The following is a 111869-nucleotide window of genomic DNA, read 5'->3' as shown; positions in this document are numbered from 1 at the left end:
CGTCACAGGTTCGGCCCGGCGTCGCGTGCGGGGGACCCCGCATGCTCCTAGGCTCGTAGGAGAGGGATCCATCGGACGCCCCCGAGAGGAACCTGATGACCGTCGATCCGTCCGAACCCGACACATTCGCCGAGGATGCAGAGGAAGCTGAGGCCGCAGTGCTGGACGAGGAGATCCCCGAGGCCGACGCCGCCGAACAGCACGCCGAACTGCAGCAACGCGCCGACGACCGGCTGACGCACATCGACAAGGACCGCGCCAGTGAGGGCGACGCGGCCGAGCAGGCACGGGTCGTGACGCTGGACGAGGACGACTACCGCTGATTTGCTCCGTTTGACATTGTTTAACGTGTTTAACGTTGAATCAACGACTGTCCTGGGCGTCCGGTCCGTGAAATTCTCAGTCCGCACGGCGCACAGCCGGGTTACCGAAACGTACGATGGCGGGCGCGACGCCACAGCGCGCATGGATCGAACTTGGGAGGCGGCGTGAGCGCCATCGAGCAGACAGAGGCGGCGCGCCCGCGGGGCACGCGCCTGCCGCGCCGAGCCCGACGGAACCAGCTCCTCGGAGCCGCCCAGGAGGTCTTCGTCGCGCAGGGGTACCACTCCGCCGCGATGGACGACATCGCCGAGCGCGCCGGTGTCAGCAAGCCGGTGCTCTACCAGCACTTCCCGGGGAAGCTCGAGCTCTACCTGGCCCTGCTCGACCAGCACTGCGAGGCGCTGCTGCACTCCGTGCGGACGGCGCTCGCCTCCACCAATGACAACAAGCTCCGCGTCGCCGCGACGATGGACGCCTACTTCGCGTACGTGGAGGACGAGGGCGGCGCGTTCCGGCTGGTCTTCGAGTCCGACCTGACCAACGAGCCCGCGGTGCGCGAGCGCGTGGACCGGGTGAGCCTGCAGTGCGCCGAGGCGATCTCCGAGGTGATCGCCGAGGACACCGGCCTGTCGACCGACGAGTCGATGCTGCTCGCGGTGGGCCTCGGCGGCGTGTCCCAGGTGGTCGCCCGCTACTGGCTGAACAGCGGCTCCGGCATCCCGCGCGACAAGGCGGTGCAGCTGCTGACCTCGCTGGCGTGGCGCGGCATCGCCGGCTTCCCGCTGCACGGCGCGGAGCAGCACCTGAGCGCCGAGGGCCACTGACCCGACGGGCCGGCGCCGGGCTGTTCGCTCCTGGCGTTCTCCGAGCGGCCGTGGCACGTCCCCGTACCGGGCTAATCTGTGCAGCGTACGGCGCGGGGATCGCGCATCACTGACCGTTCGGAGGGACATAGCCGTGGAGGTCAAGATCGGCGTGCAGCACGCGCCCCGGGAGATCGTTCTGGAGAGCGGGCAGTCCGCCGAGGAGGTCGAGCGCCTGGTGGCCGACGCGCTGGCCGGCAAGGCGCAGCTGCTCAGCCTGACGGACGAGAAGGGCCGCAGGGTCCTGATCCCGGCGGACCGGATCGCCTACGTGGAGCTCGGCGAGCCCGCGACGCGTCGGGTGGGCTTCGGCGCGCTCTGAGCCGACGAGGTGACATGAGAAGGGCCCGGCGGGCGACCGCCGGGCCCTTTCGTCGTGTGCACACGCGATGGGGAGGATTGCCTTCCGGGCGCCCCGGGTAGGACGAGCGTTGACCGTTTTGCCCGCCCCGCCCCGCACGCGAGGTGATTCGCCGTGATCCTGGAAGCTCTCGGAGCCGCGCTGCTCGGACTGGCCCTGGCCTGGGGCGCCGTGCACCGGATGCCCGACCGCCTCCCCGTCCGCGGAGCCGTGCTGACGACGGGCTCGCTGGGCGCCGTGTTCGGCGCCCTGCTCGCCCACGGCGCGCTCGGCCCCGGCCATGTCACGGCCACACTGGTCGGCGCGCTCGCCGTCGCGGCGGTGCTGCTCTCGCTGCTCCTGCGCCCGGCGAACCGCCGGCTGCGCCGCTCAGCGGCGGTGTGAGAGGACGGTGGGGCAACCCCGGTGAAAGCGGCCGCACTTCGGCGTGGTTACGCCGCCAGACCCAGCGCGGCCATCCGCTTGGTGTGCGCCTCGGTGATCCGGGAGAACATCCGGCCCACCTCGGCCAGGTCGAAACCGTCGGCCACCCCGCCGACCAGCATCGTCGACAGCGCGTCCCGCTCCGCGACGACGCGCTGCGCCTGCGACAGCGCCTCGCCCATCAGCCGCCGCGCCCACAGCGCGAGCCGGCCGCCGACCCGCGGGTCGGCGTCGATCGCGGCACGCACCTTCTCCACGGCGAAGTTGCCGTGCCCGGTGTCGTCGAGCACCGACAGCACAAGGCCGCGGGTGTCGGAGTCGAGCCGCACCGCGACCTCGCGGTAGAAGTCGCTGGCGATCGAGTCGCCCACGTACGCCTTGACCAGGCCCTCCAGCCAGTCCGACGGAGCGGTCTGCCGGTGGAAGTCGTCGAGCGCCTTCGCGAACGGCTCCATGGCCGCGGTCGGGTCCTCGTCGATCGCGGTCAGCCGGTTCCGCAGCTGCTCGAAGTGGTGGAACTCGGCGGAGGCCATCTTCGCCAGCTCCGCCTTGTCCGCCAGCGTCGGGGCGAGCTTGGCGTCCTCGGCGAGCCGCTCGAAGGCCGCGAGCTCGCCGTAGGCCAGCGCGCCCAGCAGGTCGACGACCGCGGCGCGGTACTGCGGCTCGGCGGACGCGGCGGCCCAGTCCTGGGCGGCGATCCCGGTGTGTTCGGCGGGGGTCTCCGCCTCGTCGCGGGTCTCGGCGTTCTCGGCGTTGTCAGGCGTCTCCATGGACCGCACAATAGCCCGCTCCCCGCCCCGTGGAAGGTCCCGAAGCCCCTGGTCAGTCACTGTGACCTCGCACTCCCCACCATTTCTCCCGACACGCCTGCGCGATTAGGGGGTACAGTGGTAAAGCGCCTGCCGAGTATGCAGACAAGTTTTCGCATGTTCGCCCGTACTCGGTGGGCCGGCTCATGAATGAGGATGCCCGGTCGGTGGCCCGGCTGGCTCCGACCCGACAGCCCTCCCAGCGCACATGCGGGAGGGGCCCTCAGCGGCATGACGCTCGAGCGACGGCAGTGGTCCCGCGCCACCCGACTGTGATCACACCCGATCCGGCCGGAAGTGATGCGGCACGGTACGACCCCCTTCGTTCGCCTCGCGCCGCGTCTCACAGAAGAGGCAGCACCCTGACTACCACGTTCCGAGAGCTCGGGATCCTTCCCGAGACCGCCGAAGCGCTCGAAGCCGTCGGCATCGTCAATCCCTTCCCCATCCAGGAGATGACGCTCCCGGTCGCCCTCTCCGGCACCGACGTCATCGGCCAGGCCAAGACCGGCACGGGCAAGACCCTCGGCTTCGGCCTGCCGATCCTGGAGCGCGTCACCGTCCCCGCCGACGTCGAGGCCGGCCGCGCGCGGCCCGAGCAGCTGACCGAGGCGCCGCAGGCGCTGGTCGTGGTCCCGACCCGCGAGCTGTGCCAGCAGGTCACCAACGACCTGCTGACCGCGGGCAAGGTCCGCAACGTGCGCGTGCTCGCCATCTACGGCGGCCGCGCGTACGAGCCCCAGGTCGAGGCCCTGAAGAAGGGCGTCGACATCGTCGTCGGCACCCCCGGCCGACTGCTCGACCTGGCCGGCCAGAAGAAGCTCGACCTGTCCCACGTCAAGGCCCTGGTCCTGGACGAGGCGGACGAGATGCTCGACCTGGGCTTCCTGCCCGACGTCGAGAAGATCATCAACATGCTTCCGGCGAAGCGTCAGACGATGCTGTTCTCGGCGACCATGCCGGGCGCGGTCATCGGCCTGGCCCGCCGCTACATGTCGCAGCCCACGCACATCCGCGCGACCTCGCCGGACGACGAGGGCGCGACGGTCGCCAACATCACGCAGCGCGTCTACCGCGCGCACTCCATGGACAAGCCGGAGCTGATCTCCCGCGTCCTGCAGGCCAACGGCCGCGGGCTCGCGATGATCTTCTGCCGTACGAAGCGCACGGCGGCCGACATCGCCGAGCAGCTGGAGCGCCGCGGCTTCGCGTCCGGCGCGGTCCACGGCGACCTCGGCCAGGGCGCCCGCGAGCAGGCGCTGCGCGCGTTCCGCAACGGCAAGGTGGACGTGCTCGTCTGCACCGACGTCGCCGCGCGCGGCATCGACGTCGAGGGCGTCACGCACGTCATCAACTACCAGTCGCCGGAGGACGAGAAGACGTTCCTCCACCGCGTCGGCCGCACCGGCCGCGCCGGTGCGAAGGGCACGGCGGTGACGCTGGTGGACTGGGACGACATCCCGCGCTGGCAGCTGATCAACAAGGCACTGGGGCTGGACTTCCACGACCCGGTCGAGACCTACTCCAGCTCCCCGCACCTCTTCGAGGAGCTGGACATCCCCGCGGGCACCAAGGGCATCCTGCCCCGCGCCGAGCGGACCCGTGCGGGTCTGGACGCGGAGGAGCTCGAGGACCTGGGCGAGCCGGGCGGCCGCCGTGGCCGTTCCGGCCGGGGCGAGCGCGGCGACCGGGTCGAGCGCGCCGAGGAGCGTCCGGCCCGTACGCGGACGCCGCGTCAGCGCCGCCGCACCCGCGGCGGTTCGGCGCTGGACGAGTCCGTGGCCGCGACGCCGGCCGTCGAGACGACCCCCGTCGACGCCGCGACCGCGGACGCCGACCTGACGACCGCGCCGCGCACGCCGCGCCGCCGTCGCCGTACTCGTCCGGGCGCCGGCCCGGCCACCGTCCCGGCCGCTGCCGCGCCGGTGGCGGAGGTCCCGGCCCCGGCTCCCGCCGAGGCTCCGGCTCCCGCTGCGGTTCCGGCCGCCGCTCCGGCCCCGGTTTCGGCCCCGGCCGAGGAGACCGCGCCGAAGCAGCGCCGTCGCCGTACCCGCTCGTCGGCCCCCGAGGCCGCGGTCGCGGTCGCGGAGGCCCCGGTGGCCCAGGCCCCCGTCGCCCCGCGCCGCCGCGCCCGTGTGGTGCGTCCGTCGACGGAGCCCGAGATCGGCTTCCAGACCGTGGAGAGCGTCCTGGCTGCCCAGGCCGCCGCGGCCCCCGTCGCCGAGCCGGTCGCGGAGGAGCCGAAGACGGCTCCTCGTCGCCGCACGGTGAAGAAGGTCGCGGAGGCCCCGGTCGCCGAGACGGTCGAGGCCGTCGAGGAGACCAAGCCCCGTCGCCGTACGGTCAAGAAGGCCGTCGAGGCCCCGGTCGCGGAGCCGGCCGAGGCCGTGGTCGAGGTCAAGCCGCGCCGTCGTGTCGTCAGGAAGGCCACGACCACCGTGGCCCCCGAGGCCCCGGTCGCGGAGCCGGCCGAGGCCGCCGAGGCCGTGGTCGAGGTCAAGCCGCGCCGTCGCGTGGTCAGGAAGGCCACGACCACCGTGGCCCCCGAGGCCCCGGCCGCCGAGGCCGTCGAGGCCGAGGCCGAGACGAAGCCGCGTCGCCGTACGGCCAAGAAGGCCGTGGCCGCCGAGGCCCCGGTCGCCGAGACGGCCGAGGTCGAGGCCAAGCCGCGCCGCCGCACCGTCAAGAAGGCCGCCGAGGCGCTGGTGGAGGCGGCGGTCGAGACCGTCGCCGAGACCAAGCCGCGTCGCCGCACGACCAAGAAGGCCGTGGCGGCCGAGGCTCCGGACGCGTCCGAGCCGAAGACCCCGCGTCGCCGGACCACGAAGAAGGCCGCGGCCCAGCCGGAGAGCTGAGCCCCACGCCCGTGACACCGCGGCCCGGTCCCTTCCCAGGGACCGGGCCGCGGTCGTCTCTCCCTCCCGACCTGCGGATACAGTCGCTGCTATGAGCAAGCCCCGCTCCCTCGCGCTGCCGCCCCGCACCCGGGCCCGCCGACTGACCACCGCGCGCGGCGACTTCGCCGTGCTCGACACGGAGCCGCCGGGCGAACGGCGCGGCACCGCGCTGCTGCTGCCCGGCTACACGGGCAGCAAAGAGGACTTCCTGGCGCTCCTCGGCCCGCTGAGCGAGGCCGGATACCGGGTCGTGGCCGTCGACGGCCGCGGTCAGCACGAGACACCGGGGCCGCGCGGCCGGGCCGCGTACCGCCGGCGGGCGCTGGCGCTGGACGCGGTGGCGCAGGCGGCGGCGCTGGACGACGGCCCGGTGCATCTGCTGGGCCATTCCTTCGGCGGCCTGGTCGCGCGGGCGGCGGCCGGCGCGGCGCCGGGCGTGTTCCTTTCGCTGACGCTGCTGTCGTCGGGCCCGGGGCGGGTCGCACGGCCGCAGCGCATCCGCGTACGGGCGCTGCGCGGGGCGCTGGCGCTGCTGCCGAAGGAGCGTGTGTGGCGCGCGACGCGCTGGCTGGACAGCCGGGGCGAGGAGCCGGGCGCGGCGGACCCGCCGGAGCTGGTGTCGTTCCTGCGGCGTCGCTGGATGCGCACGCGGATCGCCCAACTGGCGGGCGCGGGACGGTTGTTGCTGAGCGATGCGGAGGGTGCGGCGGAGCTGTCGGCGCTGCCGCTGCCGCTGCACCTCGCGTACGGCGCGGACGAGATGGTCTGGCCGGTGCCGTATCTGGCGGCGGTGGCCGCGCAGACGGGCGCGGAGCACACGGTGGTGGCGGGCGCGGGGCACTCCCCCAACGTCTCGCATCCGAAGGAGCTGGCGGAGCGGCTGGCGGCGTTCTGGTCGATGGCGGAGCGGGTCGTACCGATCAGTAGTTAGCCATCCAAAAAATTTCCTTAGCGTAGGGAATGTTTGCGGGCGCATGCAGGTTGTCACCCGACGACACACAGTTCTCCTCAGGAGGATCAACTCAGACGAAGGGAGAAGCCCGTGCGCTTCGAAATTCTGCGACTCGACGACATCGACGGCACGCCCGTCGACCGCACCGTCGTGGACGCCGCCTCCGTCAACCGGATCGTGCAGCAGGCCGCCTCGATCGGCCAGCGCATCTGGATCCGCCCGGCCGACGCCTCGGCCTCGTAACGCCGTACGCAGGACCCACGCACCGCGCCCCCGCACGGACTCCGGAATCCGGAATCCGTACGGGGGCGCAGTGGTGTGCGGCGGGCGCCGCGGCGGGGCTCAGGCCCCCTGGATCACCTGGGTGACACCGTTGATGATCTGCTGCACGGCGATGGCGGAGAGCATCATGCCGGCGAGGCGGGTGACGAGGACGACGCCGCCGTCCTTGATCAGGCGGATGATCACGAGCGAGTAGCGCATGGTCAGCCAGAGCACGACGTGCATGGCGACGATGGCGGCCCAGACGGAGATCTGCGCGTCCACGCCGTCGGCGTGCTGCACCGCGAGGATCACGGAGACGATCGCGCCGGGTCCGGCGAGCAGCGGCATGCCGAGCGGGACGAGGGCGACGTTGACGTCCTTGGTCTGCTTGGGCTCGTCGGTCTTGCCGGTGAGCAGGTCGAGCGCGATGAGCAGCAGGAGCAGACCGCCGGCGATCATCAGGGCCGGGACGGAGACGTGCAGGTACGCGAGGATCTGCTGGCCGAGGATGCCGAACACGGTGATGACGCCGAAGGCCACGGCGACGGCCTGCCAGGCCATGCGCCGCTGCACCTTGGCGGGGCGGCCCGAGGTGAGGGCGAGGAAGATCGGCGTGATCCCGGGCGGGTCCATGATCACGAAGAGGGTCAGAAACAGCGAGCCGAAGACGGCGACGTCGAACACGGTGAGCCTTGCAGGAGTGGGTGGGGTGTAGGTGGGGACCCGGCACGCGACGTACGGAACCGGAAGCTCCGGTACCGGCCTCATGACGGTCGGGGCCGAGGCGGGGGCGCATCGGGAAGGGCCGGACCGCGGCCCTCGGTCACGGGACGGACGGCGGGGCGTCGGTCGTGGTCGTGGGGCGGGTCCGGCGGGTTCGCCCGCCGGCGCTCGCGACGGCCGGGCCCCGGTCGGGGCCGGCCGCGGGTGCCGGATCGGGCGGTGGCCGCAGCGGCGGCCAGGGCCTAGGCGCGTCCTCCGGTCCCGGGGACCGGGAAGGCGCCGGTGGCACGGCGGGTGATCTCGCCGTAGATCTCGGGGTCCGTGGTGAACTCGCCGAGGACGCAGGTCTTGCGGCTGCCGTGGTAGTCACTGGAGCCGGTCGCGAGCAGACCCAGCTCCCCGGCCAGGCCGCGCAGCCGCACCCGGGTGGCCTCGTCGTGGTCCATGTGGTCGACCTCGATGCCGTCCAGACCGGCGGCGGCGAGGCGGGCGATGGCGTCCTCCGGGACGACCTCGCCGCGCTTGACGGCGAGCGGGTGCGCGAAGACGGTGACGCCGCCGGCGGCCTTGACCAGGCGAATGGCGTCGAAGGGGTCGAGCTCGTGCTTCTCGACGTACGCGCGGCCGCCGTCGGCGAGCCAGTCCGGGGTGAAGGCCCCGGACACGTCCGGTACGACGCCCAGCTCGACGAGCGCCTCGGCGACGTGCGGGCGGCCCACGGAGCCGTCGCCGGCGATCCGGGCGACCTGCTCCCAGGTGACGGGCACGCCGAGGTCCTGGAGCTTGGCGACCATGGCGCGGGCGCGCGGCACCCGGTCGTCCCGCACGAGCTCGCGCTCGCGCGCCAGCTCGGGCTCCTCGGGGTCGAAGAGGTACGCGAGCATGTGCAGCCCGATGCCGTCGATCCGGCAGGAGAGCTCGGCGCCGGTGACGAGGGTGAGCCCCTCGGGCACCGCGGCGACGGCCTCGGCGTACCCGCGGGTCGTGTCGTGGTCGGTCAGCGCGACCACGTCGAGCCCGGCGGCGGCCGCGTTGCGGACCAGCTCGGCGGGGGTGTCCGTACCGTCGGAGGCCGTGGAGTGGGTGTGCAGGTCGATACGCACGACGCGTGACTCCAACCGGGCTCGGAACGGACTGGGGGGACGCCCCAGCATAGCGGCCGAACCCCCCGCCCCTCTCCACGCCGAACTCCGCCTCGGTGCGCAGGCGCCGAGGCGGGTGTCCCGTCATGGGCGGGCGGCTGCGCCCGACCGTGGCTCAGGACAGCAGGCGTGGGGTCAGGGCGCCGCAGGGGAGGAGTTCGACTTCCGCGCCGGCGTCCCGCAGGTCCGTCAGGACCAGTTCGTCGTACATCAGGAGGCCCGACTGCTCGGGCCAGACGATGGCCCAGAGCCAGAGGCCGCGGGCCTCGCCGGCGAAGACGGCGCGGTCCGTCGGGCCGCCGTTGACGTGCCAGAGCGGGGTCGGGCGGCCGGCGGCGAGCACCTTGGCCTGCGGCGGCTTCTCGACGTTCATGCCGGGGCCGGGGTCCGGGCCGTCCATGCCCGCGTACCGCGCGCCGAGACCGACGCCGAGCTCCTCCGCCACCAGCACCAGCTCGCCGATGCCGCCCAGCGGCCCGGGCCCCGAGCAGGCCACCGCCGTGGCGCGGCCTCCGCTTCTGTCGTCCCCGGCGCACGCGACCCCGGTGAACAGCCAGCCGACCGGCAGTGGCCACGGCATCCAGACGGGTACCTGGGCGCGGTGCACCACCACCCCCAGGGCCTCCACACTGGGCGGGACCACCGGTTGCAGCGGGTGCACGGTTCCGTGCACGGCGCACTGCCAGGAGTCGGCGAAGAGACCGGGCGCCCTGACCCGGCCACCACACTTCGGGCAACTGGGTTCGCCCCTCATAGGGCTCAACGGTGCTCCCCGGTCGGCGAGACGTCAAGGACGATCACCCGTCCGGAGTGGGGCAATCCGCCGAGTGACGGCATACCGCTCGGCCGTTCGAGGGATCGCACGGCCCTCCCGGTGTGCCGTCAGTCCAGCGTGACCGGCCGGCGCAGCGGGTCGCGCAGGTCCGTCCCCTTCGCCAGCCACCGCTCCTCCAGCGCCTGCGCCCCGTGCACCCGCTTCCACGCCGCCTCGTTCGGCGTCATCGGCAGCAGCGGCAGGAACCGCACCGGTTCCATCGGCTCCTCCAGGTCCAGGTCCTCCACCAGGCCGCCCGACTGTGCGACAAGCACGGAGGTGAACGGGGCCTCGGGCCACAGCGGTTCACCGACGTCCAGCGAGGCCCCGGGCGCCACGACGACGCCCTCGACCTGCGGCGAGGCCGCGAGCACCGCCAGCGGCCGGAGCACCTTGTCGGTGTCCGCGATCCCCGCCCGTACCGTCAGCACCAGTTCGGCGCGGGGCCCCTTCACCGGGTCGGCCAGCACCGCCGTCGGGTCCGCCATCGGCTGCGCGGACATGCCGAGGGTCGCGTACCGCACCAGCCCGTCACCGCCCGCACTGAAGCGGAGTACCTCGATCCGGTCCGTGCCGAGGAACGTCACCGCGGCCCGCGCGTCCGGTTCGCCGAGCGCCGTGAGCAACCGGGCCTCGACAAGAGCAAGAACTTCTCCCATGCGGCGAGCATAAAGCGCGTATGGAACGGGCAAAGGAAGGGATTGACCCTCTGTCGGCTGATAGTCTTGGCCGCTGGTCGGGTGTCCCGACTGCACGTCATCACGTCATCCCCTACGGGGGACCGGCCGGAGGAGGTGGGGCTGCGGTGAATCGAAGTCGATCGGGCAGTACCAACCGCTCTTCCGCCCTGCCGCACCTCGCCCAGGTGCATCCCTCCCGCTGATTTCCCGCTCCCGCGGGTTCCTCGCGGTCGCCCGCGCTCCGGCGCCGGGCCTGTCGCACGACGGAAGAGCATCTCGCCTTTACCTGTCTGTAGCGAACGCCGTCACCGCGTCCGAAGCGGTGCCGCCCGCTTTGCGGACGTGGGATGCAGCACTGTTCCTCGACGTCCTCATTCCGGGCTGTGCCACGTCTCGCCGACGGCCTCTCCGTGAAGGAGCCCGCCCATGTCGATGATCCGTGACCTGCGCGCAGCGGTCCGCCCGTCCCTGCGCACCTCCCTCCGCAAGCCGGTCGGCGCGTACGGCGCCGCCGCCGCTCCGCCGTACGACCCCACCCGCGACCCGTCGGCCTCCTCCGCCGTCGTGGACTGCGCCGTGTACCGCGACGGCGGCCGCGTGGAGGACCGCGCCTGCCTGACCCCGCGCGAGGCCATGCACCGCGTACGGGAGGGCGGCGGCTTCGCCTGGATCGGTCTGCACGAGCCCACCGAGGCCGAGTTCGCCGGTATCGCCGCCGAGTTCGGGCTGCACCCGCTCGCCGTCGAGGACGCCGTGCACGCCCACCAGCGGCCCAAGCTGGAGCGGTACGACGACACCCTGTTCACGGTCTTCAAGACGATCCACTACGTCGAGCACGCCGAACTCACCGCCACCAGCGAGGTCGTGGAGACCGGCGAGGTGATGTGCTTCACCGGCCGGGACTTCGTCATCACGGTCCGGCACGGCGGGCAGGGCTCGCTGCGCAATCTGCGGCACCGCATGGAGGGCGAGCCGGAGCTGCTGGCCAAGGGGCCCTCCGCCGTGCTGCACGCCATCGCCGACCACGTCGTCGACGGCTACATCGCGGTCGCCGACGCGGTCGAGCTCGACATCGACCAGATCGAGATCGACGTCTTCTCGCCGCCGGCGAAGGGCTCCCGACGCGGTGCCGACACCGGCCGGATCTACCAGCTCAAGCGCGAGGTCCTGGAGTTCAAGCGGGCCGTGACCCCGCTGCTGCGGCCGATGCAGCTGCTGAGCGAGCGGCCGATGCGGCTGGTGGACCCCGACATCCAGAAGTACTTCCGGGACGTCGCCGACCACCTCGCCCGCGTCCAGGAGCAGGTCGTCGGCTTCGACGAGCTGCTGAACTCGATCCTGCAGGCCAACCTCGCGCAGGCGACGGTCACGCAGAACGAGGACATGCGCAAGATCACCTCGTGGGCCGCGATCATCGCCGTCCCGACGGCGGTCTGCGGCGTGTACGGCATGAACTTCGACTACATGCCGGAGCTGAGGTGGGAGTACGGCTACCCGGTGGTGATGACCGGGATCGCGGTCGTCTGTTTCGCCATCCACCGCACGCTCAAGCGCAACGGCTGGCTGTAGGCGGCCGCGCGGGGCGGGTCGCTAGGCTTCGTGCCATGAATGACGCGCTGCTCGGCCCCGCCCTCGTCGAGGAGGCCACGAAGAAGTCCGGCCTCATCTGGGTGAGGGGCGCGGGCCCGGCCCGGGCGCTGTGGCACGTCTGGTTCGACGGCGCCGCGCATGTCGTCGGCGACGGTCCGGGCGAGCAGCCGCTGCCCGGTCTGACGGCCGGCGGCACGGCCGAGGTGACCGTGCGCAGCAAGGACAAGGGCGGCCGGGTCGTCGCCTGGACGGCCGCCGTGACCGAACTCGCCCCGCACTCGGAGCAGTGGGAGGCGGCCGTGGCCGAGCTGAAGGGCAAGCGGCTGAACGCGCCCGACGGCGAGGCGATGCCCGAGCGCTGGGCGCGTGAGTGCCGGGTGCTGCGGCTGACCCCGCGCGACGCGATCACCGAACTGCCGGACGGATCGCTCGCCGCCGCCCCGCTGCCGACGGCGGCGACGACCCGCCGGCCGATCCCGGCGGGTCTGCCGAAACTGCTGCTGAAGCGCCGTAAGCGCCGCTGAGGGGGCCGAACGCGCGGGCCGGCTAGTCGGCCTTCGTCTTCGGCAGTTGCTTGCCGTAGTCGACGGTCTGCGCCTTCGCCGGCTCCGCCAGCGGGAAGTCCTTGTCCCACTCGGACAGCACCACCACGCCCGCTCCGCCGCCGCGCGCGAACTGCACCGGGTACGGGATGCCGTCCAGGGAGACGTCGAGGGTGCCGCCCTCGCCTTCCTGACCGCCCTTCACCTTGACCGTGCGGACGCCGCCGATGCGGTCCCGGTCGCCCTTCTCGACCTTGCCGTGCAGCCCCAGCAGCCCGTCGAGCAGCAGGTCCATGTCGGTGAAGCCGCGCAGCTGCTTGTACGACGGGTCGCCCTGCGGGACCACCACGTACTTGTCCTGCAGCTTGTCCGCGGCCTCCGTGTCGGCCGGCCCCGCCGACCCGCCGGCCTGCTCCTCGTGCGCCCAGAAGCCCGCGTCGGCCTTCAGGAACAGCGCCTCGCCCACCCGGAGCAGCTCGAAGGTGCTGTTCTTCGTCGTGACGGAGCCGGCCGCGCCGCCCTCCTTGAGCCGCATGTTCAGCTTGTACGTGCCGCCCTTGCTGACCAGCGTGCCCGAGAGGCGTACCGCCTTGGCCGCGTCCGCCGCCGACTGCGCCTTCTCCTCGATCGCCGTGGCGGAGAGCCTGCCGACGCCGTTGGTGCCCTCGTCCGGGTCCTCCGCGCAGCCCGCGAGCAGCGCCGTCAGACCGGCACAGAGCGCGACGGGGACGGCGGCCCTGCGGGCCCGCGTTGCCAGGGGGAGAGTGCTCACCGGCGCACTGCCTCTCGTCTGCCTGTGGAAGAGCGTGTGGGGGGGGTGCCTGGGCTTCCTGTACGGAGGCGGGGCAGACCGCAGCGTACCTGTGCCGCCGACCGCTCCCGGCAGGCAGCCGTACGGACTCGTTTCCGGAGCGCCACGGAACGGCACGGGCTAGCCTGAACCCGTCATAAAGCGGCAATTCATGACACGGGCGTGGAGGAGGCGCGGGCATGGCGGCAGGCGCCCCCCGGATCTTCGTCTCGCACCTCGCCGGGTCCCAGGTCTTCGACCCCAACGGCGACCAGGTCGGCCGGGTGCGCGACCTGGTCGCCATGCTCCGCGTCGGACGCCGCCCGCCCCGGCTGCTCGGCATGGTGGTCGAGGTGCTGAGCCGGCGCCGGATCTTCGTGCCGATGACCCGGATCACCGGAGTCGAGTCCGGCCAGGTGATCACCACCGGCGTGGTCAACATGCGGCGCTTCGAGCAGCGCCCGACCGAGCGGCTGGTCCTGGGCGAGCTGCTCGACCGGCGGGTGACGCTGGTGCAGACCGACGAGGAGGTCACCGTCCTGGACGTGGCCATCCAGCAGCTGCCGGCCCGCCGCGACTGGGAGATCGACCGGGTCTACGTCCGTCGCGGCAAGGCCGGGGTGCTGAGCCGCAAGGGCGAGACGATGACGGTCGAGTGGTCCGCGGTCACCGGCTTCTCCCTGGAGGAGGACGCGCAGGGCGCGGAGAGCCTGGTCGCCACCTTCGAGCGGATGCGCCCCGCGGACCTCGCGAACGTGCTGCACCATCTCTCCGCCAAGCGCCGCGCCGAGGTCGCCGCCGCCCTCGACGACGACCGGCTCGCCGACGTCCTGGAGGAGCTGCCGGAGGACGACCAGATCGAGATCCTCGGCAAGCTCAAGGAGGAGCGGGCCGCGGACGTCCTGGAGGCGATGGACCCGGACGACGCGGCCGACCTGCTCTCCGAGCTGCCGGAGGAGGACAAGGAGCGGCTGCTCACGCTGATGCGGCCGGACGACGCGGCCGACGTGCGCCGCCTGATGTCGTACGAGGAGCGGACCGCGGGCGGACTGATGACCACCGAGCCGATCGTGCTGCGCCCGGACTCCACGGTCGCGGACGCGCTGGCGCGGGTGCGCCAGCAGGACCTCTCGCCCGCGCTGGCCGCGCAGGTGTACGTGTGCCGGCCGCCGGACGAGACGCCGACCGGCAAGTTCCTGGGCACCGTGCACTTCCAGCGGCTGCTCCGGGACCCGCCGTTCACGCTGGTCAGCGCGCTGGTGGACAACGACCTGCCGCCGCTGGCCCCGGACACCCCGCTGCCTGCGGTGACGGGCTACCTGGCCGCGTACAACCTGGTCGCCGCGCCGGTGGTGGACGAGAGCGGCTCGCTGCTCGGCGCGGTCACGGTCGACGACGTCCTCGACCACCTGCTGCCGGAGGACTGGCGGGAGACGGACTTCCTGGCGGGCGCGGGCCATGGCTGAGCGCGAGCGGGAAAGGGACCGGGCCGAGCGGGAGCGGGGGCTGCCCCGCATCCGGCTCGACCTGCCGCGCGAGCGGCCGCTGCGGCTGCTCCCGGAGTACGACCCGGAGGCCTTCGGCCGGCTCTCGGAGCGGATCGCCCGCTTCCTCGGCACGGGCAGGTTCCTGGTCTGGATGACCCTGACGGTCATCGTCTGGATCGGGTGGAACGTGTTCGCGCCGGCCTCGCTGCGGTTCGACGAGTACCCGTTCATCTTCCTGACGCTGGCCCTGTCGCTGCAGGCCTCGTACGCCGCCCCGCTGATCCTGCTCGCGCAGAACCGGCAGGACGACCGGGACCGGGTCAACCTGGAGCAGGACCGCAAGCAGAACGAGCGGTCCATCGCCGACACCGAGTACCTGACCCGGGAGGTCGCGGCGCTGCGGATGCGCCTCGGCGAGGTCGCGACGCGGGACTGGATCCGCTCGGAGCTGCAGGACCTGCTGAAGGAGCTGGAGGAGCGGCAGGAGGAGCGGCACGGGGAGCGGCACGGAGAGCGGCGCGGTCTATTCCCGGCGGACGGCGACCGGCGGAGTGACGTACCCGACCGCTGAGATCCTTTCCAGGGCCGGTGGTCCGCGCCGTACCATCGTCGGTATGGCTACGGAAGACGCGGTGCTCGAAGCGCTGTCGACGGTGAACGACCCCGAGATCAACAAACCGATCACCGAGCTCGGCATGGTGAAGTCGGTGGAGATCGCCGACGACGGCAAGGTCGCCGTGACGGTCTACCTCACCGTCTCCGGCTGTCCGATGCGCGAGACGATCACCCAGCGCGTGACGGAGGCCGTCTCCCGCGTGGAGGGCGTCACCGGCGTGGACGTCTCGCTCGACGTGATGAGCGACGAGCAGCGCAAGGAGCTGGCGGCGGCGCTGCGCGGCACGACCGCGGAGCGCGAGGTGCCGTTCGCCAAGCCCGGTTCGCTGACCCGCGTGTACGCGGTCGCCTCCGGCAAGGGCGGCGTCGGCAAGTCCTCCGTGACCGTGAACCTGGCCGCGGCGATGGCCGCGGACGGCCTGAAGGTCGGCGTCGTCGACGCGGACATCTACGGCCACAGCGTGCCGCGGATGCTGGGCGCGGACGGCCGTCCGACGCAGGTCGAGAACATGATCATGCCGCCGTCGGCGAACGGCGTGAAGGTCATCTCCATCGGCATGTTCACCCCTGGCAACGCTCCGGTGGTGTGGCGCGGCCCGATGCTGCACCGCGCGCTGCAGCAGTTCCTCGCGGACGTGTACTGGGGCGACCTGGACGTCCTGCTGCTCGACCTCCCCCCGGGTACGGGCGACATCGCGATCTCGGTGGCGCAGCTGGTCCCGAACGCGGAGATCCTCGTCGTGACCACCCCGCAGCAGGCCGCCGCGGAGGTCGCCGAGCGGGCCGGCTCGATCGCGGTGCAGACGCACCAGAAGATCGTCGGCGTCGTCGAGAACATGTCCGGGCTGCCGTGTCCGCACTGCGACGAGATGGTCGACGTGTTCGGCACCGGCGGCGGCCAGAAGGTCGCGGACGGCCTGACGAGGACCACGGGCGCGACGGTGCCGGTCCTCGGCTCCATCCCGATCGACGTGCGCCTTCGCGAGGGCGGCGACGAGGGCAAGCCGGTCGTCCTGACCGACCCCGACTCCCCCGCCGGCTCCGCCCTGCGCTCCATCGCCGGCAAGCTCGGCGGCCGCCAGCGCGGCCTGGCAGGCATGAGCCTGGGCATCACCCCGCGCAACAAGTTCTGACGGCAGGTACGACGAAGGGCACCCCGATCCGGGGTGCCCTTCGTCGTACCTGCCGTCAGGCGTACGTGTTGAGGTCGGCGACTGCCGAGAAGCCCAGACCGTACGCGCTCATGCCCCTGCCGTACGCCCCCAGGTGCACCCCGGCGGACGTCGTCCCCGCCAGCACCCAGCCGAACTCCGACTCGCGGTAGTGGAACGGCATCGGCACCCCGTCCACCGGCAGCGACAGCGAGGACCACTCCGGGCCCTCCAGGTCGTCCGCCAGCTCGAACGCCGCCTCCGTCTGCTGGTCCAGCCAGTCGTTCCGCAGCGTGTGGTCCAGCTGGCCGGGCCAGGTGTACGCCAGGAGGCCGGAGCCGGCCAGCCACGCGGCCGAGGAGACCGTCGTGGCGTCCAGCACCCCCGTACCGTCCCCCGACCGCCGTACCGGGCTCGCGGCGACCGTCACGACCACGGCGAAGCGCTCCTTCTCCGCGCCTCCCGCGTCCGTCTTTATCGTCGGCTCGTCACCGTGGCCCAGCGAACCGTGCTGCACGGCCCCGTCGGCGGCCGTGCCGACCTGCATCAGCCAGCGCGGCCCGGTGAAGGCCTCGTCGAGCCCGTACCAGGCGAACGGGGCGCGCAGGAAGCCCTCGGCAGTACGCCGGGCAGCGGGCACCCCTTCCACCCGACTCGTCGTCTCCATCTCCGGCCGCCTCCTCGATCCTTCGTGTCCGCATCGGCGGACGACAGTCGAGGATATCCATCCCGCTCCGGCCGCCCGGGATTTGGCGGCCGAACGGGTGTGGGGTGTCAGGTGGCGTCGGGGTCGAACGCGGGGCGCGCGGGCGCGTCGTCGGTCTTCTTCAGCAGATCCGGCTTCGTGCCGTTCACGCTCCCCGCCGGGACGGACGGCGGCTCCGGCTCGGCGTCGCGGCTGTTCACCGCGTCCGCGACCTCGTTCATCTCCTTGCGGAGGTCGAAGGTGTCCCGCAGCTCCTTGAGCTCGCCGAGCTCGCCGCCCTCCTTGGAGAGCTGCTTGCGCAGGTACGTCTTCGGGTTGAGGTCCTCGAACTCGAAGTCCTTGAACTCGGGGCCCAGCTCGCTGCGGATGTCGTGCTTGGCGCTCTCGGAGAAGCTCCGGACCTTGCGGATGAAACCGGCGACGTCCTGGATGACCTTGGGAAGCTTGTCCGGGCCGAAAATGAGCACGGCGAGGACAACGAGCGCGGCGAGCTCGAGTATGCCGATGTCGTTGAACACCTTGCTGCTCCTTCAGGAGGTCCGGGCCCGGTCCAAGGTACCCGCCGAACCCGACGGCGCGGTACCTCCCGGTTTCCGCTGTGGTTGCCGCCGCATGACGATCAGGAGCCCTGCGCGGAACCGAGGGTCAACGTCCTGGTCTGCTCGGAACCGCCGCGCACCACGGTCAGGGCGAGCCGGTCGCCGGGCCGGTGGGCGCGGATCTTCACGATCAACTCCTCGCCGTTGTGGACGCGTTGGCCGTCGACCTTGGTGATGACGTCGCCGGGCCGGATTCCCGCCTGCGCGGCGGGGCCGCCAGGCGTGACGGACGGGGTGCCGTCCTTGCCCTTCTCGCCGACCCGCGCGCCGTCGCCGGTGTACTGCATGTCGAGGCTCACACCGATGACGGGGTGGGTGGCCTTGCCGGTGTTGATCAGCTCTTCGGCGACGCGCTTGCCCTGGTTGATCGGGATGGCGAAGCCGAGGCCGATGGAGCCGGCCTGGCCGCTGGTCGGGTTGTCGCCGTTGCCGGCGGCCCTTATGGCGCTGTTGATGCCGATGACCCGGGCCTTGGAGTCGACGAGCGGGCCGCCGGAGTTGCCGGGGTTGATGGGCGCGTCGGTCTGCAGGGCGTCGACGTAGCTGATGTCGCTGCCGTCGCCCTTCTCACCGCCGGCGGTGATCGGGCGCTCCTTGGCGCTGATGATGCCGGAGGTGACGGTGTTCTGGAGGTCGAACGGCGCTCCGATGGCGACGACGGGGTCGCCGACGCGGACGTTGTCGGAGTTGCCGAGCGGGAGGGGCTTGAGGTTCCTGACGCCCTTGACCTTGACGACGGCGAGGTCGTAGCCGCTGTCCTTGCCGACCAGGGTGGCCTCGGCGGTCTCGCCGCTGCTGAAGGTGACGGAGATGTCGCCGGCGCTGCCGGCGGGGTCGACGACGTGGTTGTTGGTGAGGATGTGGCCGCTGCCGTCGAGGACGAAGCCGGTGCCGGTGCCGGCGGAGCCGCCGCCCTTGACGTGGATGGTGACGACGCTGGGCAGCGCGCTGGCGGCGATGCCGGCGACGCTGTCGGGGGCGCGGCCGATGTCCTCGGAGCCGGCCTGCGGGAGCTCGACGGTGTTGAGCCCGCCGGTCCGCTCGATGTACGCGCCGACGCCTCCGCCGAGGATCCCGGCGGCCAGCACGAGCGCCAGCAGCCCGGCGCAGCCGACGCCACGCCGCTTCCTCTTGCCGTCGCCCGGCGCCTGGACAGCGGGACCGGCCCCCGGCGCACTCCAGGGGTCGTACCGCACCCAGGGGGAGGCGGGGGCTGCGGGGGCGGGCATGACGGGCGCGGGGACCGGCGCGGGACCGTGAGCGGACGCGGGGGCTGGGGCGTGGGCGTGTGCCTGCGCGGGCACGGCCGGGGCCTGCGGCGGTACGGCGGGACCCTGCGGCGGTACGGCGGGCCCTTGGGGCGGTCCGGCCAGGCCCTGGGCCTGCGGCGGTACAGCCGGGCCCTGGGCCTGCGGCGGTACGGCCGGGCCCTGGGGCGGTACGGGCCGCTGTACGGGCGGCGCGGGCGCCCAGGGCCCGGGTCCGCCGTAGGGCGGGGTGCTGTACTCGTCCGGCTCGTGCAGCGGCTGACCGGGCGCCCGGTAGGCCTCGGAGGCCGCGAGGGGAGCGGTCTCGCCGTGCGACGGCGCAGGCTGCGCCGGTACGGGAGCGGCGTCACCGCCCGGCTGCGCGGGCTCCGGCGCCGGTTGCGGAACGGTGGTCTCCACCGCGTCGCCGACCGCGGCCGGCTGGTCGGCGTCGACGACCGGCGCGGGCGCGGCCTCGGGGGCCGCTTCGGGAGCCGCGTCGGCGGGCTCCGCGTCGGCGACCGGCGCGGGCTCTGCTGCGTCGGTCGCTGCGGCCTGCTGGGCCGTCTCGTCGCTCGCGGGCGCGGGCTGCGCCGGGGCGGCGAGGGTGAAGTCGCCGTCCGGGTCGGTCGGCGCCGGGGCGTGCCCGCCCGGCGCCGGCTCCTCCTGGGTGGATATCACCGGGTCCGGTTCAGCGCCCGGTTCGGGCCTGCTCGCCGGGCGGCTCCACCACTTCGGCTTCCGGCCGGTGGTCTTCCCGTCTTCCATGCTCTCCCCGTCACAGCGTGTCCTGTCCCTGCCCCGAGGATTCAATCAGGTTCGGGTCAACGCCGGGACGCGAGCGGGTCGCTCGGGTGGCTCGGAGCCGTGAGACGGGTCGGTTCGGGGGTGTGGGTCGGGGGGACGGTGAACGCCGACTGGATCGCCGAGCCCGTGGGCCGTATCAGCGGAGACATCACAAGCAGCGGCGTGACCGGCGACTGGAACTGCACGCTCGACGCCGCGTTCAGCCGGGCGTCGTTGAGCCGGGCCGCGTTCAGCCGGGCCGCGTTCCACGGATCGGCGTTCAGCCGCGCCGCGTTGACCAGCATCGGGGCCGGCCGCTCCGCCGCGCCCCCGCGGCGGTCCTCGACGCCTTCGCCGACGCTCTGCGCGCCGCCGCCGGACCGCGCCGGCGACACCGACGCGCCCGCGCCCTCACCGCGCGCACCGGCCTCGACCGCCGCCTCCAGCGGCAGCGCGCCGCCGAGGGCGATGGCCGCGAAGGACACCGCACCGGCCGCCGCGAAGGCGAACCGGCGCCCGCGTCCCGCGCGGTCTTGGCCGGGCCGGGCGACCTCGTGGATCCGGAAGCCGGCCCGCGGGTCGACCGCCGCCGCGGTCGCGAAGCCGTTGCCGCCGAAGACACCGCCGCCGCCGAAGCCCTCGACGCCGTCCATCCCGTCGACCGGGCCGAAGGGGCCGCGGAGGCCGCCGCCCCCGCTACCGCCTGGGTCGCCCGGTCCGCCGGGCAGTCCTTGAAGGCGCGCCAGAAGCCCTTCGGACGGCGGCGGCGGCGCGGTCTGCGCGAACACGTTCTTCAGGGTGCGCTGCGCGTCGGCCTCGGCCTTGCAGCGGGCGCAGGTGGCGAGATGCGCGAGCACCCGCTCGCGCGCGTCATGACCGAGCTCGCCGTCGACGAGCGCGGCGAGCCGGTCCCCGAGGTGGTGTTCCACGGGGGTGGGACCTACGGGACTGGAGCTGCTCACGCGGTTCCGCCCTCCCAGCCGACGACGGCGGTCGGCGCCGTCGCCGCGTACGCCCGCTCCGCCCGGGCCTCCGGGGAGCGGTGCTGCAGGGCCTTGCGCAGGTGGGAACGGCCGCGGTGGATCCGGCTGCGGACGGTGCCCAGCTTCACGCCGAGCGTCGCGGCGATCTCCTCGTACGAGAGCCCCTCGATGTCACAGAGGACGACCGCGGCGCGGAACTCGGGCGCGAGGGTGTCCAGCGCCTGCTGCACGTCCGCGTCGAAGTGGGTGTCGTTGAACGCCTGCTGCGGGGACGGCTCGCGGCTCGGCAGCCGCTCCGCCGCGTCGTCGCCGAGCGCGTCGAACCGGATGCGCTGCTTGCGGCGGACCATGTCCAGGAACAGGTTCGTGGTGATGCGGTGCAGCCAGCCCTCGAAGGTGCCCGGCGTGTACGTGGACAGCGAGCGGAAGACGCGGACGAAGACCTCCTGGGTGAGGTCCTCGGCGTCGTGTTGGTTGCCGGTGAGGCGGTAGGCGAGGCGGTAGACCCGACCACTGTGCGTGCTGACGATCTCCTCCCACGTGGGCGGAGTCCACGCCTGGGCGTCCGCGTCCGATGCGAAGGTCGCGGTGGTGGGTGCGGAGTCGTCGGTGCGGAAACGGTCAGCGGTCTCGGTCACGGATTTCGGCTCACCCGCCGACCTGAGAAGACGCCGAAGCAGTCCTCCCCGATCCACAGGCGCAGCCGCACCTCCCCTGTCGGCTCTGGTGGTGTCCAGTGGAGCCCCTACCATAGCCACCTCGCCCGTTAGCTCCGGATAAGAATCTTTACGCGAATTTGGGACCGGCTCGCAGGTCGTCGCCGTCGGTGCCATCCCGTACCCCCCCGTTCGCGCGGTTCTCTCGCGCGTCCCTCTCTGTCCCTTATGAACGCCCGGTCCCATCTGCGGGTTCCCGGGCACAGCGGATACAGTCACCGTTGCGCCAACTACGGGGACAGGAGAGGGCCATTACCGCCAACCGGCAGACGAGCTGGGCGTTCGCCGACGCCTTTGTCGCCGAGGACGAAGCGCTGCGCTGGGCCCGTGACCGGGCCCGGGAGGCAGCGCTGCCCTCGGTGTCGCCGTCTACCGGCGCCGTGCTGCGGCTGCTCGCCGCGACGGCGGACGCGAAGGCCGTGGCGGAGATCGGCACCGGCACCGGCGTGTCGGGGATCTATCTGCTGCAGGGGATGCGGCCGGACGGGGTCCTGACCACGGTGGACCTGGAGCCGGAGCGGCAGCAGTTCGCGAAGACGGCGTTCCGCGCGGCGGGCTTCGCCGGGAACCGGGCGCGTTTCATCCCCGGCCGCGCGCTGGACGTGCTGCCGCGGCTCGCGGACGGCGGGTACGACCTGGTGTTCTGCGACGGCGACCGGCTGGAGTGCCTGGACTACCTCGCTGAATCGTTGCGCCTGCTGCGCCCGGGCGGCCTGGTCTGCTTCGAGGGCATGTTCGCGGAGGGCCGCACGGTGGACTCGGCGGCGCAGCCGGCGGAGGTGCTGCGGGTGCGGGAACTGCTGCGGGCGATACGCGAGAGCCAGGAACTGCTGCCGTCGCTGCTGCCGGTGGGCGACGGGCTGCTCTGCGCGGTACGGCGTCCCTAGGACGATCCGGCCCACCGCCCAGGACGATCCGCCCGACCGCCTCAGACACCGCACCGCCCCGGCGCGGTCCTGGGGACCGTGCCGGGGCGGTGCGAAATCGGGGGCGCGTTTCGCGTCAGCCGACGACCTTCTTCAGGGCGTCGCCGAGTGCATCGGCCTCGTCCGGAGTCAGCTCGACGACAAGCCGACCGCCGCCTTCGAGCGGAACGCGCATGACGATGCCCCGCCCCTCCTTGGTCACCTCGAGCGGGCCGTCGCCCGTCCGCGGCTTCATGGCCGCCATGCTCGTTCCCCTTCCTGAAACCAGCTCATCGTCGCCGACGGCTGCCCCGGAGGAGCACGCGTCACCGGCATCGAACACATTGCTTCCTGGTCATTATCCCGCATCAACGGACCCGATGACCAACATCGGACTGCATCGCTTCCGCAACGCGCTCTCGCAAAACCGTCCATTTCGGCGAACGGCCTGCGATACTTCGCCGCCCTGGCTCCCGGACGGCGCGCCGAATCTTTGACACAGCTCACATGTTCCATGGGGGCAGAACTCCGCCATGCTGGTCGGATCAGCGATCAACGATGACCGTCCGAAGGGGATCTGCCATGGCCGACACCGTCCTGTACGAGGTGAGCGACGGGCTCGCCACCATCACGCTCAACCGGCCCGAGGCCATGAACGCGATGAATGTGGCTGCGAAGGTGGCGCTCCGGGACGCGGCGGAGGCGGCCGCGGCCGATTCGGCCGTTCGGGCGGTGCTGCTGACGGCGACGGGCCGGGCGTTCTGCGTGGGGCAGGACCTGAAGGAGCACGTGGGCCTGCTGCTCGCGGCCCACGAGTCCGGCGCGACCGAGGTGATGAGCACGGTGCGTGAGCACTACAACCCGATCACGCGGGCCCTGGCCGGCATGAAGAAGCCGGTGGTGGCGGGCGTGAACGGTGTCGCGGCGGGGGCGGGCTTCGGCTTCGCGCTGGCGGCGGACTACCGGGTGGTGGCGGACACCGCGTCGTTCAACACGTCCTTCGCGGGTGTCGCGCTGACGGCGGACTCGGGCATGTCGTGGACGCTGCCGCGGCTGATCGGCGCGAGCCGGGCGTCGGACCTGCTGCTGTTCCCCCGGTCGATCACGGCGCAGGAGGCGTACGAGCTGGGCATCGTGAACCGCCTGGTCCCCGCGGCGGACCTCGCCAAGGAGGCGGAGGCGGTCGCGCGCACCCTGGCGGAGGGCCCGACGGTCTCGTACGCGGCGCTGAAGGAGTCCCTGGCCTACGGGGCGGACCACTCCCTCGACGAGGCTCTGGAGAAGGAGGACGAGCTCCAGTCCAAGGCGGGCGCGTCGGAGGACCACACGATCGCGGTGCGGGCCTTCCTGGCGAAGGAGAAGCCGAAGTACCTGGGCCGCTGACGCGAGGCTCCGCTCCCGCCCCGCCCCTGCCGGGGCGGGGTGACGCGGCGCGGCGCCCGTCAGCGCATCGCGCAGTCTTCGAGGTGGTCGTTGACCAGGCCGCAGGCCTGCATCAGGGCGTAGGCCGTGGTGGGGCCGACGAAGCGGACGCCCTGCTTCTTGAGGGCCTTCGACAGGGCCGTCGACTCCGGCGTCACCGCCGGGACGTCGGCCAGGGTGCGCGGCGCGGGGCGGCCGGGCTCGGGGGCGTGGGACCAGATCAGGGCGTCCAGGTCACCGGGTGCCCAGGTCGCCAGGAGCTTCGCGTTCGCCAGGGTGGCGTCGATCTTCGCGCGGTTGCGGATGATGCCCTCGTCCGCCAGCAGCCGCTCCCTGTCCGGCTCCCCGAAGCGCGCCACCTCCGCGATCCGGAAGCCCTCGAAGGCCTTCCGGAAGCCCTCGCGCCGGCGCAGGATCGTGATCCACGACAGGCCCGACTGGAACGCCTCCAGGCACAGCCGCTCGAAGAGCGCGTCGTCGCCGCGGACCGGCTTGCCCCACTCCTCGTCGTGGTACGCGACGTAGTCCTCCGCCGACAGCCCCCACGGGCAGCGGAGCCGGCCGTCGGGGCCCGCGATCGACATGCCGTCCTCCGTCACCGCTCGTCCTCCCCGCCCGGCTTCTTGAACAGGTCCGGGCGCGACACCGCCTGCGCCTGCGCGCCGGCCAGCGCCGCCTCCAGCTCCGCGATCCGGGCGTCCCGCTCCGCCAGCTCCGCGCCCAGCCGGGCCAGTACGTCGTCCACGTCCGCCATCCGGTAGCCGCGCGCCGCCACCGGCAGCCGCAGCGCCTCGACGTCCGCCCGGCCCACCGGCCGCGTCTCCGGCAGCGGATCCACCAGGCCCTCCGGCGCGGCCTCGGGCAGCACCTCACCGTCGCCGCCGCCGACCACCACCAGGGTGACCGCCGCGACGACCACGACCATCGCTACAGCCAAGAACCAGAACACAGCGCGCCTCTCCCGGTGTGGAATTCGTCCCGTGCCGATCGTGCCATGCGCCGCCGACAGCTAGGGTCGCAGGCGAAGAGACCTGAGGGACGAGGGAGGACAAAGGGGATGCTGCGCTTGGGGCGGCGGGAATTCGGGCCGCACGAGCCGGTGATCATGGCGATCGTCAACCGGACCCCGGATTCGTTCTACGACCAGGGCGCGACCTTCCGCGACGAGCCCGCGCTCGCCCGTGTCGAGCAGGCCGTAGCCGAGGGCGCGGCGATCATCGACATCGGCGGCGTCAAGGCCGGTCCCGGCGAGGAGGTCACCGCCGAGGAGGAGGCGCGCCGCACCGTCGGCTTCGTCGCCGAGGTGCGGCGGCGTCACCCCGATGTCGTCATCAGCGTCGACACCTGGCGGCACGACGTCGGCGCGGCCGTCTGCGAGGCCGGGGCGGACGTGCTGAACGACGCGTGGGGCGGCGTCGACCCGCGGCTCGCGGAGGTCGCCGCGCGGTACGGAGCGGGGCTCGTGTGCACGCACGCGGGCGGCGCGGAGCCGCGTACGCGGCCGCATCGCGTGGAGTACGAGGACGTCATGGCCGACATCCTGCGCGTCACGCTGGGCCTGGCCGAGCGCGCCGTCGAACTCGGCGTACGGCGGGACGGGATCATGATCGATCCCGGTCACGACTTCGGGAAGAACACGCGGCACAGCCTGGAGGCGACGCGGCGGCTGGGCGAGATGACGGAGACCGGGTGGCCGGTGCTCGTGTCGCTGTCCAACAAGGACTTCGTCGGGGAGTCGATCGACCGCCCGGTGAAGGAGCGGGTGGTGGGCACGCTCGCGACGACGGCGGTCTCCGCGTGGCTGGGGGCGCAGGTGTACCGGGTGCACGAGGTGGCGGAGACCCGGCAGGTGCTGGACATGGTGGCCGCGATCGCGGGACACCGTGAGCCCGCCGTGGCGGGGGGGGGGGGGGGGGGGGCCCCCCCCCCCCCCCCCCCCCCCCCCCCCCTACCTGCCCGTTTCCTTCGACACCAGGGCGACCGCCTCTTCCACGTCGTCCGTGACGTGGAAGAGGAGGAGGTCCTTCTCGGAGGCCTTGCCGCCGGCGACGACCGAGTCGCGGAGCCAGTCGACCAGGCCCTTCCAGTACTCCGTGCCGAAGAGGACGATCGGGAAGCGGGTGACCTTGCGCGTCTGGACGAGGGTGAGCGCCTCGAAGAGTTCGTCCAGGGTGCCCAGCCCGCCCGGCAGGACGACGAAGCCCTGCGCGTACTTCACGAACATCGTCTTGCGGACGAAGAAGTACCGGAAGTTGACGCCGATGTCGACGTGCGGGTTGAGCCCCTGCTCGAAGGGCAGCTCGATGCCGAGGCCGACCGAGATGCCCTTGGCCTCCCGCGCCCCCTTGTTCGCCGCCTCCATCGCGCCCGGGCCGCCGCCCGTGATCACCGCGAAGCCGGCCTCGACCAGCGCCTGGCCCAGCCGGACGCCGGCCTCGTACTCGGGCGAGTCCGGCCGGGTGCGGGCCGAGCCGAAGACGCTGATCGCGCTCGGCAGTTCCGCGAGGGCGCCGAAGCCCTCCACGAACTCGGACTGGATGCGCATGACCCGCCAGGGATCGGTGTGCACCCACTCGGAGTCGCCCTCGGTGTCCAGCAGCCGCTGATCCGTCGTTCCCGGCACGATCTGCTCGCGGCGCCGCAGCACCGGACCGAGTCGCTGCTCCTCCGGCTTCGACGCGCCTTCGGGCATAGCCATGGCCTGCTCCCTCCACCGATGTTGCCGATGTTGTGCGGTCAGCGTAGGTCGCCGCAGGTGACAAAAAGCGAAATTACGGCAGTCAGGCAGTCAGCCAGTCGTGGAGGCGTGCCTCGCAGTGCCGGATCTTGTCCACGTGCACATGCTCGTCGCGCTTGTGCGCGTACAGAGGGTCACCGGGCCCGTAGTTGACCGCGGGCACCCCCAGGGCGCTGAAGCGGGCCACGTCGGTCCAGCCGAACTTGGGCTTCGCCGCCCCGCCGACGGCCTTCATGAACGCCTGCGCGGCCGGGTGGGAGAGGCCGGGGAGCGCGCCGGGGCTGTGGTCGTCGATCACGAACTCGGCGATGCCGCAGTCCGCGAACACCTCGCGGACGTGCGCCTCCGCCTCCTCCATGGAGCGGTCGGGCGCGTAGCGGAAGTTGACCGTGACGGTGCACGCGTCGGGGATGACGTTGGTGGCGACGCCGCCGTTGACGAGCACGGCGTTGAGGCCCTCGCGGTACTCCAGTCCGTCGATCACGCGCTTCTGCGGCTCGTACGCGGCGAGGCGGGCGAGGATCGGGGCGGCGGCGTGGATGGCGTTGGAACCCATCCAGGAGCGCGCCGAGTGGGAGCGCTCGCCCTCCGTGCGCAGGTGGACCCGGAGCGTGCCCTGGCAGCCGCCCTCGACCTCGCCGACGGAAGGCTCCAGGAGGATCGCGAAGTCGCCCTCCAGCCAGTCGGGGTGGGCCTCGGCCACATGCCCGAGGCCGTTGAGGTGGGCGGCGACCTCCTCGTTGTCGTAGAAGACGAAGGTGAGGTCGCGGTTGGGCTCGGGGACGGTGGCGGCGATGCGGAGCTGTACGGCGACGCCGGACTTCATGTCGCTGGTGCCGCAGCCCCACAGGACGCCGTTCTCGTCGAGCCGGGACGGCACGTTGTCGGCGATCGGGACGGTGTCGATGTGGCCGGCGAGGACGACGCGCTCGGCGCGGCCGAGGTGGGTGCGGGCGACGACGTTGTTGCCGTACCGGTCGACGGTGAGGTGCGGGAGGGCCCGCAGGGCCTCCTCGATCGCGTCCGCCAGCGGCTTCTCCGTCCCGCTGACGGAGGGGAAGTCGACGAGGGCGGCGGTGAGGGCCGGGCCGTCGAGGGTGAGGTCCAGGGCGCCGCCCTGTCCGGTGCGGTCGGTGTCGGTCATCGTCTCTGCCTCGCCATCTGCCATGCGCATGCAGTCGACCCTAACGCGCCCGCCCCCGCGGTTCCCGCGCTGCTCATGCCGTGATACGGACGGGGTGGCGGGGCCGTAACCGGACTCCAGTACGGTGGGCCCGTGCCCGAGACCGCCCCCACTTCCGCGTCCTCCGGTCGCCGGCCCCGTCGCCGCGGCCGTCTCGCCCGATTCACGGCCGCGTTGGCCGTGCTGACCGGGCTGGCCGCGTATGTGGCCGTCCACTACGCGACGGGCGGCAAAGGCGCGCCGCGGTGCAGTGTGGGCAGCGGCGCGAACATGTACGAGTTCTCCCCCGAGCAGGCGTCGAACGCGGCGACGATCTCCGCCGTGGGCACGACCCGAGGACTGCCCGAGCGGGCCGTCACCATCGCGCTGGCGACCGCGCTGCAGGAGTCGGCGCTGCGCAACATCCAGCACGGCGACCGGGATTCGCTGGGCCTGTTCCAGCAGCGCCCGTCGATGGGCTGGGGAACGCCGGAGCAGATCCTCGACCCCGTCTACTCCTCCGGGAAGTTCTACGAGCACCTGGAGGACGTACCGGGGTACTCGCGGCTGCCGCTGACGGTGGCGGCGCAGAAGGTGCAGCGCAGCGGGTTCCCGCAGGCGTACGCGAAGCACGAGCCGGACGCGACGCTGCTGGCGGCGGCGCTGACGGGGCGCTCGGGGGCGTCGCTGTCGTGCACGGCGCGCCCGTCGGACGGCCGCGCCGGAGACCCGGCGCAGGTCCGGGACGAACTCGTGCGCGCCTTCGGCAAGGACCTGAAGCCCACGGTCCCGCCCCGCACGGGCGCGGGCCGCAACGCGGCGGGCGCTCAGCCGCAGGCGGTCGTGACGGTCCCGGTCCGCGAGACGTCCGTCCCGGCGGACCAGCGCGGCTGGGAGCTCGCCAACTGGGCGGTCGCCCGCGCGGAGTCCCTGCGCATCCAGGAGGTCGCGTACGCGGGCCGAGTCTGGCGCGCGACGGACGTCTCCGGCACCTGGACAAAGGCCCAGACCACCGCCACCCCCCTCGACGAGGTCCACATCCGCGTCGCCCCGTAGTCCGGCGCATCTCGCCCCGAAGATCGTCGCACCAGCCCGCACACACCCGTGCGAGGGGTCACCCCTGCGGGTATTCCGGTGGGGACCCCGGAGTCGTGTCGGGCGTGGGGTTCTTGGGGGTGGCGTGGGGGGCTCGGAGGCTTGGCGTCCCGCCGGGTAAACGGTTCCGCCGGGGGTGGCGGGGGCATGTGCTTCGTCCGGGTTTCCGTGCGTCCGATAATGCGACGCGTTACCAAGTCTTTACATTGGGTCGCCGCAACCTCTCCCTCCCCCGGGGCTGTTGATCCCTGCGACAAGCACGTCCCCTCGTCGAAGGAGCAACATGTCCCTCCCCCTGAGCCGTCGGATCGCCCGTGCCGCGCTGCTGGTCGCCGCGGGAGCCGCGCCCGTGATCGGTGCGGCCGGTGTCGCGGGCGCCGCGGAGCTGCCCGGGGCCGGTGGGCTGGCCGGGCTGACGCAGCTCGACCCGAGCAGCGCCGCCTCGACCGTCGGTGGTGCCACCGACGCCGCCGCCCCGCTCGCGCAGGAGGCCACCGGCGACGCCGCCGGGGGTGCCGGGGAGCTCGTCGGCGGCGCGCAGGACAAGCTGCCCACCGACAGCCTGCCGACCGACAAGCTGCCCACCGGCGGCCTGCCCACCGGCAGCCTGCCCGGCGGTGGCCTGCTCGGCTGAGCCACGAGACACCGGAAGGGCCCGGGAGGCGGTCACCGCCTCCCGGGCCCTCGTCGTGTCAGGGGCCTACGCGCCCAGCCGCTTCACCGCCGCCGCCACGCGCTCGTCCGTCGCCGTGAACGCGACCCGTACGAACCGCTCCCCGGCCTCGCCGTAGAAGTCGCCCGGCGCGACGAGGATGCCCAGCTCCGCCAGGTACGCCACCGTGTCCCAGCACGGTTCGTCCCGCGTCGCCCACAGGTACAGGCTCGCCTCGCTGTGCTCGATGCGGAAGCCGTGCGCCTCCAGCGCCGCCCGCAGCGCCGCGCGCCGGGCCGCGTACCGCTCCCGCTGTTCCGCCACGTGCGCGTCGTCGCCGAGCGCGGCCACCGTCGCGGCCTGCACGGGCGCGGGCGTCATCATCCCGCCGTGCTTGCGGATCTGGAGGAGTTCGGCGAGCACCGCCGGGTCGCCCGCGATGAACGCCGCCCGGTAGCCCGCCAGGTTGGAGCGCTTGGAGAGCGAGTGGACGGCCACGATGCCCTCGTACGAGCCGCCGCTCACGTCCGGGTGCAGCACCGACACCGGGTCGGCCTCCCAGCCCAGCTCCAGGTAGCACTCGTCGGAGAAGACCAGCACGCCGTGCTCCCGCGCCCACGCGACGATCCGGGTCAGCTCGTCCTTCGGCAGCACCTTCCCCGTGGGGTTCGACGGGGAGTTGAGCCACAGCAGCTTCAGGCCCCGCGGGTCCAGCTCCGTGGGGTCGTCGTAGACGACCGGCTCCGCGCCGCACAGCCGCGCGCCGACCTCGTACGTCGGGTACGCGAGCCTCGGGTAGGCCACCTTGTCGCCCGCGCCGAGCCCGAGCTGGGTCGGCAGCCAGGCCACCAGTTCCTTCGAGCCGACCACCGGCAGCACGTTCTCGTGCCCGAAGCCGGCCGCGCCGAGCCGCCGCTCGCACCAGCCGCTGATCGCGTCGCGCAGCGCGGCCGTGCCCCACACCGTGGGATAGCCCGGCGAGTCCGCGGCCGCCACCAGGGCCCGCTGGATCAGCGCCGGCACCGGGTCGACCGGCGTGCCGACGGAGAGGTCGACGATGCCGTCGGCGTGCGCCTGGGCGGTCTTCTTGTACGGCTCCAGTTTGTCCCAGGGGAACACGGGAAGCCGGGACGAGACGCGGGACGGAACAGCGGACACGGTGCTCACTTTCTCGTGCGTACGAAAACGCCGCGGTCCCGCACGGAGGACACACCGTGCGGGACCGAGGGCTAGAGATCAGCCGTTCTGCGGCGGCAGAGCGGCGATGAAGGGGTGGTCACGCTCGATGAGGCCGAGCTTCGAGGCGCCACCGGGCGAACCGAGGTCGTCGAAGAACTCGACGTTCGCCTTGTAGTAGTCCTTCCACTCCTCAGGAGTGTCGTCCTCGTAGAAGATCGCCTCGACCGGGCAGACCGGCTCACAGGCCCCGCAGTCGACGCATTCGTCCGGGTGGATGTACAAGGACCGCTGGCCCTCGTAGATGCAGTCGACGGGGCACTCCTCGATGCACGCCTTGTCCTTCACGTCGACACAAGGCTGCGCGATGACGTAAGTCACGCTGTCGTTCCTCCTCGGTAGGGCTGTCTGCGCGGGAGCGCGGCGTCGTCGATGCCCGCCCCTAGTATCGCCGTTCTTGGAGACGATCCGAACAGGAGGGGCGGAGAGAGCCGTGGAATTCACCGGCGGAGGACTGCTCGCTATCCGTATTACCGGTTCTGACGTGGGGAAACGCGTCTCTGTCCGGTATCTGACACACGGCCCGGCGACGGCGGCGACCTTCGCTGACGCCGTGGGTGTTCTCGTATCGTGGGACGCCGGTGTGCTGGTGATCACACGACGGACCGGCGAGAGCGTCCGCATCCCGGAATCCTCGCTGGTCGCGGGCAAGGTCGTGCCCCCCGGCGCTACCCGTCGCAGGGGCCCCGCCACCTCCTTCGCCGAGCTCGCGTGGGTCACCGCGCGGGCCTGGCAGCCGGTGGAGAGCGAGCCGCTCGGCGAGTGGACGCTGCGGGCCGCCGCCGGGTTCACCCGGCGGGCCAACTCGGTGCTCCCTCTCGGGGATCCGGGCATGGAGCTGGACGCGGCGCTGGCACGGGTGCGCGACTGGTACGCGGCGCGGGACCTGCCCGCGTTCGTGCAGGCCGCGACCGGTGCGGAGAGCACGCAGGAGCTGCTCTGCGCGGAGCTGGAGAAGCGCGGCTGGGTCCGGGAGGTCTCGGCGCAGGTGTGGACCGGCGGGCTCGCGCCCGTCGCGGACCTGGACGCGGACGTCTCCGAGGTCCGGCTCGACCGGGACGTCGACGAGGCGTGGCTCCAGCGCTACCAGCGGTTCGGAGTGCCCGGACCCCATGTGCTCCAGGTACTGCGCGGCGGCCCGAGTGTGTGGTTCGCATCCGTACCGGGCACGGGACCCATACCGGCGGCGATCGGGCGTTGTGTGGTCGACGGCCGCTGGGCCGGATTCATGGCGGTGGAGGTCGCACCCGAGTACCGCCGGCAGGGTCTGGCCACGGCGGTGATGACGGCGCTCGCCCGGCGGGCGCTGGACGAGGGCGCGTCGGCGGCCTGGCTCCAGGTGGAGTCGGAGAACGACGGCGGGCAGGCGATGTACGCGGGGATGGGCTTCCAGGTCCATCACCACTACCACCACTACCGAGCGGGCGAGGGCGGTCAGGGGTGACCGGGTGACCGACTGGGGTCGCGAGTTCGCGGAGGAGGCCCGGACCGAGCGTCCGGACCTCACCCGGCTGTGCCTGCTGCTCGGCGCGGCCTGCGATCCGCTCGCCACGCAGCGGGACCTCGACGAGGCGGACGTGGAGCTGGACCGGCTCGCCGGGCTGCTGCCGTACGGGGCGCGCGCCCCGCAGGCCTGGGCGGCGGTCCTCGCCGAGGTGCTCGGCGAGCGGGAGGGCTTCCACGGCCTGTCCACGGACTACCAGCGGCTGGAGTCCTCGCTGCTGCACCACGTACTGCGGCGGCGGCGCGGGCTGCCGATCCTGCTGTCGGTGATCTGGCTGGAGGTGGCGCGGCGGGCCAAGGCCCCGGTGTACGGGATCGCCCTGCCCGGCCACTTCGTCGTCGGCCTCGGCGACCCGCTCGCCCCGCTGCAGGACCAGGTCCTCGCGGACCCCTTCGCCGGCGGCCGCGAGATGACCGGCCGGGACGCCGAGCTGCTTGTGGCCGGGGCGACCGGCGAGACGCTGGACCCGTCCATGCTGCTGCCGGCCGACCCGCTGGACATCGTCCGCCGCATCCTGAACAACATCCGCGCCTGGGCCGCGCCGCGCCCGGAACGCTCCGACGTCGCCCTCATCGCCCTGGACCTCCAGCTGCTCCTCCCCTCGCACCCGGCCCGGCTCCGCTACGAGCGCGCCGAACTCCTCGTCCAGCGCGGCGACTTCCTCGGGGGCGCGGCGGAACTGGAGCTGTACGCGGACGTCGTCGCCGCGATCGAGCCGACCGCCGCGGACCGCATCCGCAGCCGCGCGAAGGCGGCCCGGGCGATGCTGAACTAGCGAGGGCGCCCCGCCGGCCGGCCAGGGGCCCTCGCCACCGGTCTCGCCACCGGTCTCAGCGGCGGCCCAGGAACTCCGTGACCCGGGTGAAGCCCTCCGCGCCGTAACCCAGCGCCATGGTGCGGCGGGCGAGCCCCTCGGCGGCCCGCATCACGCTCGCGTCGATGCCGTGGCCCTCGGAGGCGTGCACGATGTGCGCCATCGTCGCCACTGTGGAGCTCAGCCGGCTGCCCTCGCCGGAGAAGGCGCCGCTCTCCACGTCGTCGGCGAGCTGCCCGAACAGCGGCGGCAGGATCGCGCCGATGCCCTGTGCGAACGGAGCCAGTTCGGTCGGCTTGATTCCCTCCGCGCCCGCCACGGCGAGGGCGTGCGCGTAGCCGGTCATCGACGTCCAGAAGATGTCGAGCAGCGCGATGTCGTACGCGGCGGCCCGGCCGATGTCCTCGCCGAGGTGGGTGTGGGTACCGCCCAGGGCGTCGAGGACCGGGCGCTGCGCGCGGTACAGCTCCTCCGGGCCGCTGTGGATGAACACCGCGTCGGGCGTGCCGATCGTCGGCGTCGGCGTCATGATCGCGCCGTCCAGATACGCGATGCCGTGCTCGGCGGCCCAGCGTCCGGTGTCGCGGGCCCGCTCCGGGGTGTCCGCGGTCAGGTTCACCAGCGTGCGGCCCTTGAGCCCGGCGGTGACCGCGCCCTGGCGCAGCACGGCGTCCGCGGCGTCGTAGTCGACCACGCAGACCACGGTGAGCGGACTGGCGGCGACGGCCTCCGCGGCGCTGTCGGCCCCGACGGCGCCCTGCTCGATCAGCTCGCGGTCCCGGCCGGGGGTGCGGTTCCACACGGTGGTGCGCACCCCGGCGGCCACGAACGCGCCGGCCAGCGCCCGGCCCATGGGGCCGAGTCCGATCACGGTGACGGCGGAAGGGGAAGAAGACATGGCGGAACTCCCTTGTAAGGAAAGACGAATGAGAAAGCGTGCAGGTGCACGGGACGACCGGGGAACGGGGAGAACGCATGGCGCGCAGCAGGGCCCAGGACACCGAGGTGTGTGGAGTGAGCGCGGCCGTCGCGGTGATCGACGGCAAGTGGAAGACGCTGCTGCTCTGGCTGCTCGAATCCGGCCCGCAGCGGCCCGGCGAACTGCGCCGGACAATCTCCGGGATCAGCGAGAAGGTGCTGACCCAGGCGTTGCGGGAGATGGAGTCGGACGGTCTGGTGCACCGCGAGGTGCACGACGTGATGCCGCCGAAGACCGTCTATTCGCTGACCGGCGAGGGCCGCGAACTCTCCGTGGCGCTGGCTCCGTTGTCCGACTGGGGCCACCGCCGTCTGGACCGGCTCGCCGGGGAGCGCGCCGCGTCCTGAGGCGTCCGGGACCGACGCCGCGTCCGTCTCCTTTCCGTGCCGTTCCCTCGGACGCCTTCAGCCTCTCCCGGGGCAGCACGGGGCGACAAGTACCCACAAAAAAGTGGGTACTTGGGTGGTGCGGCTAGCGCACGTCCGCCTCGACGGCGTCCTTGATGCGCTGCCCGAAGGCCGGGGCGTCCTTGCGCGCCGCGCCGAGGGCGAGGCCCACCAGCAGCTTGCCGACGCCGTGGCCCTCCAGGACGTTGTGGATGCGGACCCTGGTCCCGCCGTCGGGCAGCGGTTCGAGGTCGTAGCCGCCCTCGTCGGCCGTCACGAGGTTCTTCGACACCTCGGCCCAGCGCATCGACCGCGGCGGGTCGAAGGCGGTGACGCGGAACGTCCGCGAGGTCTTCATCCCGGCGTCCTTCACCTTGCTGCGGAACACCGTGCCGACCGCCGTCGGCGACTCCGGGACCCGCTCGATCTCGAGCACCCGGGGGCTGAACCGCGGGTCGTTGCGCCCGTCGGCGAGATACGCGAACACCTCGTCGATGTTCCGGCCGACGTCGACCGTCGCCTCGAACTGTCCGGACATGCCACTCCTCGTCGGGGTCGCGCCCGCCCGGCACCCCGGGCGGCTCCTTCCAGAGTGGACGGCCCGCCTGCGGCGCGCACCCCGGAGGGGTCGGACGGCGGACCGGCCGGGCGGACACTCCCGGGGTCCCTCCCCCGGACGGAGCCGGAAGAATTCACGTACGCCGAGGGAACGTTTCGCGCGGCCGGCTCCTCCACAGGGCGACGGAATCCCATCGCCGACGCAGGAGGACCCATGACGTACCGACCCGCCACCGCCGCCGCCACCGCCGCCCCGACCCGCGCCGCCGCGCTCGTCGCTTCGGTGCTCACCGCGGACGCCGTGCTCCATCTGTACTGGACGACGGGAGCGACATGGCCCGCGGCCGACGGCACGAGCCTGTCCCACGCGGTTCTCGGGACGGACGTGCCGTTCACCCCACCGATCCTGCTTCCTCTCGCGGCACTGCTCCTGACCGCCGCCGCCTTCGTCCTCGCCTGCTCCCGCCGGCCCCGCCCTCTGCTGCTCCGCCTCGGCACCCTGGCCGTGGCCGCGGGCCTCTCGCTCCGCGCCGCGGCCGGGGTCTACTGGCTGGTCGCCAAGGAGACCGGCACGACCTTCCACTGGCTCAACCTCGCCGTCTACACCCCGCTGTGCGTGCTCCTGGCCGTCGCGACCGTGCGCGTGGCGCGGTGGAAGGATGCGACCCGTGCCCGATGAACGATCCGACGAGCGGACGGTCCGGCTCGTGCGAGCCGCCCAGCGTGGCGACACTCTCGCCATGGCCGAGCTCCTGGACGTGCTCGCCCCGTACGTGAGCCGCGTCTGCACCCCCATCGCCCTGAGCCAGGGCGCGGACGCCGCGCAGGAGGCCCTCGTGGCGGTCTTCCGGTCGCTGCGCACGCTGAAAGAGCCGGCCGCACTGCACGGCTGGGTCCGTGCCATCGCCGTACGGGAGGCGATTCGCACCGCGCACCGCGCCGCCCGCACCGTTCCGGCCGATCTCAGCACGCTCCCCGCCCGCGGCGACCCCCAACTCTCCGCCGACATCAGGGACGTACTGGACCGGCTCTCCCCCGAGCACCGTGCGGTGCTGGTGCTGCGTGACGTCGAGGGCCTGGACGAGCGCACCGCCGCCGCCCTGCTCGGCGTGCGCGCCGGCACCCTCAAGTCGCGGCTGCACCGGGCCCGCAACACCTTCCGGAAGGCGTGGACGTCATGAACGAGCCCTGGCCACTCACCGACCTCGACCACGTCCGCCGCCTGCACGCCTTGGCCGGCGGTGTTCGCGGCGCCCACGTGACCGAGGCGTACGTCGACGCCTCCTTCGAACGGGTCTGGGCCCTGCTGGGCGACCTGGAGGGCGGCTTCGGGCAGGTCGTGCCCGACATGCGGCGGCTGCGCGTCGTCCGCCGGCAAGGAGAGCACGTGGAGGCACTGGCGCGCAGCGGCTACGGGATGCGGGCGCGGCTGCGGGGGGTGCAGAGGCCCGGCTGGTGCTGGCTGCAGAGCCGGTTCCTGCTGATCGGCGTGGCCGCGGCGCCGGAAGGCCCGGGCACTCGGGTGGCGTTCACCGGCGGCGTGCGCCTGCCGGCCCGGGCCGCCCTGATCCCCCTGGGCGTACGCCGCGAGGGCAGCCGCAGCGTCCGGCGCCTGACGGCCCTGCTGTGACCGGGAGATCCCCGGGCCGGGGTCGGCTGAGCGAGGTTCACCGGGTTGCCGGATCGGCGCTCTGGTAGTCGCTCGAGATCCAGGCGTACGAGAACGCGAGGAACACGGCTGCGACGACGGCGAGCGCGACGACCAGCGCGCAGCCGAGCCCCGTCGTTGTCGCGGCGATGGCCGACCAGCCGGCCCGTGCCGCCTCGTCGGCCCGCCAGGCCGCTTCCTCGTACTCGCTGTCGTCGTCCCAGGCGCGCTCGCCGTCAGCCATGGTCGCCCACGGGCTCGCAGCCGTCGTCCGTGCACGCCTGGAGTTCGACGACCCCCGGGAGCCCGGCGAGCTCCTCCCTGAGCACGCCCTCGCTCCAGCTCGGCTCGAGGCTCACGACGAGCTGGATCGTCCCCTCGTGGTTCTCGCCCGTGACCTCGCGGGCTCCGAACTCCACGAGATGCTCCTGCCGCTCCTGGAACGCCGGGTCGTACCACCGGTCGACGGAGTCCAGCGTCGCCTTGAAGTACTGGGGCGGTTCGTGGTCCTCCTCGGGGTACAGAGCCGTCCACGTCACCGTGTAGAGCACCGCGGCCGCGACCGGCGTGAGCACCGTGAACCAGACGCCCGGGCGGTTGCCGGGGTTCACGAAGGGCGTGATCAGCAGCAACAGGGCCGTCGGCAGGAAGAGGAACATGCCGATGGGGGCCCCGATCATCCCCCAGACCGCCAGGCCCGCCCCGACGGCCAGGCACGCCCGCGCGAACGCCTTCGGCGCCTCGCGCAGGAGCAACGGCACGGCGGCCACTGCCGCGGTGCCGATGAAGTGCCCCGCCAGGAGGGGAGCGATCGCGAACGACAGGAGGACCACCAGCCCTGCCGTCACGGCCGCCGCCCCCGCGAACGCCGTCTGCCGACGGGCTCCCCTGTCCACGTCCATCACGCCTCCCCCACAGAGTTATTGAACGTGTTCAATCTAGCGCGGGGATCGCTGTGCCGACCGCCGAACGACAGCAAAGTCGTTGGCGTGGAGTGGCCGGTTTCTTGTCGCCCAGTCTCAGCCTCGGATCTCAGGCCGACGCGCGCGCGAGCGCGCGCAGCATCGCGGGGAGGTCCCGCGGCTCGCCGTCCGGGCGCTCGCCCAGGGACTCCAGAAGCTTCGGGGTGAGCGTGCCCGCCTCGACGGCGTCCAGGAGGTCGTCGACGGTCGGACCGTCGCCGGCCTCGTCGACGATGTCCATGAGCAGGTACGGCGTCTTCGCGCGGTTGACGAAACGGCTCAGCCCGCAGTCCAAGCCGTCGTCGTCCAGGTCCTCCGGGTACGGCGCACGCGCCCACGCGCCGTTCTCGTACCAGTACACGCAGCCCAGCTCGTTGCCCTTGAGCCGGTCGCGCAGTTCGTCGTACGGGAGCCAGTCCGGGCCGCCCGCGAGCATGTCGATCGGCATGTCGTGCCACTTCACGCCGCTCGACTCGTCCTCGCCGTACAGCACGTACCGCCCCTCGCCGAGGCGCGGGAACGTCCACCACGTGCAGCCGCAGTCGTCGAAGTGCAGCCCCTCGTCGTCGATCCACGCACCGGTGGGGTACCGCTCGCTCTCCTGGGCCTCGCTCGCCTGCAACACGGCGACGAGCGCCCAGCGCGCCCAGAGCAGCTCGGCCGGCGGCAGGTCGCCCGGCAGCCCCGGCCGGTTGATCGTCATCGCGCTTCGAACCCGTCCTGCTTGACGGCGTCCACGAACGGCGCCCACGCGGCGGCGGCGAAGAGGAGCGCGGGGCCGGTGGGGTTCTTGCTGTCCCGGACGGGGACGTGGGCGGCGCAGGCGGCGTCGTTCACTTCGAGGCAGTCACCGCTCTCGCCGCCGCTGTACGACGACTTGCGCCACGCGTCGCTGACTTCGAGGCACGCGCCGCTCTCACCGCCGCTGTACGACGACTTGCGCCAAGCGGTCAGGACCGACGCGTCCGGCAGGCTGCTCTTACGGTGCTGCATGCTCGTAATCCTCCGCGATGGACCTGATCATGGCCAATGACTTGCGGTGTGACAGGGCATCGCCCAAGGCGTGATCGTAGTCCACCTGGCATTGCTTGACCTTCTGCGGAAGTTCCCAGACCCGCCCGGTGTTCAGGCCTTCGACGTACGCGACCGGCGGCAGGTCCTTGAACCACATCAGCGACACCACGCCCTCCAGCAGGGCGTGATAGCCGCCCGAGAACGGCAGGACATGCACGCGGATTCGCCTGCTCTCCCCCAGCCGCACGATGTGACGGAGCTGTTCGCACATCGTCTGCCGGGTGCCGATCCGACGCCGCAGAGCGGCTTCGTCGATCACGGCCCACATGAGCGGGGAGTCGAAGTTGTCGAGGATTCGCGCTCGTTCCAGGCGTGTGACGAGGAGCCTGTCACGTTCCTCGTCGCTCTTCGGCGACGAGCCCGAGCTGAGCACTTCGCGGGCGTACGCCTCCGTCTGCAGCATGCCCGGTATCAACATCGCCCCGTACACACGGATCACCGTCGCCATGCCCTCGAACTCCAGCGCCTCCGCGAAGTGTTCCGCCACCGCCTTGCCGTCCAGGGTCGGCAGGAAGCGCTCGAAGAAGTCGTCGGGCCGAGGGCCTTGTCGAGGCGTCGCGCATCCGCGACGTCCGGGCGGCGGCGGCCCGCCTCCATGTGCGCGATGTGGGTGCGCGAGATGATCGTGATCTCGCTCAGCTGCTCCTGGGTGAGGCCGGCCGCCTCGCGGCGGCGTCTGAGCTCTTCGCCGTATTTCCTGCGGGTCTCCGGGTTGTCCTCGATGGCCACGCAAACCCCCTTTGTGACTTCCGCGTTGTCACACGCAAACCCCTACCGAGCGTAACCCGACCCCTCCCACTCTGTAAGCGGTTCTGCACAGAGAGCGAAGGGAGGTCCGCTCCATGGAGGAAGGCGAGTTCGTCGCGCACACCGGGACGGACGTGTACGGACCCGGCAAGGTCATCGGCGTGGAGGGGGATCGGCGGCGTGTGCGGTTCCTGCACTTCGTCGCGACCATCAGGGCCGCTGACCTGCGGGAAGCGTCGCAGGCGGAGACCGAGGTCATCGCGCACTGGCTGGAGATGAAGAAACAACGATACGGGGGCCAGTGGTGATGAAGCGGCCGTCACGCGAAGTTACCGCGCGAACACGGAAGTTGGTGTACGTTGAGCGCAAATCGGCCCCCGAGTCGGCGGCAACCGGCGTCGAGGGCCTTCATCCCGAGTGTTCCAGGAGGACACCCGAAATGCTTCGGCATGCTATCGCGCCCGTTGGGCGCTTCACCCAGGTACCGCACGAGATTCTCCGCCATCCTCGGCTCGGTTCCGACGCGGTTCGGCTCCTCACCTGGCAACTCTCCCTTCCCGACGGCGTCGACGAGCCGCTGTCGAAGACCGCCGAACGGGCGGGTCTGCGGAACTTCGCGTTCAACCGGGCCAAGAAGCAGTTGAAGGCGGAGGGGTACGTCCACGAGTGGCGCGAACAGGGCGAGCGGGGGCGGTGGCGTACCGAACAGCTCGTCTCCAACGTGCCCTTGACGCCCGAGGAGGCCGCCAGGGCCCGGAACGGCGGCAGCAGCGGGGACGAGACGGGCGAGCCCCCGACGCCCCCTACTCCCCCGCCCCCGGCTCCCCCAGCTCCCCCGACACCCCCTCCTCCGCCGACCCCCGCCCCGCCGACCGCCGAACCACTGGTCGTCGGTGAACCGGAGGGTCCGTCCGTCGGCGGTCATCCAGAGAACACTCCCGTAGGGAACACCTCCAACCCTCCCCCGCCGCCCGAGGCACGCCGGGTCCTGGACGAGCTGACGGCGCTGGACCCGCGGCTGCGGGTGCCGCGGGCGATGCTGCCGCAGCTGACCGATCTGGTGGCCCGCTGGCTGGACGGAGGGCACAGCCCACAGTCCGTACGGGAGGAGGTCCAGCGCTGTCTGCCGGGGCGGGGTACGCCCATCCACCGGCCAGGGGGCCTGTTGCGGTACGTGCTGCGCGAGGTCGCGCCCGTACCGGTCGCGGAGGAGCCGCCGCCCCCGCCGCGGGTGGCCTCGATGCGGGAGTGCGAGGGGACCTCGCACATCCAGCCGCTGCTGTTCACGCCTCACGGCGACGAGGAGCTGTGCGGGGGCTGCCGGAGCGAGCAGGCCGCCTCGGCGGGCCCTGAGCCCGCACCCGTCGGCCTGCGCGGAGCCGCCCTGCTGCGAGCCGCCATGGCGCGGTGAGGGCGGCAGTACGCTGGCTGTATGGCCAAGACGCACATCTCGATCAGCCTTGATCCTGAGGATGCGGAACTGATCCGACACGTGGCCAAGGAGAACGGCCTCGGGGTCTCGGCATTCCTCGCACTCGCCGGCCGCAAGGAGGCCGCCCGGCTCGAACGGGTGGCGGCGGCCTTCGCCGACCTGGACGCCGCGATCGCCGCGGCCGAGGCCGAGGCGGAGGTCATGCCGTGGCCTGCCGATCCGGATCCGGCGAAGCCGGAGACCGCGCAGAGCGCGCCGCCGGGCTGAGCCTCGCAGCAGAGCAGGAAACGGCGACGGCGCCCGTCGTCCTCGACGAGCGCCGTGCCGTGACGCGACGTGAAACCACGTACGTCAGCCGTTGCCGTTCAGGTCGATGGTCTTCGTCCGCTCGGCCTTGGTCTTGCCGGTCAGCGCGTCCTTCATGACGAAGGCCACGTCGTCGGCGGAGACCTGGTGCTTCTTGCCGTCCGCCTTGGTGATCATGATGCCGTCGAAGACGCCGTCCAGGAGCTCGTCGATGGCCTTCTTGTCGTAGACCTCGATCAGGCGGCCGTCGACGGCCTTCATGGACAGGATCTTCGGCAGCGAGCGGGCCGGACCGAAGTCGATCTTCTTCGGGCCCGCCTTGATCGTGATCAGGCCGGACATCGCGGGCTTGGCGAACTCCTTCATCGCCCGGTCCAGCTCGGCCTGGGTGATCGTGGGCTCGACGGTGGTGACCGGCAGCTCGACGACCTTGGACGCGCCCGTCTGCACCTGCGCGCGGTAGGCGTCCTTGACCGAGACGACGGAGCGCGCCACGTCCAGGCCCTTGCCCGCCTTGCCCGGCACGGCCACCGCGCGGTTCGGCTCGAAGGTGATCGTGGCCTCCTTCACCGAGCCCGAGGCCCCGGCGATGTCGGCGAGGGCGACGGCGAGCTTCTCCTCGTCGACCGGGATGACCGGCTCGGCCTCGCGGACGCCGCCGAAGAGCGAGCCGATGACGGACATCGGGTTGTAGTCGGTGCCCGCCGCGCCGCGGACCGTGGCCTGGCTGTCCAGGACCAGTCCGGCCTTGTCCGGGGCGAGCTCCTGCTTGCGGCCGTCGACGGCCACCTGGAGCGGCTTCGCGGCGCGCGCGCCGAAGGCGGCGTCGAGCTTGCCGACGGCGTCCTCCTTCGTGCCGCCGCCGATGTCCACGCCGAGGACCGTGGTGCCCTTCGGCACCTCTGAGTGGTTGAGCAGCAGGCCCGCGCCATAGGCGACGCCCGCCAGGCCGACGATGCCGAAGGCGGCCATCGCCAGCTTGGAGCGGCCCTTCTTCGCGGGGGCCTGGGGCGCCGGCCTGGCGGCGCGGGGCGACGGGCCGGGGGCGGGGGCCGCCGGGGTCGCCGCGCCGGGGAAGTCGGGGGCCGGGAACTGCATCGGCTCCGGGCCGTCGAGCGGCGGGGCCAGCGGGTTCGGGCCGCGGCTCTCCGGGGTGATGACGGGGATCCCGCTGGTCAACGTGTCACCGGAGACGTGGCCGCCGGGGGGCGGCATGGTGTCGTCGGTGATCGGGGCCAGCTGGAAGGTGTCGTCAGCCATGCGCGGCGCGGGCGCGCCGCCGCCGAGGGCGGCGGTGCCGGTGACCGGGCCCGTGGTGGGGCCGGTCGGGCCGGTGACGCCGGGCGGGCGCAGGCCGAGGGACGGGGTGGGGCGGTCGGAGCCGCCGGGCCCCCGGCCCGGGCCGGGCGCGAAGGGGTCGGGCGCTCCGGGGCCGCCGGGGCGCCTCGGGCCGGCGGGAGCGCCGGTCGTCGCGCCGAGGCCGCCCGCGACACCGCCGGGCGCGGCCTGGCCCCCGAGGCCCGCCGCACCGCCGAGGTCCATGCCGCGGCCGTCCGTGCCGCCGGGGCCCTGGGCCGGGCGGCCGCCGGGCTCGGAGCCGTACGCCGGGCCGCCCTGAGCGCCCTGGCCGTCCGCGCCGGGGACCGGCAGGCCGCCCGTGTCCGGGCCGGTGTCCGCGCCCTTCTTGCGGGGCGCGAACCAGTCGCTGGTCGGCTTCTCCTCCTTGCGGGCCGGCGGCTCGGGCGCCGCCGGCTCCACCGGGGGCGCCGGAGCGGCCGCGGGCTGCGGGGCGGGGGCGGAGTTCTTCTTCTCCTTCTCCGCCTCGCTGACCGTCTTGCGCACGACCACGGGCGGGATCGGCCGAGAACCCGGGATGTTGATCCGGATACGCGTGGTCAGCGTGGTCTCGGTCTTCGGTTCCTCCGGCTGCTGCGGCCGGTTCGCGCCGTCGTCGGCGGCGTCGGCCGGAGCGTCCTGCGTGGGATGGAGCGACGGATACTGGCGGGATCCGTACGGCGGCGTCCCCGAGGGGTACGCGGCTCCCCCACGCCCCTGAGCGGCGCCGGAGGACGAACTGTCGGTCTCTCGACCAGTTTCACGACTCAAAGCAGGCTCTCCCGGTTGGCTCCGCCGCCCGCTCTTGCTGGTGCACCTGTGCCCGGGCGGCTCGGCGGCGCGCACCACCATACTGAACGCGGCCGACGCGCACCCGTCGGCCGGGTGGACGGGAACGGGCAATCCGGCCCAAGTCCGGGCAGGTCATGCGTGAAGACGGCGAGTTCAGGACGTCGAGTCGGGAATCCTTGACTTCGTGGCACAGATCACAGCGAGGGCCAGTCCGCCCAGCATGAAGAACGCCTCGCCCAGCTCGCCGGCGAACGCACCGTCACCTTCCGGACGTCCGGAGGCCAGCAGGACGATCGAAACGAGCCAGCCCACGCCCGAGGCGGCGATGGCGAGCTGACTGCCGGTCGCGCGCAGCCCGCCGTAGAACATCGCGCCGGTCGCGAGCAGCGCGAGGAACAACCCCAGCGGGAGCCAGGCGGCTTGGATCAGCACACCGGCGGTGCCGACGACGAAGCCGAGCACGGCGAGGCCGAGGAAGGCGGCGATCCGTCCGGGTGTCAGCTGCTCGTTCATGCCCCGGCTCCTTCCACGCCCGCGAACAGGTCCGTCTCGCGTGCGCCGGCCGGCGCTCCGGACGTGCCCCGGACCAACTCGTAGTACTCGGTGGTGAAGAGGGGCTGGCCGAGGTTGTTGGAGAGCGCGAAGTACGGGCCCTCGACGGCGATCTGCGTGGCGTGCGCGCGCATCGCGGCGGCCTTGCGCTCCGCGTACGGGGCGCCGTCGAGCTCGGCGGTGATCAGCGACTCGTCCACGACGCCGGGGACGTCGTCGACGTCGGCGATGCCGGGGAAGCCGGGGTCCTCGGCGCGGAGCCGGCCGAAGGCGGCCTCGGCGACCGGGCGGGGCACGCGGTTCCAGTAGATCTTGGCGATCTCGTGGGCGGGGCCGAGGTCGGGGCGGTACGCCGGGTCCGCGGCCAGCTCGGCGGCGCGCATGGCGACGCGGTGGGCCTGGATGTGGTCGGGGTGGCCGTAGCCGCCGTCGGGGTCGTAGGTGACGAGGACCTGGGGGCGGACCTCGCGGACGACCTCGACGAGGTGCGGGGCGGCCTCGTCGACCGCCGTGTTCCAGAACGCGCCCGCGCGGTGGTTCTGCTCGACGCCCATCATTCCGGAGTCGCGGTAGCGGCCGCGGCCGCCGAGGAAGCGGTGGTCGGCGACGCCGAGCTCCTTCATCGCGTCGGCGAGTTCGCCGACGCGGTGCTCGCCGAGCCGGTCCTCCCGGTCGGGGGCCAGATGCGCGAGCTCGGGCGGGATGACCTCGCCCTCCTCGCCGAGGGTGCAGGTCACCAGGGTCACCCCGGCGCCCTCCGCCGCGTACCTGGCCATGGTGGCGCCGTTGTTGATCGTCTCGTCGTCGGGGTGCGCGTGCACCAGGAGCAGACGACGGCCCGGGAGATCCGTCATGCCCCCACCCTACGAGAGCCCCCTCTAGAACTTGATGCCGCCGATCATGCTGGCCACATTCGTGGTGAAGGTGCTGATCGTCGGCGCGACCGTGGAGCTCGCGAGAAAGAAGCCGAGCAGCATGCAGACCGCCGCGTGTCCTCCCTTGAGACCTGATTTCTTGACCAGGAGGAAGACGACGATCCCCAGCAGCAGCACCACCGAGATCGAGAGTGCCACGGCGGTTCACCTCCACACGTCATCGGAGCCAACGGAACGGTACCCAGTGCGACCTGATCATAACTATGTGTGGCCATGCATCCTTCGGTGTACGGGGGCACAGGGGGCGCACGCACCGCTAGGTTCTGCGCATGACGACGAACGAGCCCCACGCGAATGACGCTGCCGTCCCGCTGTCGTTCCCCCGCCAGTACGCCCGGACTCAGCGGTTCACCCTGGGCGCCCCGCGGGGCTTCACCGTCTCGCCCGACGGCGGGCGGGTGGTGTTCCTGAGATCGACGTCCGGCACGCACCGGGAGCAGCTGCTGTGGGTCCTCGACCTGAGTGCGGGGGCGGCGGTGCGGGAGCGGGTGGCGGCCGATCCGTCCGAGCTGCTCGGCGGGGCCGCGGAGCGGCTGTCGGCCGAGGAGCGGGCGCGGCGGGAGCGGAGCCGGGAGGGTTCGGCGGGGATCGTGTCGTACGCGGTGGACCGGGCCGTGGAGCTGGCGGCGTTCCCGCTGTCGGGCCGGCTGTTCACGGCGGAGCTGCGGGCCGGGACGGCGCGGGAGCTGACGGTGCCGGGGCCGGTGATCGACCCGCGGCCGTCGCCGGACGGCCGGCATGTGGCGTACGTGGCGCGGGGGGCGCTGCGGGTGGTCGGCGCGGAGGGCGAGGGGGACCGGGCGCTCGCGGAGCCGGAGGGGCCGGAGTGCTCGTACGGGCTGGCGGAGTTCGTGGCGGCGGAGGAGATGGGGCGGGCCCGCGGGTTCTGGTGGTCGCCGGAGTCGGACCGGCTGCTGGTGGCGCGGGTCGACGAGTCGCCGGTGGCGCGCTGGTGGATCGCGGATCCGGCGCGGCCGGAGGCGGAGCCGCAGCGGGTGGCGTACCCGGCGGCGGGGACGGCGAACGCGGAGGTGCGGCTGTTCCTGATCGGTCTGGACGGGGACCGGCGGGAGGTGCTGTGGGACCGGGCCCGGTACCCGTATCTGGCGCGGGTGCACTGGTCGGCGGACGGGCCGCCACTGCTGCTCGCCCAGGCCCGTGACCAGCGCCTCCAGGCGTATCTGGCGGTGGACGCGGCGACCGGGGAGACCCGGACGGTGCATGTGGACGAGGACCCTGTGTGGCTGGACCTGCATCCGGGGACGCCCGTGTGGGACCCGCAGGGGCGGCTGGTCCGGATCGCGGACGAGGGCGGCGCGCGGGTGCTCGAGGTCGGTGACCGGGCGCTGACGGGCGGGGCGCTGCAGCTGCGGTCCGTGCTGGACGTGGGGGCGAACGACGTGCTGGTCTCGGCCGCGGCGGGGGCGGAGGCGAAGGATCCGGAGCTGGGCGAGCTCCATGTGTACCGGGTGAACGAACTGGGCGTGGAGCGGGTGTCCGAGGGGCCCGGAATTCACTCTGCCGTGCGCGGCGGCGAGGTGACGGTGCTGTCCTCGGCGCGGGTGGACGCCCCGGGGAGCGTGACGCGGGTGCTGCGGGACGGGCGGGAGCTCGCGGTGATCGCCTCGTACGCGGAGCAGCCGGTGCTCTCCGCCCGCGTCCATCTGGTCGAGGGGGGCGCACGGCGGATTCCGTGCGCCGTCCTGCTCCCCGCCGGCTACCGGGAAGGTGACGGACTACTCCCCGTGCTCATGGACCCGTACGGCGGTCCGCACGGCCAGCGGGTGGTTGCCGCGCACAACGCGCACGTCACCTCGCAGTGGTTCGCGGACCAGGGGTTCGCGGTGGTCGTGGCGGACGGGCGGGGCGCGCCGGGCCGGTCGCCCGAGTGGGAGAAGGAGATCGCCGGGGATCTGACGAAGACCCTGGAGGACCAGGTCGAGGCGCTGCGGGGGCTCGCCGGGACGTTCCCGCTGGATCTGGAGCGGGTGGCGATCCGGGGCTGGTCGTACGGCGGGTATCTGGCGGCGATGGCGGTGCTGCGGCGGCCGGACGTGTTCCACGCGGCGGTCGTCGGCGCGCCGGTGACCGATCTGCGGCTGTACGACACCCACTACACGGAGCGGTACCTGGGCGGGACGCCGCAGGAGCGGCCGGAGGTGTACCGGGCGAACTCGCTGGTGTGGGACGGGGAGCTGACGGAGGCGGAGGGACCGGCCCGGCCGATGATGATCATCCATGGCCTCGCGGACGACAATGTGGTCGTCGCCCACTCCCTGAAGCTGTCCTCCGCGCTGCTCGCCGCCGGGCGGCCCCATGAGGTGCTGCCGCTGTCGGGGGTGACGCACATGACCCCGCAGGAGCAGATCGCGGAGAACCTGCTGCTGCTCCAGGTGGACTTTCTCAAGCGCTCGCTGTGAGCGGCGGCCGGCCGGAGCGACATCGCGCTCCGGCCGGCCTACGGCACCCGCACGGCCGTACGCTCCACAGCGTGGCCGGTCCGTATATCGGAGCCGGGTCGCCGGAGTTGCCGCCGCGTTAAACCGCCTCGCCGCCGCCCGGCTCCTCGGCGCCCGGCTCCTCGCCGCCCGGCTCCTCCTCGGTGGGGACCACGTGCTTCTCCTCCGCGAAGTGGCAGGCCGAGTCGTGCTTGGCCGGACTGTCCGTCAGCCGGAAGACGGCCGGCACCGCCAGCAACGGCACCTCCAGCTCGCAGCGTTCCTGGGCCTTCCAGCAGCGGGTGCGGAAGCGGCAGCCGGAGGGGATGTTCGCCGGGGAGGGCACGTCGCCGGTCAGGATGATCCGCTCGCGGTGCTCGCGGGCCTCCGGGTCGGGGACCGGGACCGCGGAGAGCAGCGCCTGGGTGTAGGGGTGCGTGGGGTGGTCGTAGATCTGGGGGCCGGTGCCGATCTCCACGATCCGGCCCAGGTACATGACCCCGACCCGGTCGGAGATGTGCCGGACGATCGACAGGTCGTGGGCGATGAACACGTACGACAGCCGGAACTCGTCCTGGAGTTTCGCCAGCAGGTTGACCACCTGCGCCTGCACGGAGACGTCGAGCGCGGAGACCGGCTCGTCGGCGACGATGACCTCCGGCTTCAGCGCGAGCCCGCGGGCGATGCCGATGCGCTGGCGCTGGCCTCCGGAGAACTGGTGCGGATAGCGGTTCACGTACTCGGGGTTGAGGCCGACGACGTCGAGCAGCTCCTGCACCTTGCGCCGGCGGTCGCCCTTGGGGGCCACCTCGGGATGGATGTCGAAGGGCTCGCCGATGATGTCGCCGACGGTCATGCGCGGGTTCAGGGAGGTGTACGGGTCCTGGAACACCATCTGGATGTTGCGGCGCACCGCCCGGAGGGCCCGCGGGGAGAGCGTGGTGATGTCCTCGCCCTTGTACAGGATGGACCCGGACGTCGGCCGCTCCAGGTTGACCAGCATCTTCGCCACGGTCGACTTGCCGCAGCCGGACTCGCCGACGATGCCGAGGGTCTCCCCCTCGTGCAGGTCGAAGGAGACCCCGTCGACCGCGCGGACCGCGCCGACCTGCTTCTTGAAGAGGATGCCCCGGGTGAGCGGGTAGTGCTTGTACAGGTCGCGGACCTGAAGAATCGCCTCAGCCATGCAGGCACTCCTTCCAGAAGTGGCAGGCGCTGCTGCGCGGCACGGGCGACTCGGTCACCTCGTACAGCGGCGGCTCGTCGGTCCGGCAGACGTCCTGGGCGAGCGGGCAGCGCGGGTTGAAGGCGCAGCCCGGCGGGATGGCCAGCAGGTTGGGCGGCAGGCCCTTGATCGCGTACAGCTCCTGGCCCTTCTGGTCCAGGCGCGGGATCGATTCCAGCAGGCCCTTGGTGTAGGGGTGAGCGGGCGCCTTGTAGATCTCGTGGACGGGGGCCTGCTCGACGATCCGGCCCGCGTACATGACGGCGATCTTGTCGGCCACGTCGGCGACCACGCCGAGGTCGTGGGTGATGAGGATGAGGCCCATGTTGTACTCGCGCTGGAGCTCGGCCAGCAGCTCCATCACCTGGGCCTGCACGGTGACGTCGAGGGCGGTGGTCGGCTCGTCCGCGATGATCAGCTCGGGCTCCAGGGCCAGCGCCATGGCGATCATGATGCGCTGGCGCATGCCGCCGGAGAACTGGTGCGGGTACTGTCCGACTCGCTCCTTGGCGGCGGGGATGCGGACCCGGTCCATCAGCTCAACGGCCTGGGTGCGGGCGTCCTTGCGGGACATCCCGCGGTGCACGCGGAACATCTCGCCGAGCTGGTCGCCCACGGTGAGGACCGGGTTGAGCGAGGAGAGCGCGTCCTGGAAGATCATCGCCATCTTCGCGCCGCGGATCTTCCGCCGCTCGTCCTCCTTGAGGGTGAGCAGGTTCTGCCCCTGGAAGACGATCTCGCCGCCGGCGATCTTCCCGGGCGGGACGTCGAGGATGCCCATGATGGCCTGGGCGGTGACGGACTTGCCGGAGCCCGACTCGCCGAGCACGGCGAGCGTCTCGCCGGCGTCCACCGAGTAGTTCACGCCGTTGACGGCCTTGGCCACGCCGTCGCGGGTGTGGAACTCCACGTGCAGGTCGCGCACTTCGAGCAGCATGGGCGGCTACCTCAGCTTCGGGTCGAGGGCGTCGCGCACCGCGTCGCCGAGCATGATGAACGCGAGCACGGTGATCGCCAGCGCGCCGGCCGGCCAGAGCAGCATGTGCGGGGCGTTGCGGATGTACTGCGAGGCCGAGGAGATGTCGATGCCCCAGGAGACCGACGGCGGCTTCAGCCCGACGCCCAGGTACGACAGGGTCGCCTCCAGGGAGATGTACGTGCCGAGCGCGATGGTGGCGACGACGATCACCGGGGCGACGGCGTTGGGCGTGATGTGCCGCAGCAGCATCCGCGAGTTGGACGCGCCGAGCGCCCGGGCGGCCTGCACGTAGTCGTTCTGCTTGGCGGTGATGACCGAGCCGCGGGCGATCCGGGAGATCTGCGGCCAGCCCAGCAGCACCATGAAGCCGATGACCGGCCAGACGGTGTTGCTGGTGACCACGGACAGCAGCACCAGACCGCCGAGGACGACCGGGATGGCGAAGAAGACGTCGGTGAGCCGGGAGAGCACCGAGTCCCAGCCGCCGCCGAAGAAGCCGGCGAGCCCGCCGAGGACGCCGCCGAGGATCGCCACGCCGAGGGTGGCGAGCACGCCGACGGCGACGGAGGTGCGCGCGCCGTAGACGGTACGGGTGTAGACGTCGCAGCCCTGGCCGTTGAAGCCGAAGGGGTGGCCCGGCTGGGAGCCCTCCTGGGCCTTGGAGAGGTCGCAGTCGAGGGGGTCGCCGGAGGCGATCAGGGACGGCCAGATCGAGATGATCACGAGGAAGAGGATGATCAGCCCGGAGATGATGAAGACCGGGTTGCGGCGCAGGTCCCGCCAGGCGTCGGACCACAGCGAGCGGGGCTTCTTGTCCGGGCCGCCGTCCCCGGAGTCGCCCAGGGCCTTCTCCAGACTCTCGCCCTCGTCCATCGCGAAATCGGTCGCACCGCCGGCGCCGGTGTGGTCGATCGCGCGGCCGTCGTCGAACGGCTCGGGCTGCTCAGGCATAGCGGATCCTCGGGTCGAGTACGGCGTACAGGAGGTCGACGAGCAGGTTGGCCAGCAGGAACACCAGCACCAGCACGGTCACGAACCCGACGACGGTCTGCGTGCTCTGGCGGACGATGCCCTGGTAGAGCTGGTAGCCGACGCCGTGGATGTTGAAGATCCGCTCGGTGACGATCGCCCCGCCCATCAGCGCGCCGATGTCCGCGCCGATGAAGGTGACCACCGGGATCAGGCTGTTGCGCAGCAGGTGCTTGGTGATCACCCGGCGGCGCGGCAGGCCCTTGGCGACGGCGGTGCGGACGTAGTCGGCGCGCTTGTTCTCGGCGATGGAGGTACGGGTGAGCCGGGTGACGTACGCCAGCGAGACGGAGGCGAGGACCAGGCCGGGCACGATCAGCTCGTCCAGCGGGGCCTCGGAGGAGACCGCCGGGGAGATCCAGCCCCACTTCACGCCGAGCAGCAGCTGGATCAGCAGACCGGTGACGAAGGTCGGCACGGACAGCACGATCAGGGTGAGCAGCAGTACGCCGGTGTCGACGGGGTGGCCGCGGCGCAGGCCGGTGATCACGCCGAGGGTGATGCCGATGACGATCTCGAAGAAGATCGCGACGAGGGTGAGCCGGATGGTGACCGGGAACGCCTGGGCCATCAGCTCGGTCACCGGCTGACCGTTGAAGGCCGTACCGAAGTCGCCGGTGAAGACGTTGCCCATGTAGGTCAGGTATTGCTGCCAGACCGGCTTGTCGAGGCCGAACTCCTTGCGCAGCTGGGCGGCGGTCGCCGGGTCGCAGGCCCGGTCGCCGCACAGGCCGGCGATGGGGTCGCCCATCACGTTCACCATCAGGAAGATCAGCAGCGTGGCGCCGAAGAAGACCGGGATCATCTGCAGCAGACGCCGGATCACATAACGACCCATGAGGGGCTCCGGGGGTGGGGTGCGGGGAAGACACCCGGCCCGGCGCGGGAGTGCCGTCGCCGGGCCGGGTGCGGCCGACCTGCGTCAGCAGCCGGTCAGTTGACCTTGATCTGTTCGTAGACGGGCACGCTGAACGGGTTCAGCGTCACGCCGGAGACGCGGTCCGAGTAGCCGGCGCTGCCGTTCTGGTACCAGAGCGGGATCGCGCCCATGTCGTCCCGCAGCACTTCCTCGGCCTGCTGGAAGGTCTCGACGGCCTTGGCGGTGTCGGTCTCGGCGTTGGCCTGGTCGACCAGCTTGTCGAACTCCGGGTCGGTGTACTTGCCGTCGTTGGACGAGGCGCCGGTGTAGTACAGCGGCTGGAGGAAGTTCTGGATCAGCGGGTAGTCCATCTGCCAGCCGGCCCGGAACGGCCCCGGCATCTTGGACTCGGTGATCTGGTTGCGGAAGTCTGCGAAGGTGCCGATGGGGTTGCCGACGCAGGCCTTGGTGTCGCCGAGGGCCCGGTTGATGGAGTTGCAGACCGCGTCCACCCACTCCTTGTGGGAGCCGGTGTCGGCGTTGTACGAGATCTTCATCGTGCCGCCGGGGATGCCGCCGCCCTCGGCGACCAGCTTCTTCGCCTCGGCGGCGTTGTACTCGCAGGCGTCGCCGCAGAGCGTCTTGCTGAAGCCGCCGGCCTCGCCGAGCACCGGGGAGGTCCAGTCGGTGGCCGGGGTGCGGGTGTTCTGGAAGATCGTCTCGGTGATCTGCTCGCGGTCGATCGCCATGGACAGGCCCGTGCGGAGCTTCTCCTGGCCCGGCTTGTTCCAGGCCGGGTCGTAGAACGGGAAGGCGAGGGTCTGGATGATGCCGGCGGGCTGGTTGATGTACCGGTCGCCGAGGTCGGCCTGGACGTTCTTCAGCTGGGAGGCGGGCACGTCGTCGACGAGGTCGAGGTTGCCGGCCACCAGGTCGGTGTAGGCGGTGTTGTTGTCGGTGTACACCTTGAGGGTGACCCCGCCGTTCTGCGCCTTGTCCGTGCCCGGGTACCCGTCCCACTTCACCAGCTCCATCTGGGAGCCCTTGGTGTACGACTGGATGGTGTACGGGCCGTTGCCGATCGGCTTGGCGACCCAGGCGTCGTGGTCGGTGAAGAAGGCCTGCGGCAGGGGCGAGAAGGCCGCGTAGCCGAGGGTGTCCGGCCAGGTGGAGAACTTCTGGGTGAGCTTGACCGTGAAGGTCTTGTCGTCGACGACCTTGAGGCCGGACATCGTCTGGGCCTTGGGCTCGCCGGACTCGGGGTGGACCTGGTCGTACCCCTCGATCTGGCCGAAGAAGAACGCGTTGCGCTGGTTGTTCTTCAGGTTGGCGCCGTAGTTCCAGGCGTCCACGAAGGACTTGGCGGTGACCTGCTCGCCGTTGGAGAAGGTCCAGCCGTCCTTCACGGTGATGGTGAAGTTGGTCGAGTCGGTGGTCTCGATGTTCTCCGCGAGCAAGTTGTTGGCCGCGCCGGTCTTCGGGTCGTACTGCTTGAGCCCGCGGAAGATCATGGACAGCACCTTGCCGCCCTGCACCTCGTTGGTGTTGGACGGCTCCAGCGGGTTCTGCGGGTCGCCCCAGGAGGAGCTCACGATCCCTTCGGCGCCACCACCGCCTCCACCGTCGTCCCCTCCGCCGCAGCCGGTCGCCGCCAGGGCGACGACCGTGGCCACTGCGGCCCACTTGGTGTGGGTGGCTCCGCGCATGGAGTGCCTCCTGAGTGTCCTGATGCTCACGTAGGCCCCAATATCACCCCATAAAGGACGCCATGCACGTTCACCGCGCCCGGACGCGGGAGGGCCCCGGCACCCACTCGGGTGCCGGGGCCCTCAAGCCGCCTGCGGTGTCGTACGCGGATCAGCCCGCGTGCACGACGTCCTTCTCCTCGGCGAAGTGGCACGCCGACTCGTGCGCGGCCGGGGTGTCCGCACCCTGGTAGCGCTCCGGAACCGCGAGGAGCGGGATCTCGGTGGAGCACTTGTCCTGCGCCTTCCAGCAACGGGTGCGGAAGCGGCAGCCCGACGGCGGGTTGGCCGGCGAGGGGACGTCACCCGTGAGGATGATCCGCTCGCGGTGCTCGCGGGCGTCCGGGTCCGGGACCGGGACCGCCGACAGCAGCGCCTGGGTGTAGGGGTGCGTCGGGTGGTCGTAGATCTGCTGGTCCGTGCCGATCTCGGCCATCTTGCCGAGGTACATCACGCCGACCCGGTCCGAGATGTGCCGGACGATCGACAGGTCGTGCGCGATGAAGACATAGGACAGGTTGAACTCGTCCTGCAGCTTCTCCATCAGGTTGATGACCTGCGCCTGGACCGACACGTCCAGGGCGGAGACCGGCTCGTCGCAGATGATGATCTCCGGGTTGAGCGCCAGGCCGCGGGCGATGCCGATGCGCTGGCGCTGACCGCCGGAGAACTGGTGCGGGTACCGGTTGATGTACTCCGGGTTCAGACCGACGACGTCGAGCAGCTCCTGCACCTTGCGGCGCCGGTCGCCCTTCGGGGCCACCTCGGGGTGGATGTCGAAGGTCTCGCCGATGATGTCGCCGACCGTCATACGCGGGTTCAGCGAGGTGTACGGGTCCTGGAACACCATCTGGATGTTGCGGCGGACGGCCTTCAGCGCGCGGCCGGACAGCTTGGTGATGTCCTGGCCCTTGTAGAAGACCTCGCCCGCGGTCGCCTTCTCCAGGCTCATCAGGAGCTTGGCGACGGTGGACTTGCCACAGCCGGACTCGCCCACGATGCCCAGGGTCTCGCCCTGGTACAGGTCGAAGGAGATCCCGTCGACGGCCTTGACCGCGCCGACCTGCTTCTTGAAGAGGATGCCCTGGGTCAGCGGGAAGTGCTTGACCAGGTTGCGCACCTGGAGGATCGGCTCCCCGCGCCCGACCGGCGCCTCGATGGCGGCTACGGCCTCCGCCTCGCTGGCGGCGTCCACCTCCGCCACCTCGGTGACGTTCGGGGTCGCGTCCACGGCCTCATCGTTCTTGCTGAGCTCAGCCATGGATCGTCTCCTTCCAGAAGTGGCACGCGCTTCCGCGGCCGGGCAGCTCGGCGCCGTCCTGCTCGGTCACCGGGTGCAGTGCCGGGATCTCCGTACGGCAGATGTCGTCGGCCTTCGGGCAGCGCGGGTTGAACGCACAGCCGCTCGGGATGCGCGTCAGGTTGGGCGGCAGACCCTTGATCGCGTACAGCTCCTGGCCCTTCTGGTCCAGGCGCGGGATCGAGTCGAGCAGACCACGGGTGTACGGGTGCGCGGGGCGCTTGTACAGCTCGTGCACGGGCGCCTGCTCGACGATCCGGCCGGCGTACATGACCGCGATCTTGTCCGCGACGTCGGCGACCACGCCGAGGTCGTGGGTGATCAGGATCAGACCCATGTTGTATTCCTGCTGGAGCTCCGCGAGGAGGTCCATGACCTGGGCCTGCACGGTCACGTCGAGCGCGGTGGTCGGCTCGTCCGCGATGATCAGGTCCGGCTCCAGGGCCAGCGCCATGGCGATCATGATGCGCTGGCGCATACCGCCGGAGAACTGGTGGGGGTAGTCCGAGACCCGGGCCGCGGCGGCCGGGATCTTGACCTTGTCCATCAGCTCGATGGCCTTGGCCTTGGCGTCCTTCTTGGAGAGCCCCTGGTGCACCCGGAACATCTCGCCGAGCTGGTAGCCGACGGAGAGCACCGGGTTGAGGGAGGACAGCGCGTCCTGGAAGATCATCGCGATCTTCCGGCCACGGATCCGGCGGCGCTCCTCGCCCGACATCTTGAGCATGTCCTCGCCGCGGAAGAGGATCTCCCCCTTGGGGATCCGGCCGGGCGGCATGTCGAGGATGCCCATGATGGCCTGCGCCGTCACGGACTTGCCGGAGCCCGACTCGCCGAGCACCGCGAGGGTCTCGCCGGCCTTGACCGAGTAGTTCACACCGTTGACGGCCTTGGCCACGCCGTCGCGGGTGTGGAACTCCACGTGCAGATCACGGACTTCGAGGAGCAGCTCGTCGCCGTCGGAGGCGTCGCGCGGCGCGGGTACGGCCGCGGTCCTGTCGATGATGGTCATTACGCCTCCCTCAGCGCAGCTTGGGGTCGAGGGCGTTGCGCACCGCATCGCCGAACATGAGGAACGAGAGCACCGTGATCGAGACCATCACCGAGGGGATGATCAGGACGTACGGGGCGTTCCGGATCTGCTGGAAGCCGTCGGAGACGTCGATGCCCCACGAGACCGTCGGCTCGGCGAGACCGATGCCGAGGAAGGACAGCGTGGCCTCGGCGCCGATGTAGCCGCCGAGCGCGATCGTCGCGACGACGATCACCGGCGCGAGGGCGTTCGGCAGGATGTGCTTCAGCAGGATCCGCGAGGTGGAGGCGCCGAGCGCGCGCGCCGCCACCACGTAGTCGGCCTGCTTCACGGTGATCACCGCGCCGCGGGCGACACGGGCGATCTGGGTCCAGCCGAGGAAGGCCAGGGCGAGGATCACGACCCAGACCTCGCGCTTCTCGAAGCTGGTCAGGATGACCATCGCGCCGAGCAGGAACGGCACACCGAAGAAGATGTCGGTGACCCGGGACAGCACGCTGTCGATGATGCCGCCGTAGTAGCCGGCCAGCATGCCCAGCGCGCCGCCGACGATGGTGACCAGGATGGTCACCGTGACGCCGACGGTGATCGACGCCCGGGCGCCGTGGATGACGCGGGCGTAGATGGAGCGGCCCTGGATGTCGTAGCCGAACCAGTCCGCGGCGAAGACGTGGCTCCAGTTGGGCTTCTGCAGGTAGTGGTTCACCAGGTCGCCGTCACGCGGCGAGGCGTCGGTGAACAGCGTGGGCGCGACGGCCATCGCGACCAGCATCAGGATCAACACCGACGAGACGAGGAACAGCGGGTTGCGCCGCAGGTCGTGCCAGGCGTCGGACCAGAGGCTGCGGGGCTTCGCCGGCGCGGGACCGGCCTCGGCCACCCGGACGGCGTCGGACGCTGCCGCGGTCGTGACCACGGAGCCCTCCGCGGTCTCTGCGATCTTCTCAGGCATAACGGATCCTCGGGTCCAGAACCGCGTAAAGCAGGTCGACGAGCAGGCTGGCGATGAGGTAGATGAGCACGATCAGCGTGACGACGCCGACCACGGTCGAGCCCTCACGGTGCTTCAGCGCATCGAAGATGAGGCTGCCGACGCCCTTGATGTTGAAGATGCCCTCGGTGACGACGGCGCCGGCCATGAGCGTGCCGAGGTCGGTGCCGAGGTAGGTGACGACCGGGATCATCGAGTTGCGCAGCAGGTGCACGCTGACGATCCGGCGGCGCGGCAGACCCTTGGCGACGGCCGTGCGGATGTAGTCGGCGCGCAGGTTCTCGGCGATCGAGGTGCGCGTCAGCCTGGCCACGTACGCGAGGGACAGCGCGGCCAGCACCGAGGCGGGCAACAGCAGTTCGCTCAGGTTCTCGTCGAGCGAGACGTTCGGCTCGACGATGCCGAGCTCGAACGCGAAGAAGTACTGGGACATCCGGCCCAGGACGAACGAGGGGACCGAGATCAGCAGCAGCGTGAGGATCAGCAGTCCGCGGTCGCGCAGCGTGTCGGGCTTCAGACCCGCGATCACGCCGAGCGAGATGCCGGCGACGACCGTGAAGGTGAACGCGAAGAGCGTCAGCTGGATGGTGACCGGGTACGCCTCCGAGATGACTTCGGCGATGGGTCGACCGCTGGCGATCTGCGTTCCGAAGTCACCCTGGAGCAGGTTCCCCAGATAGATCGCGTACTGCATCAAGAGCGGCTTGTCGAGCCCGAGTTCGCTTCTCAGCGCTGCGATCTGCGCCGGGTCCACGTTCTGTTCGCCTGCCAGCGCGCGCACGGGGTCGCCGGGCAGCACGTACATCATCGAGAAGATCAGCAGGGTTGACCCGATGAACACCGGGATCATCTGGAGCAGTCGTCGTGCGACGTAGCGCCCCATGGGTGCCTCCGTGAGGGGTGAACGACGGTCAGGGGGCCGTCCGTGCCGGACGGCCCCCTGACCTCCGCCGCCGTCGGAGTTCCGACGACGGCGGGTTGACGGCCGAGTGGGGGGTTGAGGCCCGCAGGCTGGTTACTTGACGGTGACGCCGGTCAGCTCGAAGTCACCGTGGAAGTCGACCTGGACGTTGTCGACGCCCTTACCGTGGCCGCCGTTGATGCGGTAGTACCAGAGCGGGATGGCCGGCATCTTCTCGAGAATCTTCTTCTCGACCGCCTGGTAGGCCTTGACCGACTCGTCGAGGGAGGAGGCCTTGTCGCCGACCGCCATCAGAGCGTCGATCTCCGGGTCGTTGAAACGACCGTTGTTGCTCTCCGCCTTGGAGTGGTAGAGCTCCTTCAGGAAGTTGACGTTGACCGGGTAGTCGGCAACCCAACCACCGCGGTACATCGACTTGACCTGGTTGTTGTCGCGCGCCTCGAGGTCCGTCGGGAAGTCGGGCTTCGGGTCGCCGACGCAGTCGACACCGGTGGCCTTGCGGATGGACTCGCAGACCGCGGTCACCCACTCCTTGTGGCCACCGTCGGTGTTGTACTGCAGGAAGATCTTGTTGTCCGGGACGCCGCCGCCCTCGGTGACAAGCTGCTTCGCCTTCGTCGGGTTGTACGTGAAGACGTCCGTGCCCAGGTCCTGGTTGCCCTTGACCGACGGCGGGGTGAAGCTCTTCGCCGGGGTACGGGTGTTGTTCAGGACGGTCTTGGTGATCGTGTCACGGTCGATCGCCATGGACAGACCCTGGATGACCTTGGGGTCGATGTCCTTGAACGTCTTGCTGTAGAACGCCGGGACGAGCGACTGGATGGCCGCGTACGACTGCTCGATGGCGCCGTTGCCCAGGTCCTGCTTGTACTTCGGCAGGTCCGTCGGGCCGACCTGGCGGATCATGTCCAGGTTGCCGGACAGGACGTCCTGGTACGCCGCCTCGACGGTGGCGTAGTTCTTGAACTGGATGCCCTTGTTCTTGGCCTTGTTCGGACCCTTGTAGTCGTCGTAGGCCGCGACCTGGATGAGCTTCTTGTGGGTCCAGGACTCGAACTTGTACGGGCCGTTGCCGATCGGCTTCTGGCCGAACGCCTTCGGGTTGTCGTAGAAGACCTTCGGGAGCGGCGCGAACGTCGCGTAGCCCAGCTTGTAGTTGAAGTACGGGACCTTGTCGGTCAGCGTGATCGTGAAGGTGGTGTCGTCCACGACCTTCAGACCCGACATCTTGTCGGCCTTCGCAGCGCCCTTCTCCGGGTGCACGTCGGCGTAGCCGGCGATGTCGGAGAACCAGAAGGCGTTCTGCTGGTTGTTCTTGACGTTGGCGTACCAGTTCCAGGCGTCCACGTAGGACTGCGCGGTGACGGCCTCGCCGTTGTGGAACTTCCAGCCCGACTTCAGCTTGACGGTCCACACCTTGGAGTCCGTGGTCGAGACCGACTCGGCGTTGGTGTAGACGATCTCGCCCTTGGCGTCGAAGTCCAGCAGCTGGGTGAAGACCGACTGGATGACGTAGGAGCCGAGGCTCTCGTTCGTGTCGGCCGGGATCAGCGGCTTCTGCGGCTCGCCGACGTCGATCGAGACATAGCCCTCAGGCTTGCCCGACGCGTTCTTCTTGTCCTTGTCACCACTGCCACCGCCACAGGCCGTGGCCGCCAGAGCGACGACGATCGCACCCGCTACCCACTTGGCGCTCTTGGCACCGCGCATGGGTTCCTCCTCATGAGTCCACTTGTCACTACAAGAGGGGTACTCCGAGTTCGCCGACACCCCTGACGGCGATCACTCCTGTACCCCGAGTGTGCTCGTGAGTCGGCACTCCCCACAGTGCGTGACCCATTGACCCGAGCTCAATGGAGCCAACTATTAAGTACGTCAGGGCTGTAAACCACACTTAAGTGGTCTCGTTTTGACAACATCAGGAAGGCCCATGAGACCGAAATCCGGACAAAGCGAGCACAGACAGACACCCCCGAAACGGACCGTTAACACACGTTCCGGAGAGCTACGACCGATATCCGGACGCCGGGTGGGCGTAATGGATTTGACGAAGGGCCCGGTTCCCCGCCTTGTTCGCGGGAAACCGGGCCCTTAGGTGATACACCGTCACAAGACGGTGACCTGCGTCACATTGAGGCTCAGCCGTTCTTGGCGCGGGAGGCCGCGCGGGCGCGCTCGCGCTGGTCCAGGTTCACCTTGCGGATGCGGACGGCCTCCGGGGTGACCTCGACGCACTCGTCGTCGCGGCAGAACTCCAGGGACTGCTCCAGGGAGAGCTTGCGCGGCGGGACGATCGCCTCGAACGAGTCGGCCGACGAGGACCGCATGTTCGTGAGCTTCTTCTCCTTGGTGATGTTCACGTCCATGTCGTCGGAGCGAGAGTTCTCGCCGACGATCATGCCCTCGTACACCTCGGTGCCGGGGTCGGTGAACAGCACGCCGCGCTCCTGCAGGTTGGTCATCGCGAAGGCGGTGACCGCGCCGGCGCGGTCGGCGACCAGCGAACCGTTGTTGCGGGTCTGCAGCGGGCCGAACCACGGCTCGTGGCCCTCGTGGATCGAGTGCGCGATGCCGGTGCCGCGGGTCTGCGTCAGGAACTCCGTACGGAAGCCGATCAGGCCGCGGGACGGGACGACGAACTCCATGCGGACCCAGCCGGAGCCGTGGTTCGACATGTTGTCCATACGGCCCTTGCGGACGCCCATGAGCTGCGTGACGGCGCCCATGTGCTCCTCGGGCACGTCGACCGTCATGCGCTCGACCGGCTCGTGCACCTTGCCGTCGATCTCCTGCGTGACGACCTGCGGCTTGCCGATGGTCAGCTCGAAGCCCTCGCGGCGCATCTGCTCGACCAGGATGGCGAGCGCGAGCTCACCACGGCCCTGGACCTCCCAGGCGTCCGGACGCTCGGTCTCCAGGACGCGCAGCGAGACGTTGCCGACCAGCTCGCGCTCCAGGCGGTCCTTCACCTGGCGGGCGGTGACCTTGCGGTCCTTGATCGCGGACTTGGCGTCCGCGCCCTTGCCGGTGCCACCGCGGCCGACGAGCGGCGAGGTGTTCGTGCCGATGGTCATGGAGATGGCCGGCTGGTCCACCGTGATCAGCGGCAGCGCGACCGGGTTCTCCGGGTCGGCCAGCGTCTCGCCGATCATGATGTCCGGGATACCGGCGACGGCGCAGATGTCACCGGGGCCGGCGACCTCGGCCGGCTTGCGGGTGAGCGCCTCGGTCATCATCAGCTCGGTGATGCGGACGTTCTGCATGGAGCCGTCGCGCTTGATCCAGGCGACCGTCTGGCCCTTGCGCAGCTCGCCCTGCTCGACGCGGAGCAGCGCGATACGGCCGAGGAAGTTGTCGGCGTCGAGGTTGGTGACGTGGGCCTGGAGCGGCGCGTCCTCCTCGAACGTCGGAGCCGGGACGTGCTCCAGGATGGTGGAGAAGAAGGGCTCCAGGCTGGTGGAGTCCGCCGGGACGGTGCCGTCCTCCGGCTTGGTCAGCGAGGCGATGCCGTCACGGCCGCACGCGTAGACGATCGGGAACTCGATCTGGTCCTCGTCGGCGTCCAGATCGAGGAAGAGGTCGTACGTCTCGTTGACGACCTCGTCGATGCGGGAGTCCGGGCGGTCCGTCTTGTTGATGCACAGGATGACCGGCATCCGGGCCTGCAGGGCCTTGCGGAGCACGAAGCGGGTCTGCGGCAGCGGACCCTCGGAGGCGTCCACCAGGAGGACGACGGCGTCCACCATCGACAGACCGCGCTCGACCTCGCCACCGAAGTCGGCGTGGCCGGGGGTGTCGATGATGTTGATCGTGATCGGGGCCCCGCCGTCCTTGGGGTGGTACTTCACCGCCGTGTTCTTGGCGAGGATCGTGATGCCCTTCTCACGCTCCAGGTCGTTCGAGTCCATCATCCGGTCGTCGAGCTGCTGGTGGGCGGCGAAGGCGCCGGCCTGCTTGAGCATGGCGTCGACGATGGTCGTCTTGCCGTGGTCGACGTGGGCGACGATGGCGACATTGCGGATGTCATGGCGCGTGGGCATGAGTGGCTTGCGCTTCTCTCGGATCGTGGGTCAGGCGTCTCAGAGAGTCTCTTGTCCTCGTACGCCCGCCGGGCGGGGACGCGCCACGGCTCCTCCCATGGTACGGGAGGAGCCAAGGGGGGCCATTCGTAGGTCGTGCCATGTGGGGGTGAGCCCGGGTCAAGGGCAATCGTGATGCTGCCCGCCGGACGGGCCGGCGGGCAAGGGACTTGAGCCGATTCTGAGCTTGCGAAAGGGCGCGGTCAGTTCTGCTGCTGCTGTGCGCCCTTCCCGGAGCCGGCCTTCTTCCAGCCGATGTCCTGGTAGCGGGGGGCGGCGAAGCCGAAGGCCCCGGCGTTCGCCAGGTCGTGACGGGCGGCGACCAGCTGGGGGCGCTGGTAGAGCGGAATCGATCCGGCAGCGGCCCAGATCCGGGCGTCGGCCTGCCGGACCAGCTCGCGGGCCTGCTTCTCGTCCAGCTCCGCGACCGCCTGATCGAACAGTTGATCGATACGGTCGGTGCCGACCCGGGAGTAGTTCTGCTCCACCAGCAGCGAGCCGTCCGAGGCCGGCTGCGGCTTGGCGAAGATCGGCCGGGCGTCGGTGGCCGGGAAGGCGGAGGCGGGCCAGGAGTACAGGGCCAGGTCGTACTCGCCCGCGGCCACGTGGTCCTTGAAGAAGCTCTCGTCCGGGACCTTGGTGATCTCGGTGCGGATGCCGATCCGGTCGAGCATCTGGGCGATCCGGTCGCCGACCTGGCGCAGCGCGTCCGAGCCCGGCCCGGAGGGGAGCACGAAGCGGAGCGAGAGCGCCTTGCCGTCCTTGCCGAGCGGGCCGCCGGCCGCCGGTCCGTCCACCGCGGCGGGGGCCGCGGTGCCGCGCGGGGCGTACGCGCCGGCCACGGCGTCCTGGCCGCCGGTGAGCGCCCCGGCCGAGCCGAGCCGGGGGGCGTCCCCAGCTGCGGGGGCGCGGCCGCCGGGCAGGACCGTGCCGGGCGGGACCTCGCCGGGCTTGTCGTCGCCGACGATGTACAGGCCCTCGTCGGAGGCCGCGTCGCCGCTGTTCTTGCCGGAGGTCTTCTTCTCGGCGGTCCCGCCGGTCTTGCCGGTGGTCTTGTCAGCTGTCTTGTCGGTGACCTTCTTCTCCGCCGACTCCGCGCCCGCCTTCGTCCCGGCGGGCTTGGTGTTCGCGCCGCCCGGTACCCAGCCGGCGTCCGCGAGCAGCGCCCGCGCCTCCTGGGCGTCCTGCTTGCCGAGCGCGTCGCTGCTGTCGGCGTACGCGGCCTGCCCGGCCAGGGCGAGGTGGCTGCCGGGCGGCTCGGCGGGCAGACCGAGCGGGGCCAGCACGGTCTTGGCCAGTTCCCGGCGGTCCAGGGCGCGGGCCACGGCCCGGCGCACCCGCTCGTCGGCCAGCGGCCCGGACTCGCCGTTCAGCGAGAGCTGGGTGTAGGCGGGTTCCAGGGACTTGCGGATCCGGTAGTGCTTGAGCGCGCTCTGCTCGGCCGCGTACACGGCGACGGCCTGCTGGTTCTGCTTCCGCGCCGCCTGCACGACCTCGGCCTGCTCCTTGTCGGAGCCGTGGGCCAGCGCCCAGGACTTCAGGGCCGCGGAGGGGGTGATCTGCGCGCCGGGGCCGTGGGTGAGCGGCTTGCCGTGGGCGCCCTCGTCCCGTACGGCGAGCGCGACCCGGTCCGCGGTGGAGCGGTCGACGTCGGCCAGGTCGACGGTGCCCTTGGTGAGGGCCGCGGCCCGCTCGGCGCGCGGCACGGCGGTCAGGACCAGGGTGTCCAGCTTGGCCGCCCGGCCCCACCAGCGCGGGTCGCGGTCGAGGGTGACCGTGCCCGCCTTCTTGTCGACGGCCTTGATCCGGAACGGGCCGGCGGTCGCCTTGAGCGCGGTGCGCGCGCCCTCGTTGAAGGCGGCCGGGGAGCCCATCACCTCCTTCGGGTAGAGGGGGGTGAAGAGGGACTGCCAGTCGGCGTAGGGCTTGCCGAAGGTGACCCGCACCTCCAGGTCGTTCTTGCCCTTCTCGATCTTCTCGATGCGCTCGTACCCGGCGTTGCGGGCGGTCCAGTACGCGGTGTCCCGGCCGTTCAGCGCCCGCCACTGGGCCACGAAGTCCGCCGCCCCGATCTCCCGGCCGTCGCTCCACACGGCCTGCTGGTTGAGCTTGTAGAGGACGACCTGCTTGGGCTCGCGCTCCACGATCTGCGCGGACTCGAGGTAGTCCGGGTTGAGCACCGGGCGGCCGCGCGTGTCGAGCGTGTACAGCGCGGGCAGCACGGCGCCGGCGACCCGCGAGGTCGCGGCGTCGGCGTCCGCCTGGAAGGCGTTGAGCGTGGTGGGCATCGCGTCCACGGCCCAGCGGACGGTGCCGCCGTCGGCGACCTGGTCGCGGCCGGCCGGCGCCACGTCCTGGGCGGCGAGCGGACGTCCGCCGTCCTCGTCGCCGGTGCTGCATCCGGTGAGGAGGGAGACGGCGAGCACGCCGCCGGAGACCAGTGCGACGGAGCGGAGGGTGCGGAAGCGGGGGCTCCGGGAGCCTGTCCTCCCACGAAGAGCGGCGCCGACCTGGGACATGGCTTGTACCTCTTCGTCCTGTTTGGTGGAATTTGGAGATGATCACACCTATTGCCCATACACTGAAAAGGACGGAACGGGCCCGAGGACGGCGACACGGCGGGCCGGCCGCCAACCCCACCCGTGCGGCGCAACCGCCGCCGCTCCGGATGAGTGGAATCCCGGCACACGGCTTCCGATCAAGGATGTGACGCGCAACACTCAGGCGGGTGTATGCCACCCGCGATCGCGGAAGTGAGGGCAACCCATGTCCCTGCAGGACGAGCTGAACGCCGTACGCCGCAGCCTGGACGAGCTCAACCGCAAGGTCCAGGAACTGGAGAAGCGGTCCGGAGCGAAGAGTCCGGCGCGCGGCTCCGGCACGGCGGACACGTCGGGCCTGGTGTCCATCCCGGACACGCCGTACGACGAGAAGCTGTGGACGGACTCCGACGACGAGGGCCTCGGCGCCCGCGACCGCCACGCGCCCTGACGGCTCCCGGCCGCACGTCCTGGCACGTCCTTCTCACGTCCCGGCACGTCCCTGGCACGTCCTTACGGCCAGGCACGTGCCGGCACGTCCTCGTACGTCCCGGCACGCCTTCGAGCACGGCGGATCCCTAGGAGACCTCCTTGGCCACCGGCACCGAACCACCCCACCTCGCGCCGGGCCGCGGTGTCCACGACGCCTCACGCGCCGCCATCGCCGCCCGGCACCTCCGTACCGACCGCTGGTGGCTCGCACCCGCCGTCACCGCGGCCGGACTGCTCGCCTTCGTCGCGTACTCGACCTGGCGGGCCTTCGCGAACGCCGACTACTACGCGGCCCCCTACGTCTCGCCGTTCTACTCGCCCTGTCTGGCGGAGAACTGCGTGCCCATGAAGGACGGGCCCAACTGGGAGATCTTCGGCAGCTGGTGGGGCCTGTCGCCCGCCCTGCTGATCCTGATCTTCCCGCTCGGCTTCCGGCTGACCTGCTACTACTACCGCAAGGCGTACTACCGGGGCTTCTGGGCCTCTCCCCCGGCCTGCGCGGTCGCCGAGCCGCACCGCTCGTACTCCGGCGAGACCCGCTTCCCGCTGATCCTGCAGAACGCCCACCGGTACTTCTTCTACACCGCGCTGCCGGTCGCCGGGATCCTCACGTACGACACCGTGCTCGCCTTCCGCGACGAGACGTACGCCTGGGGCCACGCCGGCCTCGGCACCGTCGTCTTCCTCGTCAACATCGTGCTGATCTGGGCGTACACGCTGTCCTGCCACTCCTGCCGGCACATCGTCGGCGGACGGCTGAAGAACTTCTCGAAGCATCCCGTGCGGTACCGGCTGTGGACCTGGGTAGGGAAGCTCAACGCCCGCCACATGCAGCTCGCCTGGGCCTCGCTGCTCAGCGTCGCCCTCGCCGACCTGTACGTGTACCTGCTCGCCACCGGCGCCTTCGACGACCCGAGGATCTTCTGACATGGCACAGGTCGACCGACAGCAGTGGGACGTCGTGGTGGTGGGCGCGGGGGGCGCCGGGCTGCGCGCCGCCATAGCGGCGCGCGAGCGGGGCGCCCGTACGGCGGTGATCTGCAAGTCCCTCTTCGGCAAGGCGCACACGGTGATGGCGGAGGGCGGCATCGCGGCCGCCATGGCCAACGCCAACGAGCACGACTCCTGGCAGGTGCACTTCCGCGACACCATGCGCGGCGGCAAGTTCCTCAACCAGTGGCGGATGGCCGAGCTGCACGCGCAGGAGGCGCCGGAGCGGGTCTGGGAGCTGGAGACCTGGGGCGCGCTGTTCGACCGGACGGCGGACGGGCGGATCTCGCAGCGGAACTTCGGCGGACACGAGTACCCGCGGCTCGCGCACGTCGGCGACCGCACGGGCCTCGAACTGATCCGCACGCTCCAGCAGAAGATCGTGCAGCTGCAGCAGAAGGACGCGGCGGAGACCGGCGACCCGGAGTCGGGCCTGAAGGTCTTCCAGGAGTGCACGGTCACCCGCGTGCTGCAGGACGAGAGCGGCCGGGTGACGGGCGTCTTCTGCTACGACCGCGAGACCGGGCGGTTCTTCGTCCTGGAGGCGCCGGCGGTGGTGCTCGCCACGGGCGGGATCGGCAAGTCCTTCAAGGTGACCTCGAACTCCTGGGAGTACACCGGCGACGGGCACGCGCTGGCGCTGCTGGCCGGGGCGCCGCTGCTGAACATGGAGTTCGTGCAGTTCCATCCGACCGGCATGGTCTGGCCGCCGTCGGTGAAGGGGATCCTCGTCACCGAGTCGGTGCGCGGCGACGGCGGGGTGCTGCGGAACTCCGAGGGCGAGCGGTTCATGTTCGGCTACGTCCCGGACGTCTTCAAGGAGAAGTACGCGGAGACGGAGGAGGAGGGCGACCGCTGGTACGAGGACCCGGAGAACAACCGCCGGCCGCCGGAGCTGCTGCCCCGTGACGAGGTGGCGCGGGCGATCAACGCCGAGGTGAAGGCCGGCCGGGGCTCGCCGCACGGCGGGGTGTTCCTCGACGTGTCGACGAGGATGCCGGCGGAGGTCATCCGGCGCCGGCTGCCGTCCATGTACCACCAGTTCAAGGAGCTGGCGGACGTGGACATCACGGCGGAGGCGATGGAGGTCGGCCCGACCTGCCACTACGTGATGGGCGGCATCGCCGTCGACTCGGAGTCGGCCGCGACGGTCGGGGTGCCCGGGCTCTTCGCCGCCGGGGAGGTCGCGGGCGGGATGCACGGCTCGAACCGGCTCGGCGGCAACTCGCTCTCGGACCTGCTGGTGTTCGGCCGGCGGGCCGGACTGCACGCGGCCGCGTACGCGGCGGAGGCCGGCGGGGCGCGGCCCGAGTCGTCGCCGGCCGCGGTCGACGCGGCGGCCGCGGAGGCGCTGGCCCCGTTCGGGGCGGAGGCCACGGCCGAGGGCCCGGTGGAGAACCCGTACGCGCTCCACCAGGAACTGCAGCAGACCATGAACGACCTGGTCGGCATCATCCGGCGCGAGGGCGAGATGGCCGAGGCGCTGGAGCGGCTCGCGGTGCTGCGGGAGCGGGCGCGGCGGACCGGGGTCGAGGGCCACCGGCAGTTCAACCCCGGCTGGCACCTCGCCCTCGACCTGCGGAACATGCTGCTGGTCAGCGAGTGCGTGGCCCGGGCGGCCCTGGAGCGCACGGAGAGCCGGGGCGGACACACCCGGGAGGACTACCCGGCGATGGACCGGACATGGCGGGCGGTGAACCTGCTGTGCCGGCTGAGGCCGGACGGGGCCGGTGTGGACCTGGAGCGGATCGCCACGCCCCCGGTCCGCCCCGACCTGCTGGGGCTCTTCGAGAAGGACGAACTGGCCAAGTACCTCGCGGAGGAGGAGCTGTCGTGACGACCTACGACGCGCACTTCAGGGTCTGGCGGGGCGACGCCGACGGCGGGGGGCTGCGGGACTTCACGGTGGCGGTGCACGACGGCGAGGTCGTCCTCGACATCGTGCACCGGCTGCAGGCCACCCAGGCGCCTGACCTCGCGGTGCGGTGGAACTGCAAGGCGGGCAAGTGCGGTTCGTGCTCGGCGGAGATCAACGGGCGGCCGCGGCTGATGTGCATGACGCGGATGTCGGTCTTCGGCCGGGACGAGACGATCACCCTCACCCCGCTGCGGGCGTTCCCGGTGATGCGGGACCTGGTGACGGACGTGTCCTTCAACTACGCGAAGGCACGCGAGATCCCGGCCTTCGTCCCGCCGCCGGGTCTGGAGCCGGGCGAGTACCGGATGGCGCAGGAGGACGTGGAGCGCTCGCAGGAGTTCCGCAAGTGCATCGAGTGCTTCCTGTGCCAGGACACCTGCCATGTGGTGCGCGACCACGAGGAGAACAAGCCCGCCTTCGCCGGCCCCCGCTTCCTGATGCGCATCGCCGAACTGGACATGCACCCCCTGGACGCGGCCGAGGAGACCGGCCTGGACCGCAAGCGCACCGCCCAGGACGACCACGGCCTCGGCTACTGCAACATCACCAAGTGCTGTACGGAGGTCTGCCCGGAGGGCATCCGCATCACCGACAACGCCCTGATCCCCCTGAAGGAACGCGCCGTCGACCGCAAGTACGACCCGCTGGTCTGGCTGGGCAACAAGATCACCCGCCGGAAGAGCTGACGGCCCGGGGGCCTGCGGGCCCCCGGCCACCGTCAGTGCCAGCCCTTGCGGTACGAGGTCCAGTCCTGCTCCTTCGCGGCGAAGTCGACGTAGAGGGCCACGCCGAAGCGCTTGCGGCCGGGGTCGGCGGCGGTGAGGCCGAGGCGGACGCCCCGGACCGCGGCGGAGACCGTCTCGGCGGACTCGTGGTGGCCGAGGTCGTCCTCGTGGAAGAAGGGGAGCCCCATGAGGAGGTCGGTGTCCTCGGGGGTGACCTCCAGGGCCAGTTCGGTCTGCTGCGCGACATAGCCGCCGTACATGGTCTCCAGCGGCATCCACGTGTCGTACGACATGACGGCGATCTGGTCGACCCGGCGGGCGACCTGGCCGAAGAACTCCTGCGACCACCACTTCTCGCTGCCGGACAGCGCACCCACCACCGTGTGCGCGGCCGGCAGCGGGTCTATCTGGTGGGCGGCCACCGACAGCTGGGCCTTGCGGGCGCGGGTCAGCCCGCGCAGGTCGTCCAGGAGGGAGAGGTAGTCCGCGTCGTCGGAGTGCAGCGGTTCCAGGTCGAAGTGGACGCCCTCGAAGCCCGCGTCCAGGATCTGGCGGGCCGAGGCCACCACGGCGGCCCGGGACTCCGCCTTCTCCAGGCGCAGCCCGTCCGGGCCCTCGGTCGCGAGGACGTCGCCGAGCCACGCCTGCACGCGGATCCCCGGCATCGTGCGGTGCACGGCGTCGAGCAGCCACTTCGCCCGCGGGTACCGGTCCGCGGGCAGGGTGCCGTCGTGCTCCAGCGGGCCCGCGTGCACATACAGGTCGCGTATCCCGGTGCCCTTGATCCGCGCGGCGAAGGCCGCGAGGTCGGCGTCCTTCTTGCGGCCGTCCACCCAGGCGTGGCCCAGCCAGATCGCGTCCTGGCCGCGGGACGTCGTCCCGTCCGCCACGTCCCCCGAGTAGGAGACCCGCAGCGCGGCGTACGCGCCGAGGGGTGGGAGCACGAGCAGAAGGACCAGGGCGAGCGCCACCCAGCGCCCGCGCCGCCACCAGTTCCGTACACGCTGCTGCACCGGACCCCCCGTGTGTCATGCCGTCGAGACGATCACCACCTTAGAGGCCACTACTGACAGTGACCGTCCGGCGTCCGGTCGCGAGGGGGCAACTCCCGGCATAGCCTCCCAAACGTGACACGACGAGCCACCCGGGGCGCCGCCCGTGCTCTCCTCGCGCTGCTCGCGGCGGCGTGGTGGCTGAGTGCGCCCGCCGCCCCCGGGGCCCGGGCCGAGGACCCCGTCGTGCTCGCCCGGGACGGCCAGATCACCGACCACGTCGACGCCCTCGGGCAGCGCCGCGCCTCCGTCGCCGCCGCACTCGACCGGCTCTACGACGACCGGCGGCTGCAGCTCTTCGTCGTCTACGTACGGGACTTCTCCGGCCGCCCCGCCCAGAGCTGGGCCGACGCCACCGCCGACCGCAACGGCCTCGGCCGCGACGACGTGCTGCTCGCGGTCGCCACCCACGACCGCCAGTACGCGTACTCCGTGGACGCCGGCTCCCCGCTCACCGACCCGCAGCTCGACGACGTGGCCCGGACCGCGATCGAGCCCCCGCTGCGGCAGAACGACTGGGCCGGCGCCGCGATCGGCGCGGCGAACGGCTACGACGCCGTGCTCGGCGGACAGCCCGTACCCGTCCCCACCATCAGTCCCGGCCCCGCCGACCCCGGCGGCGGCGGCACGGACACGATCGAGGCGAGCGACTACGTGCTGCCCGTCACGGTCGTCGGCCTGACGGCCGCCGGCGCCGCGTATCTGGTCACCCGCCGCTCCCGGCGCAGACGCGACGCCGGCGCCGGTACCGCCCCGCCCGCGCCGCCGGGCTGGGGCACGCCCAGGGAACCCGCCCCGACCCCGCTGCCCGAGCTGGACGGGCAGGCCCGCCGCGCCCTGGTCGCCGCGGACGACGCCGTCCGCACCAGCCAGGAGGAACTCGGCTTCGCCACCGCCCAGTTCGGCGAGGAGGCGGTCGCCCCCTTCACGGAGGCCGTGCAGTTCGCGCAGGACGAGCTGACGGCCTCGTTCCGGCTGCGCCAGGCGCTCGACGACGCCTACCCGGAGGACGACGCGACCCGCCGCGCCATGCTCGACGAGATCCTGCGCCGCTGCGCCGACGCCGACGCCCGCCTCGACGCCGTCGCCGAGGACTTCGACCGGCTGCGCGACCTGGAACGGGACGCCCCGCGCGCCCTGGACGCCGCCGACGCCGCGTACCGCGCGCAGGTCGCCCGGATCGGCACGGCGGAGGCGTCCCTGGAGGCGATGCGCCGGCGGTACGCCGAGTCCGCCGCCGGACCGGTCGCGAGCGACACCGCTCAGGCCAAGGACCGGCTGGTGTTCGCCACCACCAACCTCGACCGGGCCCGCGAGGCGGTGGCGGCGGACGAGAACGGCGTGGCGGCGGTGCACATCCGGGCCGCCGAGGGCGCGGTCGACCAGGCCGCCCGGCTGATCGAGGCCGTGGACCGGCGGGCCCGGGAGCTCGCGGAGGCGGTGGGCCGGCTGTCGGTGGCGCTCACCGAGACCGAGGCCGATCTCGCGGACGCGCACGGCCTGTTGCAGGACGCCGAGGGCTCCATGAGCGATCTGCGGGGCCGGGTGGCCCGCGCGCAGTCCGTCGTGGCGGACGTGCGGCGGGTCGTCGAGGCGGGCCGGTACGACCCGCTCGACGCGCTGCGGCGGGTGGAGGAGGCCGACGCGGCGCTGGACTCGGCGCTGGCCGGTGTGCGCGAGCGCGAGTCGGGGGCCGGGCGGGCCCGCGTCCTGCTCGACCAGGCGCTGCTGACCGCGCGGTCCGCGGCCGGCGCGGCGGCCGACTACGTGACGACCCACCGCGGCGCGGTCGGCAGCGAGGCCCGCACCCGCCTCGCCGAGGCCCGGCGGCGGCTCGACCGGGCCGGGCAGCTGGCGGAGGGCGGCGATCCGCAGGCCGCGCTGGCGGAGGCCCAGCAGGCGGACGCGCTGGCCCGGCAGGCGCAGGAGCTGGCGGAGCAGGACGTACGCGGTTACGGGTACCCGGGCCCGTCCCGTACGGCGGGCGGCTCCGGACTCGGCGGCGCGGTGCTCGGCGGCATCATCCTGGGCGGCCTGTTCGGAGGCGGCGGGGGCGGCCGCGGCGGTTTCGGCGGGGGCGGTTTCGGCGGGGGCGGGCCCGGTCCCGGCAGTTTCGGCGGTGGGGGCACCCGCGGCCGGCGGGGCGGCGGCGGCCGGTTCTGACGACGTACCTCCCACGCACGAACACAAGGAGCGGCACCCATGACCAAGCAGACGATCCTCGGCCGGGTCACCCAGCTGGCGAAGGCCAACATCCACGCCCTGCTCGACCAGGCCGAGGACCCGCAGAAGATGCTGGACCAGCTGATCCGCGAGTACACCGACAACATCCGCGAGGCGGAGGAGGCCGTGGCGGCGACCATCGGCAATCTGCGGCTGATGGAACAGGACCACCGGGAGGACGTGGCCGCGGCGCAGGAGTGGGGCACGAAGGCGCTGGCCGCCAGCCGCAAGGGCGACGAACTGCGGGCCGCGGGGCAGACGGCGGAGGCGGACCGCTTCGACAACCTGGCGAAGGTCGCGCTCGGCCGCCAGCTCCAGTCGGAGAAGGAGGCGAAGACGGCCGAACCGACGATCGCCGCGCAGACCGAGGTGGTGGAGAAGCTGAAGTCCGGCCTGGACCGGATGAAGGGGAAGCTCACCGAACTGCAGGCCAAGCGCGACGAACTCGTGGCCCGCGCCCGCTCCGCGCAGGCGCAGAACACGATGCTGGACGCGGTGAAGAACATCGACGTCATGGACCCGACCAGCGATCTGGCCCGCTTCGAGGAGAAGGTCCGCCGCGAGGAGGCCCGCGCAGCGGGCAAGCAGGAACTGGCCGCGTCCTCGTTGGACGCCCAGTTCGAGCAGCTGGAGACGATGGGCGACGCGGCCGAGATCGAGGCGCGGCTGGCAGCGCTGAAGGGCTGAAGGAAGCGGGCGCGGAGCCCCCGCCCTCAGAACATGCTCAGCAGCTGCTCCACCGTCGGCTCCGCGTCGTTCTCCCCGTCGGGCAGGGGCAGTTCGAACCAGACCGTCTTGCCCCGGTGCGTCCGGCGGGAGCCCCAGGCGGCGCTCAGCAGGCCGACCAGCTGAAGGCCGCGGCCGCCCTCGTCCGTGTCGCGGGCGCGCCGCCGGCGCGGCTGGACCAGGCCCGAGTCCCAGACCTCGCAGACCAGCGTGCGGTCCCGCAGCAGGCGCAGGCGGATGTCGCCCTCGCCGTACCGGAGCGCGTTGGTGACCAGTTCGCTGACGAGCAGTTCGACCGTGTCCACCAGCGCGTCGAGGTCCCAGGCGGTGAGCTGGGCGCGGGCCAGCTCACGGGCCCGGCCGACCGAGCGGGGCTCGCGGGGCAGGGTCCAGTCGCCGACGGCCTCGACGGGCAGACCCTGGATACGGGCCATCAGCAGCGCGATGTCGTCCTGGCCGTGCCCGGTGTCCAGGGTGCTCAGGACGTGGTCGCAGACGTCCTCCAGGGCCGGCCGGCCGGGCTCGGTCAGGGCCCGCTTGAGGGCGTTCACACCCTCGTCGAGCGGATGGTCGCGGGACTCGACGAGCCCGTCGGTGTAGAGGGCGAGCAGCGCGCCCTCGGGGAGCTCGACCTCGACCTCCTCGAAGGGCTCCCCGCCGACGCCGAGCGGCATCCCCGGCGGCACGTCGAGCAGCATCGCCCGCTCGCCGGGCTCGACGAGCACCGGCGGCAGATGGCCGGCGTTGGCGAAGGTGCAGCGCCGGGTGACCGGGTCGTACACCGCGTACACGCAGGTGGCGAGGTACACCTCGGCGAGCTCGGGACCGCGGGCCTTGTGCGCCCGGCCGCTGGTCTGCGCCCCGGCGGGCGCGCCGAGCCCGCGGGCGATCTCGTCGAGGTGCGAGAGGACCTCGGCGGGCTCCAGGTCGAGCTGGGCCAGCGTGCGGACGGCGGTGCGCAGTTCGCCCATGGCGACGGCGGCGCGCAGGCCGCGGCCCATGACGTCGCCGATGACGAGGGCGGTGCGGTGGCCGGGGAGCTCGATGACGTCGAACCAGTCTCCGCCGACCTCGGTGGCCGAGTTGCCGGGCAGGTAGCGGCAGGCGATGTCGAGGCCGGCCGCCTCGGGATCTCCGGGCGGCAGCAGGCTGCGCTGCAGGATCAGGGCCCGTTCGTGCTCGCGCCGGTACAGGCGGGCGTTGTCGATGCAGACGGCGGCACGGGCGGCGAGCTCGACGGCGAGCGCCCGGTCCCGCTCGCCGAACGGCTCGCTGCCCTTGGCGCGGGAGAACTGGACCAGGCCGACGACGGTGTCGTGGGCGACCATCGGCACGGCGAGCGTGGACTGGACGAGGCTGCCCTCGGCCCCGGGGACGGTGTGCACCCGGCCGGTGCGCAGGGCGCTCGCGCAGGAGGAGTTGAACGGGTAGCGGTGGACGGAGCCGAGCTCGACGGACCCGTCCTCGCAACAGCCCGGTACGGAGCGCAGCTCCACCGGCGCGTCCGAGACGGCGCTGGCGAAGGCGACCCGGCGCAGTTCGGCGCTGCCCGCCCCGTAGCCGACGTCCTGCGGGGAGCCCCAGCGGCCGGGCGGGGCCTCGTCGCCGGTGAGCAGTCCCTGGTACAGGTCGACGGAGGCCAGGTCGCAGAAGCCGGGGACGGCCACGTCGAGCAGCTCGCGGGCGGTGGCCTCCAGGTCGAGCGAGTTCCCGATCCGGGCGCCGGCCTCGTTGAGCAGGGCCAGGTTGCGGCGGGCGCTGGCGGCCTCGCGGGCCGCGTTGTGTCTGCGGGTGACGTCGATGCCGAGGCCGGCGACGCCGACGGGGCGGCCGGAGCCGCTGTGCACCCGGTACAGGTTGATCGACCAGTGGCGGCGGTCGGTGCTGCCGGGCGGGGCGCCGATGATCTGGAGCTCGGTGACGGCCTCGCCGGTCTCCAGGACCCGCTTCAGCGCGGCGGTCATCCGCTCGGCCTCGGGGCGGGCGAGGTAGTCGTGGACGGTGCGGCCCCGGTGGTCGTCGGCGGAGCCGCCGAAGACCCTGGCGAAGCGCTGGTTGGCGCGCTTGACGGTGAGGTCGGTGCCGAACAGAAGGAAACCGAAGGGTGATTGACCGAAAATCGCCTGCGAGGCGGCGAGGTCGGTCTCGATCTGGCGCAGCGCCCGGACGTCCACGACGATGCACAGCGCGGCCCGTTGGCCGCTCTTCGTCTCACTGGGCATCACATACATCTCGGCGATGCCGTGCGGGCGGCCCTGCCCGGGGATCCGGAACGGGACGAGCCCGGTCCACTCCTTGCCGTCGAGTATCTCCGCGACCCTGCGGCGGCCGCGTTCGCGCAGCTCGCGGGGCATGAAGGCCTCGACCGGATCCTTGCCCATGGCCTCGTCGACGGGCACGCCGAACAGCTCGACGGCGCGCCTGCTCCACTGGTCGACGAGCCCGTCGGGCCCGATCGAGAAGGAGGCGACCCTGATGTAGTCGTAGATCGAGCCAGGCGGGCTGCTCTGCCACAAGACGCCGCTCGCCGTCCCAGGTATCTCGCTCACGCGACCGTCCCCTCCAGCTCACCGCACCGGACCGGCCATGCACGCAGTATTCAGCACTACGGCCCCGGACGGCACGACGTTCACGATCACAGGGTGGTCTCGTTCATTTCAAGCCGGGTCCCGTGATCGAAAGTCCCTCCTGTCTTCTAACCAGGGAGAGCCAGCTCGAACCACACGGTCTTGCCCGACCTGCCTTTCCGGGTGCCCCAGCGGCGAGCGGAACAGGCCACGAGCTGCAGTCCGCGGCCGCCTTCGTCGTCGGGTCCGGCGCTGCGTTCCAGCGGAGGATCCGGAAGCGGATCGGAGACCTCCACGAGCAGGCCGGGGTGGCCGTCGCCGTCGGGCTGCTGCCGGACGAGGCGGACGCCGATCGGACCGGAGGCATGCTGCAGCGAGTTCGTGACCAGCTCGGAGACGAGGAGGACGGTCACATCGCGGACGGACGCGTCGATGCTCCAGGAGCGCAGGGTGTCGCGAACCGCATGACGGGCCGCGCGGACGGCGTCCGCCTCCGCCGGGAAGTACCACTCGGCGTGGCGGACCTCGTTGTCGATCACGCGACCACTTCCCCAGACCGAGCGGGAGACCCGTGTCCCTTTTCATACGGTTAATGGGCACATACCCGATATTCGGGGCGGGATATCGCGGGTTCCACGGCCGCGGGCGCACGGTGACACGAACGGCGTACGGGCAGGGCCGCACGCCCCTGCGAACGAGTCCCCGCCCTACGCGCCCGCCACGGGCCACAGCCGTGCGGCGACCGCGGCGACCGCGGGGCGGTCGACGTCGAGCCAGTCCACCGACTCCAGCTCGTCCCGGCCCAGCCAGCGCAGCTCGTCGTGCTCCTGCTGAGGCTCCGGCTCACCCGCGAGCAGCCGCGTCGTCCACACTCGCAGCACGTACCCGGGCTTGAGCGGCCACTCGCCGGGGATCCGCTCCTCCGGCTCGGTCTCCACGCCCAGTTCCTCGCGCAACTCGCGCACCAGCGCCTTCTCGGCGCTCTCCCCCGGTTCGAGCTTGCCGCCCGGAAGTTCCCAGCGGCCGGCCAGCTCGGGCGGGGTGCTGCGGCGCGCGGCCAGCAGACGCCCCCGGTCGTACAGGGCCCCGGCGACCACCACCACGTGGTCAGCGTCATGATCGGTCATGCGCCGGAGCGTAACCCGGAGGTCCGGGAGGGGAAAACGGCGGTCAGAGCGCGGGCTGTCCGATGCGCTCGACCCAGTAGAGCTGCTTGTGGCCCCGGTCGTCGAGGCTGTCGGCGATCTTCTGCGCCTCGTCCTTGGTGGCGTAACGGCCCACGCGATAGCGGTTGCCGTTGTCGTCCTGACGTATGACCAGCCAGGGCAGGACAGCGTTGCCGTCGCTCATAGGAGCCCTCCCTCCGCCGGTCCGCGCGCCGTCGACGATCCCCAGGAAACCGCAATCCGCATATGCCCGAGCTTACGCCTGACCTTTACACAGCGGATCGGAGTTTTTACAAAGAGATACGGATCCGGCCAGATCGCGGCACCGAGTGCCGCGGGGATGCGGAAGGAGAGGGTCCGTCAGCGGACCGGGAGGTGGTACGCGACGCGGTAGCGGTCGGCGGGGACGACCACGTCGGCGGTCTCGACCGCGCGGCCGGAGGCGTAGAAGGTGCGCTCCAGGACCAGGACCACATGACCGGGGACGCCGCCGAGGGTCAGGAGCTCCTCCGCGAGGCCGGGGCGGGCGCCGACCTCCTCCACCACGTTGTCGACGACGACATCGATCGCCGCCATCCGCTCGACGACCCCGCAGCCGCCCAACGGCCCCTCCTCGGGGAGCATCACGGGCGTCCGGCCGGTGACGCACAGGGGCTCCCAGGAGGTGGAGAGCATCATCGCCTCGCCCGCGTCCCGGTACACGTAGCGGGTGCGCATCACGCGCTCGCCGGGCTCGACGCCGAGCCGGGCGGCGACCGCGGCGCTGGCCGGCTCCTGCTCGCTGCCCGACTCCCAGGTGCCGCGCGCGCCCTCCTCGGCCTGCTCCTGACGGAAGGGGCTGGCGCCGCCCGGGGGTCGGTTGCCGGTGCGGAAGATCCGGCGCGGCACCGGTCGTTCCCGCACGTACGTGCCCGAGCCGGAGCGACCCTCGACCAGCCCCTCGGCCATCAGCACCTTGCGGGCCTCCAGGGCGACGGTGTCCGAGACCCCGTACTCCTCGCGGATGCGGGCCTGCGAGGGAAGGCGGGCGTGCGGGGGCAGCGAACCGTTCGCGATCTTCGCTCTCAGATCGCTCGCCACGCGGAGATACGCCGGCTGCTCACCGAACGTCACGGGACACTCCCCTCAGGTTGACGGACAGCTACAGACTGACAACCCTCGGTCGCACCCCGCAAGCATGGGCCAGGGTTTCACTCGAAGTGATGATCTTCCTCTGCGCTGGGGTTTACCCGCGGTACGACGACTGCCCCGAACGGGCCTGCGCCACCCCTTGACCTCATTGGTCCAGACCAATACGTTCCTGTGAGCACAGCCGCGCACCGCCCCCTTCCGGCCTTCGCACAGGAACGAGACTCATGCGTCGCAGAACTCTTTCCCGGCTGACCCTCGGCGCAGCCTCCGCCGTCTCCCTCGCCCTCCTGGCCGGCCTCGCCCCGGCCTCCGCCCAGCCCTCGGGCGGCCACGGTGCCGCCCCCGCCCTCAAGCGCGTCGGCTACTTCACGCAGTGGGGCGTCTACGGGCGGAACTTCCAGGTCAAGGACCTGGACACCAGCGGCACCGCCGCCAAGCTCAGCCACGTCAACTACGCCTTCGGCAACGTGAGCGCGGACGGGAAGTGCTTCACCGGCAACGTCCCCGGCGAGGCCGACGCCTGGGCGGACTACGTACGCCCGCTGGACGCCGCCGGCTCCGTGGACGGGGTCGCCGACACCACCGACCAGCCCCTGGCGGGCAACTTCAACCAGCTCAAGGAACTCAAGGCCAAGCACCCGGGACTGAAAGTCCTGATCTCGCTGGGCGGTTGGAGCTGGTCCACGCACTTCTCCGACGCGGCCCGCACCCCCGCCTCCCGCAAGGCCCTCGTGTCGTCCTGCATCGACCTCTACATCAGGGGGAACCTGCCGGCCGACGGCGTCCGGGGCGGCGCGGGCGCGGCGGCCGGGCTGTTCGACGGCATCGACCTGGACTGGGAGTGGCCCGGCTCGGCCGGTGACACCGACACCGTGTTCCGGCCCGAGGACAAGCAGAACTTCACCGCCCTCGTCCGGGAGTTCCGCACCCAGCTCGACGCGTACGGCAGGTCGTCGAAGAAGCGGAAGCACTACGAGCTGACCGCGTTCGTGCCGACCGCGCCCGCCAAGATCGACGCCGGCTTCGAGGTCCCGAAGATCATGCGCGACCTCGACTTCGTCAATCTGCAGGGCTACGACTTCCACGGCTCCTGGGAGTCCACCACCGCCCAGCAGTCCGCGCTGTTCGCCAAGGGCGACTTCAGCGTCGACCAGACCGTGAACGACTGGCTGCGGCGCGGCGCGCCGGCCCGCAAGCTGGTCGTCGGCATGCCGTTCTACGGCCAGGGCTGGACCGGCGTCTCCGGCGGCGGCGACGGCCTCGGACAGCCCGCCGCCGGCCCCGCCCCGGCGACCTGGGCGGCCGGGTACGAGGACTACGAGGCGCTGAAGAAGCTCGCCGGCTCGGGGACGTACACGGTCCACCGCGACCGGCCGGGCGGGCACGCCTGGCTCTTCGACGGCACCACCCTGTGGACGTACGACGACCCTCAGGTGCTGCGCGCCAAGTCGCTGTACGTACGGGCCAAGGGCCTCGGCGGGGCGATGTTCTGGTCCCTTGACGGGGACACCCCCGACGGCGAACTGATCACCGCCGTGGACCGCGGCCTCGGCCGGCGCTGAGAACCGGTGACGAAGGGGCGGCCGCCCGCCGGCGGCCGCCCCTCTGGCACTCAGTGACTCAGTGGCTCAGCAGGTCACCGACCCACGGTCGCTCAGAACTGCAGCGCCCAGGAGTCGATCTTGCCGACGTCGATGGACGCGTTGTCCGTGACCCGCAGCTTCCACGTGCCGTTCGCGACCTCGGAGGAGGCGTTGACCGTGTACGTGGTGTTGATGTTGTCCGAGCTGCCGCCGGTGCCGAAGCCCTTCAGCGTGTACGCCGAGCCGTCGGGGGCGATCAGCTGGACCTGGAGGTCACCGATGTAGGTGTGGACGATGCTCACCGGGACCTGCAGGGCGGACGGGGCGTTGCCCGTGACGCCGCTGACGGTGACCGGGGACTCGACGGTCGCGTGGTCGTTGATCGCGTAGTCCGCGGTGTTCTCGAACTTCTTGCCGGGCGGGGGCGTCGTGCCGCCGCCGCCCACGAAGAGCAGGCGGTTCGGGGAGCCGCTGCCCGGGGAGCCGACCACGTTCGGGGTGGCGTTGTTCACCAGCGCGGTCTGCACCTGGGCCGGGGTGGAGGTCGGGTTGTCGCCGAGGTAGACGGCGGCGGCGCCGGCCACGTGCGGGGTCGCCATCGAGGTGCCGGAGATGGTGTTGGTGGCCGAGTCGCTGGTGTTCCACGCCGAGGTGATGTTGGAGCCCGGGGCGAAGATGTCCAGGACGGAGCCGTAGTTGGAGAAGCTGGAGCGGGCGTCCGTGTTGGTCGTGGAGCCGACCGTGATCGCCTCGGTCACCCGGGCCGGGGAGTAGCCCGACGCGTTGGCGTTGCTGTTGCCCGCCGCGATGGCGTACGTGACGCCGGACGCGATGGAGTTGCGGACGGCCGCGTCGAGGGTGGCGTCGGCGCCGCCGCCGAGGCTCATGTTGGCAACGGACGGGCCCGAGTGGTTCTGCGTCACCCAGTCGATGCCCGCGACCACGCCGGCGGTGGTGCCGGAGCCGTTGTTGTCGAGCACGCGGACGCCGACGATCCTGGCCTTCTTGGCCACGCCGTAGGCGTTGCCCGCGACGGTGCCGGCGACGTGGGTGCCGTGGCCGTGGCCGTCCTGCGCGACGTTGTCGTTGTCGACGGCGTCGTAACCGTTGAAGGCGCGGCCGCCGAAGTCGCTGTGGGAGATCCGCACACCGGTGTCGATGATGTACGCCGTGACGCCCTGGCCCGCGCTGTCCGGGTAGCTGTAGCTCGAGTTCAGCGGGAGCGCGCGCTGGTCGACGCGGTCCAGGCCCCAGGACGGCGGGTTCGGCTGGGTGCCGGCGACCTTGAAGACGCGGTTCTGCGCGACGGACTTCACCGCAGGGTCGGCGGCGAGCTTCTTCGCCTGCGCCTCGGACAGCTCGACGCTGTAGCCGTTGAGCGCCGCGGTGTACGTCTTCTTGATCTTCGCGCCGTACTCGGCGGCCACCGCGCGGCCCTTCGCCGTCTCGGCCTGCGCCGACTCGTCGAGGGTGACGATGTAGCTGCCGGCGATCGCACCGGCGACGCCGGCGTTCTCGATGACGCCTTCCGGGGCGGCCGCGGCCGCGGAGGCCGGGAGGGCGGAGGCGGTGCCGAGCGCGAGGGCGGCGACGGCTATGGCGCTGGCGGCGGCGAGTCTGCGCCGCGAGTGACGCATCACTGACATGTGAGGGATCCTCCTCATTGGTGGTGCGCTTCTGTGGGGGTACGGCAGGGACATGACAAACGCACAACGGGTGTCCGCGGCGTTTCCCTTGCCCTACTGCCAGCGAAAGATTGGCGGATCCATAGGAATCGCACAAGGGCCCCGAGCGCCATGCAACAAGGCCGCCATATGCCTGTCATGCTGGCCGTCATGACGGCCTATGTGTGCCCCCGGTGCGGCTCCCGAGCCGCCGCGGACACGCTCACCTGGTGTTGTCCGCAGTGCCGTGGCCCGTGGGACCTGGCCTTCACCGCCGCGCCCGTGCCACTCCCGTCACTTGCGTCCCGTGTGAATTCCTTGTGGCGATACGCCGAGGCGCTGCCGTTGGCGACTTCTCTCCCCCGGGTGACCCTCGGCGAGGGCCGGACGCCCGTCGTCCCCCTCAGCGAGACCGTCTCGGCCAAACTCGACTTCCTCACCCCGACGCTGTCCTTCAAGGACCGCGGCGCGGTCATGCTCGCCGAGCTGGCCCGCCGCCTGCGGCCGCGTCTCGTCGTCGCGGACAGCAGCGGCAACGCGGGCACGGCGGTCGCCGCGTACACGGCGCGGGCGGGGCTGCCCTGCGCGGTGTACGTCCCCGAGGGCACCTCGGCGAAGAAGCTGGAGCAGATCCGGGCGCACGGCGCACGGCTCGCCGTCGTCCCCGGCGGCCGGGACGCGGCCGCGCGGGCCGCGCAGGAGGCGGCCGGCGAGCCCGGCGCCTTCTACGCCTCGCACGTCTTCAACCCGCACTTCCTGCACGGCACGAAGACCTACGTCTACGAGCTCTGGGAGGACGGCGGCGGCACCCTGCCCGACACCCTCGTCGTCCCGGTCGGCAACGGCACCCTGCTCCTCGGCACCGCCCTCGCCCTCGACGAACTGCACGGCCACGGGCTGATCAGCAAGCGGCCCGCCCTCCTCGCCGTCCAGGCGGAGGCCGTCTCGCCGCTGGCGGCGGCGTACCGCGCGGGCGCGACGGACCTCACCGGGCCCGCGCGCCCCGCGGCGCCCACCCTCGCCGAGGGCATCGCCATCCCGCACCCGCCGCGCGCCGCCCAGATCCTGCGGGCGGTCCGCGACAACGGCGGCACCTTCCTGACCGTGACGGACGCTCAGATCCGGGACGCCCAGGCGGACCTGGCCCGGCGCGGACTGTACGTCGAGACGACCGCAGCGGCCTGCTGGGCGGCCGTGCGCGCCGAGCCGCCGCGCCCCGGGAGCACCGTGCTGCCCCTGTGCGGAGCCGGCGCCAAGACGGGACTCGCGGCGCCCCCGGCGGACGGGGAGGGCTAGTCCGTCCAGTACGTGTCGTGCTTCAGGAAGAACGCGGCGCGCTCCTCCTCCGTCATCCGCGCGACCGTGCCGACCTTCTCGAAGTACTCCTCGCGGGGCGCGCCCGGGGCGAACAGCAGCAGCATCGAGGAAGGTTCGTCGGAGTCGTTGCGGAAGGCGTGCAGCCCGCCGGTCGGCACGTACACGCAGTCGCCGCGCCGGGCGTCGACCCAGTTCTTCCCGTCGAAGATCCGGACCGTGCCGTCGAGGACGTAGAAGGTCTCGGAGATCGTCCGGTGGAAGTGGGTGGACGGCCCGCCGGCCTTGGGCGTCATGTCGACCTGGTACAGCCCGAACTCGCCGCCCGTGGAGGCGGTGGTGGCCAGATAGCGGGTCTGTGTGCCGTTGGGCGAGATCAGCTCGGGCGGGGCGCCGGCCGGGCGGTAGGACGCGGTGATCTCGCCGGTCTCGCCGTGGTACCGGGGCTCGGGGTACGACATGGTGACTCCGTTCGTCTCAACTGCTGTGCCGCTTGATCTGGTTCAGGATCGAATCGTCCGTGATGCTCGCGTCGTCCGCGAGCAGGAACGCCTTGCTGAGGATCAGCGAGAGCCGGTCGTCCTCGAACGGCAGGAACACCGTGCCGTCCGACTTCCGCGGCGCCGGGACCACGCACAGGTACGCGTCGTCCGGCGTCATCCTGATGTTCGCCGAGCCCAGGTGGATCTTGTAGGTGCTCAGCTCTCCGCGGACGACCAGGCACCGCTCCTCCAGGGCGCAGCGGTCGGCGATCTTCAGCCGGGGCAGGATCCGTGCGAGCGCGTCGCGGCGCGTCGTCGCGGTCCCGTTCAGCTCGCCGAAGCCCGCCTGCTCCCAGTACGGCCGCCGTCCTCCCTCCTGCCAGTCCGGGTCGGCGGCGATCGAGGTCACGCCGACGAACAGGTCCACGTCGCGCATCGCCTCGCTGAGCACCAGCGGCGGCACCTCGGTGAGCGGGGCCGGGCGCATGCCGCCGGAGGTGCGGCGCCGGAAGCGCACCTGGTCGGTGGAGGCGATGACGTCCTCCTCCGACCAGTCCGCCAGGACGTGATGGAAGCCGACCTCCCACTCCCCCGCCGCCAGCGTGCGCGAGGCCGCGTCGTCGTACCCCGAGTCCCAGGGCCCGAGCAGCCTGCTGGTCCACGAACGGGCCCGGAACAGCGCGAACATGCGGCGGTAGTGGACGAGATGGCCGGCGAAGCGGTCGGAGTGGTCGCGGGTCTCCTCCTCGGCCGGGGTGAGCCGGTAGATCTCCCGGAACGCCTGCTTGAACGGCTGGCGCAGCTGCCGCTCGGTGAGCAGGTCGCGCCAGGACTCCACGGTCCGCGGGTCGGAGCGCAGCGGGTGCCAGAGCCGTACGGCCGCGTCCTCGGGCGCGTCGGGCAGCGCATCGAACTCCGGCAGCACGGCCTGCCACCGCCCCGGCGCCGTCTCGATCTCCCAGACGAGCCGGCGCACCACGGCCCGCGCGACCGGGTGTTCGGCCAGCTCGGCGCGCCAGCGCCGGTACGGGGGGATCATGTCGGCGGTCCAGCCGGCCTCCAGCGCCCGGGCGAGGGTGCGGTGCTGGATGTCGACCCGCTTGACCAGGTCGCGCAGCTCCTTGACCGCGGCGGGGTGGTCGCGGCGGGCGGGCGCGGGCACGGACCGCAGCGCCTGGCCGTCCTTGGACCAGGTCAGCGTCGCGCCGCCGGCGCCGGCGGTGACGACGGCCTCGTACGGCCCGAGTTCGCGGCGCAGCACGCCGTCCGGGCCGAAGCCGAGCGTGGGCTGCCGCAGCGCCACCTCGACGCGCTCGACCAGGTTCGCCTCGACCTTCTTGAGGTTCTTTTCGAGCTGCTTGGGCACCCCGGCGTGCCGGGTGGCCGCGCGGGCGGCGCGGACGGCGGTGACCAGCTCGGGGGTGGGGAAGTCCCGCCCGGCCCGGACGAGTTCGAAGAGCAGCGCCTGGGACGGCAGCGTCCTCGCGGCGGTCGGGGCGACCGCGACGCCGGGCAGCAGCCCGTCGAGCAGCGCGGGCAGCCAGGGCTCGTCGCGGAACAGCGCGGTGCGGGCCGCGCGCCCGAGGGCGGCGACCTCGTCCGCGGTGAACGCCTTCTCCGCCGCGTACGGGAGCTCGCCCCGCCCGATCGCCCCGACGCGCTCCGCCGCCGCCTCCAACGCACGGCGGGCGTAGGTCGCGTACGCCGGTATGCCGGATATCCGCCGCCACCGCTCGGCGTAGCCGTCCGGCGGGCTGTAGGTGTCGGACGGGTGCATCGCGGCGAACAGCGCCTGCTCGTCCTCGGGGAGCCCCGCCAGGACCGCCGCCTCTTCGGATGCGACTGCGAAGTCGTTCACGTCTGACATGGGGCCGGATGCTGCCACACGACACTGACAGTCACCGCGCTTCCGCGGCTTCGCCGCAGGTCAGCGAAGAACCACAGTCGAAGACCGACTCTTTTACGCCTCCCGTCTATTGACTGACCGTCACGTAATCGCACAGTGATACGATCTGCGCGCAAGCGGGGCGGGCGGATGAGCGCAGGACAGCACCTCCACAACATGGGCGGTCCGAGCGGCGTCCCGATGCGTTGGGGTATCCCCCAGCTCAAAGAGCTTCGGGAAGGATCCGCCGGTTCACCCGCATCGAGGGGAATGCAGCTACTGGCCGTCGGTCGCCTGAAGAGAGTCTTATGACGGAATACATACAGAACCCTGTGCTCTGGGTTTTGTTGGTCCTCGTTCTTGCCGCTGTCGCCGTCATCGTCCGCCTGCGCGGCACGGGCCGGGCCCTGCGGCAGGAGATCGACGGACTCAGGACCCACTACTCCGACCTGGAGAACCGCTACACGCAGTCCGTTGCGGCTGCGCAGGAACAGGCCGAGGAAGGCACCAAGACCGTCCTCAAGTCCGCCATGCGGACGCTGCAGGGCCTCGCCGCCGAGCAGCAGCTGATCGTCTCGCGGCTGCAGAACAAGTACGGCGAGTCCGCCATGCTCCAGGACCTCCTGGAGATCGACCACACCAACTCGCAGTTCGGCCGGCGCGCGCAGTCCATCGCCGTCCTCTGCGACGGCTGGCTGGGCCGGCACCGCGACGTCGCCTCCGTGTACGACGTGGTCCGCAGCGCCCAGGGCCGGGTCCGGCACTTCCGCCGGGTGGAGATCCTCTCCCGGGTCGACTTCGGCATCACCAGCCGCGCCGTCGAGCCGGTGGCCCTGGCGCTCGCCGAGCTGCTCGACAACGCGACCAGCTACTCCAGCCCGGACACCGTCGTCGAGATCAACACCCGGACCGTGCCCAAGGGCGTCTGCATCGTCGTCGACGACGCCGGCGTCGGCATGAACGACGAGGAGCGGGCCCGCGCCGAGCGGCTGTTGACCAGCAACCGCGTCAACGGCGTCTCCGGACTCGGCAACCCGCCGCAGTTCGGCTTCGCCGTCATCGGCGTGCTGTGCGAGCGCTTCGGCTTCGAGGTGTCCGTGGACTCCTCGTCCCCGTACGGCGGCGTGCGCGCCGTCGTCCTGCTCCCGCACGACCTGCTCACCGGCATGCCGGACCACCGGCCCGCGGCCCCGCCCATGCCGACCGCCATGCCTCAGGCCGCCATGCCGCAGCCCGGCATGACGCAGGCTCCCATGCCGCAGGCCGGCATGGCCCAGGCCGGTCTGCCGCAGGCCGTCGGCCCCGACTCCGGACCGACCCTCGACGCCACCTCCGACGGCCTGCCCCGTCGCCGCCGCAAGCGGCCGATGGCCATCGTGCCGAACAGCGCCCCCGGCGCGCGGACCTCCGGCCGCAGCGGCGCGGAGGCGGCGGCGATCATGGGCGCCTTCCAGCGGGGCACCCAGTCAGGCCGGTCCACCCACCCGGAGGTAGTGGACCCGACCAGCAGCACCCGTGGTGCTAGCAGTGAAGGACATGAGGTCTCGTGAACGACGATCTGTCATGGATGCTCGACAGCGCCCTGGAGATTCCCGGGGCACTGCACGCGGTCCTGATATCCGCCGACGGGCTGCTGATGGCCCGGACGAAGGACTTCGACAAGGACAACGCGGACCGCGTCGCCGCCGCGATGAGCGGAGTGCAGTCGCTCAGCCGCTCGCTCGGGTTCTTCTGTGAGGACCCGCGGGCCGGCTGGCGCCAGACGCTCGTCGAGTTCGACGGCGGCTGGGTCTTCCTGATCTCCGCCGGCGAGGGCGCCTACCTCGGCGTCTCGGCCGGTCCCGACGTCGACATGGCGGACATCACCTTCCGCATGCAGCAGCTCGTCGGCCAGCTCGGCAAGGTGCTCATGACCCCGCCCCGCGAAAACCTCGGCGCGCGCTCATGACCGGGGCCGAGATGTGGGAGCCGGAGGCCGCCGAACTGGTGCGGCCGTACGTCATCACCAAGGGCCGCGGCCTGCCGGACGACGCGCAGCTCTCGCTGATCACCCTGGTGACGGCGGCGCCGGAGGAGGGCCTGCAGCGGCCGACCCGACTGTCCCCCGAGGAGCAGCGGCTGCTCGACATCTGCTCGGCCGGCTACCTGTCGGTGGCCGAGATCGCCGGGCACACGCGGCTGCCGCTGGGCGTGGTGAAGATCCTGCTCGCCTCGCTGACCGAGGGCGGCTATCTCCTCACCCGCGCCCCGGTGGCCCGGGCGCCGCTCGCCGACCGGGAGATCCTGGAGGAGGTGCTCAATGGTCTCCGCCGCAAGTTTGGGTGAGCAGGACTACGTCCAGGACGGCGCGACGCAGATCCCGGTGAAGATCCTCGTCGTCGGGCACTTCGCCGTCGGCAAGACCACCTTCATCGGCGCCATCTCCGAGATCGAGCCGCTGTCCACCGAGGAGCGGATGACCCGCGCCGCGGAGCAGGTCGACGACCTCAAGGGCGTCCGGAGCAAGACCACCACCACGGTGGCCATGGACTTCGGCCGGCTGACGATCAGCGAGCGCGTCGTGCTGTACCTCTTCGGAACGCCCGGCCAGCAGCGGTTCGTCCAGGTGTGGGAGGACCTCGCGCGCGGCGCGCTCGGCGCACTGGTCCTCGTCGACCCCGAGCGGCTGGCCGACTCCTTCGAGGTCATCGACCTGATCGAGCACTACGGACTCGACTACGCCATCGCCGTCAACCACTTCGACGGTTCCCCGCTGCGGGACGAGACGGCGCTCCGTGAGGCACTGGACCTTCTCGACGACACCCCCGTCGTCACCTGCGACGCGCGCGACGAGGCGTCGTCCGCCGCAGCTCTCACCACTCTCGTCCGCTTTTTGCTGGACCGTGCCCAACAGGAGCAGTAAGCCGATATGGACGCATCGACCCCCACTCCGGTGCCCCCGCCCGGATGTCCCGCCCACGCCCTGGGCGGCCGCGTTCCGCTGTACGGGCCGGAGTTCGCGGCCGACCCGCAGGCGTACTACGCGTACCTGCGCCACTACGGCCCGACCGCGCCCGTGGAGCTCGCCCCCGGCGTCGAGGCCACCCTCGTCACCGACTACCCGACGGCTCTCCAGCTGCTCCAGGACAACGGCTCCTTCCGCAAGGACGCGCGCCGCTGGCGGGCGTTCCAGGAGGGCCTGATCCCGCCGGACAGCCCGGTCGCCCCGCTGCTGTCGTACCGCCCCAACGCCATGTTCAGCGACGGCGCCGAGCACGCCCGGCTGCGCATGGCCATCACCGACAGCATGGCCCGCATCGACACGAACCGGCTGAGCCGGCGCACCGAGCAGATCTCGGACTACCTGATCGCCCAGTTCGGCTCCCGCGGCTCGGCGGACCTGCTCGGCGACTACGCCAAGATGCTCCCGCTGTTCGTGTTCAACCAGCTCTTCGGGTGCCCGGCGGACATCGGGGACCGGGTCTTCTTCGGCATCAACGGCATGTTCGAGGGTGTGAACGCCGAGAAGGCCGCCGAGGTCCTGTACGGGGCCGTCGGCGAACTCGTCGCCCTGAAGCGGAACGCGCCCGGCGACGACGTCACCTCGTGGCTGATGCAGCACCAGGTCAAGCTGACCGACGCGGAGATGGTCCACCAGCTGGCGCTGCTGCTCGCCGCGGGCGCGGAGCCGATGCGCAACCTCATCGGCAACACCCTGCACCGGCTGCTCACCCACGACGACTACGCGTACCGGGGCGGGCTGATCGACGAGGCCCTGGACGACACGCTGTGGGAGAACCCCCCGATCGCCAACCTCGCGCCCCACTACCCGGCCTCCGACATGGAGTTCGCCGGTCAGTGGCTGCGCGCCGGCGACCTCGTCCTGGTCAGCTTCGCCGCCGCCAACTCGGACCCGGCGCTGGCCTCCTCCCGGCAGACCGGCAGCAACCGCGCCCACCTGGCGTGGAGCGCCGGACCGCACGGCTGCCCGTCGAAGGACCCGGCCCGGCAGATCACGGTCACCGCCGTCGAGAATCTGCTCAACCGGCTGCCCGACGTCGAACTCGCCGTGCCCGACGACAGTCTGACGTGGCGTCCGGGCGCGTTCAGCCGCGGTCTGACCGTGCTTCCGGCCCGCTTCACCCCGATCACGGTGTCGCCCGCGCGCACCATGGTGCGGGACGCGGCGCCGGCCCGCGCCGAGCAGGCCGCGGCCGAGCCGTCGCCCGAACGGACCGGTATGTGGAGCTCGTTCCTCAGCTGGCTCAAGAAGTGATCCACCCAACACCTGCAACATGTCCACCCCGGCATGGACGTCGGACCTGACGGGTAGTGAGGCACGCGGTATGAGTCATTCCGCGTAACTCATGAGACTGAGGAGGTGTCGTGTCGGATCACATACCGATAGCCGGCGCTCACCCGCAGCACCCCGTCGCCCCAGCGACCCCCACGGATACCCGCCCCACCGGCGGGTATCCGTGCGTCTGCCCCGGCCGGACCGAGGAGGGCCGGTGACCGCGTCCCGGCGCCCCCGTCCCTCGGGACCGGGCAGACAAGGCCCCGCGGCACCGCGCAGACAGACCCTCGGCGCACATGTCACGGGCCAGCTGCTCCGGCTCTGCGAGACCGCGGGGCTGGACGAGGCCGAGGGCGCGGACCACGCCCGGACCCTGATCGCGGCGCTCGGCCCGGTGGCCGACCGGCCGCTGGACCTGCCGGCGCCCGACCGGTCGTTCCTCTCCGACGACCACACGCCGGTCGAGTTCTCGCTCTCCTTCGAGGGCAGCGCGCCGCCCACCCTGCGGGTCCTGCTCGAACCCGGCTGCGGCGCCGACGACCTGGCGCAGAACGGCCGCATCGGCCTGCAGGTCGTCCGCGCGATGGGCCGGAATTGGGGCTTCGACACCGAACGGCTCGACGAACTGGCGGACCTGTTCCTGCCGGACGACCCCCAGGGCGCGTTCGCGCTGTGGTGCGCGCTGGAACTGCGCGCCGGCGGGACGCCCAAGGTCAAGGTCTACCTGAACCCCGCGGCCAACGGGGCGGAACGGTCCGCCGCGACCGTACGGGAGGCCCTGCACCGGCTCGGCCACCGGCGCGCGTTCGACGCGCTGCCGCCGGGCGACCGGCACCTGTTCTTCGCCCTGGACCTGGGCGCCTGGGAGACCCCCCGGGTGAAGGTCTACCTGGCCCACCACGGGCTGACGGCCGGGGAGGCGGCGGGGCTCTCCCGGGCGCCCGGCGAGCTGGACCCCGCACTCGTACGGGACTTCTTCCGCACCACGACCGGCCGGGTCACCGGCGGCGCGGGCGACGATGCGCGCGAGCTGCGCCCGTTCCAGTCCTGCCACGCCTTCACCGAGACGGCGAGCGGCCGTCCGAGCGGCTTCACGCTCTACGTCCCGGTCCGGGAGCACGCCGCGCACGACCGGGAGGCGCTCGACCGGGCGCTGACCGTCCTCGACGGACTCGGCACCGACCCCACCCCTCTCCTGAGGTCGCTGCCTGCCGTCACCTCGCGCCGGCTCGAGGACGGGGTCGGGCTCATCGCCTACCTCGGCCTCGCGCACCAGACGGGCAGGCCGCCGCGGGTGACCGCGTACCTGTCCTCGGAGGCGTACGAGGTCAGGCCGCCGCGCGCGACGGCGCTCCGGCAGGCCGTGCCGGTGCCCTGAGGCCCCGGCCGTGCCGGTGCTCGAGGCACAGACCGTGCCGGTGCTCCGACGGCCCCGGCCCCAGGTTGCGGCGAAGCTCCCGAGCCCACCGGCGGGAGCTTCACGCGAAGCCCGGACCCGGGCTCAGACGCTCTGCAGCTCGCGGAGCTCCCGCAGATAGGAGCCGACGTCCACCTGCACGGAATGGCCGCTGCTGCTGCCGTACCGCTCGGCGACGCCGGCGAGGTACGCGTCGATCTCGGCGCGCATCTCGCCCTCGGGCGGAAGCGCGGTCCGGCCGGCCACGAGGTCCCCGACCCAGCGGGCCTGCGCCTCGACGAGGCGCGTGATGGAGCCCACCGGGCGGATGAGCCCGACGAAGTACAGCCCGGGGCGGTCGGCGGGGACGACCCGCTTGTACAGCTCGACCGTGCCGTCGGCGCCCGTCGGGCACTCGTCCGGCAGGAAGGGGAAGTCCATGTGGAAGCCGGTGCAGTAGACGACGGCGTCGGCCTCCACGGAGGTCCCGTCGGCGAAGACGACGCGGTCGCCGTCGAAGGACGCGACCGCGGGCTTCGGCGTGACGGACCCGTGCCGGATGCAGCTGAGGATCTCGTCGGAGATGGTCACGGCCGAGGAGAAGATCGGGTGGTCGGGCTCGGGCAGCCCGTAGTCCGAGAGCCGGCCGCGCGCCACGAGCAGCGCCTGCTCGACGAAGCGGCGCTGTTCGGCGAAGGACATGCGGGTGAACCAGGGGGCCTCGGCGATGAGGTCGACCGGGATGCCGAAGAGCTGCTTCGGCACGATGTGCAGCCCGCGGCGAACGGAGAGCAGGGTCTGCCCGGCGTGCCGGGAGAGGTCCGCGGCGATGTCCACGCCGGAGGCGCCCATGCCGACGACGACCACCCGCTGCCCGGCGAACTCGCGCCCGTCACCGTAGTCCATGGAGTGCAGAATCCTTCCGCCGAAGGATCCGGCCCCGGCGGGCAGCGGATCGGGAAGGGCGGGCACGGAGTGGTGCCCGGACGCGACGACGACCTGCTCGAAGACACGCTCGCGGACGTCGCCCCGCGCGTCCCGGCTGCCGACCTTCCAGAGCCCGTCGGCGTCCTGCCGGACGGAGAGCACCTCGACGCCGAACTCGATACGGGACCGCAGCCCGGCCCAGTCGGCGAACGAGCGCAGATAGGCGGCGATGTCGGCGTGCCCGGGGTAGAGCGGGAGGTCGTCGGACATCGGGAACTCCGTGTACCCGGTGAGCTGCCGGGCGCTGTTGAGGTGCAGCGCCTGGTACGCCGGCCCCCGCTCGCCCGCCTCCGGCTGACGCCAGATGCCGCCGACGTCCGGTGCCTTCTCCAGGCAGACGAACTCGACGCCGCGCACGTGCAGCGCGTGTGCCGTCGCCAGCCCGGACAGCCCCGCCCCGATCACACAGACACTCACGACTTCCCCCACAGGACAGGCACGCTGTATTCCGCTTCTGGACGCCCTGTGACTGCCCATCTGCCTCAGGGTTCACACCAGCAACAGCGCGGTCGAGGCGCGCATCACACGGCGACGCGCCGACGGGCCCCGCGCGGCGGTCCCGCCCGCCGCTGTTCCGGTTGCCGGGCGGCGGCCGACGATACCGGCAGTGTTCATCACGCCCACCGGCCCCGGAAGGGAACCGTTCACCACCTTCCGTTTCAAGTCGAAATCACGTGGCGCAAACCGGGTGAACCGCTCACGTTCCAGGAATCTGTTGACCTTGGACTGTGCCAACCCTTAGTGTCTTGGCGATCACACGGGAAAATTGTCGATTAGCAAGCGGCACGGGGGACCCGGATAGTTGATTTCTCTTCACCCTGGTTTTAGTTGCGCGTAGGCCAACTTCAGGGGTATCCGCGACATGTCGCGGCCTATTGTCATGAATCGTCCACATGAACGATGACCCGGCCGCGCCCGCTCTCCATGCGAACCATCGCCGAGTTCAGAGCCAGATTTCGAGGAACTTCTGTGTCTTATCGCGTCTTAGTGGTGCAGCCTGCGTTCTCCGCGAACGCCTATGTCGCTCATGCCCGTTCCCTCGGTTGGGACGTCTTAGTGGCCTCCCTCGAAGACGAAGGCCGCCGAGTCGCCGAAGTCGTCCGTGATCTGGCCACCGAGATAATCACCGTCGACACCAATGACAACGCCGCCCTTGAGGCCGCGGTCGTCGAAGCGCATCGACGCACTCCCATTCACGCCGTCGTGGCAGGCGGTGAATACTACGTTCCGGCCGCCGCGCTTCTCTCCGCCCGGCTGGGAATTCCCGGTCTGAACCCCGCAGCCGTCGACAAGGTCCGGCACAAGGCGCGTATGCGCGAGGCGGTGGCCGCAGCCGGACTGGACGTCCCGAGGTTCACGGTGGTCCGCGATCCCGCGGAACTCGACGCGGCCTGCGCCCATGTGGGATTCCCCGCCGTCATCAAGCCGGTCGATTCCGGCGGCAGCGTCCATGTCTCCCGCGTCGACAGCGTGGCCGAGGCGCGCGCCGCCCTGGACGCGATGCACGCCGAAGAAGGCCTCGAGTTCGACCGGGCGCTGACCCACGACGCCATTCTCGAGCAGTACGTCTCCGGCACGGAATACAGCGCCGACGGTTATGTGCGCGACGGCGAGGCCGTCGTCGTGGCCGTGACGCGGAAACTGCTCGGCCCCGAGCCGCGATTCCTCGAACTCGGGCACCTCACCCCCGCCCCGCTCGACGAGCCCACCCGCGAGGACCTCGCCTCCTACGCGCTGCGCGTCGTCCAGGCCGTGGGCATCACGACCGGCCCGTTCCACTGCGAGCTGCGGCTCAGCGACGGCCGCCCGGTCCTCATGGAGATCGCCGCCCGGCTGCCCGGCGACAAGATCACCGAACTGATGGAGATGGCCACCGGCCTGGCGCTTCCCGCCCAGGTCCTCGCCGACATCACCGGCGCCGACCCCGTGGAGGCCCGCGCCCACCGCGAGCCCGTCGCCAAGGCGGCCGGCATCCGCTTCCTGACCGCGGCCGGAGCGGGCTCGTACCGGAGCCTCGACGGCTGGGAGGAACTCACGGCCGAGCCGTGGGTGGTGGCGGGCCACGTCCTCGTCGCGCCGGGCGCCGGGATCAAGACCGACGAGGCGGACTACAGCTGCCGGATCGCCGCCGTCGTCTTCACGGCGGACTCCCCCGAAGAGGCCCACGAACGCTGGCACCAGATCGGTGACCGCGTCCGCGTGCTCGGCGCCTGACAGAGAAGGGAAAACCACACAATGGATGCTCCTCTGCGCCTTCACTGGTGTTCGCCCCCCGACACGGGCCAGGCGACGCCGACGGACACGTACAAGATAGGCAAGCTCGACATGGGCGAAGTCAAGGACTTCGTCCAGGAGGCCGAGGAACTCGGCGTCGACAGCCTGCTGTTCGGAATCTCCAATTACCTGCCCGACCCGCTCCCGGTACTCGGCGCCCTCTCGCAGGTGACCGACCGCGTCAAGTTCATGCTGGCCTACCGGCCCGGACTGATGTCGCCGACGCTTTTCGCGCAGGTCGTCAACACCCTTTCCTGGATGACGGACGGGCGCATCTCCCTGAACATCGTCTCCGGAATCTCCCCGGCGGAGCAGGCCGGCTACGGCGATTTCCTCAGCCACGACGAGCGCTATGCGCGCTGCAACGAATTCCTGGAGATCATCCGCGGTCTCTGGGAGGGCGAGTCGCCGTTCACCTACGACGGTCAGCACTATTCCCTCAAGGACGCCTCGCTCGGCCTCGGCCACAAGGGCGGCGGCCGGCCGGAGATCTACATCAGCGGCGCCTCCACCGTCGCCCAGCAGACCGCACTCGCCTCCGGCGACTGCTGGCTGCGTTACGGCGATACCCCCGAGGGGATCGCAAAGGCGAGCAAGCCGCTCATCGACGGCGGCTGCCGCGTCGGCACCCGTATGCACGTCCTGGCCCGGCCCACCCGCGAAGAGGCCGTGGCGGAACTCGCCAACCTCATGCGGAATCCCGACGAGGACCACACCGCGTGGATCCGCCAGTGGGTGAACACCACCGACTCCGAGGCCGTGAAGTCCTCCTACAAGCTGGCCGACGAAGCGGACGGCGAATGGCTCTCGCCGTACATCTGGACCGGCGCCGTCGCCTACCGCGGCGGACCGGCCCTGTGCATCGTCGGCAGTTACGAGGAAGTGGCCACGTACATTCACAGCTACAAGGCCGCGGGCATCAGTGAATTCATCTTCTCCGGCTGGCCGACCCGGGACGAGATGCGGAACTTCTTCACCCACGTGGCCCCGCTGATCCGCCGGCTCGAGGAGCAGGCGTCGTGACCGGCCGCGAGGAGAACCCGACCGGGGACGGGGAGCTACTGCTCGTCGGCGTCGGCTTCATGGGCCGCCCGTACGTGGCGGCCGCGAAGCGGCTCGGCCTGCGGGTGCGCGCCGTCGAGGCGCACGACTGGGCCCACATGATCGAGCACCTCGTCGACGAGGTCGTGCCGAGCCAGGGCAAGTACGGTGCGCTGGACGAGCTGTGGGCCGAGACCGTCCACGCGGCCGTCGAGGCGCGCCGGCCGACCGGCATCTTCGGCTTCACCGAGTCGCACGTCCTCGGGGCCGCCCTGGCCCAGGACCGCGCCGGACTGCCCGGACCGTCGTTCCAGGCCGCCGTGATCTCGCGGAACAAGGCGCTGCAGCGCGGCCGGTTCCGCACCCACGGCATCGGCCAGCCCGAGTTCCTGCTCACCGACGACGTAGCCGCCCCGGCCGCGGCCGAGTGGGCGGGCACCCGCCTGCCCGTGGTGCTGAAGCCGCTGTCGTCGGCCGGCAGCGACGGGGTCGAACTGGCCCCCGACGCCGCCGCCTTCGCGGCCGCCGCGGCGCGGCGCGCCTCGGAGCGGCCGATCCTGGTGGAGCAGGCGGTCGAGGGGCCCGAGTACAGCTGGGAGGCCCTGGTCCGGGACGGCGAGGTCTGGTTCGCCAACGTCACCGCCAAGACCACGACCGGCGCGCCCCACTTCGTCGAGCTGGAACACCGGGCCGCCGCGCCCCTGCCGCCGGCGGACGCCGAGCGGGTCGCGGCGCTCGGCCGGGCCGTCCTCGACGCCATCGGGATGCGGACCGGCATCGTCCACCTCGAGTTCCGGCTGACGAGCGAGGGGCCGGCCGTGATGGAGGTCGCGGTCCGCACGCCCGGCGACTACATCATGGAGCTCTGCTCGCTGACGTACGGCATCGACTGGTTCGAGATGGTGGTGCGGCTCGCCGTCGGCGCCGAGCTGCCGGCGCCGCCCGAGGGGCCGGTGCGGCACGCGGCCAGCCTCTTCGTGGTCTCCGACCCCGGCGAGGTCGTCGCCCTCGACGGACTGGACGAGGTCCGCGCCCACCCGGCCGTCGTGGACGCGGCGTTCCGGGTGTCGGTCGGAGACACCGTCGGACGGACCTCCTCCTCCCTGCAGCGAACCGCGTACGCGGTGCTCGCCGCGGACTCGGCCGAGGAACTGGAAGAAGCCATCGCGTTCACCCGGCGGACCCTCTCGATCAAGACGGTCCCCGCGGCGACGGAGGAGTGACCCGTGCACATAGTTGTCGTCAACCGCTGGCCCAGGTTCCCTGACGACGGGCCGCGCTGGGACTTCTCGCTCGGCCGCTTCGAGGACCTCATCGACCACGAACGGCACCGCGTCAGCTACGTGGTCGACCCGGTCGGCGCCACCGGCGTACGCGCGGATCCCGCGCGGATCGCCGGGCTCGTCGAGGTCGCGGACGTCAACGACTTCGAGGCGCTCCGCGCGGCCGTCGGCACGCTCGCGGACGAGGTCGGACCGGTCGACCGGCTCATCGCCGTCTCCGAGTTCACGCTGGCCATCGCGGCCGAGGTGCGCGAGGCGCTCGGCATTCCCGGCCCGCGCCCCGCGGAGGTCGCGGTCTACCGCGACAAGGTGCGGATGAAGGAGCTGATCACCGAGGCCGGGCTCCGCGCGCCGCGCTTCGCCGCCTGCGGCACCGCGGAGAACGCGGTGCGGTTCGCCGGGACGATCGGCTACCCGCTGATCCTGAAGCCGGTGGGCGGGGCGGCGAGCATGGGCGTGCACCGCGTCGACGACGAGGCCGCGCTCCGTACGCTCCTCGACGGGATCGACCTCGCCGACCACCAGCTCGAGGAGTTCGTCGAGGGGCCGGTCTACCACGTCGACGGCTTCGCGGACGAGGACGCGGGCATCCCGTTCATGGCGGTCTCCCGCTACATCAACGACTGCCTGTCCTACGAGTCCGGCGGACAGCCGCTCGGTTCGGTCGTCCTCCAGGCCTCCCCGCTGCGGGACCGCATGGAGGAGTTCGCGCGCAAGTGCGTGGCGGCCCTTGGCATGACGTCCATGCCGTTCCACCTCGAGGTCTTCCTCACGCCGGACGACGAGCTGGTCTTCCTGGAGATCGCCGGCCGCATCGGCGGCGCCGAGGTCCCGTACCTCACGGAGAAGCTCTTCGGGATCAACCTGTTCGAGCCCTGGCTGGACGCGCTCTGCGAGGGGAAGGCGACGCTGCCGCCGAGGGACGGCGATCCGTCGGGCGGCTGGCTGATCATCCCGAAGCCGGACGGACTGCCGGCGAAGGTCGTCTCCGTGACGCCCATGAGTGACGAATTCCCCACCGTCTGGCGGGAGTTGACGCCGCACCCGGGTGACATCCTGCAGCCGGGCGGCAGTTACGACGCCGTGCACAGCGGGCGGTTCATCCTGGTCGGCGACGAGGCGGCCGTCGAGGAGGACATCCGGAAGATCATCGCCGGGTTCCGCATCGAGACCGCCCCGGTCCCGGAACCGGAGTCGCAGTGACGGCCCCGATGACCGACGCACCCACGGCCTCGGCGCTGCACCGCAGGCTCTTCGCCTGCGGTGTCCTCCTCGGCATCGTCGCCGAGCAGATGGTGATGTTCGCCGTTCCGCTGCTCATCTTCCAGGACACCGACGAGGTGTCGTCGCTCGGCTTCGCGTACGCCATCGAGTGGCTGCCGGCGCTGCTGGCGTACCCGTTCGCGGGACTCCTCGCCGACCGGGACGGCGGCGCACGGCTGTTCTCCCTCACCACCGCCGGCCGGGGCGTCGTCCTCGGCGCCGCCCTCATCGGCTGCCTCGCCGCCCCCTCCCTGCTGACGCCGATCCTGATGGCCACCGGAGCGCTGCTGTCGCTGCTGATGGCGCCGGTGCGGATGTCCGTCGAGAAGGTCGTGCCGCAGCTGGCCAAGGGCGCCGAACTTCCCAAGGTCCAGGGCCTGGTGCAGAGCATGGAGGTGTCGGCGATGGCCGTCGGCCCCGCCCTCGCCATGCTGGGCGTGGCCTTCCTCGACAAGGTCTGGCTCCTCGGCGGCGCCGCGGCGATCTTCCTCGCGGCCGCGGCCTGCTGGCTGCCGCTGCCCCGCGGCACGCGGACGCAGAGCAACGGCGGAGCGCGGGAGATCGTCGCCGAGCTCCGGCTCGGCTGGACGCTCCTGGTCCGCAGCCGGCCGCTGGTCCTGCTGGCCTCGCTCAACTTCTCCATCAACCTGGTCTTCGCCACCGTGCTCGCGGCCAACGCGGCCCTGGTCACCGGCGTGTTCAAGGCCCCGGAGTCGTCGTTCGCCCTGCTCAACATCTGCATCGGCGTCCTCGGCATCCTCAACCTCCTGGTGATCCCGTTCCTGCTCAAGCACGTCGAGGTCCGGGTCCTCGGAGTCTTCGGCCTCGCGCTGCTCTGCGGCTGCCTGCTGCTCATCGGCGTCGCCTCGTCGATGGCGCTGTACGCCCCGGCGTTCATCGCCGCGATGGTCGGCGTGACGTACTTCAACGTCTTCAACCGCACGCAGCGGATCAAGGTCCTGCCGGAGGAGCACCTGGGCAAGGTGATGGGGCCGTTCTACCTGCTCAACATGCTGGCCCTGCCCTTCGCCGGCCTCCTGGTGGCCGGCTCCGGCTCCACCGTGGGCCCGCAGCGGCTGGTCCTCGTCCTCGCGGCGGCGCTCACCGTGTTCGGCGCGATCATGCTGCCGCTCATCGTCCGCGCCTTCGGCCGCGCCATCGCCGCACGGGAGAAGACTCTCGTCGGCACGAACGCAGAATAGTGAGGACTTGATGGACGTGGGTTCTGCACGGTTCAGCGAACTCTTCGGCTCCTTCCCGACCCCGATCGCGATCGTCACGGCGATGGACGGGAACGGCGAGCCGTACGGATTCACCAGCAACGCGTTCTGCGCCGTCTCGGCGGCGCAGCCGTCGCTGCTCGTCTCCGTGGGAAAGGGTTCCCGGACACTGCCGGCGATCATGTCGTCGCAGGCGTTCGCGGTGAACTTCCTCTCCGCGTCCGGGCGCAGCGCCTCCCAGGTGTTCGCCGGCAAGGCCACGGACAAGTTCGCGCACGTGGAGTGGCGGCCCTCGGCCGTCGCGGAAGGCGCACCGCTGCTCGTCGACATCGCCCTCGGCTACGCGGAATGCCGCGTACAGCAGGCGATCGAGGTGGGCGACCACTGGCTCTTCGTGGCCCGGGTGGAGGACACCGCCGTCTTCCCCCGCGAGCCCCTGCTCTACCGCCGCGGCGACTACGGCGTGTGGTCGCCGCGGAACGTCGACCTGGAGGAACTGTCGGCCCTCTGAGAGGGCCCCGACCACCACGCACCACCACGCACCACCGCGTAGCACCGCGCGCCACGCGCACCACCACTCAGCCACCGACCGCCCGTCGACCGGCCGGCCGTCCGACGACGGACCGCAGGCCGCTCGACGACTGATGACGGACCGCAGGCCGCTCGACCACCGTCGACGGCCGACCGTCGACGGCCCGGCCGTCGCCCCGTCGACCCTTCAACCGTCGACCGATCACCCCGCGCGCGACCGCCCGCCGACGGGGTACCGATCGATCCCTTTTCGCGCCTGTCGATAGTTCGCCCGTCGATTGTTCGCCTGTCGATCACCCCACCAGAAAGGCATCGCATGGACATCGGAGCCGTGGACCACGTCGAGTTCTACGTCGGGGACGCCCAGCAGTCCGCGTTCTACCTCTGCACCGCCTTCGGCTTCCGCATCTGCGGCGAGGCCGGCCCCGAGACGGGGCAGCCCGACCACCGCTCGCTGCTGCTCCGCCAGGGCGGCATCGAGGTCGTCCTCACCTCCGCCCTCAGCCCCGGCCACCCGGCGGCGGCGTACGTGACGCAGCACGGCGACGGCGTCGCCAACATCGCCTTCGAGGTCAGCGACGCGGCCAAGGCCTTCGAGACGGCCGTGGAGCGCGGCGCCACCCCGGTCGAGCCGCCCGTCGTCCACAGCAAGGACGGCACCGAGGTCGTCACCGCCTCGGTCCTCGGCTTCGGGGACGTGGCGCACCGGTTCGTGCAGCGCACCGGGGACCGCGAGCAGTTCCTGCCGGGCGTGATGGACATCTTCGCGCCGGACCCGGACGAGGGCGAGCACCTCCTGAGCACGGTGGACCACGCGGCGATCTGCCTGCCCGCGGGTCAGCTGCGTCCCACGGTCGCCTTCTACGAGGAGGTCTTCGGCTTCTCGCAGATCTTCGAGGAGTTCATCGAGGTCGGCGCCCAGGCCATGGACTCCAAGGTGGTCCAGAGCCCGTCCGGCCAGGTGACGTTCACGCTGATCGAGCCGGTCGCCGACCGGGAGCCCGGCCAGATCGACGGCTTCCTCGCCCGCCACGGCGGCGCCGGCGTGCAGCACCTCGCGCTGCTCTGCGACGACATCGTCGGCAGCGTGGAGACCCTGGAGAACCGGGGCGTCAAGTTCCTGCAGACCCCGGGCTCGTACTACGACGGGCTCCAGGAGCGGTTCGCGCGCCCGAACCTCCAGATCGAGGACCTGCGCCGCACCAACGTGCTGATCGACGAGGACCACTGGGGCCAGGTGTTCCAGATCTTCACCCAGTCCCAGCACGTGCGGAAGACCTTCTTCTGGGAGGTCATCGACCGGCACGGCGCCCGCACCTTCGGCAGCGGCAACATCAAGGCCCTCTACGAGGCGGTCGCCCGCGAGAAGGCCGCGTCCTGACGCGAGGGGGCGTCCGTCGCCCCGCCCCGCCCGGGCACTCCTCGCGCACCTGCCACTCCTCTCCCACGTACCCGTAAGGATGACCATGACCGTTCAGGACTCCCGGACCTTCACCCTCACCGACGAGGAGCGCGCCCTGCTCCCCACCGACGAGGACGTCACCTTCTACGCCGAGCACGGCTGGTACCTGTCCAAGAAGCTGTTCACCGACGAGGAGGTCGAGCAGCTGGAGGCCGCCAGCGAGCGCTTCTACGCCGGCCACCGCGACCGTACGCTGCCGGTCCGCCCGCCCAAGCTGGCGTACTGGGAGCCGGAGCACGGCCCCGTCCAGCGGCACAACGACTACATCCACTACGAGGACGACACCATCGGCCGCATCCTGCGCAAGCCGCTGCTCGGCGCGGTGGCGGCGCGGCTCGCCGAGGCCGAGCAGATACGGGTCTTCCAGTCGACCCTCATCTACAAGCCCCCGGTCGCCGGGGAGCAGTCGAACATCGTGCCCTGGCACTTCGACCGGCACTACTGGTCGACGTCCACCTCCGAGCGGATGCTGACCGCGTTCATCCCCTTCCACGACTGCGACGAGGAGATGGGCACGATCACGATGGTCGACGGCAGCCACCTGTGGAAGGAGACGTCCGAGAACGACGCCACCTCCCTCCACTTCGCCGAGCGCGACCGCTCCGAACTGGACCGGATGCTGGAGGAGAACGCCGCGTTCAACGGCGTCACGGTCGAGAAGATCCCGGTCGTCATCCCGAAGGGCCACGTGAACTTCCACCACTGCCGTACGTACCACGGCAGCGGCGCCAACGTCAGCGACCGCCCGCGCCGGGCCATCTCCTTCCACCTGCAGGACGGCGAGAACCGCTACCGCGCCTTCCGCCGCTCGGACGGCACCGACGTCGCGTACAACCACGACGTGGTCGTCCGGCGCACCGCCGAGGGCACGCCCGACTACAGCGACCCCGAGTTCCTGCCGCTGCTGTGGAGCAACCGCTGATGCGCAGTGCCGCAGTGGTCGGTACCGGCCTGATCGGTACCTCGATCGCCCTGGCCCTGCGGGGCCGGGGCGTGACCACGTACCTGATCGACACCGACCCGGAGGCCGCGCGCACGGCCGCCGGGCTGGGGGCCGGCCTCGCGGGAAGACCCCGGGAACGGGTCGAACTGGCCGTGCTCGCGATGCCGCCGCAGTACGTGGCGGCGGCCCTGCGGGAACACCAACTCGCCGAACTCGCCGCGGACTTCACGGACGCGGCCAGCGTCAAGGAGCCGCCCCAGCAGGAGGCGGCCCGGCTCGGCTGCGATCTGACGCGCTTCGTCGGCGGACACCCGATGGGCGGCCGGGAGCAGTCCGGGCCGCTGGCCGCGCGCGACGACCTGTTCCACGGCCGGCCCTGGGTGCTGACGCCCTCGCCGCAGACGCGTCCGCAGACCTTCGAACGCGCCCGGGAGCTGGCCGAGTTGTGCGGCGCCCGGCCGGTCGTCATGGGCCAGGCGGAGCACGACCGGGCGGTCGCGCTCACCTCCCACGCGCCGCACATGGTGTCCACCCTGCTCGCGGCCCGCCTGCTGCACGGCGAACCGTCCCAACTCGCCCTCGCCGGGCAGGGACTGGCGGACGTGACCCGGCTGGCCGGCGGCAACGCCGACCTGTGGACCGACATCCTCGGCTCGAACGCGGTGGCCGTCGCCGACGTCCTCACCGAGTTCGGCCGCGAGCTGCACCAGGTCGTCGACGCCCTGCGGGGCCTCGGCGCCGCCGGCGAGCCCGAACAGCGGCGGCCCCACGCGGACCGGCTCTCGACGGCCCTGGTCCGCGGCATCCAGGGCCGCGCCCGGATCCCGGCCCGCACTACCGGCCCGGCCGTCGGTGCGGGCCCGGCTCCCGGTACGGATCCGGCCCTCGGTACGGGCCCGGCTCCCGGTACCGGCCCCGCTCTCGCGACCGCACAGGGAGGACCGAGATGACACCACCCGCAGCGCCGCTCCACCTCTCCGACCTGCACGGCTCGCTGACCGACCCCGTCCTCGACGCGATGAACTTCCTCAACGAGGTCGTCGGCCGCTTCCCGGACGCGATCTCCTTCGCACCGGGCCGCCCGACGGAGGGCGACTTCGAGCCGGAGGACCTGGCACGCCACCTGGCCACGTACACGCGGTACCTGGAGCAGGACCTGGGCTGGACGCGCGACCGCGTCCGCACCCAGCTCTTCCAGTACGGCCGCACCAACGGCATCATCCACGAGCTGATCGCCCGGACCGTCGCTAACGACGAGGGCATCGAGGTCCCGCCGGAGGCGGTCGTGGTGACGACCGGCTGCCAGGAGGCCATGCTCCTCACCCTGCGGGCCCTGTTCGCCCGCCCCGAGGACACCCTGCTGGTCAGCTCGCCGTGCTACGTCGGCATCACGGGCGCGGCCCGCCTCCTGGGCATCCGGGTCCGCCCGGTACCGGAGGGCCCGGACGGCCCGGACCCGGAGGCGGTCCGCGCGGCGGCACGCGCCGCGCGGGAGGCCGGCGAGCGCCCGCGCGCGTACTACGTGGTCCCGGACTTCGCCAATCCGACCGGCACGAGCATGACCGAGGAAGCGCGCGAGCAGCTCCTTGAGGTGTCGGCGGAGGAGGACCTCCTCATCCTGGAGGACGACCCGTACGGCTTCTTCGTCCGCACCGGCCCGGCCCGCCCCACGCTGAAGGCCCTCGACCGGGCCCGGCGCGTGGTGCACCTCGGCTCGTTCGCCAAGACGGCCCTGCCCGGGGCCAGGGTGGGCTACGTCCTGGCCGACCAGGAGGTGGCGGGCGAGGACGGCCGGCGCTCGCTGCTCGCCGACGAACTGTCGAAGATCAAGAGCATGACGACGGTCAACACCTCGGCCGTGAGCCAGGCCGTCATCGGCGGACTGCTCGTCGCGCACGACTGCCGGCTGCGCGAGGCGAACGCCGGGACCGTCGCGTACTACCGCACGGCGATGGACACCCTGCTCGACGAGCTGGAACGCCACTTCCCCGCCGACCGCAGGGCCGAACTCGGCATCTCGTGGAACCGCCCGGACGGCGGCTTCTTCGTGGTCGTCACGGTCCCGTTCGCCGCGGACCACAAGGCCCTGGAACTGTCCGCCCGCGCGTACGGCGTGCTGTGGACCCCGATGCAGGACTTCCACCTGGACGGCGGCGGCACACACCAACTGCGCCTGTCGTGCAGCGCGCAGACCCCGGAGAGGATCAAGGAAGGCATCGCGAACCTGTCGGCCTTCATCAACGACCGACTCACCGGCGACGCCCACCCGGAGGAACTGTGACGACCGTGTCGCTGCACACGTACGAGGCAGCGGCCAAGGAGCGGCTGCCGGGCCCGGTCTGGGACTTCTTCGCCGGCGGCAGCGGCACCGAGTCGATGCTGACGGCCGGCCGGAAGGCCCTGGACCGTATCCAGCTGCGCCCCCGCTGCCTCGTCGACGTCTCCCACTGCGACCCCGGCACCGAACTGCTGGGTGCGCGGCTTGCGGCCCCCCTGGCCGTCGCCCCGATGGCCTACCACCGCCTCGCCCACCCCGAGGGCGAGGTCGCGACGGCGCGGGCGGCGGGAGCGGCGGGGGTGCTGCTGACAGTCAGCATGTTCGCGAGCCGCACGCTCGAAGCGATCGCGGCGGCGGCGACGGGCCCCCTGTGGCTCCAGCTCTACTGGCTGAAGAACCGCGCCCTGCTGGCGGACCTGATCCACCGCGCCGAAGCGGCCGGCTACCGGGCCCTGGTCCTGACCGTGGACGCCCCGAGAGTCGCGACCCGCCCGCGGGACGCACGGAACGGCTGGGCGATCCCCCCGGAGATCAGAGCGGTCAACCTCCCCGAGGAGACCATGTCGGCCTCCCACGGCAGAACGGCGGGCGAATCGGCGATAGCCCGCCACTCCAGGGACCAGTTCGACTCCTCGATCACCTGGGACGACCTCGCCTGGCTCCGCGAGACGACGACGCTGCCGCTGATCCTGAAGGGCGTACTGACGGCCGAGGACGCCGAACTGGCCGTCAAGCACGACGTGTCCGGCCTGATCGTCTCCAACCACGGCGGCCGGCAACTCGACTTCGCCCGAAGCGCTCCCGAGTGTGTCACGGAGATCGTGGACGCCGTACGGAGCGCGAACGCAGAATGTCAGGTCATCCTCGACGGCGGCATCCGCCACGGCGCCGACATCGCCAAGGCCCTCTGCCTCGGCGCCGACGCCGTCATGACCGGCCGCCCCGCCCTCTGGGGCCTCGCCCACTCCGGCGCGGAGGGCGTCACCGCGGTCCTCCGCCACCTCATGACGGAGTTCGAAGAGGTCATGGCCCTCATGGGCACCCCGAAGGTCTCCGCCTTCACCCGCTCCGCAATCCACCAACCCACATGCGACCACCACACGCCATGACCCGGAGGCGGGGCCCGCTCCTGGCAGGCCGCTCCTCCTCACGTCACCCGGTCAGTGCCCGTGCAATGAAATGTCCGGGCACTGTCGGGCGCGGTACGCGGCCTCGGAACCAGCGGCGCACGTCCTGATCGAGCAGGATGCCGTGCATGTAGTTGTACAACGCCTTGTTGAGCGCTCGACCCATGGCGTCGTGGTCGGTGCCTGTCGGGTCGTGGAAGCCGACGTCGTTCTTGGCGAAGGTCCCGTCGGGCAGCGGCAGCAAAGTGATGCCGTATTCCTGCGGATTCCGGCCGACCGGCGAATGCACGGTAGCGGAAAAGCGGTGGAAGAAGCCGGACTGGATACAGTCGGCCTCGAACAGTTGGCGCACGTACTCCAGCGCGTCCACCGTGTCCTGCACGGTCTGGGTGGGGAATCCGTACATCAGGTAGGCGTGCACGAGGATGCCGGCGTCCGTGAAGGCACGCGTCACCCGCGCCACCTGCGCCACCGAGACGCCCTTCTTCATCAGCTTGAGCAGGCGATCGGATGCCACTTCCAGCCCGCCGGAGATGGCAATGCACCCCGAGTCGGCCAGAAGCCGCGCCAACTCCGGCGTGAAGGACTTTTCGAAACGGATATTGCCCCACCACGTAATGGTCACCCGACGGCGCAGCAGTTCCTCCGCCAACGCCCTGAGCATCTTGGGCGGTGCTGCTTCGTCCACGAAGTGAAAGCCGGTCTGGCCGGTTTCCGCGACGATGGATTCGATACGGTCGACCAGCAGTTCGGCCGATGCGGTTTCATACCGCGAGATGTAGTCGAGTGAGACGTCGCAGAAACTGCACTTCTTCCAGTAGCAGCCGTGGGCGATGGTCAGTTTGTTCCAGCGCCCGTCACTCCACAGCCGATGCATGGGGTTGAGCATGTCCAGCAAGGACAGGTAGCGGTGCAGGGGAAGGCCGTCCCAGGTCGGCGTACCGGTCTCGGTGAAGGTGACGTCCGGCTCCGACCGGGCGTGGTAGCGCACGACGCCGTTCTCGCGCACGAAGGTGCGCACCAGCCGATCGGCGGGACGCTCTCCGGCCAGGTGCTCCAGCAACGCCAGCAGCGGACGTTCACCGTCGTCCAGCGTCACGAAGTCGACGTAGTCGAAGACGCGCGGTTCGGCCAGCTCCCGGAGCTCGGTGTTGACGTAGCCGCCCCCCAGGCACACCGTCAGCTCCGGCCGGCGACGCTTGATGGACTGGGCGATGCGGAACGCGGCGTACACCGCGCCGGGGAAGGGCACCGATAACAGCACCACCGTGGGCTGATGGCGTTCGACAGCCTCCCACGTCAGCTCGTCCAGGATCGTGTCGATCAGCGTCGGCGGTGCGGCCAGCGCCTCGGCCAGAGGGTCGAAACTGGGCTGCGACATCGCCAGCGAATCGGCGTAACGCACGAACTCGAAACGCGGGTCGACGGCATCACGAATGACGTCGGCCAGATCGTTCAGATAGAGCGTGGCCACATGACGCGCACGATCGTGCGTGCCCAGCGCGCCGAAAGCCCAAGCCAGCGGGTCGCCGCCGTCCGGGTCATCCGGATCGACATAGACATCCAGCGCGGCGAAGCGGGCGCCCTCCGGCAGAAACCGGCGTGCGGCGATGCGGTGCGCCAACGTCGGATCCTGACCTTGCAGGAAGGCAATGGCCGGCTCGACGGTGGCGCGATAGCGCGGGAAAAGCGCCAGAAAATCCCGAACCGCCGGCGACTGTTCGGCGAGCGGGCGCCGCTGCGCGGCTTGCCGAACGGCCTCCAATCCCGGCCTGGAAAGCAACCGCAGCACCAGTGACAACGCCAGGTCCTCCTGGAACGCGGTCACACCCTCCTTGCGCAGGAAGCCGGTGAGATAGGCGGTCGACGGATAGGGGGTGTTCAGCTGGGTCATCGGCGGGACGACCGCCAGCACACGAGGAGCAGGAATGGGCATCGTGGGCGAAGACTTTACACAATTCCCGGAGCCCGACCACCGGGGGTCACTCCCTGCCTTCGGACTCGATCCCCGAGCCGTTGTGTACACATGGGACACTCTGTACGCTTGAGCGCATGACGCAGCCACTGCCCATAGAGTCCATCCGCGACGTGCGCGCCCACCTGGCGGAGGTCGTGGAGCGCGCCGACCGCGACGACGTACCCACGGTGATCACGCGCCGTGGCAAGCAAGTCGCCGCCGTGGTCTCCATCGAGGTGCTGCGCAAGTACCAGGAATGGGAAGAGCGCGAGATCAACCGGATCATCGACGAGCGCATGGCCAACCCAGCTCCCGGCATCCCGATCGAGGACATCATGAGGGAGACGCTGGCGCGCGGTGAGTGAGTACCGAACCGTCTTCCGCCCCGAGGCGCAGGCCGAGCTTCGGAAGATCCCTCGCGACATGGCACTGCGCATCCTGGCCAAGCTGACCGAGCTGGAGACCGACCCCCTCGGCTTCAACACCACCGCACTCGTGTCCCAGCCCGAACGCCGCCGTCTGCGCGTCGGCGACTATCGCGTCGTCTACACGATCGACAACGGAGAGTTGGTGGTCTGGGTCGTTCACGTGGGACACCGGTCCACTGTTTACGAGACCTGAGCACGGCGACGACGAAGGGGCCGGACTCGACTGAGCCCAGCCCCTTCTGACTACTTCATCGCTCAGACGTTGAAGCGGAACTCCACGACGTCGCCGTCCTGCATGACGTACTCCTTGCCCTCCATGCGGGCCTTGCCGGCGGAGCGGGCGTCGGCTACCGAGCCGGTTTCGACGAGATCGGCGAAGGAGATGACCTCGGCCTTGATGAAGCCCTTCTGGAAGTCGGTGTGGATCACACCGGCCGCCTCGGGGGCCGTGGCGCCCTGCTTGATCGTCCAGGCGCGGGACTCCTTCGGGCCGGCCGTGAGGTACGTCTGCAGGCCCAGGGTGGCGAAGCCGACGCGGGCCAGGATCGCGAGGCCGGGCTCCTCGGCGCCGACGGACTGGAGGAGCTCCATGGCGTCCTCCTCGTCGAGCTCGGCGAGGTCCGCCTCCAGCTTGGCGTTCAGGAAGATCGCCTCAGCCGGGGCGACCAGCGCGCGCTGCTCGTTCTTGAACGTCTCGTCCGTCAGCTCGTCCTCGTCCACGTTGAAGACGTAGAGGAACGGCTTGGTCGTGAGGAGGTGCAGGTCGTGGAGGAGTTCCGACTTCTCCGTGCCCTGGACGATGCCCTGCGAGAACAGCGTGTCGCCGCGCTCCAGGATCTCCTTCGCCGCCTCGACCGCGGCGACCTTCGGCGCCACGTCCTTCTTGATCCGTGCCTCCTTGGCCAGGCGCGGCAGGACCTTCTCGATCGTCTGCAGGTCCGCGAGGATCAGCTCGGTGTTGATCGTCTCGATGTCGTCCTTCGGCGAGACCTTGCCGTCGACGTGCACGACGTTCTCGTCCTTGAACGCCCGGATCACCTGGCAGATCGCGTCGGACTCGCGGATGTTCGCCAGGAACTTGTTGCCCAGGCCCTCGCCCTCGCTCGCGCCGCGCACGATGCCGGCGATGTCGACGAAGTCGACCGTCGCCGGGAGGATGCGCTGCGAGCTGAAGATCTCCGCGAGCTTCGTCAGGCGGTCGTCGGGCACGCCGACGACGCCGACGTTCGGCTCGATCGTGGCGAACGGGTAGTTGGCCGCCAGCACGTCGTTCTTGGTCAGGGCGTTGAACAGGGTCGACTTGCCGACGTTCGGCAGGCCGACGATTCCGATCGTGAGCGACACGGGGCGACTTCCCTAGCGGTGTGAATGCGGTGGTGGATGCGGTGCGGGTGCGGTCTGAGTGTGGTGCCGTTCGGTTGTCCTGCGCCGCTCGGCCGGGGGGCCGATCCCCCAGTTTACGGGCGCGGCGAACCGGCCATCCACGCCCACCTTCGGCCGTTCTCTCCGCCCGCCTCACCCAAAGGGCGTGTCCTGTGCCCGGTTCCTGCCCGGTTGCGACCTACGTTGGAGACGTGGAGCAGCACAAGACTCGTCACCCTCAGCGCCGCGCGTTCGCCGACGGCGCCGCGGTGTACCCCGTGCCCGCGCGCCCGGGCGTCCGCCCGGTCCGTGGGCCCGGCGCCGCCGCCCGCGCCCGTACGGCCCGGCCCGCCGCCGCGCCGGCCGCCCCCGCGCCCCTGCTGCGGCGGCTGCCCAACCCCCGGCTCACGGGGCTCGGCGCCGGGCTGTTCGCCGCCGCCTCGATGCTGGTCGTCGGGTTCCTCGACGCGCTGCTCCTGGACGGCTCCCCCGTGGCGTACGGGCTGCTGTTCCTACCGGTCAGCGCCCTCACCGCGCTCTGGGTCCGGGCCGCCGACCTGGTGACCGCGCCCATCAGCGTGCCGATCGCCTTCGCCGTCGGCATCGTGCCGATCGCCGGCGGTACGGGCGGCATCGGCGGCAGCACCATGGCCGTCGTCACCGCCCTCGCCGTCCACGCCGGCTGGCTGTACGGGGGGACGCTGATCGCCGGGGTGATCACCTGCGTGCGGAAGGTACGGGACATGGGGCGGCGGCAGCGCGCGGCCGCCGCGGCCGCCGCGGCCGCCGCGGCCGCCCGGAGGGCGAACGCTCGGTGAAAACGGGGTGGCCTGCCCCCTGGCGCACCGTCCCTACGACCCGCTCTTCCGCGCTGTCATCGCCGCTCCCACGATGCCCGCGTTGTTCTGCAGCTCCGCCGGGACGATCTCCGCGCGGATGCCGTCCAGCAGGTGCAGGAACCGGTCCGCCTTGCGGCTGACGCCGCCGCCGATGATGAAGAGTTCCGGCGAGAACAGCATCTCCACGTGGGCCAGGTACTTCTTCAGGCGGCGGCCCGCCCAGTGCTCCCAGCTGAGGTCCTCGTCCTCCTTGGCCTTCGTGGAGGCGCGCTTCTCCGCGTCGTGGCCCTTCAGCTCGAGGTGGCCGAGCTCCGTGTTCGGGACCAGGCGGCCCTCCGTGAACACCGCCGAGCCGATGCCCGTGCCGAGGGTCAGCAGGACGACCGTGCCCGTACGGCCCCGGCCCGCGCCGAAGGTCATCTCGGCGACGCCCGCCGCGTCCGCGTCGTTCAGGACGGTCACCGGGAGGCCGTCGAGGCGGTCGCTCAGCAGCCGGCCGGCGTCCACGCCGATCCAGCCCTTGTCCACATTGGCCGCCGTACGGACCGTCGAGCCGGTCACCACGCCCGGGAACGTCACGCCCACCGGGCCCGACCAGCCGAAGTGACGGACCACCTCCGCGACGCCCCCCGCCACACCGTCGGGCGTGGCGGGGTGCGGGGTCAGCACCTTGTGGCGGGGCTCGGTCAGGTCGCCGCGCTCCAGGTCAACGGGCGCGCCCTTGATGCCCGAGCCGCCGATGTCCACTCCGAAGACGTTCATGCCGTCCACGGTAGGGGGAGAGGGGGCTCCTCACTGCCCGGAACTACTCCGACCACTCCTTGAGGAGTTCTCCTCCGGCTACTCCTTGTTGAGTTCCGCCGCCTCCGCGCGCAGGTCGCGGCGGAGCTCCTTCGGGAGGGAGAAGGTCAGGGTCTCGTCCGCGGTCTTCACCAGCTCCACGTCCGCGTAGCCGCGTTCCGTCAGCCACTCCAGGACCTCCTGGACCAGGACGTCCGGCACGGACGCGCCCGAGGACAGGCCGACGCTGGTGACGCCCTCGAGCCAGGCCTCGTCGATCTCGCTCGCGAAGTCGACCAGGTACGCGGCGTCCGCGCCGGCCTGGACGGCGACGTCGACCATGCGCTGGGAGTTCGAGGAGTTCTTCGAACCGACGACGATGACCAGCTCCGCCTGCGTCGCCAGCTCCTTGATCGCGGCCTGGCGGTTCTGCGTGGCGTAGCAGATGTCGTCGGACGGCGGGGAGATCAGCTGCGGGAACTTCTCCTTCAGCGCGTCCACCGTCTCCATGGTCTCGTCGACGGAGAGCGTGGTCTGGGAGAGCCAGACGACCCGGGACGGGTCGCGGACCTCGACCTTCGCCACGTCCTCCGGGCCGTCGACGAGCTGGATGTGCTCGGGGGCCTCGCCGGTGGTGCCGATGACCTCCTCGTGGCCCTCGTGGCCGATGAGGAGGATGTCGAAGTCCTCGTTGGCGAAGCGGACGGCTTCCTTGTGGACCTTGGTGACCAGCGGGCAGGTGGCGTCGATGGTCGCCAGCCTGCCGCGGCGGGCCTCCTCGTGGACGGCCGGGGCCACGCCGTGGGCGGAGAACATCACGATGTTGCCCGGCGGGACCTCGGTCGCCTGGTCGACGAAGATCGCGCCCTTCCGCTCCAGGGTCTGCACGACGTACTTGTTGTGGACGATCTCGTGGCGGACGTACACGGGGGCCCCGTACTGCTCCAGGGCCTTCTCGACGGCGATCACGGCACGGTCCACGCCCGCGCAGTAGCCGCGCGGGGCGGCGAGCAGGACACGCTTCTGGCGGGCGGGCGCGGGCGACGACGCGGGCGTTGCAGTCATGCGTCCCATCGTAAGGGTGGGCGGGGTGGGGCCCGCGTCTGCGGGCCGCGTCGCAGCGGCCGTGCGCGGAGGCGGTGCCAGAGACTGTGCGCATGACCGAGGAAGCGCCTATTGCGGGGCATACGGGACTTCGGCGGAACCTCGGGTTCCGGGACCTGGTGGTCTACGGGCTGCTCTTCATCGCGCCCATGGCGCCGGTGGGGGTCTTCGGCACGCTGGACGCGCGCTCGGACGGGGCGGTGGCGCTGGTGTACCTGGTCGCCACGGTGGCCATGGCGTTCACGGCGTACAGCTACGCGCAGATGGTGCGGGTCGCGCCGATGGCGGGGTCGGTGTTCACGTACGCGCGCAAGGGGCTGGGGGACGGGCCCGGGTTCGTCGCCGGGTGGATGGCGCTCCTCGACTACCTGCTGATCCCGGCGGTGGCGTACCTGTTCGCGGGGATCGCCATGGAGGCGCTGGTGCCGGAGGTCGACCGGTGGGTCTGGACGGGTCTCGCCGTGGTGATCACGACGCTGCTGAACCTGTGGGGGGTCCGGACGGCGGCGCGGGTGGGGTTCGCGGTGCTGGCGATGGAGATCGTGGTGCTGCTGGTGTTCGTGGTGTCGGCGGTGGTCGTGCTCGTACGGGACGGGGCACGGCGCGACCTGTGGTCGCCGCTCACCGGGGACACCGCGTTCTCGATGGCGGCGGTGCTGGGGGCGGTCTCGGTGGCGGTGCTGTCGTACCTGGGCTTCGACGCGATCGCGAGCTTCGCGGAGGAGGTGACCGGCGGGTCCGCGAAGGTGGCGCGGGCGGTGCTGCTCTGCCTCGCGCTGGCGGGGGTGCTGTTCGTGGTGCAGACGTACCTGGTGGCGCTGCTGTCGCCGGTGTCCTCGCAGACGCTGGCGCTGGAGCCGGCCCGGCAGGGATCGGCGTTCTACGACGCGGTGGACGTGTCGGTGGGGACGTGGCTGCACGACCTGGTGGCGGTGAGCAAGGCGATCGGGGCGGCGTTCGCGGCGCTGGCGGGGCAGGCGGCGGGCGGACGGCTGCTGTTCGCGATGGGACGCGAGCACCGGCTGCCGCATGTCCTCGGACGGACGGACGCGGGGGTGCCGCGGGTGGCGCTGCTGGTCTCGGCGACGGTCACGATGGTGGCGGCGGTGTGGGCGGCGCGGCAGGACGACGGTCTCGACCATCTGGTGTCGGTCGTGAACATCGGGGCGCTGACGGCGTTCGTGCTGCTGCACGCGAGCGTGATCGGGTGGTTCGCGGTACGGCGGATGGCGGGCCCGCCGCACTGGCTCCGCCATGTCGTGGCCCCGACGGCCGGTGCGGCGATCCTGATCGCCGTGATCGTGGAGGCCTCGGTGTCCGCGCAGGTGGTGGGCGTGATCTGGCTGGGCGTGGGCCTGGTGGTCCTCGCGGTCCAGGGGACCCGCGGGGGGCCGCCGGAGGGGCCGGCGCGGGAGGTGTGACGGGGGCGGGGGTAGGGGCGGGTGCGCCGCGGCGGGCGGGCGCGGGCCCGCGGGGCGCCCGGTAAACCCCACCCCCCCCCCTCCCCCAAACCACCCGGGGGGCCGGGGGGGGGGGGGAGTGGGGGTGCGCCCCCGCGCCCCG

General features: G+C 71.6%; 112 protein-coding genes and 1 pseudogene. 56 read left to right on the top strand and 57 right to left on the bottom strand.

Annotated features, from left to right (window positions below):
* Positions 1-95 precede the first annotated feature (95 nt).
* From ACGFMM_RS04510 to ACGFMM_RS04495, 4 genes are all read left to right on the top strand, one after another.
* A complete protein-coding gene (locus ACGFMM_RS04510; RefSeq protein ID WP_393643059.1) occupies positions 96-323 on the top strand; it encodes a hypothetical protein in 228 nt (75 codons plus the stop codon).
* 165 nt (positions 324-488) lie between these two features.
* Positions 489-1148 (top strand): TetR/AcrR family transcriptional regulator, encoded by a 660-nt coding sequence (locus ACGFMM_RS04505; RefSeq protein ID WP_393643058.1) that lies wholly within the window; start codon positions 489-491, stop codon positions 1146-1148.
* A gap of 133 nt (positions 1149-1281) precedes the next feature.
* A complete protein-coding gene (locus ACGFMM_RS04500; RefSeq protein WP_393643056.1) occupies positions 1282-1509 on the top strand; it encodes a DUF3107 domain-containing protein in 228 nt (75 codons plus the stop codon).
* Between the two features lie 153 nt (positions 1510-1662).
* Positions 1663-1932, top strand: coding sequence for a hypothetical protein (locus ACGFMM_RS04495; protein WP_393643054.1), 270 nt, complete (start codon positions 1663-1665; stop codon positions 1930-1932).
* A 47-nt stretch (positions 1933-1979) separates the two neighbouring features.
* On the opposite strand, the gene ACGFMM_RS04490 is transcribed toward ACGFMM_RS04495, so the two are convergent.
* Positions 1980-2741, bottom strand: coding sequence for a ferritin-like fold-containing protein (locus tag ACGFMM_RS04490; protein WP_393643052.1), 762 nt, complete (start codon positions 2739-2741; stop codon positions 1980-1982).
* Positions 2742-3235: 494 nt separating this feature from the next.
* On the opposite strand from ACGFMM_RS04490, the gene ACGFMM_RS04485 reads away from it, so the two are divergent.
* From ACGFMM_RS04485 to ACGFMM_RS04475, 3 genes are all read left to right on the top strand, one after another.
* Complete coding sequence (locus ACGFMM_RS04485; protein ID WP_393643050.1) at positions 3236-5635, top strand: DEAD/DEAH box helicase; 2400 nt, start codon at positions 3236-3238, stop codon at positions 5633-5635.
* Between the two features lie 91 nt (positions 5636-5726).
* Positions 5727-6608: an alpha/beta fold hydrolase gene (locus ACGFMM_RS04480; protein WP_393643048.1), complete on the top strand. Its 882-nt coding sequence runs from the start codon at positions 5727-5729 to the stop codon at positions 6606-6608.
* A 111-nt stretch (positions 6609-6719) separates the two neighbouring features.
* Positions 6720-6872, top strand: a complete 153-nt coding sequence (locus ACGFMM_RS04475; protein ID WP_393643046.1) for a hypothetical protein — start codon at positions 6720-6722, stop codon at positions 6870-6872.
* 99 nt (positions 6873-6971) lie between these two features.
* Here ACGFMM_RS04475 and ACGFMM_RS04470 read toward each other — a convergent pair whose 3' ends face one another.
* The 4 genes from ACGFMM_RS04470 to ACGFMM_RS04455 form a co-directional block, all read right to left on the bottom strand.
* The gene (locus tag ACGFMM_RS04470) at positions 6972-7577 is read right to left on the bottom strand and encodes a MarC family protein (protein WP_393643044.1); all 606 of its coding nucleotides are present in this window, start codon (positions 7575-7577) and stop codon (positions 6972-6974) included.
* Positions 7578-7858: 281 nt separating this feature from the next.
* On the bottom strand, positions 7859-8719 hold the full coding sequence (locus tag ACGFMM_RS04465) for a PHP domain-containing protein (protein WP_393643042.1): 861 nt from the start codon (positions 8717-8719) through the stop codon (positions 7859-7861).
* 154 nt (positions 8720-8873) lie between these two features.
* Positions 8874-9512 (bottom strand): DUF6758 family protein, encoded by a 639-nt coding sequence (locus ACGFMM_RS04460; protein WP_393643041.1) that lies wholly within the window; start codon positions 9510-9512, stop codon positions 8874-8876.
* A 128-nt stretch (positions 9513-9640) separates the two neighbouring features.
* Positions 9641-10231: a suppressor of fused domain protein gene (locus tag ACGFMM_RS04455; protein WP_393643039.1), complete on the bottom strand. Its 591-nt coding sequence runs from the start codon at positions 10229-10231 to the stop codon at positions 9641-9643.
* A gap of 447 nt (positions 10232-10678) precedes the next feature.
* Here ACGFMM_RS04455 and ACGFMM_RS04450 point away from each other — a divergent pair, with 447 nt between their 5' ends.
* Both ACGFMM_RS04450 and ACGFMM_RS04445 read left to right on the top strand, forming a co-directional pair.
* A complete protein-coding gene (locus ACGFMM_RS04450) occupies positions 10679-11821 on the top strand; it encodes a magnesium and cobalt transport protein CorA (protein WP_393643037.1) in 1143 nt (380 codons plus the stop codon).
* A 35-nt stretch (positions 11822-11856) separates the two neighbouring features.
* The gene (locus tag ACGFMM_RS04445; RefSeq protein WP_393643035.1) at positions 11857-12366 is read left to right on the top strand and encodes a hypothetical protein; all 510 of its coding nucleotides are present in this window, start codon (positions 11857-11859) and stop codon (positions 12364-12366) included.
* 22 nt (positions 12367-12388) lie between these two features.
* Here ACGFMM_RS04445 and ACGFMM_RS04440 read toward each other — a convergent pair whose 3' ends face one another.
* Positions 12389-13156, bottom strand: a complete 768-nt coding sequence (locus ACGFMM_RS04440) for a hypothetical protein (RefSeq protein WP_393643034.1) — start codon at positions 13154-13156, stop codon at positions 12389-12391.
* A gap of 218 nt (positions 13157-13374) precedes the next feature.
* On the opposite strand from ACGFMM_RS04440, the gene ACGFMM_RS04435 reads away from it, so the two are divergent.
* The 3 genes from ACGFMM_RS04435 to ACGFMM_RS04425 are packed head-to-tail and all read left to right on the top strand — an operon-like array spanning position 13375 to position 16409.
* The gene (locus tag ACGFMM_RS04435) at positions 13375-14640 is read left to right on the top strand and encodes a magnesium transporter MgtE N-terminal domain-containing protein (protein WP_393643032.1); all 1266 of its coding nucleotides are present in this window, start codon (positions 13375-13377) and stop codon (positions 14638-14640) included.
* Positions 14633-15232: a DUF1003 domain-containing protein gene (locus ACGFMM_RS04430; RefSeq protein WP_393643030.1), complete on the top strand. Its 600-nt coding sequence runs from the start codon at positions 14633-14635 to the stop codon at positions 15230-15232. The genes ACGFMM_RS04435 and ACGFMM_RS04430 overlap by 8 nt, the downstream gene beginning before the upstream one ends.
* Before the next feature lie 43 nt (positions 15233-15275).
* Positions 15276-16409, top strand: coding sequence for an Mrp/NBP35 family ATP-binding protein (locus ACGFMM_RS04425; protein WP_393643028.1), 1134 nt, complete (start codon positions 15276-15278; stop codon positions 16407-16409).
* Between the two features lie 55 nt (positions 16410-16464).
* Here ACGFMM_RS04425 and ACGFMM_RS04420 read toward each other — a convergent pair whose 3' ends face one another.
* From ACGFMM_RS04420 to sigE, 5 genes are all read right to left on the bottom strand, one after another.
* Positions 16465-17094, bottom strand: a complete 630-nt coding sequence (locus ACGFMM_RS04420) for a hypothetical protein (RefSeq protein WP_393643027.1) — start codon at positions 17092-17094, stop codon at positions 16465-16467.
* Positions 17095-17201: 107 nt separating this feature from the next.
* The gene (locus ACGFMM_RS04415) at positions 17202-17651 is read right to left on the bottom strand and encodes a sec-independent translocase (protein ID WP_393643025.1); all 450 of its coding nucleotides are present in this window, start codon (positions 17649-17651) and stop codon (positions 17202-17204) included.
* Positions 17652-17752: 101 nt separating this feature from the next.
* Positions 17753-19747: a trypsin-like peptidase domain-containing protein gene (locus tag ACGFMM_RS04410; protein WP_393643023.1), complete on the bottom strand. Its 1995-nt coding sequence runs from the start codon at positions 19745-19747 to the stop codon at positions 17753-17755.
* 56 nt (positions 19748-19803) lie between these two features.
* Entirely contained in the window at positions 19804-20694 is an 891-nt protein-coding gene (locus tag ACGFMM_RS04405; protein ID WP_393643022.1) for an anti-sigma factor family protein, read from the bottom strand.
* 29 nt (positions 20695-20723) lie between these two features.
* On the bottom strand, positions 20724-21500 hold the full coding sequence (sigE, locus tag ACGFMM_RS04400; RefSeq protein ID WP_393643020.1) for an RNA polymerase sigma factor SigE: 777 nt from the start codon (positions 21498-21500) through the stop codon (positions 20724-20726).
* Positions 21501-21685: 185 nt separating this feature from the next.
* Here sigE and ACGFMM_RS04395 point away from each other — a divergent pair, with 185 nt between their 5' ends.
* Positions 21686-22351, top strand: coding sequence for an O-methyltransferase (locus ACGFMM_RS04395; protein WP_393643018.1), 666 nt, complete (start codon positions 21686-21688; stop codon positions 22349-22351).
* A gap of 115 nt (positions 22352-22466) precedes the next feature.
* On the opposite strand, the gene ACGFMM_RS04390 is transcribed toward ACGFMM_RS04395, so the two are convergent.
* Positions 22467-22634, bottom strand: a complete 168-nt coding sequence (locus tag ACGFMM_RS04390) for a DUF3117 domain-containing protein (RefSeq protein ID WP_003966491.1) — start codon at positions 22632-22634, stop codon at positions 22467-22469.
* Positions 22635-22951: 317 nt separating this feature from the next.
* Here ACGFMM_RS04390 and ACGFMM_RS04385 point away from each other — a divergent pair, with 317 nt between their 5' ends.
* A complete protein-coding gene (locus ACGFMM_RS04385; RefSeq protein ID WP_393643016.1) occupies positions 22952-23752 on the top strand; it encodes an enoyl-CoA hydratase/isomerase family protein in 801 nt (266 codons plus the stop codon).
* Between the two features lie 59 nt (positions 23753-23811).
* Here ACGFMM_RS04385 and ACGFMM_RS04380 read toward each other — a convergent pair whose 3' ends face one another.
* Together ACGFMM_RS04380 and ACGFMM_RS04375 are read right to left on the bottom strand one after the other, a co-directional pair.
* Positions 23812-24375, bottom strand: a complete 564-nt coding sequence (locus tag ACGFMM_RS04380; protein ID WP_393643014.1) for a DNA-3-methyladenine glycosylase I — start codon at positions 24373-24375, stop codon at positions 23812-23814.
* An 11-nt stretch (positions 24376-24386) separates the two neighbouring features.
* A complete protein-coding gene (locus ACGFMM_RS04375; protein WP_393643012.1) occupies positions 24387-24728 on the bottom strand; it encodes a hypothetical protein in 342 nt (113 codons plus the stop codon).
* 120 nt (positions 24729-24848) lie between these two features.
* Here ACGFMM_RS04375 and folP point away from each other — a divergent pair.
* A pseudogene (gene folP / locus ACGFMM_RS04370) lies at positions 24849-25700 on the top strand (dihydropteroate synthase); the annotation flags it as partial.
* A 39-nt stretch (positions 25701-25739) separates the two neighbouring features.
* Here folP and ACGFMM_RS04365 read toward each other — a convergent pair.
* Complete coding sequence (locus tag ACGFMM_RS04365; RefSeq protein WP_393643010.1) at positions 25740-26489, bottom strand: TIGR00730 family Rossman fold protein; 750 nt, start codon at positions 26487-26489, stop codon at positions 25740-25742.
* Positions 26490-26571: 82 nt separating this feature from the next.
* Complete coding sequence (gene dapE, locus ACGFMM_RS04360; protein WP_393643739.1) at positions 26572-27696, bottom strand: succinyl-diaminopimelate desuccinylase; 1125 nt, start codon at positions 27694-27696, stop codon at positions 26572-26574.
* Between the two features lie 108 nt (positions 27697-27804).
* Between dapE and ACGFMM_RS04355 the strand changes: the two genes are divergently transcribed.
* Both ACGFMM_RS04355 and ACGFMM_RS04350 read left to right on the top strand, forming a co-directional pair.
* Positions 27805-28746 carry a hypothetical protein gene (locus ACGFMM_RS04355; RefSeq protein WP_393643009.1) on the top strand — a complete coding sequence of 314 codons (942 nt, stop codon included), beginning with the start codon at positions 27805-27807 and terminating at the stop codon, positions 28744-28746.
* Positions 28747-29068: 322 nt separating this feature from the next.
* Positions 29069-29419: an ATP-binding protein gene (locus ACGFMM_RS04350; protein ID WP_393643007.1), complete on the top strand. Its 351-nt coding sequence runs from the start codon at positions 29069-29071 to the stop codon at positions 29417-29419.
* A gap of 66 nt (positions 29420-29485) precedes the next feature.
* On the opposite strand, the gene ACGFMM_RS04345 is transcribed toward ACGFMM_RS04350, so the two are convergent.
* Together ACGFMM_RS04345 and fdxA are read right to left on the bottom strand one after the other, a co-directional pair.
* The gene (locus tag ACGFMM_RS04345; RefSeq protein WP_393643005.1) at positions 29486-30595 is read right to left on the bottom strand and encodes a bifunctional succinyldiaminopimelate transaminase/glutamate-prephenate aminotransferase; all 1110 of its coding nucleotides are present in this window, start codon (positions 30593-30595) and stop codon (positions 29486-29488) included.
* A 78-nt stretch (positions 30596-30673) separates the two neighbouring features.
* Positions 30674-30994 carry a ferredoxin gene (gene fdxA / locus ACGFMM_RS04340; protein ID WP_031078476.1) on the bottom strand — a complete coding sequence of 107 codons (321 nt, stop codon included), beginning with the start codon at positions 30992-30994 and terminating at the stop codon, positions 30674-30676.
* A gap of 112 nt (positions 30995-31106) precedes the next feature.
* Between fdxA and ACGFMM_RS04335 the strand changes: the two genes are divergently transcribed.
* The gene (locus tag ACGFMM_RS04335; RefSeq protein WP_393643004.1) at positions 31107-32117 is read left to right on the top strand and encodes a GNAT family N-acetyltransferase; all 1011 of its coding nucleotides are present in this window, start codon (positions 31107-31109) and stop codon (positions 32115-32117) included.
* A 4-nt stretch (positions 32118-32121) separates the two neighbouring features.
* Positions 32122-32952, top strand: a complete 831-nt coding sequence (locus tag ACGFMM_RS04330) for a transglutaminase-like domain-containing protein (protein WP_393643002.1) — start codon at positions 32122-32124, stop codon at positions 32950-32952.
* A gap of 55 nt (positions 32953-33007) precedes the next feature.
* Here ACGFMM_RS04330 and ACGFMM_RS04325 read toward each other — a convergent pair whose 3' ends face one another.
* The gene (locus tag ACGFMM_RS04325) at positions 33008-33889 is read right to left on the bottom strand and encodes an NAD(P)-dependent oxidoreductase (protein ID WP_393643001.1); all 882 of its coding nucleotides are present in this window, start codon (positions 33887-33889) and stop codon (positions 33008-33010) included.
* A 77-nt stretch (positions 33890-33966) separates the two neighbouring features.
* Here ACGFMM_RS04325 and ACGFMM_RS04320 point away from each other — a divergent pair, with 77 nt between their 5' ends.
* Entirely contained in the window at positions 33967-34317 is a 351-nt protein-coding gene (locus ACGFMM_RS04320; protein ID WP_393642999.1) for a winged helix-turn-helix transcriptional regulator, read from the top strand.
* 124 nt (positions 34318-34441) lie between these two features.
* On the opposite strand, the gene ACGFMM_RS04315 is transcribed toward ACGFMM_RS04320, so the two are convergent.
* The gene (locus ACGFMM_RS04315) at positions 34442-34894 is read right to left on the bottom strand and encodes an SRPBCC family protein (RefSeq protein ID WP_393642997.1); all 453 of its coding nucleotides are present in this window, start codon (positions 34892-34894) and stop codon (positions 34442-34444) included.
* Between the two features lie 234 nt (positions 34895-35128).
* Here ACGFMM_RS04315 and ACGFMM_RS04310 point away from each other — a divergent pair, with 234 nt between their 5' ends.
* The 3 genes from ACGFMM_RS04310 to ACGFMM_RS04300 are packed head-to-tail and all read left to right on the top strand — an operon-like array spanning position 35129 to position 36544.
* Positions 35129-35593, top strand: a complete 465-nt coding sequence (locus ACGFMM_RS04310) for a DUF3995 domain-containing protein (protein WP_393642995.1) — start codon at positions 35129-35131, stop codon at positions 35591-35593.
* Positions 35574-36095, top strand: coding sequence for an RNA polymerase sigma factor (locus ACGFMM_RS04305; RefSeq protein WP_393642993.1), 522 nt, complete (start codon positions 35574-35576; stop codon positions 36093-36095). The genes ACGFMM_RS04310 and ACGFMM_RS04305 overlap by 20 nt, the downstream gene beginning before the upstream one ends.
* Positions 36092-36544, top strand: coding sequence for a hypothetical protein (locus tag ACGFMM_RS04300; protein WP_393642991.1), 453 nt, complete (start codon positions 36092-36094; stop codon positions 36542-36544). The genes ACGFMM_RS04305 and ACGFMM_RS04300 overlap by 4 nt, the downstream gene beginning before the upstream one ends.
* A 37-nt stretch (positions 36545-36581) precedes the next feature.
* Here the strand turns inward: ACGFMM_RS04300 and ACGFMM_RS04295 are convergent, their stop codons facing one another.
* The 6 genes from ACGFMM_RS04295 to ACGFMM_RS04270 all read right to left on the bottom strand — a co-directional run bounded on the left by ACGFMM_RS04295 (position 36582) and on the right by ACGFMM_RS04270 (position 39327).
* Positions 36582-36806, bottom strand: coding sequence for a hypothetical protein (locus tag ACGFMM_RS04295; RefSeq protein WP_393642989.1), 225 nt, complete (start codon positions 36804-36806; stop codon positions 36582-36584).
* On the bottom strand, positions 36799-37464 hold the full coding sequence (locus ACGFMM_RS04290; RefSeq protein ID WP_393642988.1) for a hypothetical protein: 666 nt from the start codon (positions 37462-37464) through the stop codon (positions 36799-36801). The genes ACGFMM_RS04295 and ACGFMM_RS04290 overlap by 8 nt, the downstream gene beginning before the upstream one ends.
* A 130-nt stretch (positions 37465-37594) precedes the next feature.
* A complete protein-coding gene (locus ACGFMM_RS04285) occupies positions 37595-38227 on the bottom strand; it encodes a hypothetical protein (protein WP_393642986.1) in 633 nt (210 codons plus the stop codon).
* Positions 38224-38517 carry a DUF397 domain-containing protein gene (locus ACGFMM_RS04280; protein WP_393642985.1) on the bottom strand — a complete coding sequence of 98 codons (294 nt, stop codon included), beginning with the start codon at positions 38515-38517 and terminating at the stop codon, positions 38224-38226. The genes ACGFMM_RS04285 and ACGFMM_RS04280 overlap by 4 nt, the downstream gene beginning before the upstream one ends.
* Complete coding sequence (locus ACGFMM_RS04275) at positions 38504-39046, bottom strand: DUF5753 domain-containing protein (RefSeq protein WP_393642983.1); 543 nt, start codon at positions 39044-39046, stop codon at positions 38504-38506. Before ACGFMM_RS04275 ends, ACGFMM_RS04280 begins: the two co-directional genes overlap by 14 nt.
* Positions 39034-39327 carry a multiprotein-bridging factor 1 family protein gene (locus tag ACGFMM_RS04270; RefSeq protein ID WP_393642981.1) on the bottom strand — a complete coding sequence of 98 codons (294 nt, stop codon included), beginning with the start codon at positions 39325-39327 and terminating at the stop codon, positions 39034-39036. Before ACGFMM_RS04270 ends, ACGFMM_RS04275 begins: the two co-directional genes overlap by 13 nt.
* Before the next feature lie 113 nt (positions 39328-39440).
* On the opposite strand from ACGFMM_RS04270, the gene ACGFMM_RS04265 reads away from it, so the two are divergent.
* The 3 genes from ACGFMM_RS04265 (at position 39441) to ACGFMM_RS04255 (ending at position 41044) form a co-directional block, all read left to right on the top strand.
* The gene (locus ACGFMM_RS04265) at positions 39441-39653 is read left to right on the top strand and encodes a hypothetical protein (protein ID WP_393642980.1); all 213 of its coding nucleotides are present in this window, start codon (positions 39441-39443) and stop codon (positions 39651-39653) included.
* Positions 39654-39784: 131 nt separating this feature from the next.
* The gene (locus ACGFMM_RS04260; RefSeq protein WP_393642978.1) at positions 39785-40756 is read left to right on the top strand and encodes a hypothetical protein; all 972 of its coding nucleotides are present in this window, start codon (positions 39785-39787) and stop codon (positions 40754-40756) included.
* Positions 40757-40777: 21 nt separating this feature from the next.
* Positions 40778-41044, top strand: a complete 267-nt coding sequence (locus ACGFMM_RS04255; RefSeq protein ID WP_393642976.1) for a hypothetical protein — start codon at positions 40778-40780, stop codon at positions 41042-41044.
* Between the two features lie 84 nt (positions 41045-41128).
* On the opposite strand, the gene ACGFMM_RS04250 is transcribed toward ACGFMM_RS04255, so the two are convergent.
* From ACGFMM_RS04250 to ACGFMM_RS04235, 4 genes are all read right to left on the bottom strand, one after another.
* Positions 41129-43189 carry a hypothetical protein gene (locus ACGFMM_RS04250; RefSeq protein WP_393642974.1) on the bottom strand — a complete coding sequence of 687 codons (2061 nt, stop codon included), beginning with the start codon at positions 43187-43189 and terminating at the stop codon, positions 41129-41131.
* Positions 43190-43363: 174 nt separating this feature from the next.
* Positions 43364-43723, bottom strand: a complete 360-nt coding sequence (locus ACGFMM_RS04245) for a DUF6113 family protein (protein ID WP_393642972.1) — start codon at positions 43721-43723, stop codon at positions 43364-43366.
* On the bottom strand, positions 43720-44616 hold the full coding sequence (gene mshB, locus ACGFMM_RS04240) for an N-acetyl-1-D-myo-inositol-2-amino-2-deoxy-alpha-D-glucopyranoside deacetylase (RefSeq protein ID WP_393642970.1): 897 nt from the start codon (positions 44614-44616) through the stop codon (positions 43720-43722). The genes ACGFMM_RS04245 and mshB overlap by 4 nt, the downstream gene beginning before the upstream one ends.
* A 24-nt stretch (positions 44617-44640) precedes the next feature.
* A complete protein-coding gene (locus tag ACGFMM_RS04235) occupies positions 44641-44835 on the bottom strand; it encodes a hypothetical protein (RefSeq protein ID WP_393642968.1) in 195 nt (64 codons plus the stop codon).
* 131 nt (positions 44836-44966) lie between these two features.
* Here ACGFMM_RS04235 and ACGFMM_RS04230 point away from each other — a divergent pair, with 131 nt between their 5' ends.
* Positions 44967-47117, top strand: coding sequence for a prolyl oligopeptidase family serine peptidase (locus ACGFMM_RS04230; RefSeq protein ID WP_393642966.1), 2151 nt, complete (start codon positions 44967-44969; stop codon positions 47115-47117).
* Between the two features lie 118 nt (positions 47118-47235).
* Here the strand turns inward: ACGFMM_RS04230 and ACGFMM_RS04225 are convergent, their stop codons facing one another.
* The 12 genes from ACGFMM_RS04225 to ACGFMM_RS04170 form a co-directional block, all read right to left on the bottom strand.
* Positions 47236-48321, bottom strand: coding sequence for an ABC transporter ATP-binding protein (locus ACGFMM_RS04225; RefSeq protein ID WP_393642964.1), 1086 nt, complete (start codon positions 48319-48321; stop codon positions 47236-47238).
* Positions 48314-49297, bottom strand: a complete 984-nt coding sequence (locus ACGFMM_RS04220; RefSeq protein WP_393642962.1) for an ABC transporter ATP-binding protein — start codon at positions 49295-49297, stop codon at positions 48314-48316. Before ACGFMM_RS04220 ends, ACGFMM_RS04225 begins: the two co-directional genes overlap by 8 nt.
* Positions 49298-49303: 6 nt before the next feature.
* A complete protein-coding gene (locus tag ACGFMM_RS04215) occupies positions 49304-50290 on the bottom strand; it encodes an ABC transporter permease (protein WP_393642961.1) in 987 nt (328 codons plus the stop codon).
* Entirely contained in the window at positions 50283-51206 is a 924-nt protein-coding gene (locus tag ACGFMM_RS04210) for an ABC transporter permease (RefSeq protein WP_393642959.1), read from the bottom strand. The genes ACGFMM_RS04215 and ACGFMM_RS04210 overlap by 8 nt, the downstream gene beginning before the upstream one ends.
* Before the next feature lie 95 nt (positions 51207-51301).
* Positions 51302-52933 (bottom strand): ABC transporter substrate-binding protein, encoded by a 1632-nt coding sequence (locus tag ACGFMM_RS04205; protein WP_393642957.1) that lies wholly within the window; start codon positions 52931-52933, stop codon positions 51302-51304.
* Positions 52934-53084: 151 nt separating this feature from the next.
* Entirely contained in the window at positions 53085-54233 is a 1149-nt protein-coding gene (locus tag ACGFMM_RS04200) for an ABC transporter ATP-binding protein (protein ID WP_393642955.1), read from the bottom strand.
* Positions 54226-55284: an ABC transporter ATP-binding protein gene (locus ACGFMM_RS04195; RefSeq protein WP_393642953.1), complete on the bottom strand. Its 1059-nt coding sequence runs from the start codon at positions 55282-55284 to the stop codon at positions 54226-54228. The genes ACGFMM_RS04200 and ACGFMM_RS04195 overlap by 8 nt, the downstream gene beginning before the upstream one ends.
* A 10-nt stretch (positions 55285-55294) precedes the next feature.
* The gene (locus tag ACGFMM_RS04190; protein ID WP_393642952.1) at positions 55295-56257 is read right to left on the bottom strand and encodes an ABC transporter permease; all 963 of its coding nucleotides are present in this window, start codon (positions 56255-56257) and stop codon (positions 55295-55297) included.
* The gene (locus ACGFMM_RS04185; RefSeq protein ID WP_393642950.1) at positions 56250-57179 is read right to left on the bottom strand and encodes an ABC transporter permease; all 930 of its coding nucleotides are present in this window, start codon (positions 57177-57179) and stop codon (positions 56250-56252) included. Before ACGFMM_RS04185 ends, ACGFMM_RS04190 begins: the two co-directional genes overlap by 8 nt.
* 132 nt (positions 57180-57311) lie before the next feature.
* Positions 57312-58928, bottom strand: coding sequence for an ABC transporter substrate-binding protein (locus ACGFMM_RS04180; protein WP_393642948.1), 1617 nt, complete (start codon positions 58926-58928; stop codon positions 57312-57314).
* 428 nt (positions 58929-59356) lie between these two features.
* Positions 59357-61258, bottom strand: a complete 1902-nt coding sequence (typA, locus tag ACGFMM_RS04175) for a translational GTPase TypA (RefSeq protein ID WP_393642946.1) — start codon at positions 61256-61258, stop codon at positions 59357-59359.
* 242 nt (positions 61259-61500) lie between these two features.
* Positions 61501-63816 (bottom strand): ABC transporter family substrate-binding protein, encoded by a 2316-nt coding sequence (locus ACGFMM_RS04170; RefSeq protein ID WP_393642944.1) that lies wholly within the window; start codon positions 63814-63816, stop codon positions 61501-61503.
* A 247-nt stretch (positions 63817-64063) separates the two neighbouring features.
* Here ACGFMM_RS04170 and ACGFMM_RS04165 point away from each other — a divergent pair, with 247 nt between their 5' ends.
* The 4 genes from ACGFMM_RS04165 (at position 64064) to ACGFMM_RS04150 (ending at position 67923) form a co-directional block, all read left to right on the top strand.
* Positions 64064-64288 (top strand): hypothetical protein, encoded by a 225-nt coding sequence (locus ACGFMM_RS04165; protein WP_393642943.1) that lies wholly within the window; start codon positions 64064-64066, stop codon positions 64286-64288.
* A gap of 140 nt (positions 64289-64428) precedes the next feature.
* Complete coding sequence (locus ACGFMM_RS04160) at positions 64429-65256, top strand: hypothetical protein (protein ID WP_393642941.1); 828 nt, start codon at positions 64429-64431, stop codon at positions 65254-65256.
* A gap of 1 nt (position 65257) precedes the next feature.
* The gene (locus tag ACGFMM_RS04155; RefSeq protein ID WP_393642939.1) at positions 65258-67156 is read left to right on the top strand and encodes a fumarate reductase/succinate dehydrogenase flavoprotein subunit; all 1899 of its coding nucleotides are present in this window, start codon (positions 65258-65260) and stop codon (positions 67154-67156) included.
* The gene (locus tag ACGFMM_RS04150; protein WP_393642937.1) at positions 67153-67923 is read left to right on the top strand and encodes a succinate dehydrogenase/fumarate reductase iron-sulfur subunit; all 771 of its coding nucleotides are present in this window, start codon (positions 67153-67155) and stop codon (positions 67921-67923) included. The genes ACGFMM_RS04155 and ACGFMM_RS04150 overlap by 4 nt, the downstream gene beginning before the upstream one ends.
* 32 nt (positions 67924-67955) lie before the next feature.
* Here ACGFMM_RS04150 and ACGFMM_RS04145 read toward each other — a convergent pair whose 3' ends face one another.
* Positions 67956-68975, bottom strand: a complete 1020-nt coding sequence (locus ACGFMM_RS04145) for a hypothetical protein (RefSeq protein WP_393642935.1) — start codon at positions 68973-68975, stop codon at positions 67956-67958.
* Between the two features lie 114 nt (positions 68976-69089).
* On the opposite strand from ACGFMM_RS04145, the gene ACGFMM_RS04140 reads away from it, so the two are divergent.
* Entirely contained in the window at positions 69090-71177 is a 2088-nt protein-coding gene (locus ACGFMM_RS04140) for a TPM domain-containing protein (protein ID WP_393642933.1), read from the top strand.
* A gap of 39 nt (positions 71178-71216) precedes the next feature.
* Positions 71217-71924, top strand: a complete 708-nt coding sequence (locus tag ACGFMM_RS04135) for a PspA/IM30 family protein (protein ID WP_393642931.1) — start codon at positions 71217-71219, stop codon at positions 71922-71924.
* 26 nt (positions 71925-71950) lie between these two features.
* Here ACGFMM_RS04135 and ACGFMM_RS04130 read toward each other — a convergent pair whose 3' ends face one another.
* The 5 genes from ACGFMM_RS04130 to ACGFMM_RS04110 all read right to left on the bottom strand — a co-directional run bounded on the left by ACGFMM_RS04130 (position 71951) and on the right by ACGFMM_RS04110 (position 76809).
* On the bottom strand, positions 71951-74512 hold the full coding sequence (locus tag ACGFMM_RS04130; protein ID WP_393642929.1) for a SpoIIE family protein phosphatase: 2562 nt from the start codon (positions 74510-74512) through the stop codon (positions 71951-71953).
* 146 nt (positions 74513-74658) lie between these two features.
* Entirely contained in the window at positions 74659-75069 is a 411-nt protein-coding gene (locus ACGFMM_RS04125; RefSeq protein ID WP_393642927.1) for an ATP-binding protein, read from the bottom strand.
* Positions 75070-75237: 168 nt separating this feature from the next.
* Positions 75238-75657 carry a (deoxy)nucleoside triphosphate pyrophosphohydrolase gene (locus ACGFMM_RS04120; RefSeq protein ID WP_393642925.1) on the bottom strand — a complete coding sequence of 140 codons (420 nt, stop codon included), beginning with the start codon at positions 75655-75657 and terminating at the stop codon, positions 75238-75240.
* Between the two features lie 43 nt (positions 75658-75700).
* Positions 75701-75880: an SPOR domain-containing protein gene (locus tag ACGFMM_RS04115; protein WP_393642923.1), complete on the bottom strand. Its 180-nt coding sequence runs from the start codon at positions 75878-75880 to the stop codon at positions 75701-75703.
* Between the two features lie 176 nt (positions 75881-76056).
* A complete protein-coding gene (locus ACGFMM_RS04110) occupies positions 76057-76809 on the bottom strand; it encodes a GntR family transcriptional regulator (protein WP_393642921.1) in 753 nt (250 codons plus the stop codon).
* Positions 76810-77051: 242 nt separating this feature from the next.
* Between ACGFMM_RS04110 and ACGFMM_RS04105 the strand changes: the two genes are divergently transcribed.
* A complete protein-coding gene (locus ACGFMM_RS04105) occupies positions 77052-78389 on the top strand; it encodes a glycoside hydrolase family 18 protein (RefSeq protein WP_393642919.1) in 1338 nt (445 codons plus the stop codon).
* 92 nt (positions 78390-78481) lie between these two features.
* Here ACGFMM_RS04105 and ACGFMM_RS04100 read toward each other — a convergent pair whose 3' ends face one another.
* The gene (locus ACGFMM_RS04100; RefSeq protein ID WP_393642917.1) at positions 78482-80056 is read right to left on the bottom strand and encodes a S8 family serine peptidase; all 1575 of its coding nucleotides are present in this window, start codon (positions 80054-80056) and stop codon (positions 78482-78484) included.
* A gap of 177 nt (positions 80057-80233) precedes the next feature.
* Here ACGFMM_RS04100 and ACGFMM_RS04095 point away from each other — a divergent pair, with 177 nt between their 5' ends.
* Complete coding sequence (locus tag ACGFMM_RS04095) at positions 80234-81370, top strand: pyridoxal-phosphate dependent enzyme (RefSeq protein ID WP_393643737.1); 1137 nt, start codon at positions 80234-80236, stop codon at positions 81368-81370.
* Here the strand turns inward: ACGFMM_RS04095 and ACGFMM_RS04090 are convergent.
* Together ACGFMM_RS04090 and ACGFMM_RS04085 are read right to left on the bottom strand one after the other, a co-directional pair.
* Positions 81367-81849, bottom strand: coding sequence for a cupin domain-containing protein (locus ACGFMM_RS04090; protein ID WP_393642916.1), 483 nt, complete (start codon positions 81847-81849; stop codon positions 81367-81369). The two genes, ACGFMM_RS04095 and ACGFMM_RS04090, sit on opposite strands and share 4 nt — an antisense overlap.
* A gap of 16 nt (positions 81850-81865) precedes the next feature.
* The gene (locus ACGFMM_RS04085) at positions 81866-83737 is read right to left on the bottom strand and encodes a DUF4132 domain-containing protein (RefSeq protein ID WP_393642914.1); all 1872 of its coding nucleotides are present in this window, start codon (positions 83735-83737) and stop codon (positions 81866-81868) included.
* A gap of 326 nt (positions 83738-84063) precedes the next feature.
* Here ACGFMM_RS04085 and ACGFMM_RS04080 point away from each other — a divergent pair, with 326 nt between their 5' ends.
* From ACGFMM_RS04080 to ACGFMM_RS04055, 6 genes are all read left to right on the top strand, one after another.
* On the top strand, positions 84064-85305 hold the full coding sequence (locus ACGFMM_RS04080) for an ATP-binding protein (protein ID WP_393642912.1): 1242 nt from the start codon (positions 84064-84066) through the stop codon (positions 85303-85305).
* Complete coding sequence (locus tag ACGFMM_RS04075; protein ID WP_393642911.1) at positions 85302-85703, top strand: roadblock/LC7 domain-containing protein; 402 nt, start codon at positions 85302-85304, stop codon at positions 85701-85703. The genes ACGFMM_RS04080 and ACGFMM_RS04075 overlap by 4 nt, the downstream gene beginning before the upstream one ends.
* The gene (locus tag ACGFMM_RS04070) at positions 85700-86080 is read left to right on the top strand and encodes a DUF742 domain-containing protein (RefSeq protein ID WP_393642909.1); all 381 of its coding nucleotides are present in this window, start codon (positions 85700-85702) and stop codon (positions 86078-86080) included. Before ACGFMM_RS04075 ends, ACGFMM_RS04070 begins: the two co-directional genes overlap by 4 nt.
* A complete protein-coding gene (locus ACGFMM_RS04065) occupies positions 86055-86657 on the top strand; it encodes an ATP/GTP-binding protein (RefSeq protein WP_393642907.1) in 603 nt (200 codons plus the stop codon). Before ACGFMM_RS04070 ends, ACGFMM_RS04065 begins: the two co-directional genes overlap by 26 nt.
* A gap of 6 nt (positions 86658-86663) precedes the next feature.
* A complete protein-coding gene (locus ACGFMM_RS04060; RefSeq protein ID WP_393642905.1) occupies positions 86664-88010 on the top strand; it encodes a cytochrome P450 in 1347 nt (448 codons plus the stop codon).
* Positions 88011-88245: 235 nt separating this feature from the next.
* Positions 88246-89409: a tryptophan dimethylallyltransferase family protein gene (locus ACGFMM_RS04055; RefSeq protein WP_393642903.1), complete on the top strand. Its 1164-nt coding sequence runs from the start codon at positions 88246-88248 to the stop codon at positions 89407-89409.
* Between the two features lie 123 nt (positions 89410-89532).
* Here ACGFMM_RS04055 and ACGFMM_RS04050 read toward each other — a convergent pair whose 3' ends face one another.
* Both ACGFMM_RS04050 and ACGFMM_RS04045 read right to left on the bottom strand, forming a co-directional pair.
* Positions 89533-90831: a flavin-containing monooxygenase gene (locus ACGFMM_RS04050; protein ID WP_393642902.1), complete on the bottom strand. Its 1299-nt coding sequence runs from the start codon at positions 90829-90831 to the stop codon at positions 89533-89535.
* A gap of 72 nt (positions 90832-90903) precedes the next feature.
* Complete coding sequence (locus tag ACGFMM_RS04045) at positions 90904-91149, bottom strand: hypothetical protein (RefSeq protein ID WP_393642900.1); 246 nt, start codon at positions 91147-91149, stop codon at positions 90904-90906.
* Positions 91150-91314: 165 nt separating this feature from the next.
* On the opposite strand from ACGFMM_RS04045, the gene ACGFMM_RS04040 reads away from it, so the two are divergent.
* The 11 genes from ACGFMM_RS04040 (at position 91315) to ACGFMM_RS03990 (ending at position 103818) form a co-directional block, all read left to right on the top strand.
* Positions 91315-92628 carry an ATP-grasp domain-containing protein gene (locus ACGFMM_RS04040; protein WP_393642898.1) on the top strand — a complete coding sequence of 438 codons (1314 nt, stop codon included), beginning with the start codon at positions 91315-91317 and terminating at the stop codon, positions 92626-92628.
* A 21-nt stretch (positions 92629-92649) separates the two neighbouring features.
* Complete coding sequence (locus tag ACGFMM_RS04035) at positions 92650-93711, top strand: LLM class flavin-dependent oxidoreductase (RefSeq protein ID WP_393642897.1); 1062 nt, start codon at positions 92650-92652, stop codon at positions 93709-93711.
* Positions 93708-94952, top strand: a complete 1245-nt coding sequence (locus ACGFMM_RS04030) for an ATP-grasp domain-containing protein (RefSeq protein ID WP_393642895.1) — start codon at positions 93708-93710, stop codon at positions 94950-94952. The genes ACGFMM_RS04035 and ACGFMM_RS04030 overlap by 4 nt, the downstream gene beginning before the upstream one ends.
* 3 nt (positions 94953-94955) lie before the next feature.
* A complete protein-coding gene (locus ACGFMM_RS04025) occupies positions 94956-96215 on the top strand; it encodes an acetyl-CoA carboxylase biotin carboxylase subunit family protein (protein ID WP_393642893.1) in 1260 nt (419 codons plus the stop codon).
* 8 nt (positions 96216-96223) lie between these two features.
* Positions 96224-97477 carry an MFS transporter gene (locus ACGFMM_RS04020; RefSeq protein WP_393642891.1) on the top strand — a complete coding sequence of 418 codons (1254 nt, stop codon included), beginning with the start codon at positions 96224-96226 and terminating at the stop codon, positions 97475-97477.
* A gap of 16 nt (positions 97478-97493) precedes the next feature.
* The gene (locus ACGFMM_RS04015; RefSeq protein WP_393642890.1) at positions 97494-98006 is read left to right on the top strand and encodes a flavin reductase family protein; all 513 of its coding nucleotides are present in this window, start codon (positions 97494-97496) and stop codon (positions 98004-98006) included.
* A 336-nt stretch (positions 98007-98342) separates the two neighbouring features.
* A complete protein-coding gene (hppD, locus tag ACGFMM_RS04010) occupies positions 98343-99407 on the top strand; it encodes a 4-hydroxyphenylpyruvate dioxygenase (protein WP_393642888.1) in 1065 nt (354 codons plus the stop codon).
* Between the two features lie 85 nt (positions 99408-99492).
* Positions 99493-100410: a phytanoyl-CoA dioxygenase family protein gene (locus ACGFMM_RS04005; RefSeq protein WP_393642886.1), complete on the top strand. Its 918-nt coding sequence runs from the start codon at positions 99493-99495 to the stop codon at positions 100408-100410.
* The gene (locus ACGFMM_RS04000) at positions 100410-101381 is read left to right on the top strand and encodes a prephenate dehydrogenase (RefSeq protein ID WP_393642884.1); all 972 of its coding nucleotides are present in this window, start codon (positions 100410-100412) and stop codon (positions 101379-101381) included. The genes ACGFMM_RS04005 and ACGFMM_RS04000 overlap by 1 nt, the downstream gene beginning before the upstream one ends.
* Positions 101378-102712, top strand: coding sequence for a PLP-dependent aminotransferase family protein (locus ACGFMM_RS03995; RefSeq protein ID WP_393642882.1), 1335 nt, complete (start codon positions 101378-101380; stop codon positions 102710-102712). The genes ACGFMM_RS04000 and ACGFMM_RS03995 overlap by 4 nt, the downstream gene beginning before the upstream one ends.
* A 5-nt stretch (positions 102713-102717) precedes the next feature.
* A complete protein-coding gene (locus ACGFMM_RS03990; RefSeq protein WP_393642881.1) occupies positions 102718-103818 on the top strand; it encodes an alpha-hydroxy acid oxidase in 1101 nt (366 codons plus the stop codon).
* Positions 103819-103861: 43 nt separating this feature from the next.
* Here the strand turns inward: ACGFMM_RS03990 and ACGFMM_RS03985 are convergent, their stop codons facing one another.
* Positions 103862-105730, bottom strand: coding sequence for a B12-binding domain-containing radical SAM protein (locus ACGFMM_RS03985; RefSeq protein WP_393642879.1), 1869 nt, complete (start codon positions 105728-105730; stop codon positions 103862-103864).
* 158 nt (positions 105731-105888) lie between these two features.
* Here ACGFMM_RS03985 and ACGFMM_RS03980 point away from each other — a divergent pair, with 158 nt between their 5' ends.
* Entirely contained in the window at positions 105889-106158 is a 270-nt protein-coding gene (locus tag ACGFMM_RS03980) for a type II toxin-antitoxin system Phd/YefM family antitoxin (protein WP_030744248.1), read from the top strand.
* The gene (locus tag ACGFMM_RS03975) at positions 106151-106414 is read left to right on the top strand and encodes a type II toxin-antitoxin system RelE/ParE family toxin (protein ID WP_054221840.1); all 264 of its coding nucleotides are present in this window, start codon (positions 106151-106153) and stop codon (positions 106412-106414) included. Before ACGFMM_RS03980 ends, ACGFMM_RS03975 begins: the two co-directional genes overlap by 8 nt.
* A gap of 62 nt (positions 106415-106476) precedes the next feature.
* Here ACGFMM_RS03975 and ychF read toward each other — a convergent pair whose 3' ends face one another.
* Positions 106477-107565, bottom strand: a complete 1089-nt coding sequence (gene ychF / locus ACGFMM_RS03970) for a redox-regulated ATPase YchF (protein WP_393642877.1) — start codon at positions 107563-107565, stop codon at positions 106477-106479.
* Between the two features lie 230 nt (positions 107566-107795).
* Here ychF and ACGFMM_RS03965 point away from each other — a divergent pair, with 230 nt between their 5' ends.
* Complete coding sequence (locus tag ACGFMM_RS03965; protein ID WP_393642875.1) at positions 107796-108401, top strand: DUF6542 domain-containing protein; 606 nt, start codon at positions 107796-107798, stop codon at positions 108399-108401.
* 33 nt (positions 108402-108434) lie between these two features.
* On the opposite strand, the gene ppgK is transcribed toward ACGFMM_RS03965, so the two are convergent.
* Both ppgK and ACGFMM_RS03955 read right to left on the bottom strand, forming a co-directional pair.
* A complete protein-coding gene (gene ppgK / locus ACGFMM_RS03960; protein WP_393642873.1) occupies positions 108435-109184 on the bottom strand; it encodes a polyphosphate--glucose phosphotransferase in 750 nt (249 codons plus the stop codon).
* A gap of 78 nt (positions 109185-109262) precedes the next feature.
* Positions 109263-110276, bottom strand: a complete 1014-nt coding sequence (locus ACGFMM_RS03955; protein ID WP_393642872.1) for a 4-hydroxy-3-methylbut-2-enyl diphosphate reductase — start codon at positions 110274-110276, stop codon at positions 109263-109265.
* Positions 110277-110359: 83 nt separating this feature from the next.
* On the opposite strand from ACGFMM_RS03955, the gene ACGFMM_RS03950 reads away from it, so the two are divergent.
* Positions 110360-111727: an APC family permease gene (locus ACGFMM_RS03950; RefSeq protein ID WP_393642870.1), complete on the top strand. Its 1368-nt coding sequence runs from the start codon at positions 110360-110362 to the stop codon at positions 111725-111727.
* Positions 111728-111869: the final 142 nt, after the last annotated feature.

Origin of the sequence: Streptomyces sp. NPDC048604, assembly GCF_043199435.1 — a bacterium.
GTDB lineage: Bacteria > Actinomycetota > Actinomycetes > Streptomycetales > Streptomycetaceae > Streptomyces.
The sequence above is the reverse complement of the archived record's forward strand: the minus strand, read 5'-3'. Positions and strand labels throughout refer to the sequence as shown.

Excerpts from the sequence above, each read along its gene's own strand:
- ACGFMM_RS04260 (WP_393642978.1), top strand. The coding sequence starts at position 39,785 with ATGCTTCGGCATGCTATCGCGCCCGTTGGGCGCTTCACCCAGGTACCG.
- ACGFMM_RS03955 (WP_393642872.1), bottom strand. The coding sequence starts at position 110,276 with ATGGGACGCATGACTGCAACGCCCGCGTCGTCGCCCGCGCCCGCCCGC.
- ACGFMM_RS04185 (WP_393642950.1), bottom strand. The coding sequence starts at position 57,179 with ATGGGGCGCTACGTCGCACGACGACTGCTCCAGATGATCCCGGTGTTC.
- ACGFMM_RS04080 (WP_393642912.1), top strand. The coding sequence starts at position 84,064 with ATGACGGAATACATACAGAACCCTGTGCTCTGGGTTTTGTTGGTCCTC.
- ACGFMM_RS04020 (WP_393642891.1), top strand. The coding sequence starts at position 96,224 with ATGACCGACGCACCCACGGCCTCGGCGCTGCACCGCAGGCTCTTCGCC.
- ACGFMM_RS04085 (WP_393642914.1), bottom strand. The coding sequence starts at position 83,737 with ATGTCAGACGTGAACGACTTCGCAGTCGCATCCGAAGAGGCGGCGGTC.
- ACGFMM_RS04255 (WP_393642976.1), top strand. The coding sequence starts at position 40,778 with ATGGCCAAGACGCACATCTCGATCAGCCTTGATCCTGAGGATGCGGAA.
- ACGFMM_RS04120 (WP_393642925.1), bottom strand. The coding sequence starts at position 75,657 with ATGACCGATCATGACGCTGACCACGTGGTGGTGGTCGCCGGGGCCCTG.
- ACGFMM_RS04180 (WP_393642948.1), bottom strand. The coding sequence starts at position 58,928 with ATGCGCGGTGCCAAGAGCGCCAAGTGGGTAGCGGGTGCGATCGTCGTC.
- ACGFMM_RS04455 (WP_393643039.1), bottom strand. The coding sequence starts at position 10,231 with ATGGGAGAAGTTCTTGCTCTTGTCGAGGCCCGGTTGCTCACGGCGCTC.
- ACGFMM_RS04285 (WP_393642986.1), bottom strand. The coding sequence starts at position 38,227 with ATGACGATCAACCGGCCGGGGCTGCCGGGCGACCTGCCGCCGGCCGAG.
- ACGFMM_RS04295 (WP_393642989.1), bottom strand. The coding sequence starts at position 36,806 with ATGGCTGACGGCGAGCGCGCCTGGGACGACGACAGCGAGTACGAGGAA.
- dapE (WP_393643739.1), bottom strand. The coding sequence starts at position 27,696 with ATGGCAGATGGCGAGGCAGAGACGATGACCGACACCGACCGCACCGGA.
- ACGFMM_RS04245 (WP_393642972.1), bottom strand. The coding sequence starts at position 43,723 with ATGAACGAGCAGCTGACACCCGGACGGATCGCCGCCTTCCTCGGCCTC.
- ACGFMM_RS04105 (WP_393642919.1), top strand. The coding sequence starts at position 77,052 with ATGCGTCGCAGAACTCTTTCCCGGCTGACCCTCGGCGCAGCCTCCGCC.
- ACGFMM_RS04300 (WP_393642991.1), top strand. The coding sequence starts at position 36,092 with ATGAACGAGCCCTGGCCACTCACCGACCTCGACCACGTCCGCCGCCTG.
- ACGFMM_RS04190 (WP_393642952.1), bottom strand. The coding sequence starts at position 56,257 with ATGCCTGAGAAGATCGCAGAGACCGCGGAGGGCTCCGTGGTCACGACC.
- ACGFMM_RS04310 (WP_393642995.1), top strand. The coding sequence starts at position 35,129 with ATGACGTACCGACCCGCCACCGCCGCCGCCACCGCCGCCCCGACCCGC.
- ACGFMM_RS04210 (WP_393642959.1), bottom strand. The coding sequence starts at position 51,206 with ATGGGTCGTTATGTGATCCGGCGTCTGCTGCAGATGATCCCGGTCTTC.
- ACGFMM_RS04165 (WP_393642943.1), top strand. The coding sequence starts at position 64,064 with ATGTCCCTGCAGGACGAGCTGAACGCCGTACGCCGCAGCCTGGACGAG.
- ACGFMM_RS04435 (WP_393643032.1), top strand. The coding sequence starts at position 13,375 with ATGGCGGCAGGCGCCCCCCGGATCTTCGTCTCGCACCTCGCCGGGTCC.
- ACGFMM_RS04460 (WP_393643041.1), bottom strand. The coding sequence starts at position 9,512 with ATGAGGGGCGAACCCAGTTGCCCGAAGTGTGGTGGCCGGGTCAGGGCG.
- ACGFMM_RS04115 (WP_393642923.1), bottom strand. The coding sequence starts at position 75,880 with ATGAGCGACGGCAACGCTGTCCTGCCCTGGCTGGTCATACGTCAGGAC.
- ACGFMM_RS04365 (WP_393643010.1), bottom strand. The coding sequence starts at position 26,489 with ATGGCTATGCCCGAAGGCGCGTCGAAGCCGGAGGAGCAGCGACTCGGT.
- ACGFMM_RS04350 (WP_393643007.1), top strand. The coding sequence starts at position 29,069 with ATGTCCCTCCCCCTGAGCCGTCGGATCGCCCGTGCCGCGCTGCTGGTC.
- ppgK (WP_393642873.1), bottom strand. The coding sequence starts at position 109,184 with ATGAACGTCTTCGGAGTGGACATCGGCGGCTCGGGCATCAAGGGCGCG.
- ACGFMM_RS04320 (WP_393642999.1), top strand. The coding sequence starts at position 33,967 with ATGGCGCGCAGCAGGGCCCAGGACACCGAGGTGTGTGGAGTGAGCGCG.
- ACGFMM_RS04155 (WP_393642939.1), top strand. The coding sequence starts at position 65,258 with ATGGCACAGGTCGACCGACAGCAGTGGGACGTCGTGGTGGTGGGCGCG.
- ACGFMM_RS04290 (WP_393642988.1), bottom strand. The coding sequence starts at position 37,464 with ATGGACGTGGACAGGGGAGCCCGTCGGCAGACGGCGTTCGCGGGGGCG.
- ACGFMM_RS04135 (WP_393642931.1), top strand. The coding sequence starts at position 71,217 with ATGACCAAGCAGACGATCCTCGGCCGGGTCACCCAGCTGGCGAAGGCC.
- ACGFMM_RS04445 (WP_393643035.1), top strand. The coding sequence starts at position 11,857 with ATGAATGACGCGCTGCTCGGCCCCGCCCTCGTCGAGGAGGCCACGAAG.
- typA (WP_393642946.1), bottom strand. The coding sequence starts at position 61,258 with ATGCCCACGCGCCATGACATCCGCAATGTCGCCATCGTCGCCCACGTC.
- mshB (WP_393642970.1), bottom strand. The coding sequence starts at position 44,616 with ATGACGGATCTCCCGGGCCGTCGTCTGCTCCTGGTGCACGCGCACCCC.
- ACGFMM_RS04040 (WP_393642898.1), top strand. The coding sequence starts at position 91,315 with ATGACCCGGCCGCGCCCGCTCTCCATGCGAACCATCGCCGAGTTCAGA.
- ACGFMM_RS04490 (WP_393643052.1), bottom strand. The coding sequence starts at position 2,741 with ATGGAGACGCCTGACAACGCCGAGAACGCCGAGACCCGCGACGAGGCG.
- ACGFMM_RS04420 (WP_393643027.1), bottom strand. The coding sequence starts at position 17,094 with ATGGAGACGACGAGTCGGGTGGAAGGGGTGCCCGCTGCCCGGCGTACT.
- ACGFMM_RS04005 (WP_393642886.1), top strand. The coding sequence starts at position 99,493 with ATGACCGTTCAGGACTCCCGGACCTTCACCCTCACCGACGAGGAGCGC.
- ACGFMM_RS04410 (WP_393643023.1), bottom strand. The coding sequence starts at position 19,747 with ATGGAAGACGGGAAGACCACCGGCCGGAAGCCGAAGTGGTGGAGCCGC.
- ACGFMM_RS04070 (WP_393642909.1), top strand. The coding sequence starts at position 85,700 with ATGACCGGGGCCGAGATGTGGGAGCCGGAGGCCGCCGAACTGGTGCGG.
- ACGFMM_RS04100 (WP_393642917.1), bottom strand. The coding sequence starts at position 80,056 with ATGTCAGTGATGCGTCACTCGCGGCGCAGACTCGCCGCCGCCAGCGCC.
- ACGFMM_RS04220 (WP_393642962.1), bottom strand. The coding sequence starts at position 49,297 with ATGCTGCTCGAAGTGCGCGACCTGCACGTGGAGTTCCACACCCGCGAC.
- ACGFMM_RS04205 (WP_393642957.1), bottom strand. The coding sequence starts at position 52,933 with ATGCGCGGAGCCACCCACACCAAGTGGGCCGCAGTGGCCACGGTCGTC.
- ACGFMM_RS04450 (WP_393643037.1), top strand. The coding sequence starts at position 10,679 with ATGTCGATGATCCGTGACCTGCGCGCAGCGGTCCGCCCGTCCCTGCGC.
- ACGFMM_RS04385 (WP_393643016.1), top strand. The coding sequence starts at position 22,952 with ATGGCCGACACCGTCCTGTACGAGGTGAGCGACGGGCTCGCCACCATC.
- ACGFMM_RS04090 (WP_393642916.1), bottom strand. The coding sequence starts at position 81,849 with ATGTCGTACCCCGAGCCCCGGTACCACGGCGAGACCGGCGAGATCACC.
- ACGFMM_RS04170 (WP_393642944.1), bottom strand. The coding sequence starts at position 63,816 with ATGTCCCAGGTCGGCGCCGCTCTTCGTGGGAGGACAGGCTCCCGGAGC.
- ACGFMM_RS03985 (WP_393642879.1), bottom strand. The coding sequence starts at position 105,730 with ATGACCCAGCTGAACACCCCCTATCCGTCGACCGCCTATCTCACCGGC.
- hppD (WP_393642888.1), top strand. The coding sequence starts at position 98,343 with ATGGACATCGGAGCCGTGGACCACGTCGAGTTCTACGTCGGGGACGCC.
- ACGFMM_RS03980 (WP_030744248.1), top strand. The coding sequence starts at position 105,889 with ATGACGCAGCCACTGCCCATAGAGTCCATCCGCGACGTGCGCGCCCAC.
- ACGFMM_RS03950 (WP_393642870.1), top strand. The coding sequence starts at position 110,360 with ATGACCGAGGAAGCGCCTATTGCGGGGCATACGGGACTTCGGCGGAAC.
- sigE (WP_393643020.1), bottom strand. The coding sequence starts at position 21,500 with ATGGTAGGGGCTCCACTGGACACCACCAGAGCCGACAGGGGAGGTGCG.
- ACGFMM_RS04215 (WP_393642961.1), bottom strand. The coding sequence starts at position 50,290 with ATGCCTGAGCAGCCCGAGCCGTTCGACGACGGCCGCGCGATCGACCAC.
- ACGFMM_RS04480 (WP_393643048.1), top strand. The coding sequence starts at position 5,727 with ATGAGCAAGCCCCGCTCCCTCGCGCTGCCGCCCCGCACCCGGGCCCGC.
- ACGFMM_RS04035 (WP_393642897.1), top strand. The coding sequence starts at position 92,650 with ATGGATGCTCCTCTGCGCCTTCACTGGTGTTCGCCCCCCGACACGGGC.
- ACGFMM_RS04265 (WP_393642980.1), top strand. The coding sequence starts at position 39,441 with ATGGAGGAAGGCGAGTTCGTCGCGCACACCGGGACGGACGTGTACGGA.
- ACGFMM_RS04325 (WP_393643001.1), bottom strand. The coding sequence starts at position 33,889 with ATGTCTTCTTCCCCTTCCGCCGTCACCGTGATCGGACTCGGCCCCATG.
- ACGFMM_RS04510 (WP_393643059.1), top strand. The coding sequence starts at position 96 with ATGACCGTCGATCCGTCCGAACCCGACACATTCGCCGAGGATGCAGAG.
- ACGFMM_RS04230 (WP_393642966.1), top strand. The coding sequence starts at position 44,967 with ATGACGACGAACGAGCCCCACGCGAATGACGCTGCCGTCCCGCTGTCG.
- ACGFMM_RS04195 (WP_393642953.1), bottom strand. The coding sequence starts at position 55,284 with ATGACCATCATCGACAGGACCGCGGCCGTACCCGCGCCGCGCGACGCC.
- ACGFMM_RS04000 (WP_393642884.1), top strand. The coding sequence starts at position 100,410 with ATGCGCAGTGCCGCAGTGGTCGGTACCGGCCTGATCGGTACCTCGATC.
- ACGFMM_RS04380 (WP_393643014.1), bottom strand. The coding sequence starts at position 24,375 with ATGTCGATCGCGGGCCCCGACGGCCGGCTCCGCTGCCCGTGGGGGCTG.
- ACGFMM_RS04200 (WP_393642955.1), bottom strand. The coding sequence starts at position 54,233 with ATGGCTGAGCTCAGCAAGAACGATGAGGCCGTGGACGCGACCCCGAAC.
- ACGFMM_RS04280 (WP_393642985.1), bottom strand. The coding sequence starts at position 38,517 with ATGCAGCACCGTAAGAGCAGCCTGCCGGACGCGTCGGTCCTGACCGCT.
- ACGFMM_RS04065 (WP_393642907.1), top strand. The coding sequence starts at position 86,055 with ATGGTCTCCGCCGCAAGTTTGGGTGAGCAGGACTACGTCCAGGACGGC.
- ACGFMM_RS04095 (WP_393643737.1), top strand. The coding sequence starts at position 80,234 with ATGCTGGCCGTCATGACGGCCTATGTGTGCCCCCGGTGCGGCTCCCGA.
- ACGFMM_RS04390 (WP_003966491.1), bottom strand. The coding sequence starts at position 22,634 with ATGGCGGCCATGAAGCCGCGGACGGGCGACGGCCCGCTCGAGGTGACC.
- ACGFMM_RS03995 (WP_393642882.1), top strand. The coding sequence starts at position 101,378 with ATGACACCACCCGCAGCGCCGCTCCACCTCTCCGACCTGCACGGCTCG.
- ACGFMM_RS04315 (WP_393642997.1), bottom strand. The coding sequence starts at position 34,894 with ATGTCCGGACAGTTCGAGGCGACGGTCGACGTCGGCCGGAACATCGAC.
- ACGFMM_RS04225 (WP_393642964.1), bottom strand. The coding sequence starts at position 48,321 with ATGGCTGAGGCGATTCTTCAGGTCCGCGACCTGTACAAGCACTACCCG.
- ACGFMM_RS04275 (WP_393642983.1), bottom strand. The coding sequence starts at position 39,046 with ATGGCGACGGTGATCCGTGTGTACGGGGCGATGTTGATACCGGGCATG.
- ACGFMM_RS04485 (WP_393643050.1), top strand. The coding sequence starts at position 3,236 with ATGACGCTCCCGGTCGCCCTCTCCGGCACCGACGTCATCGGCCAGGCC.
- ACGFMM_RS04305 (WP_393642993.1), top strand. The coding sequence starts at position 35,574 with ATGCGACCCGTGCCCGATGAACGATCCGACGAGCGGACGGTCCGGCTC.
- ACGFMM_RS04425 (WP_393643028.1), top strand. The coding sequence starts at position 15,276 with ATGGCTACGGAAGACGCGGTGCTCGAAGCGCTGTCGACGGTGAACGAC.
- ACGFMM_RS04060 (WP_393642905.1), top strand. The coding sequence starts at position 86,664 with ATGGACGCATCGACCCCCACTCCGGTGCCCCCGCCCGGATGTCCCGCC.
- ACGFMM_RS04430 (WP_393643030.1), top strand. The coding sequence starts at position 14,633 with ATGGCTGAGCGCGAGCGGGAAAGGGACCGGGCCGAGCGGGAGCGGGGG.